We start from the raw sequence: 115343 nt of genomic DNA, 5'->3' as shown, positions 1-115343 counted from the left end.
TTTGGGCGCAAGATACACTGAGCAAGGATTTGCTGGAACAGGGACTACCTGCATCGAAGTTCCACCCCACGATCAGCAGTCTGTATCTGGAAAGCCGTTTTTTTGTCACGCACCTTGCTGTTTCGGCCAGCAATGAACAAGAGGCCGTCCCCCAGCCCGAGAATGTCGTCCTCAGCCTGGAAACCCGCGTCAGTGACTCCGCGGCACCTTCTCCTCTTTTCGAGTTACAGGAACAGACCCAGGTTCCCGGACAGGTTCTCGCCGCCAATCCCAAAATCCTGATGCAAGAACTGATCAGCAGAACGGCTGTCCGCCTCAATCGGGAAATTCTTGCTGAAAAATCATCTGTATCAGGGAAATTCGAAAAAACACCCAGCTTTCAGAATCGCCTTTACCTCAGCGCTCTCCCCGATAGCCTGCCAGAGAAAAGCCGGGAAAATCTGATGTTGGAACTCAGGACCTCTTTGCAGCTACGCGGGATTAATCTACAGCCGGAAAATAAACTGGAGACAAGCCAGATTGATCCCCCCCTGATCCTGCAGCTCGAGATTGACCAGAAACCCGAAACAGGGCTGTTGCTCCTAACCTTGCGCTGGAAAGTGATCGATCACAACTCTGGCGAGCAAATTGGATTGATAGAACAAACCAACCCCGTACCGCTTCTGCCGTTGTCTCGTATCATTGACCCTGCTGCAGAGGTTATTGCCGAGGGCGCGGCCAGTGGAATCGCTGATCTTTTGCAACAAAAGAGTCTTCAGAATCAATCTGTTCTCAATTAAGAAAAAAATGAGTCTTTATGGGCGTTTACAGAAATGTCAGGGGTTGATAAGTTCCGCCCGTCCAAACTTAAAACTATGGGCCCAACTTTTAATGAGTTCAGGCCCAGTTAAGCCGGGAATTTTGGCGTGAAAATCTTAACGGGTAACAGCAACCGACCATTGGCCGAGGCCATTTCCGCCTATCTGAATCTGCCCCTGACAAAAGCATCTGTTCGGCGTTTTTCAGATATGGAAGTTTTTGTGGAAATTCATGAAAACGTCCGCGGCGAAGATGTGTTCATCATTCAGCCGACCTCCTATCCCACCAATGATAATCTGATGGAACTTCTGGTTACCATTGATGCGTTGAAACGGGGTTCAGCCAGCCGCATCACAGCCGTGATTCCTTATTACGGCTATGCCCGGCAAGACCGGAAATCCGGTCCCCGAACACCAATTTCTGCGAAGCTGGTGGCGAATCTGATCACGACAGCCGGCGCAGACCGGGTGTTGACCATGGATTTGCACGCAGGTCAGATTCAGGGATTCTTTGACATTCCAACTGATAATCTTTTTGCTGCACCTGTCTTTAGCAAAGACATTCACGAGCGCATGAACAAAGAACCTCTGACCATCGTGTCGCCAGACGTTGGCGGTGTCTTGCGTGCCCGCGCTATTGCCAAACGCCTTGATGCTGATCTTGCCATCATCGACAAACGCCGTGAAAAAGCCGGTGTTTCCGAAGTGATGAACATTATCGGCGATGTCAAAGGCCAGCGCTGTATCCTGATTGACGATATCGTTGATTCTGCGGGAACGCTGTGCAATGCGGCCATGGCATTGAAAGATGCCGGCGCAACTGCCGTTTCCGCTTACATCACCCACGGCGTCCTCTCCGGAGGGGCTGTTGCCCGTGTTACAGCATCGCCTCTGGAAGAACTGGTTATGACAGATTCGATCCAGGCTACCGAAGCTGTTCGCGTCGCCCATAATATAAGACAGATTTCCGTTGCTCCCCTTTTGGGTGAAGCCATGCGACGGATCAGTGACGAACAGTCGGTTTCCTGCCTGTTCGACTGATCAGCCTTGCTGACGGATTAATTTGACGAAATGCATCCGCCCGTATAAAAGACGGGCGGATTCTTCGGTTCAGCACCCCTGGAGGCTGGCCGATTGCTGCAACGGCAGGGCACGAAGCTCTGCCGCTGTTTTTTGACTTATTGGAGAATAAAATGAGTGACATCATTAAAGTGAGCGCAGAAGCTCGTGAACGAGCCGGAAAGGGGGCCGCTCGTGCCGCACGTCGCGCAGGACTCGTTCCTGCCGTCATCTACGGTGCGAAAAAGCAGCCAACCATGATCAACCTGGACCCTCGTCCAATCATGAAAGAGTACACAACCGGTCACTTCGGTACCCGCCTTTGGGAAATCGAAATTGATGGTAAAAAAGAGCGTACTCTTCCGCGCGACATCCAGCTACATCCTGTGACTGACATGGTTGAGCACGTTGACTTCCTGCGCGTTTCTGCCAAGACAACGGTTCATGTCGACATTCCTGTGCACTTCATCAACGAAGAAACCTGCCCAGGCCTGAAAAAAGGCGGCGTTCTCAACGTTGTACGTTACGACATCGAACTGATCTGCCGCGCAGACCAGATCCCTGAGCATATCGAAGTTGATATGGCCGGATTTGAACTGGGTGACAGCGTTCACATTTCTTCTGTTAAACTTCCAGCAGGAACCGAGCCTGTAATCTCTGATCGTGACTTCACCATCGCGACCATTGCTGTACCAAGCTCTGTCAAATCCGCCAAATCCGGCGATGCTGACGAAGAAGAAGCTGAAGAAGAAGAAGCAGAAGCTTAATATCTTCTTTCTGACCGGAAAGATTAAGGAAAGCCAACATGTTAATGTTTGTCGGCCTTGGCAACCCCGGACAGAAGTACGAAAAAAACCGGCACAACATCGGTTTTATGGCGGTGGACGATATCGTCCACCGCCATCGTTTTTCCCCCTGGAAAGCACGTTTTCAGGGACAGGTTTCCGAGGGCCGCCTGGGGCAGGAAAAAATCCTGGTCCTCAAGCCCGAAACCTATATGAACGAATCTGGCCGCGCGGTTGGAGAAGCCGCCAGATTTTTCAAGATCCCTCCCGAAGACATCTATGTATTTTACGACGAGCTGGATCTGGCCCCCGGCAAGTTGCGGATCAAGCAAGCCGGCGGTTCTGGCGGGCACAATGGCATCAAGAGCATTGATGCACATATCGGCAAGGAATACTGGCGTATTCGCATGGGGATCGGGCATCCCGGCCACAAGGATCGCGTAACAGGACATGTTCTCGGCGACTTTGCCAAATCGGAGCAAAGCTGGCTGGAACAAGAACTCGACGCTATTTCCCGCCACGTCACCTTTCTCGCGCAACGGGACGACTCGGGTTTCATGTCCCGCGTGGCCCAGGAACTAGCCCCGCCGCGGCCCAAAAAAGACAAGCCCGAAACGGCCGAAGCTAAAGCGGCTCCACAGCCTGAGGCCAACAAGCGCGCAACACAGCAGGCAGAGGCGAAAAAAACCGACCAACCTGCAGAAGGCTGGCAATCCTCCTTGGCGCGCTGGCTTACAAATAGTAAAACGCGTTCAGACTAGAGACATAACACACAGACCCCGATGCAGATTATTGCCTGGGGGGACAAGCGAAAGGCGAGAAAAATGGGTTTCAACTGCGGTATCGTTGGCCTGCCAAACGTGGGCAAGTCCACCCTCTTCAATGCGTTGACGGAAACCGCCGCAGCCGAGGCAGCCAATTATCCTTTCTGCACAATCGAGCCCAATATCGGCAGGGTTGCAGTGCCGGATCCCCGTCTGGACAAGATTGCCGCCATCGCCAACTCACAGAAAATCATTCCGACACAGCTCGAATTTGTCGATATTGCCGGTCTGGTACGCGGTGCCTCAAAAGGCGAAGGCATGGGGAACGAGTTTCTCGGCAACATCCGCTCCGTCGATGCCATCGTTCATGTCTTGCGCTGTTTCGATGGTGAAGTCACTCATGTCGATGGTTCTGTCGATCCCATTCGCGACGCGGAAACTGTCGAGACAGAGTTGCTTATCTCCGATCTGGAGTCCGTTGAGAAGCAGATTGCCTCCAATACCAAAAAAGCCAAAGGCAACGACAAGGAAGCCAAGGCCAAACTTGCCGTTCTCAATACCGTTTACGAGGTTCTCCAGGACGGTAAAGCTGCACGCACAGCCGATATTTCGGCCGATGACAAGCCGATCTATGACCAGCTTCAGCTGCTGACAGCCAAACCGGTTCTTTACGTTGCTAACGTCGAAGAAGAAAACGCCGCCACAGGCAACGCCTATTCCCGGCTGGTAGAAGAACGCGCCGCTGCCGAAGGCGGTATCTGCGTCATCATTTCTGCCGCTATTGAAGCCGAAGTCGCGTCTCTGTCCGATGCCGAAGAAAAGGCCGAATTCCTGGCAGATCTTGGATTGGAAGAAACCGGTCTCAAACGGATAATTCGGGCTGGCTATGAACTTCTTGGTCTTTTGACCTTCTTCACCGTTGGCCCCAAAGAAGCCCGGGCCTGGACTGTCGTTGCAGGCTCGACAGCCCCCAATGCAGCGGGCGAGATTCACACCGACTTTGAACGCGGCTTCATTCGCGCTGAAACCATCGCCTATGATGACTACATTGCCTGCAATGGCGAACAAGGTGCAAAAGATACGGGAAAAATGCGGGCTGAGGGCAAAGAATACCTGACCAAAGACGGTGATATTTTCCACTTCCGCTTCAACGTCTGATTTTCTGTTCACCAGATCAGATCCAATAAAAAAGGTGGCTTGCGGGCCACCTTTTTTATTGGGAAAGATACGGCTGTTTACCAGTATTCTGGATAGCTTCGCTCACGAGACAGATTGTTGGCAACAAGCCCGACCACGAGAAGCACAAGAGTTCCACTTAAAACCGGGGTAAAAATAAACGACCAGTCTGCCTTCTCCAGCATCACGACCAGAGGTGTTGCTCCAGCAGGGGCATGCAAGGTTCGGGTCATCTGCATCAGGGCAATGGCCGAGGCAACGGCGATCCCCATGGACCACCAGTCGACCCCCAACAGCTCCATAATGACCAAACCGACAACAGTCGCGATCAAATGCCCCAGGACCAGATTTCTGGGTTGCGCCAAGGGGCTGTTGGGTAATCCGAAAATCAGAACGCAACTCGCGCCAAAAGGAGCCATGAAAAAGGGAGCCCCAGCTGTACTGGATAACCAGGCAATAGCAGCAATCGCAACACATGCCCCTAACCAGCTCCAGAAAATGAAGTGGCGATTGGGTATCGGAGGCACAGCTGCCCCCTGTCCGCGATATTTAGCGAAATGCTGTCTCATCTTTGATTTACCTGGAGTGTTATGCCCGAGAGAGTTTATCGAACAACTGATATAATGGAACAGGCTCAGCATTCTATTTTAAAAAACCAATCAGCTTATAATCGATTCAGCACTTTCAACCAGACTTTGCTAAATGCGCCCTATCTCGCATCAAAAGCCAACACCACACCACAGGCATCCTTCTCCATAAGCCTGAGGCGCTGATCACCCTCTTTGTGGCACGCAACCCTATAAACATCGAAATAGGCCTCTGTGGCCCTTATATCATCACACCAGAGGTGTATCGCGGCCATATAACAATCCCGCACCCTGTTTTGTGGTTCTATGCCCGGGTAAAAGCGTCGCATGTCTTCTTCCGTAATCAAACGGATCACGTGGCTCGAGCTTGGCAGATGGATTTCAGTAAATCCGTCCGAGACGATAACGGCATCCTCACCAAAAAATGCCGCATAGTTATCAATGGTCTCACTGGGGTCCGGCATGACATAGACAACCCGGCGAATCCCTGTCGCCCCATTGGGATGGTTTACCCATTGCGGCTGCCAGACTATTTCCGGTGTCTTGTGCACACAGGCAAAAGAAGCGATTCCCGGTGTGACTTCAGCGCCATACCGCAACAGTTCAAATCGGGGCATGACCTCCCCGCTTTCCAGCTCCAGTATGCGCTTCAGTACATTCAGCCCCTCAACATTATGTCCTTTGCCTTGCAACAGAGCTGCGGTTTTCGAAAGATCATTTCCACGAAAAGCAACACCCAACCCGCCTTGGCCTTGCTTCAGGAACTGATCAAGACCATTGGTGTCCTGTTGCCCATCAACAATCCCGAGAAGCTCAAGGTAATCATCTGGAAACATGATGCAGTAATTGGCCGTTCCCCAGCCGATATGCTTTCCCCGTGGGGTAAGCTGAAAGCCCAGCCGCATATAGCCATGACGGGCTTCTTCAAGCTGGGCTGTACCGATCAGGAGATGATCAATACCTTCAAGCGTTTCACCGAATACCATATCCTGCCCCTCAAGTAACAATTGCAGCTTCAGACCTTACGTCATTTTCATCCGCTTGCGAATTTTCTCTTCCCTATCTCCAAAAAGAAAAGGCCGCCCCTCGGGACGGCCTTTCAAACAAGAAACCATTAAAGGCTTAGTGTACCTTGGCAAAGGCTTTGCGTTTGGCTGCATACATGATCAGCGTGAAAATGATCAGAAAGATCATGACCTTCACACCCGTCTGTTTGCGTGCTTCCAGCTTGGGTTCCGCAGCCCACATCAGGAAGTGCGAAACATCGGTTGCCATCTGCTCAACAGTCGCTTCCGTGCCATCTCCATATTCAACATCGTCACCGAAAAGAGGTGGCGACATGGAAATCAGGTGGCCAGGGAAATACTTGTTGTAACTCAGATTACCAACATCGATATCAGCTGGCGCATCTTCATAACCTGTCAACAGGCCATAGAGATAATCAGGGCCACCAACACGAGCTTTGGCCATCAAAGAGAGATCAGGCGGGGCCTTGCCACCATTTGCTGATGCTGCAGCTTTCTCGTTAGGGAAAGGAGCAGGGAAACGATCAGAAGCAGAACCTGCTCTTTCGAACATTTCGCCTTCATCATTCGGCCCGTCTTCAACAGTGTACTCTGCCGCAATCGCCTTGATCTCGTCTTCGTTGTAACCAAGATCAGTAAGGTTACGGAAAGCAATCAGATCAAGCGAATGGCACGCAGAACAGACTTTCTGGTAAACCTGAAAACCACGTTGCATAGAAGCCTTGTCATATGTGCCAAAAACACCGTCAAAGCTCCATTCCTGCTCGGGAAGCTCAACAGCGTCCCCAGCAGCGAAAGCGGGAAGTGAAAGGCAACCAAGCGAAACGGCGAAGAAGCCAGATAGAATTTTCTTCATTGGTCTTCCCTCTCTCAGGACTTCATTACGGCTTCATGGATTGAGCTCGGCAATTCTCGCGGACGTTCGATCATCGGCAGAATAAATGGCATCAACACCAGGAAGTGGAAGAAGTAGTAAGCTGTTGCAATACGGCTGGCGATCACAAACACGCCTTCCGCAGGCTGACCACCGAGATACCCCAGTGCCAGACCATTGATAAGGAAAATCCAGAAGAAAATCCGTGCCATTGGGCGGAATTTGCAACTACGGATCGGAGAACGGTCCAGCCACGGCAGGATAAAGAGAACTGCAATCGCCCCGAACATGGCCAGAACACCACCAAGCTTGTCAGGGATCGCCCGCAGGATCGCGTAGAACGGCAGGAAATACCATTCCGGCACGATATGTGCTGGTGTCGATAGCGGGTTCGCTGGAATGTAGTTATCCGGATGTCCCATGTAGTTTGGCGCCCAGAACAGGAAGACAGAGAAGGCAATCAGGAAAACACCAACACCAAGCAGATCCTTGATGGTGTAATAAGGCTGCATTGGCAGACTGTCCTGAGGACCTTTCATATCAATGCCCAGCGGGTTGTTCGAGCTTACCGTATGCAAGGCAATCAGGTGAAGCATGACAACAGCCACAATGATAAACGGCAACAGATAATGCAGGGCAAAGAAACGGTTCAGGGTCGGGTTATCAACCGAGAAGCCACCCCAGAGCCAAGTCACGATATTCTCGCCAACGATCGGAATGGCCGAGAACAGGTTGGTGATCACAGTTGCACCCCAGAAGCTCATCTGGCCCCAGGGAAGAACGTAGCCCATGAAAGCGGTCGCCATCATCAGCAGGAAGATCACAACACCCAGCTGCCACAGCAGCTCGCGCGGCGCCTTGTAAGAACCGTAATAAAGACCACGGAACATGTGAATGTAAACGGCGATAAAGAAGAACGACGCCATATTCATGTGAATATAGCGGATCAGCCAGCCGTTGTTCACATCGCGCATGATCCGCTCAACCGAGTTGAAAGCAAGATCGACATGCGCGGTATACTGCATGGCAAGAATAATCCCGGTTACAATCATTGTAACCAGGGCAAAACCTGCAAGAGAACCGAAGTTCCAGAGGTAATTCAGATTCTTTGGCATCGGATATTCGTAGATGCTGTGATGCATCACGGAAATGATCGGCAAGCGATCTTCGACCCACTGAACCACTTTGTTGTTTGATTTAAAACTCATGACGCGCCCCTTAGCCGATCTTGATTGAACTGTCAGTCAGGAAGACATACGGAGGCACTTCCAGGTTCTTTGGCGCCGGACCTTTGCGGATACGGCCGGAAGTGTCGTAGTGAGAACCATGACAAGGGCAGAACCAGCCGCCAAACTCGCCACGGGATTCACCCGTTTTCTGTCCCAACGGCACACATCCAAGGTGCGTACAAACGCCCACAAGAATAAGCCATTCAGGTTTTTCAACACGATCAGCATCAGGCTGAGGATCTGGCAAGTCTGCCAGGGGTGTTTCTTCAGCTGTATTGATCTCTGCACCTGTGCGGCGGCGGATAAACACTGGTTTACCACGCCAGGTAATGGTCACACTCTGACCTTCCTCGATCGGAGACAGGTCTACCTCGGTAGAGGAAAGAGCCAGAACATCCGCAGAGGGGTTCATAGAGTCGATCATTGGCCACAAAGCCCCGGCCGCGCCGACTACTGTCATAGCCCCGGCCGTTAGGTACAGAAATTCACGCCGGGTCTCGCCGGACCCTTGGGCGGAATTCGCAGGAGTCGCGCCGTCTGCCATTTGTGTAATCCCTATTTTCATCTCTCAATCAAACAGTCCCGGATAGGAAACTGCATTATGATACAGGCGATTTGAGCGAACGCTCTTGTCTAACCCGTTGTGCGCCCCCATCTAAGCATTGCTAGGATCAGGTTCGGATGTGACATCCTGTCGCGGTTAGGGTTAGTCCCATATTCAGTGACAGGCTATAAAGGATTTGTCATCGAAACGCAAAGACTCTAAGTGTGAGTCAGGCAGGAAAATGTCATTTTTTTCTCTGTCAGCGCCCTTCAACCTCCTCATATTCCTGATCTTACACCATGCGCCTTGCTCTTTACCAACCAGACATCCCCCAGAATACCGGAACCATGCTGCGTCTTGCGGCCTGCATGAAGGTCGCTGTCGATCTGATCGAACCCTGTGGATTTGTCCTTAACGACAAAAAACTGAAACGCTCAGGTATGGATTACCTCGAACAGGCAGAGCTGCTCCGGCACAGCTCCTGGAATGCCTTCATCGCTGACAGAGACCAGCGAACAGACAAAGGGCGTCTGATCCTGCTCTCGACCAAGGCTGAAAGCAGCTATACCGACTTTGCGTTCCTGCCAAGTGACACGCTCATGGTAGGCCGGGAATCAGCCGGGGTTCCAGAAGATGTGCATAGCTATGCTGACGCCCGGATCATTATCCCCATGGCGCAGGGCGTTCGCTCACTCAATGTGGCGGTCTCGGCAGCGATGGTTCTGGGTGAAGCCTTGCGCCAGACCGCTGGCTTTCCCGAACTGAAAGCACTATAAAATTACATTCGCCAAGCTGACTGTCCCGCAGGGCAGGACATACAAGAAGACGAGAGAGTAATGTACGAACGCCAGGCCCCGAACAAAGACTTTCCTGATCATGCAGCACCAGCAGACCACAAGAAACAGGCACAGAGCTGGTTTCGGGATCTGCGTGACCAGATCTGCTCCGCCTTTGAGACGCTGGAAGACGAGTTGAGCGGCCCTGTACTTGAATCCAGAGGCAACCCCGCTCCGGGTCGTTTTGAACGCAAGATCTGGGAACGCGACGGCGGCGGTGGTGGCGAGATGTCCCTTATGCATGGACGCCTGTTCGAAAAGGTCGGTGTCAACATTTCCACCGTAATGGGCGAATTCAGCGAAGAGTTTGCCCAGCGAATCCCCGGCGCCAGTACAGATCGACGCTTCTGGGCCAGCGGGATTTCCCTTGTCGCCCATATGCATTCTCCCCTGGTTCCGGCTGTTCACATGAACACCCGCCACATCGTCACCACCACCAGCTGGTTCGGCGGCGGCGGGGATCTGAATCCCATGTATCCGGTTGAACAGGACACAGAAGATTTTCACCAGGCCTTCAAAATAGCCTGCGACAAACATAACCCCGGCTACTATCCGACCTTCAAGGAATGGTGTGACGAATACTTTTTCATTCCCCACCGCAACGAAGCACGGGGCGTCGGCGGTATATTCTATGACTACCTCAACACCGGTGACTGGGCTGCAGATTTCGCCTTCACACAGGATATCGGCCGTGCTTTTCTGGAGATATATCCCCAACTGGTACGCCGACATATGCAGGAAAGCTGGACTGAAGAACAACGCAGGCATCAATTGTTCCGGCGCGGACGCTATGCAGAATTTAATCTGCTCTATGACCGTGGCACTATGTTCGGATTGAAAACCGGCGGCAACGTCGAAGCCATCCTGATGTCCATGCCCCCCGAGGCAGCTTGGCCCTGAGCAGAAACCTGAAATAATGAGACAACACGCTTGCACTCCACTGATCGAAACTGACCGTCTGAGATTGCGTTATCTCAACGAAGAGGATGCTCCCTTTATCCTTGAGCTTCTCAATGACCCGGCGTTTATCAAATACATCGTGGACAAGGGTGTCAGAACGGTTGATCAGGCAAGGGATTACATCACAACAGGGCCCGTCGCCAGCTATAGAAAAAACGGCTTTGGGCTTTACCTCACGGAATTAAAAGAAACCGGAGCCCCAATCGGCATGTGCGGTCTGGTCCGCCGTCCCGGTCTCGATTATCCGGATATCGGATACGCTTTTATGCCCGAGCATTGCGCCAAGGGCTATGCCACAGAATCGGCACAGGCTGTTCTGGATTACGGCAGGAATGAACTGAAGCTTGATAAAATCGTGGCAATCATCAGCCCTGGCAACCAGGCCTCAGCCAGAGTGCTCGAAAAAATCGGCCTGAAGTTCATCTATGAATTTCGGCTTGAAGGCTATGACACCGATACCTGCTATTATGCCTGACAGGGGAAACACAGAACCCCTGTTCTAGAGCCGCTCCTTGCTCAGGGCAAAAGCAACACATTCTGAAGCTACGGGTTTGAAATCCTGTTCAATCCACCATTCTTCTGTCGCTTTCATCACACGCCCGACCCGCGGGCCGGGCTTCATCCCGGCAGCAAGAAGATCTCTCCCCTGCAGCGGAAAGAAGACAGGGCGCCAATTCGCGATCTGCTCCTTGATTTTTCTGGCAGCGTCAGAATCAAAAGTCTGTGAGTTAACCGCCATATTCAGACGCAGAAGATCAGATACCAGCCCGGCGCCCAGGCGATAAAGCACCCGGCGCATTTCTTGCCTTTCCAACATCAGGTTTACCCTCTGTTCAGGCAACGCAAGAGAGAGAAAATGCTGCTGTTCAGCACCAGAAAAACGTAACCTTTCGGGGAGAACCTTCAATTTTTCCATGGCGGCACCAGCCGTCAGGGCAACCAGCCGAACCAGAGGATCCCGCCGCCCTTCCAGCAGGATAAAGCGCTCGAAAACCTCTGTGTCTTTTACTTCGGAAAGAAAATTATGAAAAATTCCGTTTTCCAACATCGAGCGAACGACATGCACAGGATCAGGCGCAGCCAGTAACCGTAGCAACTCTGAACGAATTCGCTCTGCAGACAGCCCCTTGAGTAGATGCGCCTTCTCCCTTGTTGCCGCAAGACCGGCTGGATCGATGTTCTCTCCACCATACCAGGCCTGAAAACGGAAAAAACGCAACAGACGCAGCGCATCTTCCTCAATCCGGGTTGCTGCGTCGCCGACAAACCGGACATGCCGTTGTCTCAGATCTTCAATTCCACCAAAGGGATCAAAAACCTGCCCTGTGGGTGAACAGGAAAGAGCATTGATTGTCAGATCACGACGCGCGGCATCTTCCACCCAGTTATCGGTATAGGCAACTTTGGCATGGCGACCATCTGTTTCCAGATCCAGTCGCAGCGTTGTGATCTCATAGGTTTTGTGGTTACAAACAGCCGTGATGGTGCCGTGTTCAATCCCCGTTGGAATGGCCTTGATTCCTGCAGACGTGAGCAGCTCTATTACCACCTCTGGCAAATCCGGCGTGGCAATATCAATATCTTTGATCTCACGTCCGGCCAGGGCATCGCGAACACAACCGCCGACGAATCTCACATCCTGCCCTGCAGCACCCAAAGCCTGCATAACACGCAGAGTTTCCGGAACCTGCATCCAGGCTTGTTGTTCTAGCTGAAAAGTATCAGTCATAAATCAGAGACAGGCTTTTCAATCGGCGGCGGATTGTATTTTGGCGGTGTCAGGCTGTCACCCGGTGCCGGGCCTGTAGATAGGGAGAAATGGAATGCAAGCGCCATCCCCGACAGAATAACACCCGCCAGGAACAATCCGGCCCAGGGACCGCGCTCGATCCAGGGAAGGTCGGCCAGGGCCTGCTCTCCATCAGCAGAGGTCCTTTTGCCCCGCGTCAGCAGATAATAGATAAAATAAAGTGCAAAAGGCAAAACAACAGGCAGCAAAATCAAAAGAAGTCGTGTCAACATCAGCTGTTTTTCAACCTTTCAGAATTCAGAGTTTCAGGGTGAGAAAGAACATCACAGAGATTGACGATCATCCCTGCTGTTGCCCCCCAGATAAAGTATTCCTGATAAGGGAAAGCATAATAATACCTTTTGCGTCCTTCAAACTCCCTGTTATGCCGCTGGCGGCTTCCCGGCTTGAGAAAGAAATTCAGGGGAACTTCAAAAACTTCAGCAACTTCAAAACTATCCGGATTGACAGGAAATGGAGGTTTGATAAGGCCAACAACGGGGGTAATCTCAAAACCCGTCCGGGTAATATAGGTGTCCAGGCGGCCAATCAGGGAAACGTGGTTTCGAGGGACACCGACCTCTTCTTCAAATTCCCGCAAAGCGGCATCTTCCTGATCCAGATCTCCCGGATCAATGCGCCCCCCTGGGAAACTGACCTGGCCCGCATGGTCATGCAGATGGTCTGTCCGGCGCGTCAACAACAGGGTGAAACCTTCAGATCGTTCGATCAGAGGCACAATAACAGCGGCAGGAACCAGAGTTCTTTCAGGTTCATAAAAATCAGGATTCATGTCGTGATCACCACGGACAAAGATCTCTCTCCGAGACGCCCCCCCATCAATCACAGTTCCAGACGCCGCATCCCTTTTCGCTTCACCAGGAGAAATTCCGGCAAATAATGATGACAGCTGCCCTGAAGTCCAGTTTCTTTCCCAGTCACTCATCTATCTGTTCGACATTCCCGAAAACATGAAACTTTCCTTTGCTCCAGACACCAATTTTTTCTTCTCGAACTTCGGCAAGATCAACCAGTTGATAATAAACCGAGCGTAGCAAACGTGCTTCCAGTCCTTCTCTCACCAATACATAGGGAACCGGGACCTGTTTTTCACTATGATTCTGCAGCTCTTCAGATGTTGCACTCGATGTTTCAAACCGAATCGGATGATCCGCATCCAGATCAAACCAGGTATCGACATTGTTTCGAAAGGAAATGACCCTGCTTTGCCCCTCGCCACTATGGCGTATTTCAACGGCAACAAAAGGAGCATCCTCCACAAGAATTCTGGCCCGTTCGACGGGGGTCACCAGCCAGTAGACACCCTCATTATCCTGCCGCAGAACAGTGGAAAACAGCCGGACAAGCGGCTTGCGCTCAATCATTCGGCCCTCGTGATACCACTGTCCATCCCGCGCGATTCTCATGTCGACATCACTGGTCAGTGGCAGGGCTGCAGCAGCCGCTTTTATCGCGGCTTCTTCCGTTACGTTCTGTTTGTCTTTTACCATAATTCGCTCGCCCTCCGGGTAACTGCCTTCACCCAATCGTCTGAAAGAGGTAATTCCCCTAGGCAGAGTTCGTGTTTCTGTCCATTATAACCAAGGTGTTAACATACCTGTAGCAGGACTCATGATACTATCTTTGGATATCACGGAGCAATAAACCCCGGGTATCCAAAGACAATTTATCCGGGAGAGTATGACATATGGACATCAAATACAGGAGCAAGGATACTTTGAGACAGGACCCTGAGGGAACCAGCGACGATCTGACCCGGAAAGCAGATCTGCTGTGTGAACGCCTGGCGCAACTCAATAGCAATCTCGGCAAAGTCATCTTTGGACAGGAAGATGTCATCGAGCAGGTATTGATAACATTGCTCGCAGGTGGGCACGCGCTGCTGGTTGGTGCGCCGGGTCTGGCCAAAACCCGCCTGGTCGAAAACCTCGGCATCGTCTTCGCGATGGATGAAAAGCGTATCCAGTGTACTCCTGATCTGATGCCTTCAGACATCATCGGCGCAGAGGTCCTCGAAGAGAATGAAACAGGGCGGCGATCATTTCGCTTCATCCCCGGTCCTGTTTTCTCTCAACTGTTGATGGCCGATGAAATCAACCGGGCTAGCCCCCGAACACAGTCTGCCCTTTTACAGGCGATGCAGGAACACACCGTAACTGTTGCAGGCATCAGCCATAAACTGCCGGCCCCCTTCCATGTTCTCGCGACCCAGAATCCGCTGGAACAGGAAGGGACCTATCCTCTGCCGGAAGCACAGCTCGACCGTTTCCTTCTCGAAATCTATGTCGGCTATCCGGACAAAGAAGCCGAACGCCAGATGCTTCTCGCCACAACCGGCACAAGTGAGCCGACTGCTGAAACCGTACTGACAGCCAGAGAGCTGCTTGAAGCCCAGAAACTTGTCAGAGAGATCCCGGTTGGTGAGGACGTTCTTGAAGGAATCCTCGCACTGGTGCGCAATGGTCGCCCGGAAGACACCACCGATGAACTGGTTCGGCAATTTGTCGCCTGGGGCCCCGGTCCTCGAGCCAGCCAGGCACTTTTGATGGCAAGTAAGGCTCGGTGTCTTCTTCAGGGACGATTAAGCCCTTCTCTTGAGGATGTTGTTGCTCTTGCCATGCCTGTTTTGCGTCACCGAATACATCTCGATTTCACAGCCCGAGCCGAAGGCATCACCCTGACTGATATTATAAACCGCCTGATCACTCCTCTGACATAGCGGATCACTGTATGAACAAGCCGTTGATAACGCGAGAAACAGAAGCTGAGAAGCTGGCATCAACACTGTCGCCGCTTCAGATTGAGGCAGAACGTGTTGCAGCCACAGTGTTTCAGGGCACGCATGGTCGGCGGCACCCGGGACAGGGAGACGAGTTCTGGCAATACCGACGCTACAATCCCGGCGACATTCCCAGAAGTATTGATTGGCGGCGCTCTGCCAAAGCAGGCTCCACAGCGGACAATTCAGGCGTTTTTATCCGGCAGAAGGAACGCGAAACAGCGCAGAGTCTCTGGCTATGGGCCGCAGGAGATCCCGGTATGGACTGGATGTCCCCCTGGTCATCCTGCAGCAAGCACCACAGAGCTTCTGTCATAGCTCTCGCTCTGGCCACGTTGTTACTGCGCGGCGGCGAAAAGATTGCTCTGGCCGGAAGCGGACGTCCCCCTTCTTCAGCAAGAACCACGATACGGTTCCTGGCGCAGCAACTGGAACAGAAAGCAGGAAATCCCGATAACCTCCCCGACAACCTGCACATTGCTCCACATGCCGCCTTGATTTGTTTCTCTGACTTCCTCTCTCCGATCGAAGAACAAAAGGAAACATTTGATCGCCTGGCGGCACTGAAGTTGAAAGTCTGGCTTGTCCAGGTTCTCGACCCGGCAGAGCTGAAACTGCCCTATAGCGGGCGCGTGAAATTCCAACTTCCCTTTGATGACCCTCACCCCAAAGGCGGCCAAACGGGTAGTGAGTGGCTTCATCCTGATGTTGATTCAATCAGGGAAAGCTACAAAGAGCGGATTGAAGAACACAACAGAGACCTTGCTCTATTGGCAAAAAAACTGGGGTGGAGATATCTTGTCCACGCAACAGACCAACCCGCGAGCAAGGCACTGCTGTCGCTTTATAGCGATGTATCAGAGCGCCAGAGTATAAACTCCAGAACACATGATTCGCGAAATAAAGCCGGAGGACGCTATGCTTGAGCTCGGGCTTATCGGATTTCTCAACCCCTGGCTTCTGCTTGGCCTGTTGAGTTTCCCTGCTCTCTGGCTCCTGCTGCGCATCACCCCCCCGGCCCCAAGGAAAGTTTTTTTCCCGCCCTTGCGTCTTTTAATGGGATTAAAAGGCACAAATGCCAAACCACTCAAAACCGTTTGGTGGCTGATCCTTCTTCGCTCTCTGATACTTCTGCTCATCATTCTGGCCTTGGCTGATCCCGTATATGCACCGGATAAAAGGCCAACAACAAACCAGACCACTTTGATCTTGCTTGATAACGGCTGGTCTGCCGCCACAAGCTGGCAAAACCAGATCAATCGCCTGAGACAAATCCTGGACCACATAGAAGCGACAAACACAAAGGTTGCCGTTCTTTTCACCGCAGCCAACACGGATGGCTCTTTTGAATTCACAGGCTTTCAAAACGTGGAAAATCTGCTTGCCACGATACCACACTTTCCGCCTCCCAGAGGCTGGGAAGCCGATCAGTACAGTGCCTTGTTATCGATTGAAACAACCTTGAAAAAAGAAGCTCCGATCCAGATTTCCTGGTTATCCTCCGGCTTGCAAACCTCCGATCCCGACAACATCCTGCAAAACCATCTGACCAGTCTGGGGGAAGTGTCTCTCTACGCGCCTTCAACAGTCTCTCTCCCCTTGTGGATAGAGACTGTCGCCCCTGAAGGATCTGGCCTCAGTGTACAACTGGCTCGACTGCCCTCTGATCTGTCTGACGAACGGATCGTTACTGCCCTGTCGAGAAACAACGAGGTACTGGCCTCCCAGACGCTTGTTCTGGCAGCTGGTGCCACAGAAGGAACCACCCAGCTTACCCTCCCGAATGAACTTCACAACCGGATACATAAAATCAGCATCTCCGGCGTTGAAACTGCAGCGACGCAATATCTGATGGACCGGAGCAATTGGCGTTTCCCTGTCGGACTGCTCAATAGCGGCGGGGCTGTTGATGACAGCACCCTGCTCGGGGAACATTATTATCTCAACAGAGCTCTGGGATTGTTTACGGATGTTCGCGACGGGCCGCTTGAACAACTGTTTTCCCGAGAACTTTCGGCCATCGTTGTCACCGACGAAGAAGTTATTGTTCCAGCAGAAGAAGCCACCCTGCAAAACTGGGTTGAACAGGGCGGCTTGTTGCTCAGGTTTGCCGGCCCCAACCTCGCCACACAACGGGATAGTCTTTTGCCTGTGCCCCTGCGCAGCGGCTACCGTAATCTCGCCGGGAGCCTGACCTGGGAACAGCCTTTGGCCATTAAGGACTTTGCCGCAAACTCTCCTCTAACGGGACTGAAAATTCCTCCTGATGTGACTGTTTCAGGACAGCTTCTCGCCCAACCGACACCTGAACTTGAACAACAGACCTGGGCAAGCCTTCTTGACGGCACTCCCCTGATCACCGCCCAAACCCGGGGAAAGGGGCATATTGTTCTGATCCACACCACAGCCAACACCAGGTGGTCAAACCTTGTATTATCCGGATTGTTTGTCGAGATGCTCGAGCGTATTTTGGAATACGGCCAGGGCGTTATCAGCCCCGAAGAACGGGGAGCAGAGCTGCCTTTACATGATATGATGGACGCCTACGGGGCCCTCACACCAGCACAAAACAGTAACCTGTCGATCCCCATAGCCTCTCGGAATGTGACAGCAACACCCGGGACACCTCCCGGATTTTACGGCAGAAACGAACCTGAAAAAGCCGTTAATCTTGCCGGATCAATCCGCCCCCAACAAGCTGTAACTGCGGCAGGACAGGACAAGATTATCTATGGAGACCGACAGGAGAGCCCCCTGCAGATCCCACTGCTTCTCTGTGCCCTGCTGCTATTTTTGCTCGACCAGTCACTTTCCCTCTGGCTGCGCGGCCTGATCGGAATGAGAGGAGTGAGAAAAAGCATCGTTTCAGTTTCTTTTCTGCTTTTATTGACCATGGTTGCCCCCCCTCCTCTCCTGGCCCAATCAGAACCTCTGGATCCCAAAGCAATTGAGGCCACACTTGGTACCTATCTCGCTTTTGTTATTACCGGAGATCTCGAAGTCGACAGAAACAGCCAGGCAGGGCTTGAAGGCTTGTCTCGACAACTCCATCGACGCACAGCAGTTGAAAATGTCCAGGTCACCGGGATAGATCTGGACTTGAACCAGCTCTCTCCCTATCCGCTGCTCTATTGGCCGGTAACACCGTCGCAACCCCTTCTATCCATTGCGGCCAAACGCCGCCTGAACCTCTACATCCAGAATGGTGGCCTGATCCTGTTTGATTTGAGAGAAGCCACAGCAATTCTGAATTCAGCCATTGGCAGTGCGGGCAATAATCGACATCTCCTTCGGCTGACAAAAGAAATTGCCATCCCGGATCTGGAGCTTATTCCACCAGACCACGTTCTCACCCGTTCTTTTTATCTGCTGGAAAGCTTTCCCGGACACCATAACAACAGGGACCTTTGGGCTGAGAAAACTGATCGCTACCGACATGATGGCGTTGCCAGAATTCTTGTCGGTTCAAATGAATGGGCCAAGGCCTGGGCCATGACCCCTGAAGGTTTTCCCCTCTACCCCATGATCAGAGGCGGAGAACGCCAAAGAGAACTGGCCTATCGCTTTGGCATCAATCTCGTCATGTACGCCCTGACCGGAAACTATAAAGAGGATCAGGTTCACATCCCCCATATTCTTGAAAGGTTGGGCCAATGATTACCAACTACGGGATAGAATGGGCACCTCTGTTACCTTGGTCAGTGGTTTATCTGGTTATAGGTCTGTCTCTTGCAACCCTGCTTGGTCTCTTGGTCCTCAAAAGCAAAGGCAGCCTTTTCAGAAGCAGCTTCATTGCTCTGATCACTCTTTTTATTGCCAACCCGACTCTTCACGAAAAAATCAGCGAGCCCCTTCCCGAGCTGATAATAGCTGTAGTCGACAACAGCCCCTCCATGACCTATGACCAGAGACGCAGACAGGCATCCGATGCACTGAGTGACTTGCATGCCCAGGTCAATAAACGCAGTGATCTTGTGCTGAAAACAATCAGCGTGAGCGGAACTGAAGAACAGGGCACAAATATCTTTGCCAACATCAATCTGACCCAGGAAGAGAAAAGCCGCTTGTCCGGTGTCGTCTTCATCACGGATGGACTGGTTCATGATATTCCCGCCTCCCTCGCAGAGACAGATATTCCAGACGAGGTCCCGCTTCACCTGCTTCTGGCCGGGGACCCTCAGCGTCAAGACAGACGCCTGATCATCGAGCAAGCTCCAGCCTTCAGTATTATCGGCCAAACCGCCAAACTCACCTATCGAATTGTCGATGACAATGCAGACAACCTTTCATTACCGGCCTGGGTTACCCTGCGTCAAAATGGTGAAAAAGTTTCAGAAACTCAGGTACCGGTTGGTGTTCCCTTTACCCAGGAACTTCTTCTTGAAAACAGGGGATTGACCACCTTTGACCTTTCCGTTGAACCCTTGCCTGACGAAATTACCGAGATCAACAACCGGGCCATTTTTGAGACCAACGGAGTTAGAGACCGCTTAAAGGTTCTGTTGATTTCGGGAGAACCACACCCTGGCGAACGTGCCTGGCGGAATATTCTCAAGGCGGATCCATCCGTTGATCTTATCCACTTCACTATCCTGCGCCATCCTCAAAAGCAGGACGGAACTCCGATACGGGAGCTTTCGCTCATTGCCTTTCCGATCCACGAACTGTTCGAAGTCAAACTAGCCGATTTCGACCTGATCATATTCGATCAATATCAGCGCCAGGGTTTCCTGCCCAGCCACTATCTGACCAATATTGTCCGCTATGTCGAACAGGGAGGAGCCTTGCTTGAAGTCGGCGGCCCTGGCTATGCATCCCCGGCATCACTCTACAACACTTCCCTGGGAACCATGCTTCCGGCAGAACCCCTGGGCACCATCAGCGAGACAGCTTTTCATCCACTTGTGACAGAATTGGGTTTAAGGCACCCGGTGACGGCATCCCTGCCCGACGCCAATACAGATAACATCCAGCCCCCCACCTGGGGGCGGTGGTTCCGCCAGGTGGACACGGACACCCTGAGCGGCTGGACGGTTATGACCGGTGCAAAGGCCCAGCCCCTTCTGGTGCTGGATCATTTCGGTAAAGGGCGGGTTGCCCAGATCACCAGTGATCATATCTGGCTCTGGGGCAGAAACGTAGAGGGAGGAGGCCCTCAAACAGAGCTTATCCGCCGCTTGGCGCACTGGTTGATGAAAGAGCCGGAACTCGATGAAGAACAGCTCAAGGCCAGTCTGAGTAATAACCGCCTGACGGTTCATCGACAGAGTTTGTCAGATACTCCTGTAGAACTCACTGTCGAATCCCCTTCTGGAGAAATCTTCTCCCTTCCCCTTGAGCCCGGAAGCAATGGCCTGGCCATCAAGACTATTGAGGCCACGGAACCCGGCGTTTAAACAATCAATGACGGACCACGCTCACTTGTGGCCCAGCAACACCGAAACGGCCCGGAACATGAGAAAGTTACCGCTGATTCTGCTCCCCTGACGCCCCTCATCGAGAGCCGGGGCGGGGGAATCATATCATTACAGAATACAGCTTTGCCTCAATTACGATTAACTCCTGGCAGAACTGTTTTTCATGGAAACAACTGGCTTGGCTTCCTGCCAAGAAAGGCTGAGCGTATTATAGGTGACAGCAGAGTAGATCTGCTCCCTCCTTGGTTATACCTGAGTCTTCTGTTGTTTACGGCAATCGCCGCCTGGTACCGCGAAGGCCGTTAAAGCGCCTTCCTCTTTCGGACAGGGGCCCTGTTCCAGATTTCAATCACTCCTTTGGGCAGGAGGTCAAAACTTGTGCCTTGAAGTGTCATAACCTGAAATCTGTCAGTATCAACCGGTACTGGCATATCAAAACCAAGGGCATGCGCCGGAACGAAACCATAAGGAGCATAATAACGCTGCTCGCCAACGACAAAACAGATCCTGTAACCCAGCTCTTTGGCTTGCTTCACTCCATGGGCAACGAGTGCCTTGCCAATACCCTTCCCCTGTAAATGCGGTTGAACAGCCAGAGGCCCGAGCAACAGAGCTTCCTCGCCCCCGATCAAAACTGGCCAGAAGCGCAGGGTTGCCAGAAACTCACCTTCCGGGGACTTGGCAGAAAAACACAACTGGTCAATCGGGTCGATTCCATCGCGGAGCCGATAGGAAGGGCGGGCTTTCCGGTTGGAGCCAAAAGTAATATCCAACAGCGGGTCAAGAAGGACTTCGTCTTCAACGGCTTGGGGAAAAATTGTAAATTCACACATGGGACATCCTGCAGTTAACCCTTAAAACCAGGGTTACAAAAAATAGAGAAACATAAAGCAGACTGTTGTCTCTGGTTTGTGCAGGGTCACCTGAAATTCAAGCTACTGGACAGCCCTTTTGACGACACAGACCCGCCGCCCTGCGAACTGATGTTCGAGGGCAGATTCGTCGTCGTCGAAGCTGTTCAACTAACTTTTGCATGAAGCGATTAAGGCCCTGCTCAAGGATTTCTAAGTGTCATTTCTCGATAGCATGATTTTTAAACAACTCAAAGAAAACTTTCTCTATGACAAAAATTCTTTGGATAAGCCCAATGAATCAAAATGATACGACATTGTCAGAAACCTTTGTCCCAAACCGGTCGCCCAGAAAAATGTTTTGACACAAAATCTATAAAGGCCCGGACCTTGGGTGGTAGATTGCGGTTCACAGGATAAACCAGATAAATCGCAATATCCGTATCGATCTCCCATTGTGGCAGCAACTGTTTCAGACGTTTCTGCTGGATCAAATCGCCACATATAAATGTTGGCATGCAGGCAATTCCCATTCCGGCCATAACGGCAGATAGAATAAAATCCCCGTTGTTGGCTGTCATTTTTCCCTTTACCTGGACCGTAACCTGCCCCTCGTCACGGGAAAATTTCAATCCTGATTTTCTGGGAAGATAGCTGTATTGCAGATAGTTCAGCCCACTCAATTCAGCAGGGACTGTCGGCTCTTCTTCTGGAGGCAAGAAGGTCGGGGAGGCAACCACAGCCATCCGGCAATCAGCAACTTTCTTTGCCATCAACCGGGAGTCCATCAAACTCCCGATTCGGATCCCTACATCAAACCCCTCGTCGACAAGATCCACCACCTGATCATTAAGGACCACATCGATTTCAATCTCGGGATAGGTTTTCTGGAACGCGGCCAAAAGGGGGCCCATCTGCTTGATGCCAAATGACATCGGCGCATTGATTTTGAGCACCCCGCGCGGCGTGTTACTCAGTTGAGATACAGCCTGTTCGGCTTCTTGGGCAATGGATATGATCTGTTGGCAACTCTCAAAGAAGACCGCGCCCGCTTCCGTCAGTGACAAGCGCCGTGTCGTACGGTTCAACAGACGGATCCCCAGACGATCCTCCAGCCGGTTAATCTGCTTGGACACCGCAGACTTGCTCACCCCCAATGCTCTGGCTGACGCTGTAAAGCTTTCGTATTCAACCACGGCGGCAAAAACCGCCATTTCATTTAGATCCATGAGTTTTCTGCCTCAACTGTTTCCTGAAAGAAACAATCTTGTTCTCATTCGACATATTACATTCAAATATCAACATATCTATATTGGAGAGAACAGCAAGTAACACTTCATCCAAGGACAGCAAGATGATTGATATCCGTCCCTTCGAAACCCTCGGCCGCTTTTCAAATGACTGGCTTAATGCCAGATATCATTTCAGTTTTGCCGGATACAACAATCCATCCCGGAACGGCGTTGGTCCTCTGCTGGTCTGGAACGACGATGAGATTCAACCAGGGAAGGGTTTTCCGATGCACGGGCACCAGAATATGGAAATCATTACCTATGTCAGAAAGGGAACGATTTTCCATGAGGATCATCTTTCCAACAAGGGATTAACCCCTGCAGGTGATATCCAGGTCATGAGCGCCGGGAGCGGCATCCTTCACAGTGAATACAATCATGGTTCTGAGGCAACGACCCTCTTTCAGATCTGGCTTCAGCCCTCAGCAGAGGGTCTTCCTCCCCGCTGGGAACAAAAGGCCTTTGCCGCCAGAGATTATCAGGGCGGTTTTCGTGCCCTGGTTTCAGGCCAGCAGCAATATCCAGAAGCACTGCATATTCATCAGGATGCCACCCTGTTTGGTACCCATCTGGCGAAAGGAGACAGTCTGAAACAAACAATCGGTCATGATCGCCAGGGGTACCTTGTTGTTGCCGCGGGACAGGTTGATCTGAACGGTTCTTCTCTTGGTGAACGGGCTGGAGCTTTGATTCAAAAAGAAGAGTTTCTCGAGCTAACGGCACTGGAAAATACCGAGGTCCTCTTTTTCGACCTGCCAGTATCCTGCTGAAAATCTGCCGTGACTGATCACACACATTTGAGACAAAAGACAAACAGGAGAATATTATGGGTAAACTGGTAGAGGGCATATGGCACGATGTCTGGTACGAAACCAAAGCAAGTAATGGCAGGTTCCAACGAAAAGATGCCCAATTCAGGAACTGGGTCACCCTTGACGGATCCCCCGGTCCCAATGGTGAAAAAGGGTACATTGCTGAGAGTGGACGGTACCATCTTTATGTTAATCTGGCCTGTCCCTGGGCACACCGCGCCCTGATTTTCAGAAAGCTCAAAGGACTGGAAAAGGCGATTTCTGTTTCCATTGTCCACTGGCGCATGAAGGAAAACGGCTGGGAGTTTCACCCTGGCGACCTGGGGTCTACCGAAGATCACCTCTATAATATGGATTATTTACACCAGATCTATACAAAGGCCGATCCTCACTATACTGGCCGTGTCACCGTTCCTGTTCTCTGGGATAAAAAAGAACAGACCATTGTCAGTAATGAATCTGCCGAAATCATTCGTATGCTGAACTCTTCTTTTGATGCCTTTGCTGAAAAAGAGGCTCCGGACTTTTATCCCGCAACTCTGCATAGAGAAATTGACCAGATTAACCAGAAGGTCTATCACGCCATTAACAATGGCGTTTACAAATGCGGTTTCGCAACAAGCCAGGAAGCCTACTCAGAAGCTTTTAAAGCTCTTTTCGCAGCTCTTGATGAACTTGAAAGCCGTCTGGATCATCAGAAATATCTCGCAGGGGATCAACTCACCGAAGCTGACTGGCGGCTTTTCACCACCTTGGTACGTTTTGACCCCGTATATTTCGGGCACTTCAAATGTAATAAAAAGCGCTTGGTAGACTATCCCAATCTCTGGGCTCTGACCCGGGAGCTTTACCAGTACCCCGGAGTTGCTGAAACAGTAAACATTCCGCATATCAAGGCACATTATTATGGCAGTCACGAAACAATAAATCCAACAGGCATCATCCCCGAAGGACCAGAGATAGATTACAACATGCCTCACAAACGCTGATAATCTGTTTCTTTAAAAAGAGGATCCCGGCTCAAGCAGGAAAGCAGCTTCCTCAGGTGTATTTTCTCGCCCGAGGACTGCATTCCTGTGCGGGAACCGCCCAAAGCGCCTGATGATTTCGGCGTGTTTCACCGCATAGTCATACCAGTTGCTGTCGCGCCCAAGCCCTGCAAAGAGTTCCAGCGACTTCTCTTGATTCTCAAGCTTCTCACTGTGTTCGAACGGTAGATAGAGAAAGACCTTCTCCCGTTCTTCCAGTGTCTTGTCCCATGCTTTTGCAACGGCCTGTTCCGCCACTTTCAGCGCATAGCTGTCCGTTGCAAAAGACCGGGGATCATTGCGAAAGAGATTTCGGGGAACTTGATCCAGAAGTATACACAAGGCCAGAGATCCCCTGCCGTGCTGACGCCAGCTCTCAAGCTTTTCAGCCGAAGCCTGTTGATAAAGAGGCAACAGTTTATCGCGGATAAGCCTGTCAAATTCAGGGTCTTTCACAAACCACCGTTTCTCCATCCCCGCCGCGAACCAAAAGTCCAGCACCTCATCAATCACAACTCAACTCCACAAGTTTATAAGACTGGAAAGCAGGGCATTGTTTCGCCTTCCCCCCTGCCAAGTCAAACCCGAAAATATAAAAGGCCCAAAGCACTCAGGGAGCAGAAAGCTCCCTGAGTGGTAAACACAAACCCTTTAAAACCCGGGCTATTGATTATCCGTGAGCACCGATACTGTTTGAAACAGCCACGGAAATCCGGCGACAGAGATCATAGAGCTCCTCGATAGGGCCGAAGATGCTTCTGTGTTCTTTTGAATAGTCCCGGTTCTCATTGTCCCGGTATTCGCTTGGTTCACCATAGTCGCCTTCGTCAAAATGTGTCTGAACCTGATACACCGGGAAGGTCGCCTTCAACTCCGCTATGGCAGCAGGAATTTCCATCGCCAGGATATCCTGGATCAAATCATCAAGTGTCAGATCATTCCGGGTGGCGAAGGGAGGAATACGCATGGCCAGAAGAAAAATCTCCTGTATCAGGCACAGACGCACAACATGCAGGATAATCAGGTTGATCCGGCGGCGGGTATCAAACGGGAAAACCTTTTCCTGTCCATCTGCACTCAACGCATCAAGCCCGCGATGCAGGCTGATCGCATCCCGGCGGAAGGTCTGAAGCATCCGGCTCATTCCATCATAGCGACCTGTATCCGCAACAAGTTCTGAAAGGCGAAGCTGATCTTCCGCCCGCAAGGTATGCTTGACAGCATAAGCCTTCGCCAGCCAGTAGCGGGGATTAAACAGGGCCGCATAGGCCTCTGGTGTATTCAGACTGCTCAGGCCTTTGGCATAGGAAACCATATCCATAAAGCGCCGCACCCGGTCTGATTCGCCATGCAATTTGACGAAAGCATCAAGATCCCGTGAAATCGCCGTGCCGAAACCACCAGCTGTATTGGCCAGATACCCCAGCTGTTGCAGGATGGCATTGTGCGGTATCGCGCGGATCTGCGAAGGATGCCCCCGATCAATCCCATGGTGCTTTTCATGCTGGCGCTTGCTTTTACGAGATCCTGTCTGATAGAGCAGATTGGTACTGAAAGACCCCAGCAAAGCTGCATAATCCCGATTTTCCAGCGTCGTCTCATGAAACGATTTTAGACTCAGGAAAAAGTCGAGGGAATAGTCTGTATTGGTATAGAAGGCATCTTCTTCGTCGGCCTGGGGGGTCCCCAAAGCATGTTCCAGCAAACGGGTCAGGGTCGTCATCGCCAGTTTGGGCGTACCAAAGTAAAGATAACCATCTCCTCCCTGGAAACTGACTTCGTGTTTCAGGGGAATCCGGTTTTTGGCAAAGAGAGAGCGCGTCATGGGTGAGGAAACATACTTTAGCCGGTCGGCAAAGCTGACCGGATGGGCACCCCGCCCGATAGACTCCCCGTGGGTATCAAAGATCACGACCTCAACCCCGGACAACTTCTGGTCAGCCATCAGACGTGCCAGCTTCATGTGAAGCCGTTCAATCGCCAGAGAGGCTGAAACCTGCCCCAGATACCGCCCCGCGTCAGAGAAGCCGGTCTGGATACAAAGGCGCCCGCGTTTTTTTACATAGGCCCGGTAGTGTTCGTTCTCCAGCAGCTCGGCAATGACCTCACTGCCGCGCTCAAGCGCCGTACCCGTTTCAAACAGAGGCGAGATATCAAGAACATCATCAACGCCGAACAGGCGAGCGTAATAAAGCGCCGTAAGAATGGTAAAAGGCGTATCACATTCAGCAATCAGGAACCGTATCGGCGCAGAAGCATCCACATATTTGATCATCTGGGCTAGCAGCATAAACATACGTTTGGCCGTGGTATTTTCTGCAGCCAGTGATCCAAAGTTAATTCGAACAGGTTTGACGTCATCCAGCAGGCCAGACAGGGCGCGGAAATTCCCCCGCCGACGGCCAGGATCATCAGGTTCACCCTCCATGCCAATGCTTTTACGCACCGCGTTATGCAACTGGGCCGCATTCAGGCGAACATGCATATGCGAGGTTGCAAGGCCGTAGTTCGCCACCTCTGATCTGAGAATAATCAAGGCACGTTTGACCGAAAGGTCGTTTGTCAACGCAACCGAGCGGTTTAATGCGTCAATCAGCTCAACCGTGTGAACCAGCCGAGAACCATCATCCTCGACAATCCGGCGGGATACCTCGCTCAACTCGTCGCCGGTCGCATATTCACTGCTGAAAAACGCGGTTTCCTTTTCCGCCACATGCAAAGCAAGCGTAACCCGGCTTTTGACCAGCGCCAGTGTCGTTGCCAGCTCATCATGGTCATTATCCAGATCACCAGAGATGGTGTTCAGCGCGGCAGCATAATATTTCAGCTGCGCCACCTGGACTTTCATCCTTGTGTGTAGCGTATCTGCCCAGGAAATATCTGTCCGTCCATCCAGATCGTATCCGACCCAGCTTGCGATTGTCAGAACCCGTGGCGTTAACTCCGTCCAGTTCTCGGGATAAAGCTCGGCTGCGATACTGAGGACGACATCATAGACACCCCTCATCGCCTGTTGGATTGATTCTATCGCCTTTTGTGCCTGTCCGTGCTCTGCAAGCAGATTGATTTTCTGATCCGGCTCATGGCTTTGCTCAATGACAAGTTTGCTCAAACGCTCCAGATCAGAAGCTTCCAGGGCCTGTCCACCCAGGGTCTCATCCGCAGCGAACTGGGCCAAAGCCTGATAGTGTTCCTGCGAAAGGCCAAAGGTCGGATGCGCCGTAATGACAATACCCATAGCTTCTCGTTCAACACGACGACTGAATTCTTCGAAGGGAACCAGCGTATCCCCATCGTCATAGGCAAGTGATTTGAAAAGAGACGCCAGGCGTGCCCGGTTTTCGTCCTGATCAGCAAGCCCCACATATTGGCCCACGCGTTCAGCCCGATCAGCAAAGGCCTCAGCAGAGAGGATCTGGATCAGCTCCTGCAGATTTGCCATTGAAATCTGGCCAGAAGAAAGCTTTTCTGACAAGTCATGGGCCAGTTCCAGTACAGGATTACCGAGAGGATGATTTACGGTATCCTGCCGCATAGCGACAAGACGGGTTTCCAAATCATCCCTGAGTGCTCTCGCGGGGGTAAATTTCTCTTCACCTTTTAGTCGGTTCCGCAGCTCATCAAGAGCGCGACCATCCAGAACATCTAATTTCGCCATTGGCTTCTAGCCTCCCACCACGACAGAACTCATGACAAAGCAACAGAAGAATTTCTGTGCCTGCCTCTTACTGAAATCACGAAAAAGCTGGTCACTTATCGTTAGGATTTTTATGCCGATTGTTATCGGGCCTGTCGCGCTGGGGCTTATCATGTGACCATCTTCGATATCGTTTGCTTATAGAAGAAAGCCACAGGCGACGCAAAAAAAATTATCCGAAAACGCCCTAAAACAGCCAATTAAATCGTATACTTTTCAGTATCTTGAAACAGCCTGTCTTTAGCTGCTGTTCCCGGAAACCGCACGCCCGGTTAAAAATATACTGACGCGAAAGAATTTTTTATTCGGCGGAAAGACAAACAGGAAATTACATTTACGTCATGTTTCCGCACTACAATATCCTGTTTATTCCCTTCCAGTCACAGAAAAGCCACTGGAATCAATAGAGAAAAACATTGCAACAGGATTCAGAAAGGACTAAATCTAAGAGTATGACAGATTTTAACGATTCAGATGACGAACTGGTGCTGCACCTGGCAGATCTCCTTCCCGACGACGCGGGGGAGATTGTGCTGTTCGCACGCGATGAGCCTCTGAAGATTGAATCTGATACGCCGCTCATTCATAGCGGTATCGTGGAAGATGCCCACATCACGGCTTCCGGCACAGATGTCAGCGGCTTGAGTTTCAGCCAATTTGCCAATGGCATGACACTGTATCACGACAATGACCACATTCTGATCATCGCACCAGACATATAGATTCCGCTTATCTATCAGGAACACAGGCTCCATCTCGGAATCAGGCAGCTGTTTTCTTTACCCGACTTCCCCAAAAATGTTTCATGCTTTATCCTCTTCTTCAGACTCAATGAAGAAAGTATATCTGTGAAGTTTTCAGCATTTCTTTTTGCCATTACAATCAGTTTCTCTTGCGCCCTGTCGATCGCAATAGCGGACAATTCCCCAGGAATTACCGCCTATCAAAAAGGCGATTTCGAAACCGCCGCCAGGGAATTACCCCCTGAGGCCAAAGCCGGGGATGCCTCCGCCCAACGCTATATGGGGCACCTTTATCGACAAGGCCTCGCCACAAACCTTGATTATCAGCAATCAGCCTACTGGTATCTCCTTGCAGCAAAACAGGGCGATCGAGAGGCACAGAGCTATATGGGCCTCTATTACGTAGACGGCATCGGGGTGAAACAGGATTTCCAATTGGCAGCCTATTGGCTTGAACGTGCGGCCCTGGCCGGTGATCCTGCTGCGCAAAACAGTCTGGCCAGTATCTACCGCAATGCCCTGGGACAACCGCGAGATTACGATAAAGCCGCTTTGTGGTACGAGGCCGCTGCAAAACAGGGGCATCCCATCGCCCAACGCAATATCGGGCGTTTTTATGAAAGAGGTCGCGGTGTCATTGCCAACAACATCAAGGCTTATGCCTGGTATCGAGCCTCGGCAGATCAAGGGAATACAAAAGCTGCTGCGGACCTGCGGCAATTGCGCGCGAAATTGACTGAAGTGCAAATCCAATCTGCCGAAGAACTTGCAAAGACATTGCCCAGGTATTAAGCACAAGAACAAGAATCAGGTGGAAATCAGAATTGAGCAACACTCTGGCAACGATGATTGTTTCTTTATGAACAAAACCAGCAACAAGCCAACAGACCAGAACCGGCGGAAAACAGCTTTTCTCGCTCTGGTCATCATCTGCCTCAAAAGCCTGTTGCCATTGTTAACTGCTTCTCTGTTCAGCCAGACCGTTGCGGCTTCTCCTGCACTGGTACAGATCTCCAGCCCTCTGTTCCCCTCACCAGAAACAGAAGCTTTTCAGGACAATACTTCTATAGAAGCCGCCTTACAGTTTATCTGTACACCTTCTGGTATAAAACCGCTTGCTGCCGCCACAGATACTGGAACCAGACATAGTGATTCCAGTCCACTACATAACCATTGTGATAATTGTATTGCTGCTGGTTACCTCGGCCTCAAGACGGCTGCCCTTCTTTTGGCTCCCCGCTGGAACAAACCACAAGCTGTTACCTGGAAAAACGGTACCCCGCCCTTTTCACAGTCGGTCACAAACTTTCTCTCGGCACCTCGTGCGCCCCCGCTCGGCTGAGCACAGCGTTTTATTCTTTCAAACAGTTTATCAACGAACAACCAGTGCAGCGTCCTGCCTGGATGAAATATACGAGATTCCAATGAAAAAACTTCTCTCGGGCTTTTGGGCCCTGGCTATCCTGTCCCTGTCCTCCCTTGTCTCCGCCCAGGATTATCATGCCGGTGACATCATGATCAAACACCCCTGGGCCCGTGCAACCATTGGGCAGGTGAAAAACGGTGCTGCCTTCCTGGAGCTGAACAACATGGGAGCAGAAGATGACACCCTGATTTCAGCAGAAGGTAACGCCGCCAAGCGTATTGAACTCCACACACACATCATGACAGACGGTGTGATGAAGATGCGTCAGGTCGAAGGCGGGGTCGTGATTAAAGGCAATGATACGACCGAACTCAAGCCAGGTGGTTTTCACATTATGATGATGGGACTGACAGCCCCGCTCAAGGAAGGAGATACCTTCCCGCTTACACTTACTTTTGAAAAAGCCGGCAAGGTTGATATTGAGGTAACTGTTCAAAAAGCTGGTGATATGGATAAACAAAGCGACAGCGACCATTCCTCGCACTAGCCACTGATGACTTCCCGGGGCAGGATGACAATTCCTGGCCCGGGAACATTATTTGGGAAAAAGGGTAACAGGCTCAAGGGTTTTCCATAACCAGTTCAAAGTCGTGTATTCCAAGTGACTTGCCATTGGCAAAGAGCTCTACGGAATGTCGACCAGGATAATATTTTCTTGTTGTGATCGGCTTGATACCGTGACGTTTTCTGGCAACCTTTCCAGCACCGGCTGCCAAAGAAAAAGATTGCCATTTGAACACCTTGGCACTCGTTGTCCCATTGGCTTTTTGATGATGAATAGCAAAGTCAATCATCAGGTTTTGGGCCAGCCTCCCTGTCGAGGTAATTATAGCCTCAAACTCCAGCGCCTGACCAAGAACAACCCGTGGCGTCAAGACCTGAAATCTTTCCAGACTGACCTCAGGCTCCCCAAAGCCCAGTGCCGCCAGTGCCCCCTTATGCCCGTCCTTCACCAGACTACGACAGGCATGACGAACCAGCTTTTTTCGATTTTCGTCAGCACTCTTCATCCAGCGCTGTGCCAGCTCTGCAACCAGATCCGGATGATCCTTGGCAATATCGTTCAGATTGTTGGCAACAGAACGGCGAACGTATTCTTCTGGATCATCCTTGAGCCCTTCCAGCAAGGGAAGCAACGGTGCTGGATCAGAGACAAAACCTGACAATCGCATTCCCCACGGCAGACGAGGCCGGGAACCCTCTGAAACCAGCCTGCGGACATGATAATTGGGATCACCAACCCAGCTTTCCAGCGCCTCCAGTGTTTCTTCCCGATGCGAAACAAGAAAGTGCCGGATGGCAAACTCCGAACTTGAACGCTTTGTCATTTCCCTTAACGCTGCCAGGGAAACCTGGAGATGTTCCTTGCCATACCAGGCCATATAATCGCACAAGGGCATTACCATCCAGCCCGCAAGGCCACTTTTGTCAGACCTTTGATCCGCAAGTTCCTGTTCCGTCTCCGGGTGGAGGCACGCCAAAAGTATTTCTCTCGCTTCAAGAAAGTCTTCAGGCAGATACCGTTTAAGCGTTCTTGTAATATGCTCAGACCGCTGTTTCAGCTCGAGCGTCTGCAAGTTCTCCAAAACCTCGGCCAGAAAGCTCTCCCGGTCGAAAATTTCATAATTTCTTTTGAGGTTATCAGCGAGGAATCCGATTTTCTCGGGATTAAAAAAGACATCCTTAAAGGCTTCCATCTTCTTCCTTATACAACAGTGTTTCACCAGACAGCTTAACCTGTTCTACACCAGCACTACTGACAGTTTATGTCAGGATGCAGTCAAAAAAGGCGTGTATTGTACAATGATCCGAAAGCTGTCTTCACAGGCTTGTGACCCCGTTTTTGCCCCGCTCTTTTGACAAAAGAGGTATCATCTCCCGATCCCTCAACATTTTCAGCAAAAAAGGAAAAAGGCATGAGCAGCACGCAACGAAAGTTTCTGAGTAGCCTTGCCTCGTTTTCCCTTCTCCTGTTCGGGCTGGTTCCACTGTCACTTCAGGCTGCAGAAGATCAGCCCCATATTGATCACCTTATCAAACACTGGGAAGATACTCCTCAGAAACAAGGCTTGCTCACTGTCTTGCTGGGTGAAGCCGAAATCGCACGTACACATGCAGATTACGCGGCAGGTGACCTGCAAAATCTTGATGGCATGCAATTACATGCTGGGCATGTCCTGCACGCTCTTGACCCAAGCGCCCTGCCCAAAGGTCCGGGTATGGGATACGGCTTGATCAAGTCAGCAGAAGGGGTTGCCCTGCACGCCCAACTGGCCACGGAAGCAGAAAGCGCCACAGATGTTATCCGGGTTTCCGGTATCATGATTTCTTCCATAGGGCGGAATACAGCAGTCCGTGCCCAAAAGGCAAAAGAGCTGGCGCAGCTTGTCATCGAAGCGGGTGATGCAGAAACTACAGCTCCCTACGCCGTGGAACTGCAAGCACTGACCAGCGCCATCATCAGCGGAGAAGATCTTAACCTGGATGGTAAAATCGTCTGGTATCACAAGGAAGGTGGACTTGCCGTAGCCAGCGCCCAGATAGAAGTCATTACAGCAGAACAAAACCAGTAACACCCCGAGAGCAGGACCTATCCTTGCCTTAAAACTAAACTGCCGGGGAAACGGTCCCGGCAGTTTGGTTTTCGTTCAACCAGCGCATCTCTTATTCTGGTATGGCTGTATCAAGCGGCCTTCCTGTTCACATTGCGAATAAAGAACAACACAAACAATGCCAAGGCTCCCAGATGAACCATCCAGCCCAGAGGCCAGAGAAGTACGCCAGCAAAAACAAGGGAAATCCCGCGTTCGAGCCAGCCCAACTTCTGTTCCATATACCCTTGAATTGCCCCGGTGAACGCATATAACCCCACCAGAGAGAACCCGAAGATCATCAGGACCTCATGCCACTCTCCCCCTAGAAACGGCGTGTAGGCAAAGAGAAGGGGAACGATATAAAGCCCCTTGGCAATCTTCCAGGATTCCAGACCTGTCGCCATCGGCGGCGTCTTGGCAATGGCCGCTGCAGTAAAGGCTGTCAGACACACCGGCGGCGTCACGTTGCTGTCCTGTGACAACCAGAAGATGATCATATGAGCAGAGAGCAGGGCATAAACCAGTACTTCTTTGCTCAGCGTCGCTTCACGAAGCGTATTGACCAGATCAGGAGGTACCAGGGCGAGTAACTCTCTGGCGGCCTCTGTCGACATGGGCAAACCGATTTCAGCAAGCCTTTCTGGTGTCGCCAGCATAAAGATGGCCTTCGCCCCCTCGGGCAGGGTACCTGACGCCACCGCATCAACCAGCATGCCATCAGAGATCAGGGCATAAAGTGCCGGAGCGGAAAGCGTTCCTAACACGATATAGGCTGCCGTCACAGGCAACCCCATTCCCAATACCAACGAGGCCAGACCAATCAGGATCATTGCAATGATCAGGTTCCCTCCAGCCCATTCATTTATCATAAGGGAAAAAATATTACCGATACCTGCCGTCGCAATAACGTTGACAATCAACCCGACAGAACAGAGCAGAATAGCCGTCATAACCATGTTGCGCGCACCAAGCGCCAGGGCTTCAAAAACCGCTTTCGGTCCCATTTTGTTTGGCGTTAACCAGGAAGCAACAACAACGCCGATGATCGCAATACCTGCGGCATAAGTTGGCGTGTAACCATAAATTAGAAGCCCAATCAGCAGTGTGATGGGCAAAAGGAAGGGAAGCCCCCCTCGCTTTAAAACCTCCAGCGCAGTTTCGGAGCTTCCGGCAACAACCTGCACATTGTTTTTTTTCGCTTCAATACGGACAAAGAAAGCAACAGAAACAAAATAGAGAATGGCAGGAAGTGCCGAGACAGCAATAATCGTTGTATAGGGGATTTGGGTGTAGCTCGCCATTACGAACGCCCCTGCCCCCATTATTGGCGGCATCAACTGCCCGCCAGTCGAGGCCGCAGTTTCGACACCGGCAGCGAACTTGGCCGGGAAGCCTGCCTTTTTCATCAGAGGAATGGTAATCACGCCGGTCGAGGCTGTATTCGCGACAGCAGAGCCTGAAATCGTACCTGTCAAACCAGAAGCAAGAACAGCAACCAACCCTGGCCCACCAACGGTGCGTCCGGCAACAACCTGGGCAAGATCTATGATAAAATCACCCGCGCCTGAACGTACAAGGAAGGCACCGAAAAGAATAAACATGAAAACAAACGAAGAGGAAATCAGGGCTATATTGCCAAACAGGGCATCATCACCATAGATACTGCGAAAGAGTACTCTTTCGGGAGGAAGTCCCCCAAACCTGAAGACGCCGTCGATCAGTTGTCCCCACCAGCCAATATAGGTAAGGGCAAGAACGATCAATACAGGAATGATCCAGCCGGTAGTGCGACGGGTGAATTCTATTGCCACGAGGATCAGAAGTGTACTCGCGATCAGTTCCTCCAGCACCATATCAACGCCACGTGCATAGATCGCATCTTCCATCGCGACGAGATATATTGCAGAAAAAGCACCGGTTAGCCCCAAAAAGATATCGGTAATAATACTGAATTTGCCCTCTCCCTTGCCAAACATGGGATAAATCAAAGCTCCCATCAGGACAAAACCGGAGAAATGCAAGGCGTTCTGCCACAAGCTTGGAATTACGGCAAAAACGTTAAAGTAAATATGCATCAGGGAAATCACGACACCGAGACCAAACACAGCCTTGCTGGTCCACATCCCCTGCCCGCGGATCGTTATTTCCTGCTCCCCAAGTTCCGTTTCCGGGCTCTGGGGATCTGATTTTTCTGCTTCTTGTGACATGATGACCCCGAATACAAGCAATAGTTATGGAACAGGCGCTCGATCACTCGAACGCCTGCAACCTATTGTGAAATTAGCCTAAGTCGCTTATTGAGCGATCAGACGTGCAGGAATTTCAATTCCGGCTTCCTTGAAGTACCGTGCAGCACCGGGATGCAGGGGTACAGGCAGACCAGCCAGAGCTGTTTCCAGGCTCATAACTTCTGTTGCTTTGTGAATTGCATTCAGGAAAGGCAGGTTTTCGTAAATGGTTTTCGTAATCTGATAGACGGCTTCTTCGTCAACATCATCCCGCACTGCCAGAAAGTTCGGCTGGGCAATGGTCACGATATCTTTTTCCTGCCCAGGATAGGTGCCTGCCGCAATGGTATAAGGTGTCCAGAGTTCCAAACCACCATCAGCTTTGGCTGCCTGCTCTGGTGTAAAGCCAAGAAGAGTAACCTTGTCCCCCATCGCAGCCATTGCTTTGGTGACAGCACCCGCAGGGACACCCGCTGGTGTTCCCATTCCGGCAATCTGGCCATTCTGCATCGCATCAGCACTTGGCCCATAACCGACATGAACAAGGTTATAATCAGTCTCGATATCGATTCCTAGGTTCTTTAACAGAACTTCGTTAGAACCAATCGTGCCTGAGTTTTTCTTCCCCATGGACATGCCCTGGCCTTTCATGCCGACCAGGTCGTCAACTGTTCCGGTTTTGGCATATTCTGAAAGCACCGTGAACTGTTCGACGTTCTGCCATAACATCGTTACGGAACGCATGTTTTTCTGCGGGCCATCCTGTTCAATCGGGCCTGTGCCTTTCCAGGCATAATAGCCATAAAGCCCCTGTAGAATACCGAACTGGGCTTCATTATCCCGCAGCATTTTGATGTTTTCACCAGAACCAGCAGAGTTAATCGCGGACATGCCGATTTTCTCTGTCGGCTGGAGCTTGACCTTGACCAGTGTAGAGATAGCAACACCGACTGGATAATAGGTTCCACCCGTGCTGGCTGTTGCCATCAAATAGTCGCGTTCTTCCTGGGCATTGGCCCCTGTAGAAAAAGCGCTACAGATCGCAGCAACGGCCACAGCTGATTTAAGTGTCTTTAACATCTTCATTTAAAGCCTCCCTTGGCATTATTTTTATAACCGCGATATCGACTGGATCCGACAGAACAAAATTGGATACAGACTTCCTCATCTGTTCTGATGGTTCCACTGAAAATCTTTTTCTAGTCTACAAGCTGAAAACAGACATACAAACAGTAAAGTCCAGCTCTTTCACCGGGAAACATCGCAAGAGTTGCGCCAACTTACCTACAAGTCAACTATTTGAAATATATTGATTTTATCCAAAATTCTATATTGACATGGCAAAGTTCCGCCGAGGAACAAAGATATGGCAGGCAAAAAACCGCCTATTTCACTCGGGAATATACTCTCTTACAAAACTGGAACAGAGAATATGGTGCTGCAGGTCAGGCCGAGCAGGCGAAAGAACGTTCGGCATAAGCCACAAGGGGGAATTTTACAATGAAACAGGCTCCTCCATCTTTCATATTCTCCACACGAATATCTCCGCCAAGATCCTGTACAATCCCATAGCTGATTGACAATCCCAGCCCCATTCCTTCTCCAACTTCCTTGGTGGTGAAGAAGGGATCAAAAAGCTGATCCATGTTGCTTATATCAATCCCGGGGCCACTGTCCTCAATCCGAACCAGTGCGTATTTCTCATCTCCGGCCAGGATAACCTTGATTTTTTTTTCGGACGCAAGACGCAAGGCGTCTGCTGCATTACGCAACAGATTTACAAAGACCTGTTCCAGACGAACCACATCGCCTTTCACCTGTGTTTCTGGCCCCGTATCCTCAAAATCAATAACAACACCATCCTGTTCGCAAACCGCCTGCATAAGCTGGATCGCCTTACTCAAGGCGACGCGCAAATCCACTTCCTGAAGCTCAACCGGAGCCTTGCGTGCAAAGGTTTTCAACTCACCGGTTATCTTTGCCATTCGCTCGGTCAGGGAGGAAATTTCTGCAAGAGATTCTCCCAACTGCTCGCGCTTGCCCTTGTTCAACAATACCCGGGCACTTGCCGTGAAGGTCCTGATGGCGGCCATAGGCTGATTGATTTCATGGGCTATTGCTGCAGACATTTGCCCAAGGGCTGCCAGTTTTCCCGTCTGCACCAGATCGCTTTGTATTTTCAACAGCCGGGTTTCCGTGCGTTTTCTTTCTTCAACCTCAACCCGCAGCATTTCGTTAATCGCCTCGATCCTGTCAGCTTCACGCGCCCGTTGTGCCGAAAAGAGTTTTTGCCGACGTTCCCGAATAAAAAGCCCGCCGGTAAGGCAAAGAAAAAGCAACACACTGCCAATCAGGAATACAGTGTGTTGACGCTCGGTAATATAGCTGAAGGGAGCCAGATAAAGGATTTTCCACCCCGGCTTCCCCCCCGGACCTTTCTGTACTAGAAAACGCTGACCATCGATCTCGAACACTTCTTCGCCGAAAACCTTTAGCCTTTTCAGAGCAAGAGGTGCCAGATCAGCCCCCGCAAACTGCCGTTCGGATCTGATCCGCTGCATTGCATCCCGATCGATAAGTGAAAGGGACCGATACCGCCACTCGTCCCGGCTGGACAGGAAGATAACCCCGTTTTGATCCGTGACAATGACATGCTCTCCACCATCGTGCCATTGCTGCTGGAGGGGTCGCAAATCAACCTTGACCACGATCACACCACGGGCACCTTTGGTATCATCCGGGACAGCATGGGACATGAAAAATCCAGGCACTCCCGTTGTCGCTCCAACGGCAAAAAAACCTGACTCTCTCCCTTCTATCGCATCCTTGTAGTAAGGGCGAAAAGCATAGTTGTGTCCGACAAAGCTTCTATCTTCCAGCCAGTTTGAGGCAGCCAGGGTCGTGCCCTGTCTGTTCAGGACGTAAAGTACGTCAGACTCTGCTTTCTGGTTGGTCGCACTCAAGGAACGATTGACCGATACCGCCAGCCCGGCCCGCCCGTCTCCCGCCGTTAAAAGCTCCCGGATGTCCTCATCCCTTGAGAGGACAAAAGGCAGATATCGGTGTTTTTCCAAAGCACTGTGCAGGGTCCCATGATAGAGTTTAAGGCGATCAACAGCCACTTGCGAGAGTTCTCTGGCCGAGGTGTACCCCATCCATTGCACAACACTAATAACCAGAACAGCCCCAACCGCCAGAGCCCCCAGCCAGGGGGCAAGTACTTTCAGGGAGATATGTCTGTAGGGCAGAAACATCAAAACTCCGATAACCCGCCGACACCCCGAAGAGGATGCCATCTGATACGCATCAAATCACAGAATACAACAGCAGGCTATTTCTTGTGAATAATCTGGTCCAGCGCAGAAAGAAAACGGGAACGGTCCTGTTTGGTAAAAGCGGGAGAGTAGCTCCTGATTTCTCCGCTTTCACGTAAGTTGGTCATGAGGTCACGAACGGCCAATGTCATCCCCATGCTTTCTTCTGTGAAAATTTTTCCTTTGGGATCAAGAACCTTCGCCCCCTGCTTCACACAGCGCGATGCAAGGGGGATATCTGCCGTAACAGCAATATCCCCCGGCTTGATGTTATCGGCGATCCAGTCATCGGCAACATCCAGTCCCTCGGGCACCACCACTGAGTTGACCAGCGGGTGACGCCCATACCTCAACCAGCTGTTGCTCACCAGATGGATCTGCAGGCCGTGCCGTTCGGCAACACGGATAACTTCTTCCTTCACCGGACAGGCATCACCATCCACATAAATTTCCATTGGTGACTAGCTCCTCTGTCCTTAAGCCGGAGATCATCCGGATGTCTGGTTACTTTTTACCAAAGCCCAGTTCATGTTTCCACCAGTTCGGCAAGGCAAAGGCACCTTTGTGAACGGCAGAGTTATAATGCTTTCCATCATGTTCCCGATAAGGTTCGCCATAGCTGTGACCATCCTTGGTATAGAGGAAGAAACCGAATTCAGCCCCCGGATACATCGGAACAATCGAACGGTAAACGTTGATGTGAGGGAAGAAACGACCACTGCGCATGATCTCCAGCAGGCTCTGCTCTTCATCGCTCGAGACCTCTTGCAGGAAACTGATCCGGTCCTTGCCAATAAACACACTGTCAGAATCAACGCAGACACCATCGTCCTTCAGTACTGCAACAAGCTTGTGGAGGAATTGCTCGGTGAAGAGGCTGGCTGAAGGACCGACCGGTTCGGTGATATCCATAAAAATAAGATCGAACTGTTCGCCACGTTCCAGCGCCGCATCAACATAGAGGGCAGCATCCTGACAAACGAGCTCAACCCGGGGATCGTCATAGTTGCCATTAACCCCAAGGTATTCGTTACTCAACTCGATAACCCTGCGGTCAATTTCGGCCATTACGATTTTCTCGACCGATTGATGCACCAGCAGTTCACGCAACAGACCCCCATCACCGCCGCCAATGATCAGCGCACTGAGCTTGTCTTTTTTGCGCCCCAACACGGGGACATGCACCGCCATCTCGTGATAGATAAATTCATCCGCTTGCGAAGCCTGAATCAAGTCATCCAGAACTAGTACACGCCCGAATTTTTTATGATCATAAATGTCAATTTTCTGAAAAGGGCTCTGCTCACTGTGGAGAAGCTCCATCTTCAGGGCATGGGTGAAATCCATTTCGCCGGCCTCTTCATGCCACCAGCTGCCGTAATCATTTTTACCTTGCCCCATTACAAACCCCTCACATTTCACGGACCGATTGTCTCAACCGGTACTCTGCGTCCAATCGGCACGAGAAACATGCCGTATCCAATATAGCCTTGCTGCTCCAGACTGTCTCGTTACGATTGCTCGCTTCAGACAAGCTGAAAGACTTTTCGCTAAAAACACCCACCTGTCACAGGGTATTTCCCGATACAAAACGGCCCCAAACAATAAGCAAAAATGGCCCTTATTCCCAGAGCCAATTCATGCTTCATATAGACATCCATGCTCATAAAGGTTTTCCCCGATGTCTACAATCATTCCCATAACGTCCTCTGTAAACACCTCCCGTTTGAATGTTCATGGACAGCCCATTGGTCCGGCGCTGGACAGCTGGATTCCGCGCAGTTCCCCTCCCCAGACATCAATGGCAGGAACCTATTGCCGCCTGGAAATACTTTCTGCCGAAAAGCACGGCCAGGATCTCTTTCAGGCAAATACCCTGGACACATCAGGGAAGAACTGGAGCTATCTCGCTTATGGCCCTTTTGAGACTCTCGCAAGTTATCAGGACTGGATCAGAGAAATTGCCTCGACCAATGACCCGCTGTTCCATGCTATAATTGACCAGAGCAATGGAAAGGCAGTGGGAGTTGCCAGCTATTTACGCATTACCCCTTCTGTCGGCAGCATTGAAGTGGGGCATATCAATTTTTCTCCCGCGTTACAGCGGAATCGCATGGCGACCGAAGCCATGTATCTGATGATGAAGCGGGTTTTTACCGAGCTGGGCTATCGCCGTTATGAATGGAAATGTGATGCACTCAACGCCGGATCAATAGCTGCGGCAAAACGGCTGGGCTTCACCTTTGAGGGCGTTTTCCGACAGGCAACAGTCTATAAAGGACGCAACAGGGATACTGCCTGGTTTTCAATCCTCGACAAGGAATGGCCAGCGCTGGATCAGGCCTTCAAACAGTGGCTCGCACCTGAGAACTTTGACGTCGATGCCAACCAGAAAATCAGCCTTTCTGCCTTAACAACGAAAGCCTTGGAGCAAAATGAGGGGTAGGCCTCAGGAAACTATTCGAACCAGCTCGACGTTCGGTCCAGATCTTTTTTGTTCAGTGCCTCCAGAGGAACAGTCGCATCTTCAGCAGGATGTCCTGTTACAATGATCATCACCGGCTTTTCATGTTTCGGACGCCCCAGAAGCTCGCGGAGAAAGCCCATCGGGCTGGGCGTATGGGTCAGGGTTGCCAGACCCGCATTATGCAAAGCGGTAATAAGGAAGCCACAGGCCAAGCCCACAGATTCCTGAATATAATAATGTTTGATCTTGTCGCCCGTCTCTGGGTCCAGGTCATAATTTTGCTGAAACACAACAATCAGATAAGGTGCAATTTCAAGAAAAGGCTTGTGCGGATCAGTGCCCAATGGCTCGAGATCTTTCAACCACTGTTCACTGGCTTTACCGCTATAAAATTCTCTTTCTTCGATCTCTGCTGCTTCTCTTATTTTGCGCTTCATCTCCGGATTGCTGATCACAGCAAAATGCCAGGGCTGCTTGTTCGCACCAGATGGCGCCAGTCCGGCAGTGGCAACCGCTGTTTCAATGACAGCTCTGTCAACCGGCTTGGAACAAAAATCCCGAATCGTGCGCCGCCCCTCCATAAGCTCTTTGAAGGACTCTGCCCGTTTTTGCATTTCCTCTGCTGAATAATCAGGCAAACCAGAGAAAGGAACACATTTGAACACAGCTGACATTTGAAGGGGTACTCCTACAAAAGGGTAATTCCGGTCAAAATAGGGTTCTCACGTGACAGATCGTCACAGGATTCGAGCCAGTACAGCCGCTATCAGCCTTAGAATTCGCAGACAGACCTCAACCGGGGAGTGATTACTGCACTTGTACTCGACAAGTCTACATGCCGGAACAATACAGCGAAAGCAGGAAAATCTCTGTTCGGAAGAGCCGCTCGGCTTGCTGCTTAAACAGAAAAAGACCCCCGAAGGAGTCTTTTTCGTTGGCTGGGGCGGCAGGATTCGAACCTGCGCATGTCGCTACCAAAAAGCGATGCCTTACCGCTTGGCCACGCCCCATCAGACGTGAAAGGGAAGATACTCAGCCAACCGAGGAAGTCAATGGATTTATATCAATTTCAGACGAATCGTTCTCTGTTATATTTTGATTGGATTTAACAGATCTTTACCTCTTTTAAACCAGAATGCTTTACCCATTGCCCTCATAACGATTATCCTTGAGTGCAACACTTCTAAAATACGTTCTGGATTATCGGGATTAACACTGCCAATCATGGCCCTTCAAAGAAAGATATCCAACTTTCACTGGGTCTCACCAAAGCCAACAGGGAACTGGAATTGATGAGCGACGACAAGCTTAAGTCAACGGACGAAAAGCCAACAAGCCGCAAATCGCGCCAGCCGACAAAGCGCAAGTCAACGGGAACGTCGAAAGCCGGTTCCCCAGCCAAGAAGGTTGTCGCAGCGAAGGCATCGAAAGAGACCCTGGAGAAAACTCTGGAGAAAAAAGAAACCGGCACCCCCCGGGAAAAAACTGTTTCGTCGGCAAAAGCAAAAGATAAAAGCACGACGGCTGCCCCGAGCAAAACAGAAGAAAAAAAGAGTGATCTGAAGGCAGATAGTGCAGATAAACCGGGCGCTGGCTCAGGAGCGTATTCTGAGACAAACAAGACACGGGACACGAAAAAAACAGCAGAAGAGAAAGCGGCTACAACGGACGAAAAGCAGGCCCCGACCACCCAGAGCCCACGTAAAATCAGAACCTTCACCAAGATGGCTGCTTTTGCTGCGATTTTGTTTTTTGCTGTGTTGTTTGTTTATTTCTATGCTCAGGATGTTCAGCTTGCCAAAGAAAAGGCCCCGTCCTTGCCACTTGCCGCGACCGAGACTCCCAACCTCAATGCCAGCTCACCTTACGGAATGCGGGTAGAGCAGCTCAAGGAAATAGAAGAGCTCCTTGCCGTAATGGATATCAATACAGGGGCGATCGACGGAAAGGTCGATCACGAAACAGTCGCGGCCATCAGTCAGTTTCAGGAAATGTCCGGTTTAACTGTCGATGGGCAGCCCAGCCCAGGACTGCTTGAAGAACTCAAGGCTGTTAACACACTCCTGAACTCGCAATGATCAACTGCTGACTTTACCGCAAGAAGGTTGGCGCCACCCACCAACCCGGGTTCTCTACAGATAAAGTTGTGGCTGCGCTTTCTGCGTCTTCTGCTGTGTCAAAAAGCCCATAGCAGGTTGCCCCACTGCCTGACATGGCCGAGAAAAGACAACCATGGCTCCCCCGCAATTCGGTGAGCACCTCACTCACAATCCCTCTTTGAGAAATTGCCGGTGCCTGCAAGTCATTTGGAGTATTTTCGAGATAGCCGATAAGCTCAGCCAAAGCTGGAATAGCTGATGGCTTCCCTGAAGCAGGCATAAAATTGCCTTTGAGGGCTTTGAAAACACCGGGTGTGGAAACCGGAACGCCAGGATTGACCAGTACGGCAAAAAGCTTGGGTAATTCCGGTCCGGGTGTAAGGACCTCTCCAATACCTTCCATCCAACGGCAGCTGCTGCTCAGGCACACTGGAACGTCAGCCCCCAATTCAAGTGCCAACGACGTCAAATCACTTTCGGGAAGATCCGCTTCCCACAGTCGCAACAACCCCCGTAGCGCCGCAGCGGCATCAGCCGATCCCCCACCGATACCGGAAGCAACGGGGAGATTTTTTTCAAGCCGGATAACAGCGCCCGGTACTGTCTGACTCGCGCAATTCTTACCAAGCTGTTCTTGCAGTTTTCGGGCTGCGGCTAGCACCAGATTATTAGGATCTGTCGTGAGACTGGATGCAAAAGGCCCGGTGATCTCCAGACTCAGGTCTTCTGCCGGGGAGAAGCGCAGGTAATCACCCACCCCGGCAAAGACAACAAGGCTCTGCAACATGTGGTACCCATCAGAACGCTTGCCTGTTACCTGAAGCGTAAGATTGATTTTGGCCGCTGCAAACTCGGTAATGTATTCCATAGAGCCAGCCACTATCGCTCCACCTGATCTCGATCAGTACAGACCAACCTCATCCAGGTTCCTAATTTCCATTGGCGACAGAGATCAGCCCCTGCTCGATCTTGGCACGGATAACCTCGATTTGCTTGTCTTCCGGCTTGAAGCTGAGGGCCCGCTTCCACTGGAAACGGGCTTCGTGATAACGCCCCACCTGCCAGTAAGCATCCCCAAGGTGATCATTGATCACAGGGTCTTCGGCCTTCAATTCGATTGCCTGTTCCAGATAGTTGACAGCATTGTCAAATTTGCCCAGCTGGTAATAGACCCAGCCCAGACTATCAACAATATAGCCATCCTCAGGCCTGAGCTCGACCGCCTTGATCAGCATGTCTTCTGCCTGAACCAGATTTTTTCTTAATTCTACCCAGGAATAGGCCAGATAATTCAGCACATGCGGCTGATCAGGGGAAAGTTCCAATGCCTTGAGAAAATCTGCCTCTGCTTTGGCCCACTGATCAGTGCGTTCATGGGTGATACCGCGAAAATAATACACAGACCAGAAGCGGCTATCAGCACTGTCAATCCGCTCAATCGCCTGATCATAGGCTGATGAGGCCTCTTTGAATTTCTCTGACGCCCGAAGAATATTTCCCCGGCGCAAATGAGGTTCAAAGCGTTCCGGACGCAGCTTGCTCATGGATCTGAGCTCATCCAGAGCTTCTTCCTTCAAGTCGAGAGCAACAAGCTCGTCAGCAATCCTCAGGCCAACCGTCCAAGCGTAAGGTGAACTTTCCGGAATTGTGCGATAAAGCGCAATAGCATCCCGGCTCCGCCCCTGGGTCTGCATGATTTCGCCGACAAGGATTTTCGCTTCCTCGTACTCCGGGCGCAATCTCAGCGCCTGCATGGCATAGACAAGGCCGGCATCATAGGCTTTTTCCTGGGCATGCAAACTTGCAAAACCAAAAAGAATCTCGGCAAAGGCATCACCTGGACTGCCAATCACCCGTTCAACACCTTTACCATCTTCAAGGCTTTTCAGGGATTTAAGCGCGATCGTACTGTCAGGATCACTCTCGAGATAGGTCCTGAGCAGGCCTTTTGCTGCCTCAGCATCCCCCTGGCGGCTCAGAAAATCAGCAACAATATTGATTTGCCGCAGGCTTGGCGGGTTTGAAATCTCCAGCACATTCATATAGGCCGCAAGAGCCTCTTCGCTGCGTCCCCCCAAATCCTTTAGCAAGGCAAGCTGAATGCCGTACAGCGTCTGAAAACCTTCCTTTTTGGAAAGTGTTTCCAATGTTGCAACGGCCTTGTCCAGATCTCCTTTGGCCAGATCGGTCCAGGCGAGGAACATCGGGCGCAGGATTGTATTCACCCCGGTATCGGGTGATGCCTCGATTCTCTCTCTGGCCAAGTCCCACTCTTCGTTTTTAACCGCATCAACCAACAAAACCAGATGGGCAAGAGACTGATCCGGTGATACCGCAAGAATCCGGCTGGCCAATGCCAAAGCATCGTCATTATTGCCAGCACTCGCGCTTAATAAAAAGGCACGGGCGAGGAGTCTGGGGTCACCTGGCGCGGCTTCAAGAGCATTCAGCATCAGATCGGCTGCAACACTATAGTCGCGATTTTGTCCGGCGATCAGACCTGCCAGATAGGTACCGGAAGGCGAAACATTTTCGGCAAAAGGAACAGTATCCCCTTCCGTTCCAGCCGGATTGAGCGCCCCACCAGATTGTCCCTGCGATGAACTGCAGGCGCCAAGAATAAATGCCGTTCCTGCTGCGAGCAGGAAACGCTGGAAACGTGGATTTACAAACAAAAAGCCGTGGCGAGGCAAATCATCCTCCTCTTCGCCGGACATGAATTGAATGCAGTCTACCCTTCTACAACTGCCGCGCCAAGCACGCGCTGCTCAAGTTACGGTTACTTAATAAAAAAACGGGATGATTCACACGAAATCGCCCCGTTTTTTTTCACATTACAAGTGTCTGTGCTAACGACCTGTCACAGCCTACATATTCGGATAATTTGGACCACCGGAACCTTCAGGTGTAACCCAGTTGATATTTTGGGTCGGGTCCTTGATATCACAGGTTTTACAATGCAGGCAGTTCTGGGCATTGATCTGCAGCTGGGGATTCCCGCCATCATCATCCCGGACAATTTCATAAACCCCGGCAGGACAGAACCGCTGTTCCGGCGCATCAAATACAGCCAGGTTATGGGCAATAGGGACAGAACTGTCTTTCAACTGCAGATGACAGGGCTGGTCTTCTTCATGGTTTGTCCCCGAGATAAATACCGATGACAGACGATCAAACGAGAGCTTGCCATCTGCCTTCGGGTATTCAATCCTCGGCATGGCTGAAGCAGGCTTCAGGGTCTCATGATCAGAATGCTTGTGGTGGAAGGTCCAGGGCAGTTTTCCACGAAGGACCTTGAGATCAATCCCGGAATACAGCATCGATCCCCACAATCCGAACTTGCTGAAAGCAGGACGGAAGTTACGCGAGGTGTTAAGCTCTTCATAAACCCAGGATTTTTTATAGGCCTCCGGATAACTCTCCAGAACCGCTGGCGCCGCGCCTTCCGCATTCTCGGTAATCGCAGCAAAGGCGCTTTCAGCAGCCAGCATTCCGGTTTTCATCGCGTTATGGCTGCCTTTGATTTTGGCAACGTTAAGGAAACCGGCAGAACAACCGATCAAGGCACCCCCAGGGAAAGCGAGATCGGGTACAGATTGCAGGCCCCCTTCATTCAAGGCACGGGCGCCATAGGAAATACGCTTTCCGCCTTCAAGCATTTTCGCGATCGCCGGATGCATCTTGAAACGCTGGAACTCCCCAAAAGGGAAAAGGTGCGGGTTTTCATAATCAAGACCAACCACGTAACCGACGTAAGCCTGACCATTTTCCAGGTGATAGATAAAAGACCCGCCCCAGGTCGAACTGTTCATTGGCCAACCTGCAGTGTGCACAACCGTTCCCGGCTTGTGTTTGGCGGGATCCAGCTCCCAGAGCTCTTTCATCCCAAGGCCATAGGTCTGTGGATCACAGTTTTCACGAAGATTGAATTTCTCCATCAAACCTTTACTGAGAGAACCGCGGCAACCTTCGGCAAAGAAGGTGTATTTTCCGTGCAGCTCCATCCCCGGCATGAATGAGTCTTTCTGCTCGCCGGACTTGCTAACCCCCATATCGCCAGTTGCGACGCCTTTGACCCGGCCATCGTCATGATAAACCACTTCAGAAGCAGCAAAACCCGGATAGATTTCCACACCAAGTTCTTCTGCACGCTCACCAAGCCAACGACACAGATTACCGAGAGAGATGACATAGTTACCATCATTGTGCATTTCGGGTGGCAAGAGGCTGACGGGAAAATTCACAGAGCCCTTTTCACTCAGCAGCAGGAACTTTTCATCGGAAACAGGTGCATTCAGCGGTGCCCCTTTTTCTTTCCAGTCGGGGATCAGCTCGTTTAGAGCCCGCGGCTCGAACACAGCTCCCGAGAAAATATGTGCGCCAATTTCCGAGCCTTTTTCAAGCACGCAGACAGAAACTTCTTTACCACTTTCAGCCGACATCTGCCGCAATTTGATCGCTGCCGCGAGCCCAGCAGGTCCCGCCCCCACGATGACGACGTCATATTCCATAAACTCGCGTTCCATAAACTCTCTCCATCTGAGTTCGTGGGCATTGTGACTATCCTGTCACTTCTGTCCCAAGAGCATCTAAACCCGTGTAAAGCCATCCATCTTCGTCATCGTTATTGTGACAAAGAAAGCTGTCCCAAAACATTACGTGAAAAACTTGCCTATTTTTTTCACAAAACTCAATGCTAATTTATAATGATTTTCGCGTTGCAGCAATTTAACAATAACGACACAGAAGAACCAAATAATAGCTGGAGATACTCATTTTCCTCCCTGACAACACAATATCATTCCTGGTTAACATCGAAACTCTTTGTTCCTTATCGATAGAAAATCACAAAGCTTGTCGCACGGCGGGCAGGCTCTATCATAAAAAAACAGAGATAATGTTTGGTTTGTTCCCGATTTAATTTTAAACAGGGTATGGCGCGGGTGGTGGTTTAAATTCCGGGCCCGTCATGTCACAAGTGAGTACGATGAGTAGCGACCTCCCGAATCAAGACGAAGACACAAAAGGCAACGAATACGGGTATGCCGGGACGCTGGATGACTGGTCCCGGGATGAACTGCTCGCCGCCTTGGAATGGCAACATGCCTTTGGTGTTGACGAGGCAATCGGGCCAACAGCTCTGGATAGCTATTCTTTCGCCCTGACCCATCAGAATACCCCCAGACCAATGATCTCCGCGCAGACTCCAGGCGCTTCAGATAGCCAGACTTCAAATACAGCCGCGGTGGCGCCCGCCACAAAACCACCAACAACTGCCGGGCGTGCTCTGCAGTCATTCCAGCGGACTCTGACAGAAGCAGATCAGTTGGCCAGATCAGCAACTTCGATCCCTGAACTTGCTGAGGCATTAGGGAAATTTGAAGGCTGCTCGTTACAAAAAACAGCTATCAGTACAGTTTTTGAGGCAAAAGCCGTCCCGGCCAGACTTATGATTGTCCTCGGCGCCCCCAGAGCAGAAGAAGACCGTGAGGGAACAACAGTGGCCGGACAAAACCGGACTCTGTTGACCAACATGCTAAAGAGCATAGGCCTGTCCCTTGAGGACGTTTATCTGACTTCTTCAGTCTTTTGGCGTCCACCCGGAGACAAAAAACCTACAGCGAACGATCTGGCCTGTTGCAAACCTTTTATCGAAAAACAGATCGAGCTGATACAACCAGAAATCTTGCTGGTCATGGGTGAAACAGCCCTGCGCAGCCTCATTGATCCGGATGCCAGTCTACTGCGTCAGCGGGGCAAGTGGGGCACCTATTCTCTATCAGGGATGAGTGCGATCAAAAGCCTAGCAACCTTTGCTCCGCACATGTTGTTAAACACACCCCGCCAGAAAGCTCTGGCATGGCATGACCTACGTCTTGTCAAGGCAGCCCTGTCCTCTGAAAAACCGCACTAGAAGACCTCAAGAATGAACGCTTTACCTCTTCGGCTTGTTTACCGCCGCTTTGAGTAATCTTCACCTATTATTAAAGCCCAAGGTATATACAATTTTATATAAACAACACATTCGTTCCATAAAACAGCTCTCTTTGGGCGGTTGCGATCAAGATCGTAATTCACTACCCTGTTTGCGTTTTCCGGGGGAATTCGCAAACAGGAACAAAAGTCATAATCCAACCCAAATGACATCCGGGTTTTATGACAAGCGCGCAAGATGGGGGAAAACCAGCTCGTTATGACAAAATTCGCTCTGTGGCAACCAACTATCCTCGCCACCACCCTCACTCTTTCATTGGTTTTTACCGGCAGCTGTGGCCTGTCATCGTGGAGTGCCCAGGCCTCCACACCTGTGCCTGAACAGATTGCCCCCCTGGCAGACCAGGACGAAGCGCTAAAACCCGGCGAGCTCCCCAAAATTCTCAAAGAAGATGATATCGAGACTTACGCCAGGATTTTTGCCCTTCAGGAACAGGGGCGCTGGCCAGAAGCAAAGAAACAGATTGCCAAGCTGCAAGACATGACCCTTATGGGTCATGTTCTGGCGCAAAAATATCTGCATCCAACAGCCTACAGATCTAAATACAAAGAGCTCAAAGAGTGGCTGGATGAATATGCGGATCACCCCCAGGCGGATACCATCTACAAACTGGCATTACAGCGGCGCCCGAAAAATTACGCCATGCCTGCCAAGCCGGTCAAATACAAGAACGCTTCCTATCGGGCCTATGGGAAAAATTACAGTTATCGTTCTGGCAAAAAACTCTCTGGCGCAGACCAGAAAAAAGCACGCCAGCTCAAGAGCCAGCTCCGGCGGAACATCCTGAACACCCGCCTGTCGATAACAGAAGAAGCATTACAATCCCCTAAAGCCAAACACCTTCTGGACAAGGTCGAGATTGACCAGACCTACGCTAAATTGGCTGCTGCATGGTACTACTACGGCAAAGACCAAAAAGCCTATGATCTCGCGGAAAAAGCGACAAAATCCAGAAAATATGTCCCCTCATCTGACTGGATTGCAGGGTTGGCGGCGTGGCGCATGGGCCAAATTGACCTGGCCAGAAAACACTTTTCTACTTTAGCCGATGCGACAAGGGCAAACAGCTGGATGCGATCTGCCGGGGCCTATTGGACAGCCCGAGCAAACCTGAAGCTCAAGGCACCACAGGATGTCAGCAAGCGCCTGTACCAGGCTGCAGAATACCCCAGAACCTTTTATGGCGTGCTGGCGCGACGGGCTCTTGGCCTGGACCTCATTTTCGAAAACAGCGCCATTGCCCTTGGTCTGGATACAGTTGGCATTCTCGAAAGCTATCCCACCAGTCGTCGCGCATTGGCGCTGTTACAACTCGATAAAATCGACGAAGCCCGTGAAGAGCTTTCGCAAGTCATAGGCAGTATTGAAGGCGACGAGATTCATGCCTTTCTTGAGCTGACAGAACAGATCGGCATGCCCAGACTCGCTTTCAGGCTCGGGGCAAGGATGGCCGCGGAAGAAAAACAGGAACGCCAGCTCCCCTCTGACAGCTGGGGCATTATCGACACCGCTCTCTATCCCATCCCTCAATGGGAGCCCACTGGCGGATACGAGATAGATCGCGCTCTGGTCTATGCCTTTATGCGTCAGGAATCGTCGTTCAACCCGAATGCCAAAAGCCCCGATGGCGCACGCGGGCTACTTCAGCTCATGCCACAGACCGCGACGTTCATTGCCGACAAACGCAGTTTTCGGGGAGCAGACAGAAACGAGCTCTACGATCCTTCCCTCAACCTTGAACTCGGACAGAAGTATCTCAGCTATCTCCTCACCCACTCCTATGTCCAGGGCGATCTGTTCAAACTTGCGACCGCCTATAACGGGGGGCCTGGAAATCTGGGGAAATGGGAGCGCAATACCAATCATAATGACGACCCACTGCTCTTCATCGAAAGCATACCATCCCATGAAACCCGTCTTTTCATCGAGCGAGTCCTGACCAACCTCTGGATCTACCGGGCCCGCCTCAATCAGGCATCTCCTTCTCTTGATGCCCTTGCCGCAGGACACTGGCCGCGATACGAAGCACAGGATATAAATACGACAAGTACCGGATCGGATATCGCGAACAATGCCAAAGCTCGATGAAACTCGCCCTTTTCTGCCTGTTAACATTGCAATCGTAACAGTTTCCGATTCCAGAACCGCCGCGGATGACCGCTCTGGGGATATTCTGGAAAAAATGATTCTGGAAGATGGGCACAAGGTCTGCGCCAGATCTATCGTCAAGGACGATCTGGACAGGATTATCGCAACCTTCACATCTCATGTGAACGACCCTGACATCGACGTTGTTATTTCTACCGGAGGCACCGGGGTAACCGGGCGGGATACAACACCCGAAGCCCTGAAAGCTGTAATGGAAAAAGAGATTGAGGGTTTTGGCGAACTCTTCCGCTGGATCAGCTTCGCCAAAATTGGCACCTCAACCATGCAAAGCAGAGCAATCGGCGGTGTCGCAAAAGGAACCTATCTCTTTGCCCTGCCAGGATCACCTTCAGCATGCAAGGATGGATGGGGAGAAATTCTGAGATCACAGCTGGATAATCGCCATCGCCCCTGTAATCTGGTAGAATTAATGCCACGCCTGCAGGAACACCTTTCCTGAATCAGGCAAGTCAGGGAAAACTCTTTCCTTCACAATAGACCCAGAACACAACAGGACAGAAAACACCGATGCACGATCACAGTGGTAGCCTAACAGGTCTGGCAATCGTCATTTTGGGAGCCTTGGCCTGCGGGATTGCCATGCGGCACTTCAAACAACCCCCTGTACTTGGGTACATCCTCGCTGGCGTCCTGCTGGGTCCGACAGGTCTCGGCCTCGTAGACAATCGCGACAACATCTCAACCCTTGCTGAACTCGGGGTCCTGATGTTGCTGTTTGTCATCGGAATGGAACTCTCCCTGCGCGGCATCAAAGAAGTCTGGAAAATAGCACTCGTCACAACCGCCCTGCAAATAGGCGTGGGTGTCGGCGGCATGCTCGCACTTGGCTATGCCCTGGACTGGAGCATCGAATTGAGCCTCTTCTTCGGCTTTGTCTTTGCACTTTCCAGTACAGCCGTCGCGGTCAAGATGCTCAAGGAAATCAATGAACAGAACACCCGTGTGGGGCAGGTAACGATTGGTATCCTTATTGCTCAGGATCTCGCCGTTGTCCCCATGATGTTGCTCGTAGGTTCCTTTGGCAGTGAAGGTGGCACCGGCAGCGAAGCGATAATCAAGGTCGGCTTCTCCATCGCGTTCCTTGCCTTGTTGCTGGCCTTTCTAAGCAAAAGACGCGGTCTGCAAATTCCCTTTGCCCGCTCCATCGGGGATAACGAGGATCTCACACCACTTGCAGGCATGGCCTTCTGTTTTGGCGCCGCAGCACTTTCTGGGATCATGGGGCTTTCAGCAGCATACGGTGCTTTCCTTGCAGGACTGGTTCTCGGAAACTCAGCCAGTCACAAGGTAATGATTCGCCAGGTAGCGCCGATTCAAAGTATTTTGCTGATGGTCTTCTTCCTCTCTATCGGCCTGCTTCTTGATGCATCCTATATCTGGGAGAATCTTGGCCTGGTCTTTCTGCTCGTTCTCTTCGTTGCTCTTTTCAAAACGGCTTTCAACATTGTCCTGCTGCGGTTTCTCGGCGAAAGCTGGCCGAGAGCCTTTATTTCAGGTGCCCTTCTGGCCCAGCTCGGGGAGTTTTCTTTTATTCTCGCTGCACTGGGGATTGGTGCTGGTGTGCTGAGTGATGACAATTACCGGCTTGTGGTTTCCGTAACTGTTATCTCGCTCTTTACCAGTCCCTTCTGGCTTTTCAGCGCCCGCAGATTACATCAAATCGGACAACTGGGCGTCACCTCCGGGCGGGAAACAATGCGTTTGACCTATGGCCCCGAAGTCAATGCCATCAGGCGCGCCAGCCTGACTCTGCAGGTTTTCGTCACCACTGTGCTGGCGAAACTGGGGAAAAGCCCTCAGGAGTCAGAAGCAAAAGCCGAGGAGCCATCACAGAATGAAGTAACGCCAGCACAGATGGAAACCAAGATGGCCCCCACGGCTGACAAACAGGATCTATCTACGCCAGCAAGCGCTCCAGAAACAGATGACGCGATCGACAGCGTCGTCAAATCATAGCCCCAAAACGGTTATGCCTGACTTTCAAATAGAAATCGAATTCCAAAAACAGCTCGCTATTGACCCGGCAATTATTGTTGGACTGGATGAGGTAGGTCGCGGCCCCTGGGCTGGTCCGGTTGTTGCGGCCGCCGCCTGGCTTGACCAAGCCCGCACGCCTTTATCGCTACTAAGAAAGCTGGATGATTCAAAAAAGCTGACCGCGACAAAACGAAGGCAGCTTGCTGAGGAACTGACGCAGCTGAATACAGGTGGAGTTGTCAAAATCGCACTCGGACAGTCATCTGTTGAAGAAATCGATGCGCTTAACATTCTTCAGGCATCGCTACTTGCAATGCAACGCGCTTTTCAAAATCTCGGGATGTGTCCTGATGGTGCGCTGATTGATGGGAACCGCCTCCCAGAACTGCCCTGCCCCGGACAAACCGTGATCAAGGGGGACAGCCTCAGCCTGTCCATTGCCGCCGCGTCTGTCGTTGCAAAGGTCGAAAGAGACAGACAAATGCAGCAACTCTCGATACATTATCCAGGTTACGGCTGGGAAAGAAACCAAGGTTATGGGACAGCCGAACATCGTGCCGCACTACTAGATCTTGGGGTTACGCCTGCACATCGTCGCACATTTCGTCCTGTGCGTGAGCGACTCGAGCTAAGCAACTGACTCTTATGACTCTTTACTTGACTCTTCCTGTAAAAAATACTTGACCGCGACTCCATCGTGACTCAGGATAGGGGACTCGAGTCAAGGGGAGTCTGCTTTAGTGAAGAAAAATGTTGTCCATCTCGGCGAATGCGTTGAGATCATGAACGGTCTGCCTGAAAAGTCCGTTGATGTGATCTTTGCTGACCCTCCTTATAACCTGCAGTTGGCTGGCGAATTAACACGTCCTGACAATTCCAAGGTTGATGCGGTCAACAATGACTGGGACAAGTTTGACAGCTTCCGCGCCTATGACGAATTCACCTGGAAATGGCTCCAGGCTGCCCGCCGCGTCCTGAAGGATAATGGGACTCTCTGGGTTATCGGTAGCTACCACAATATCTATCGCGTCGGGACATTACTCCAGAACCTGGATTACTGGATGCTCAATGATGTAATCTGGCGTAAATCGAATCCCATGCCGAATTTTCGGGGGCGACGCTTTACCAATGCCCATGAGACCATGATCTGGGCCGCAAAATCCAAAGATTCCAAATATACCTTCAACTATGAATCCATGAAGGCACTGAACGACGACGTACAGATGCGAAGTGACTGGCTTCTGCCTATTTGCAATGGTGGCGAGCGCCTGAAGAATAAAGACGGCGACAAAGCCCACCCGACCCAGAAACCAGAACCCCTGTTGCATCGTGTTATTCTGGCATCGACCAGACCTGGCGATGTCATACTGGATCCGTTCTTCGGCACCGGCACAACTGGCGCTGTCGCGAAACGCCTTGGCCGTCACTATATCGGGATCGAGCAGGACCCGGATTACGTTGAGCTCGCAGAAAGCCGATTGTCCAAAGTAAAACAGCTGGACGACATTGATCTTGTTGCTATTGAGCAAAAGCGTGAACAGCCCCGCATCCCCTTTGGCACCTTGATCGAGCGCGGTCTGCTGGAACCGGGAACAACACTCTATAGCCCGAAGAAAAAATTCTCCGCCAAAGTCCGGGCAGACGGCACCCTGATCGCCGACAAGTTCCAGGGCTCGATCCACAAGGTTGGCGCAATGGTCCAGGGAGCCGCCGCCTGTAACGGCTGGTCCTTCTGGCACCTTGACGCTGAAGGTAATGAAGTTTCCATTGATCTGCTGCGCCAGCAGGTCAGGGCCGAAATGGCCAATTAGATCCGAAATCAAAAAGAAAAAGGCCTGATTAACAGGTCTTTTTCTTTTTGATTGATCATCACGTCTTTGAAGCTCTCTTCAGTTATACAGCCTGATACAGAATCTTTTTCATGACGGTAGGCAAAGCAAGTCCGGAGAATTCCTCTGCCACATGCCAGCTTCCACCGACTTTCCCTGCGATCTGCTCTTTCTCATCCTTGCCAACTTTGGCCTGCAACAGTGAAATCTCGAAATGGAAATGGGTAAAGGTGTGCTTCACCTGACCTTCCAGCAAACTCCAGTGCCCCAGATCATCGAGAAAACGATCCCGCTCCGGCTCTGGCGCTTCCCCCCAGCTCCCGCTCGGCACCTCTACCATCCCACCCAAAAGCCCGCTTTCAGCCCGTCGACGTAACAGTACCGATCCCTCCTCATCTCGAAAGAGATAGGCAAAAGCCCGGCGGATCGGCTTGAGCTTTTTTGGAGCTTTTTTCGGCAACTCAGCGGCAATTCCCTTTTCCCGTCCCAGGCAACCAGCCTGTATAGGGCAGAGAACACAGGCCGGGTTGCGCGGGGTGCAGATTGTTGCCCCCAGATCCATCATGGCCTGCGCATAATCCCCTGACCGTTCTTGCGGTGTCTGCTTTGCTGCCAGGGTCCTGATTTCGGTCTTCACACCAGGCAAGGGGTCCTGCAGCGCATAAAACCGGGCGATGACCCGCTCGACATTCCCATCAACAACCGCCGCGGGACGGTCAAAGGCAATCGCGGCAATCGCCGCTGCCGTATAGGGCCCGACACCGGGCAGCTTGAGCAATGCCGCTTCATTGTCGGGGAAAATACCGTCCAGTTCTTCAGCAACAACCTGGGCACAGCGGTGCAGGTTGCGCGCCCGTGCATAGTACCCCAGCCCTGCCCAGGCTGTCAGAACCTGATCCAAGTCTGCCTGCGCAAGGTCCTCAACAGTAGGCCAAATCGCCAGAAACTTGAGAAAATATGCCTTCACCGTTGCGACAGTTGTCTGCTGCAGCATGATCTCGCTGAGCCAGACGTGATAAGGAACGGCAAGCTCTCTCTGATCCCCGCTCCCCCTCATTTTTTGAGGTCCCTTGCGCCAGGGCAGTTCCCGGGCATGACGGTCATACCAGGGCAGCAATCTCGGCGCGATCACAAGAGAGGTATCCTGAAAGGCTGTACATTCTGAAAGAGGACGTTTTGTTTCCAGCATTAACTTGTCGTTACACCCTGATGAATAGATCCTGTTATTCTTTTTGTTCCTGCATGATACTGTTCAAGAGGACAGTATCATGCATAAAGCCTCTGGACCAAAACCCAACCAGAGCCAAAACACAAGTAAAGACAGACAAGAACCAATGCCTCCTCCACGCAAACCACGTGCAGCTTCGAAAGCTTCGACTGAATCGAAATCGGCAGAATCCGAGGCCTCAACCCGGCGTTTCAAGACAATGGCCCCAATCTCGGCTACCTTGCCGCGCCTCACCCGCAAACTGATTGGCAAACGCGGTTTTGCCGAGGGTGGTTTGCTGGAAGACTGGGCGAACATCGTCGGACAGGAACTCTCTACCCAGTGCATCCCGGTTAAACTGAGCTATCCTCCCCAGGGTATACGCAACGATGGCACCCTGTTACTCAAGGCCGATCCCGCTTTCGCCCTGACCATCCAGCAGCAGGCTCCGCAAATTATCGAACGGATTAACAGCCATTTCGGTTATCGGGCTGTTGCCCGCCTCTCGTTACAGCAGGCGCCCCTGCCCCAGAAAAAGGCTTCACAAAAGCCGCAGCTCCCCAAGCTCACTCCCGGTGAACGCCAGTCCATTGCCCAGGAATTCTCAAATATTCAGAACGACTCCCTGCGCTCTGCTCTGGAAGAGCTTGCAACAACCCTCAAAGCCAAGCAAAAAACACCTAAATGATCTATGTGGCTATCCGCCCTATTGCCGCCACAGTTCCCCCTAGACTAGGTTAGGAACAGTTTGAATCAGCTTTTGTACGCACACCTGGGATTATAATGACAATGAACAGACGGCTTTTCATCCGCAACGCAGCAACTCTTGCTGCAGGTTTGCCACTGGCTGCAACCCTTGCTCCCTTTTCTCCAGCCTATGCTCTGGGAGAAGTAACGGAACAGGATCACATTCTTGGTGACAAGAACGCACCGGTAACTTTGATTGAGTACGCCTCCCTGACTTGTCCGCACTGTGCCAATTTCCACAAGGATGTCTTGCCACAGATCAAGACCAACTGGATTGAAACCGGCCGTGCGAGACTTGTCTTTCGTCACATGCCTCTGGATGGTGTGGCCTTTATCGGTGCCCTCGCAACAGAGTGCTTTGAAGGCGATCGCTATTTCACCTTCCTCGATTTTCTGTTCAAGCAGCAGCAAACATGGGCTTTTGGCGGTGACCCCAAAGGAGAACTGGCCAAAATCGCTTCACTGGCTGGTGTCAGCAAAGAACAGCTTGAAAAATGCCTTGCGGATGAAGAGCTCCAGAAACGGGTCGTTACCCAGGCTCAGGAAGGGAAACGACTTGGGGTTCAGTCAACCCCAAGCTTTATTCTGAACGAGAAACTCTATCCCGGTGGCCGGGACTATGACGCCATGAATGAATTACTGGAAGATGCCAGCTGATTGCCGCTAACTCCTCTGCCCCGAAAAGGCCCCTGACAATCAGAGGCCTTTTCTTTTGTCTGCTCCCCCATCTGGCGGGTGAGAACGCACGTTGCAGATTCCCGGTGAGCAAGCTACTCTTTTCAGGTGATTACACTGGCCATCTTCCCGCTCTATCGAGGGAACCTCATCGATAGCGCCTACATCCACAGACCGGAGCCCAGCCACTTTGGTTCAGTTTAACAAACTACGCCTTAGCGGGTTCAAATCCTTTGTTGATCAGACAGAATTGCTGATCGAATCCGGTATGACCGGCATTGTCGGCCCAAATGGTTGTGGCAAATCCAATCTGGTTGAGGCCCTGCGCTGGGTAATGGGAGAGACCTCCGCCAAGCGCATGCGGGGAAGCGAGATGGACGATGTTATCTTTGCAGGCTCGTCAAACCGTCCCCCGCGTAATCTTGCCGAAGTCTGCCTTGTTCTTAACAATGAAGACCGGACAGCTCCTGCAGCTTTCAACGAGTATCAGGAAATTGAGGTCGTACGACGAATCGCCCGGGGCAGCGGGTCAAATTACAAGGTAAACGGCAAGGATGTCAGAGCACGAGATGTCCAGCTGCTCTTCGCGGATGCGGCCAGTGGCTCACAATCGACCGCATTGGTCAGCCAGGGGCGCATTGGCGAGATCATCAATGCTCGTCCTGCCAACCGCCGCCTTCTTCTTGAAGAAGCTGCAGGGATCACAGGCCTGCATTCACGGCGACACGAAGCAGAGTTGCGCCTCAAGGCTGCTGAAAGCAACCTCGAACGACTTGAAGACGTTGTCACCACGCTAGAAGCCCAGCTTCAGGGACTGAAAAAACAGGCCCGTCAAGCCAGCCGATACCGCAATCTTGCCGAACTGATCCGCCAACATGAAGCCATCCTGCTGCACTACGAATCAGTGGATGCACAGGCTCTCCTGAATACAGCAGCAGCGAATCTCACCGGAAACCAGAAAACCGTTTCTGAAAAAACTGCAATTGTTGCCCAAAAATCGACAGCACAGCTGGAAATAACGGCAAAACTGCCTAACCTGCGCGAAGCTGAAACAACCCTGTCAGCTAGGCTGCAGCGCTTGTTATTGGACCGGGAAAACCTCCAACGCGAAGAACAGCAAGCAGCTTCAGCCCTCACACAGGCAACCGAACTTCTGCAGCAACTGACAAAAGACCGTGAACGGGCTGCGGGTATCCACAAGGATGCCAAGGAAGCAGAACAGCGCCTGAACAAGGAAAAGGCGGATATCAACCAGCTCGAACTGACCGCACATGACAGGCGACAACAGCTCGAACAACTCTGCTCCGACGGCGCAAAAAAAGTAACCGAAACGGATCGCTCCCTGAGCGAGATCAGCAACAGGATCGCAGCAAACGAGGCCCGCACAACGGTCATGACACGGCGTCTTTCTGAATTGAAAATTCAGATTGATCGACACTCAACCCTGATAGATCAGCAACTCAGCCTTCAGAAGCAGCTGAAAGAACAGAGAATCAACGACGCAGCATTGAAAGAAGCTGCAACAAAAGTACAAACAGCCGAAATCTCCCTTCAAGAAGCCACAACGGCATCAGAAGAGCTGGAAAAACAGCTTCTAAAGGCACGACAGCAGGAAGAACTTCTTCTCGAACAAATGCAGACCGCCCGGAATAATCACCAACAGGTCACGGCAGAGGTCAATGCCCTGAAAGAAATGCTTCAGGATGAAACCGGCGCCATAACTCACCCTATTATGGAAGAGCTTTCCGTAACCCCCGGATACGAAAAAGCCCTGGGCGCTGCATTGGGAGAAGATCTAAATGCCGGATCAGAAGAAAGTGCTGTAGCCCATTGGCACAATATTCCCCGCCGCGAAAATCTCCCCCAACTGCCAGAAGGGGTCACCTCGCTTATAGAGTATGTGGATAGCCCTGAACGCATGCATAGCCGTCTCTCGCAAATTGGTGTAATTGAATCCAGAGCCGTGACAGATGCCCTCTATGCCCAGCTTGCTCCAGGGCAAAGACTGGTCTCCCGCGAAGGTACTTTGTGGCGCTGGGATGGACTGACCGTAAGGGAAGACGCCCCCTCTCCCACAGCAGTACGTCTTGCACAGAAGAATCGTCTGCGTGCCCTCGAAAAACAGCAGAGGATTACGGAAGAAATCAGCGGAACAGCCAGAGCTGCCTACCTTTCTGAAAAAGAATTACGCGAGACACTTTCCCAGAAAGAAAAGGAAGCCCGGAGCCGGGTAAACAGCGCCTTCGCAACCCTGACAAATGAACGGAACAAACAGGTCGAGCTGACACAAAAAGATTCCCGCCTGTTGTCGCAGCTGGAAGTCGTTGAAGAAAATCTGCTGCGCCTACAGCAGGAAAAAAAGGATGCAAGTTCAGGTTACGACGCTCAAAACCGCGAACTTCAACAACTCCCTGATCTCGATAGCGAAAAAGAAAAAGTTTCCGAATTGCGAAGCGAGCTATCAAACAGTCGCCAGATTCTCTCAGCCGATCGGGCTAAGCTCGAACAACACAAAAGAGATGCCGACGGGCGCAAGCAACGACTGGGCGCCATTGCGGCCGAGCTGGATTCCTGGCTAAGACGCACCCGGGAATCAGACCAGTACCTTGGGGAAATCAGCACGCGAATAAAACGCACAGAAGCTGAAATTTCTGTCTGGCAGGAAAAACCTCTTCTTTTGCAAAAACAGCATGTTGCAATAGAAAAGCTGATTGCCGCCGTAGACACAGACAGAAAAAGTGCCGCGGACAACCTTCGAGCAGCGGAACTTCAGCAGGCAGAGGCAGATCGGCAATTACGTGAATCCGAACAGGATCTCTCCCAGGCCAGGGAAAACATGATCCGGGCTGAATCTGAAGTCGCCCAGGCCAAACAGGCTATGGCAATTCTGATTGACCGGGTTCGCGAGCGGCTTGGTTACTCACTGGAAAAAGCGCTTTCCATAGCGGATATCAAGTTGGGTGATGACCTTCCTCTTCGGGAAGAAGTGATGAGGAAACATAACCGCCTGACTGCCGAGCGCGACAACATGGGTCCGGTAAACCTGCGCGCAGAAAAAGAGGCAGAAGAGCTTGAAGCCCAGATCAAGGCCATGCTTGGGGACAAGGAAGACCTGTTACAGGCAATCAGTAAATTGCGCCAGGGCATCTCAAATCTGAACCGGGAAGGGCGAGACCGCCTTCTCAAAGCCTTTGCCCGGGTAAATGCGCATTTCTCTGATCTTTTTGTTCGGCTTTTTGGTGGCGGGCAGGCACATCTCAGCCTTGTTGATGCCGAAGACCCTCTTCAGGCAGGATTGGAAATCATGGCCAGTCCCCCTGGGAAACGGCTTCAGGTAATGTCTTTGCTTTCCGGTGGAGAGCAGGCGCTGACTGCCCTTGCCCTGCTTTTTGCCGTTTTCCTGACCAATCCTGCCCCGATCTGTGTTCTGGACGAGGTTGATGCCCCCCTCGACGATGCCAATGTCGATCGTTTCTGCAAACTGGTTGAAGAGCTTGTCCACAGCACTTCAACCAGGTTTCTGATTATTTCCCATCACCGCATGACCATGGCCCGGGTCCATCGTTTGTACGGCGTAACCATGAGCGAACGCGGCGTCAGTCAACTTGTCTCCGTTAATCTTGAAGCTGCTGACGCTTTAATAGATGAATAGACTCACGGCAAAATCAAGGATTCCCCTGTTCTTCTGAAAGTCTATTTTTTAGTATTTTTATTACATTTCATATTGTTACCCCCCTTAATATCCCAATACCGACACCCTCTGTAGCAGCTCCCCCAAAAAACTGTTGCCTTGCATCCACGAAATAGGGCGGAAACATGACTGATTCGTTCTTGACACAACAACCGGGCAACACGTATGTTGCGCCCGCGTTTAATAGCTGCTGCCTCAGCCATTTTGGTAGCCATCAGGGGGGGTAAAAATATGCCGGAACCTGAAGATAATTCGTCGTTGACGGATCTGGATACAAGACTGCGCGCGGCTCGCGAGCGTCAGGAAAAGGTTAACAAACCTGCATCCAGAAACCAGGCTGAGATGGCAAGCGGGATGGCGGTCGGATTTCGTATCGCTGTCGAAATAGTTGCAGCTCTGATCATGGGCTTCGGGATTGGATACTATCTCGATCTGTGGTTGGGGACTAAACCTTGGTTGATGATCATTTTCTTCTTCCTGGGTATCGGGGCGGCCTTTATCAATGTGATCAGGGTTGCTAAACAGTTAGAGAACAAGAAGCGTTTTCGCGACACCCGCGAAGATGACGCAGAGTGAAATAGAATAGAGGGGAAGTCTCGTGGCATCAGGTGGTTCACACAGCCCAATGCAGCAGTTCGAGGTAAATCCGATCGTTGCTTTGAAGTTGGGTAGTTACGATATCTCCTTTACCAATTCAGCCCTGTTCATGGTGTTGTCAGCTGCTTTGATAACCGTATTCCTGGTATATTCCACCCGTGGACGGGCGTTGGTACCAGGCCGGTGGCAGAGCATGGCAGAGATGAGCTATGAAATGGTAGCCAATCTACTACGTGACAATGTGGGTTCAGCGGGTCGTCAGTACTTCCCGTTTGTCTTTACACTTTTCATGTTTATCCTTTTTGGAAACATTATCGGTCTCGTTCCAGGAACCTTTACCTTCACCAGCCACATTGCTGTGACCTTTGCCATGGCAATTATCATCTTTCTGGCAGTTACGGTTATTGGTTTCGTTCGGCATGGTGCCGGCTTTCTGCGCCTGTTTTTCCCGCATGGAGCCCCGCTCTGGACAGCTGTGATCCTGATTCCGATTGAACTGGTTTCCTATCTTTCAAGACCGATCAGCCTGTCTGTTCGTCTCTTTGCCAATATGGTCGTCGGCCACGTACTGTTAAAAGTTCTTGGCGGCTTTGTGGTCATGCTTGGTCTGTTTGGTGTTTTTGTTCTGCCTGTTCTGGTCAGCATTCAAGCTCTGGAACTCTTGGTCGGAGCACTACAAGCATATGTTTTCACCATCCTGACTTGTATCTATCTGCACGATGCAATCCATCTGCACTAGAACTTATCAGGTACTCGTAACTTACTTATCTATCTAACGTTATATATCTAACGTTCAGCGTTAAAGGAGCTGGAAATATGGAAGCTGAAGCCGCAAAACTGATTGGTGCCGGTCTGGCTACTCTCGGAATGATTGGTGCAGGTGTTGGTGTTGGTAATGTCTGGTCAAGTTATTTCCAGGCAATCGCTCGCAACCCAGCGTCTAAAGACGAAATCGGCGCGAACATCTGGATTGGCTTTGCTGTTACCGAAGCTATCGCACTGTTCTCCCTGCTGGTTGCTCTGATCCTTCTGTTCGTAGCCTAATCGGAACAGTTCTCTAGGCCGATATCGCCAGAACCCCTAACCGGGATATCTGAGTGTGTCGGCCTATCAGACTTTTATCTGGACCGACTTTGTTAACTGAACAGGGCGCGTAGCACGATGCCACAATTTGATCCTTCCACGTGGGTAAGCCAGATTTTCTGGCTGATTATTACCTTCGGCGTGCTTTACTTTCTGTTGTCCAAGCTCGCATTGCCGAGACTGGCCTCCATTCTGGAAGAGCGTGAAAACAGAGTTTCCGGTGATCTGGAAAAAGCAGAACGCCTGAAGCAAGAAGCTGAAGAAGTCCTAGCCGACTATCAGAAAGCTATTGCTGATGCACGGACCTCTGCCCTTGCTGCTCTTAAGGAATCTGCGGATAAGATCGCAGCCACCGGTGCCAAGCGCCAGGCTGAGTTTGATGCCCAGCTTAAAGAGAAGGTTCAGATTGCCGAGGACAAAATCTCTGTCGCTCGCACTGAAGCCCTGAGCCATATCAAAGATGTGGCCACAGAAGTTGCCAGTGCCGCAGCCGGGAAACTCCTGGGTGCCGATGTAACCGAGGCCAAAGTCAGCAAAGCTGTTGACGAAGTTCTGGGAGGCAGAGGCTAATCATGGAATTCTTACATAGTCCTTCTTTCTGGGTTGGCGTTTCTTTCTTCATCTTTGTGTTTCTCGTCATTGCCAAAGGCGGCAAGGGCATACTCGCAAGTCTTGATGCCCGTGGCGAAGCCATTCGCAAGACTCTTGAAGAAGCCCAGAACCTCCGGGAAGAAGCCCAGAAAACACTGGCAGAATACAAACGCAAGCAGCGGGATGCTTTGAAAGAAGCAGAGGAAATTGTTGAACACGCGAAGGCTGAAGCCATCCGTGTCGGCGAAGAATCTGCCAAAGAACTCGAAGTGTCACTAAAACGCCGTGAACAGCAGGCAATGGATAAAATCAATCAGGCAGAAGCTGCTGCCTTGAACGAGGTCCGGAACCAGGCTGTTGATGTTGCGATTTCTGCAACAAAAGCTATTCTGAGCAGCAGTATCACGAAACCCAAAGCCAAGGCGCTCCTTGATGATTCCATCAGCGCACTGGACGGCAAGTTTCACTGACCAGTTAGCCAGAGCAAAAACAAAAAAACCGGCTTCTTGTGAGCCGGTTTTTTTGTTTGTATCGCCACCAAAGAAACAACGGAACTTTCTCCGGTCAAAACAATTCTATCTCCAGGACTCTCTTTCAGGAGAATTGCCCCCTCACTGGATCGAAACAATATCCAGCACTTCAGAACCTTCTGATATCAGTACATGAGATTCCGGCACCTTGTTCCAGCCTGTTCGGTCAACGCTCAATGGCTCGGAAACCACCACCAGACGCCCTTCCTGCTTTTGCCAGTACAGAGACGGCGCATAGCTGTCGCTCGCATGCCTGAGGCTAAAAAGCCTCTTGCCGTCGGTAATAGCCATAGTACAGCGGAAGGGAGCGGTGATCTCTTTTTCTTTCTGAAGTGTTTCAACGGTCGAAACCATTCGGCAGATTGCCTTAACCGGATTTTCCTCTAGGCCGAGGCAAAAGAGCATATAGAAAAGCGCCTCACTGTCTGTTGTTCCCATTCTGTTGAGATAATGACAATCAGAAATATGGGCTTCCAGAGGGCGGCGCAGCTGTTCATAGCCCCCAACCTGACCATTATGCATCCCCATCCAGTTTTCATAGGCAAAGGGGTGGCAGTTTGCACGCGACGTCGCCGTTCCCGTCGAAGCCCGGACATGTGCAAAAAAATGTGACGATTTGATCTGTCTTGCCAGATGTCTCAGATTGCAATCGTTCCAGGCTGGCATGATTTCCCGATAGAGCCCGGGCTCTTCCTGTTGGCCATACCAGCCAACCCCGAACCCGTCACCATTGGTGGCCACCTTTGCTTCTGTTGCATGTTGCGATTGCTCGACAAGAGAGTGTTCGGGTTTGAACAGAAGATCTTCCAGAAAAATCTCATCTCCAGAATAGGCAAGCCAACGGCACATAGATCACTCCAACACGCTACAGGATGAAAACCCGATTTACCCCGGAATTTAAACAAGGCCAGTTTATCATCATCTGGTTAACACTTTACGGCACACCCAGGGAAGTTTGCGACATCCTACTCCTGTGCCATAGATCAGCAATAGACTTCTTGATGCCAATAAAATAAAAAAAGGAGTCCGCGCTTGTAACGCGGACTCCAGTCCCAGCAATGGGCGGGAACAGGGTGCGGCCCCGTTCCAAGTGTGTCGAACCGTCCCTTGCCCGACATACACACCCTATGAGGACGGAGGGATCAGATATGTGGAACTCCCAGCTTTTGGTCCCATCTGCTCTCTCCGTTTCAGCGACCTATTCGGCCGCATCCCGATAGCTCTCGATCGAAGGACAAGAGCAAACAAGATTCCGGTCACCATAGACGTTATCTACCCGCCCAACTGGTGCCCAATATTTTCCATCCCGCAGATTTTCTACCGGATAGGCCGCTTCATCACGGCTATAGGGGTGTTTCCATTCTTCTGCCAGAAGTGAAGCTGCAGTATGAGGTGCATTGCACAGCATATTGTCATCACCTGGCAGTTCGCCACGCTCGACACGGGCGATTTCCTTACGGATGGAAATCAGAGCATCCGCCAGACGATCCACCTCGTATTTGGACTCTGATTCCGTCGGCTCGATCATCAGGGTTCCGGCAACCGGGAACGACATCGTTGGTGCATGGAAGCCATAGTCAATCAGACGTTTGGCAATATCATCTACCGTGATCCCGGCAGTCTCTTTCAGCGGGCGGACATCAACAATACATTCATGCGCCACCATCCCGTTACGCGAGGCGTAGAGGATCGGATAGTGATCAGACAACCGCTTCGCCAGATAGTTGGCGTTGAGGATTGCGGCCTGTGTTGCCTTGCGCAAGCCTTCAGCCCCCATCAGCTTCAGATAGACCCAGGTAATCGGAAGAATACTGGCAGAACCCCAGGGAGCCGAAGTAATCGCCCCCTGCCCCGTTACTGGGCCAGCCTCGGCAACCACCGAATGATTTGGCAGGAAAGGCGCGAGGTGTTTACCAACACCGATTGGTCCAACACCCGGGCCGCCGCCGCCGTGCGGAATGCAGAAGGTCTTGTGCAGGTTGAGGTGTGAAACATCGCCACCAAACTTGCCTGGCTTTGCCAGACCGACCATGGCGTTCATGTTTGCGCCGTCAATATAGACCTGACCACCAAAATCATGAACAATTTTGCAGGTTGTACGAACTTCTTCTTCGAACACACCGTGGGTCGAAGGATAGGTAATCATCACCGCGGCAAGATTGTCTTTATGCTTTTCGGCTTTCAGGCGCAGATCTTCGTTATCGACATAGCCTTCTTCGTCACAGTTAACCACGACAACCTTCATACCAGCCAAGGCAGCAGAGGCCGGGTTGGTGCCATGAGCTGAAGCAGGGATCAGACAGATATCCCGCTCCATATCCCCCCGGCTTTCATGATATTTACGGATGGCAAGAAGGCCGGCATATTCCCCTTGGGAGCCCGAATTAGGCTGCAGGGAAATGGCATCATAACCTGTGATCTCAACCAGCATGGCCTCGAGATCTTTGATCAACTCGATATAACCTTCGGCCTGATCCAGTGGAACAAAGGGATGAATATTTGAAAACTCAGGCCAGGTTACCGGGATCATCTCGGTGGCTGCGTTGAGCTTCATCGTACAGGATCCCAAAGGAATCATCGCACGATCCAGACCAATATCCTTGTCAGAAAGCTTGCGCAGATAACGCATCATCTCTGTTTCGGAATGATAGCTGTTGAACACCGGATGGGTCAGGAAACTGGTTTGGCGCGCAAGACCTTCTGGCAGGTTGCTGTCCACAGACTGGTCCAGTTTATCGACAGACTGCCCAGAAACACCAAAAACAGCCCAGAGCGTTGCGATATCTTCGCGCAAGGTTGTTTCATCCAGAGAAATCCCCAGCGTATCACCATCCACCAGACGCAGGTTCATTTCTTCTTTGCGTGCTTTGGCGGCGATATCCTTGGCCTTACCCGGTACCTTGATCGTCAGCGTGTCAAAGAAAGCGCTGTGGACGACATCAACACCACCGGCTTTCAGGCCCGCAGCAAGAATAGACGTCAGCCGGGCCACACGGCGCGCAATCAGCTTCAGTCCCTTTGGTCCATGATAGGTGGCATAGAACCCGGCCATATTCGCCAGAAGCGCTTGCGCGGTGCAGATGTTACTGTTGGCTTTCTCGCGTCGGATGTGCTGTTCCCGTGTCTGTAGAGCCATGCGCAAGGCAGGGGCTCCGTGTGCATCCACAGACATCCCGACCAGACGGGCCGGGATAGAACGTTTGTAGGCATCCTTTGTCGCGAAGTAACCAGCGTGTGGTCCGCCAAATCCCATGGGAACACCAAAACGCTGGGCGGACCCCAGAGCAAAGTCAGCCCCAAGCTCACCAGGGCTTTTCAACAGTGTCAGGGCCAGAATATCAGCGGCAAGACCAGCGAGACCTTTATGCTCCTGAACCGCGGCAATCAGGTCACTGTAGTCATCAATACGACCAGAAGTGCCCGGATACTGGAACAGCGCCCCATAAACCTTTGATGGATCAAGATCCTTGCGAGGGTCACCAATCTGGATTTCATAGTCCAGTGCCTCTGCCCGGGTTTTGATCACATCAATGCTTTGTGGCAGGAGATCCTGATCAACAAAGAAGACTTCAGCCTTGCTCTTGGCGACCCGGCGACAGAATGTCATCGCCTCGGCTGCGGCGGTTCCTTCGTCGAGCATAGAAGAGTTCGCCATCTCCATGCCGGTCAGATCGGAAATCATCGTCTGGTAATTGAGGATCGCCTCCAGGCGACCCTGTGAAATCTCAGCCTGATAAGGTGTATAGGCCGTGTACCAGCCTGGATTTTCAAGAACGTTCCGCAGGATCACACTTGGCACTTTCGTGCCGTAATAACCCATGCCGATGTAGGATTTGAAAACCTTGTTCTTTTTTGCGACAGAGCGCGCATAAGCCAGAACATCGCTCTCGGTCCGGCTTTCGGCCAGAGCAAGCGGATCTGTCTCGCGGATGGATTTAGGAACTGTTTTTTCAGACAGATCATCCAGGGATTCAAGACCGAGCAGTGACAGCATCTCTGTCATTTCAGCTTCTCGCGGGCCGATATGGCGGCGAATGAAGTCTGTTTTTTGCTCAAGGTCCTGTAGAGACAATTTTGTATCAGACATGGAGTTTCCTCATCAGATGATGACCGTTCCAGCCCGGTTTAAAGGGCTGGAACATTTAACGCTAAAGCAAGGCTGAATCGCTTAGAGACCTTCGACAAAGGCCTTGTATGCAGCTGCATCCATCAGATCATCCAGCTGGGACGGATCAGAGATCTTGGCTTTGTAGAACCAGCCCTTGCCCATCGGATCAGAGTTCACAAGGCTTGGCTCATCGGCCAACGCCTCGTTTCCTTCAACCACTTCACCATCACAGATGGCATAGACTTCACTGGCAGCCTTAACGGATTCAACAACAGCTGCTTCGCCACCTTTTTCCAGTTCCTTACCTTCTTCGGGAACTTCCACGAACACCACATCACCCAGCTGCTCCTGTGCGAATTCGGTAATCCCAACGGTTCCGATATCACCTTCGACAAGAATCCACTCGTGCTCTTCGCTGAATTTCAGTTCGCTCATAATCCTGATCCTTTAATCACGTTCTTTTTCTAGGGTTCATTATTGGGACGTTGCCCTGTATTGCGGAGATTATCCCCGGTAGTAACTTTTTTGTTCGAATGGCATTTTAACGACTTTGCAGGGCAGCTCCTTGCCACGAACCAGGGCGTTCAAGATTGTCCCCGGCTCTTTGTTTTCTGCAGCCACATAGGCAATCGCAATGGGGCCACCCACACTTGGTCCAAAACCACCACTGGTCACAGTGCCGACAACTTCTCCCTTGTCATTGGCGATCTCGACACCAGGACGCAACGGCGCGCGGCCTTCAGGCAAGATTCCAACCAGACGACGAGGGGCACCATCCGCAATCTGCTTAAGGATAACATCAGCGCCGGGGAAGCCGCCTTCATTCCGACGGCGTTTCTGGATCGCCCAGAGCAGTCCGGCTTCAATCGGGGTGGTCGTGCTGTCAATATCATTGCCATAGAGACAAAGCCCTGCTTCCATACGCAAGGAATCACGTGCGCCCAATCCAGAAACTTCCACTTCGGCCTCTTCCAGCAGGCGACGGACCAACTGTTCAGCCTTGGCGGCAGGAATGGCAATTTCATAGCCATCTTCCCCGGTATAACCGGAACGGCTGACCTGACAGCTCACACCATCAATTTCAAGCTGCTGAAAGGTTATAAATTTCATGTCGAGACAAGCTGGGGCGAACCGGGCAAGAACTTCGGCTGCCTTTGGCCCCTGCAGGGCGATAAGCGCGTTGTCATACTCGACCTCAACCTCAACCTGGTCACCGATCTTGGCTTTAATATGCGCCACATCAGCGTCTTTACAGGCAGCATTGATCACAAGACTAAGACCGCCAGGAATTTTGGTGATCATCAGATCATCCAGAATCCCACCTGTTTCATTGGTGAAAAAGCTGTAACGAATGGAATTGTCTGCGAGATTCTCAAGATCTGCCGGCAAAAGACTTTCCAGCGCCGGGATCGCCTTTTCGCCCATCAGGCGAACGATGCCCATATGTGAAACATCAAAAATTGCCGCTGCAGCACGCGTGTGCTTGTGTTCGGCCATAATGCCCGCAGGGTACTGCACAGGCATGGAATAACCTGCGAAAGGAACCATCTTGGCGCCCAGTTCTACGTGCAAATCATAGAGAGGTGTTTTCTTCAGGGCTTCCGACATTCACTGGCTCCAAAACAAAAGGTATAGAACACAACAGCTCACTGGCTCTTGCGTCCCCCTCTGTCTGCGGACCTGAGAGATTCACAGAAAACCGGGAATACCCGAATTCCTGCTTACTCCGTCGGTGCTTTGTGATTTATTTCAAAGCTTTCCAGAGTTGCCTACCCCATGCGGTCCTTTTGCCTGAGAGTTTCCGGGGCGGTTGCTCCTTCGGCGCCATCTACTATGTTTCCCTTAAGAAACCCAGCGACAGTCTCTCCCGCGAGAGATCATACGGCAGCGTTGCATATTGTATCGCTACAACAGCTTGTATAGAGGTTTACCCTCTTCCCGGCAAAAGTCAACCACATACGACAAGAAACAGGATGATCGCGACAAGCCTGCTGCAAAGACAGAGACTTAGCCCTGCCACAGCGGGCAAAAGTTTACGATAGGAAACTCATCGATTCCATCAAAGACACGGCTCAAGATGCGAATAGGAAGACCGACCCGCCCAGACTATCGGAGGTGAAGTCAGAGCTTGGTTCGATTGTAATAGAGTTCACTGCGGGACAGCTCAAAGCCGACAAAGATGATATAATCTTCTCCCGTTTTGCCATCACGCAACGGGATGGTTGGGAAAATATTATCTACAACAGCAATCGACGTCTGGTTTCCTTCGAAAGGTGTCGTCAAGCCAAAGGATTCGCGGGTCAGAATTTTTCTGTCCAGGGTCGCGACAGCAACAAAATAGCGGAATTCGGCAACGCCTTTGCTCGCAGGCCCCTGGGTCAGTTCGAATCTGACGACAACCTGGTTTTCCAGGTTATTTGTTTCCTCATCCAGGATACAGCCCGAGACAAAATTGTTGATGTCAGCCTCGAAACTTACATCGGTAAGATCGCGACCGTTTCCTTCGAAACGGGTCATTTCCTTGGCTTCTTTGAGCACAATCAGTTCAGGACACTTCGGCGGTGCTTTTTCTGGCTCAATCAGCCCACAACCAGCGACCAGAACACCAGCCAGCACAAGCAGGATAGAAGAAACCTGGGACGGCAAAGAAAAACGACATACCGCTGACCAATTCAAAACGCGACCCATGAAACAACTTTTCCCATATCCAAACACCGGGCTGACACCCATAAAAGAAGATTATCCAGAACCATGTCACTGGCTCGCGGCAACTTTAGCGTCTAATCAAGTGGTTGCAAAGTCTCATCACAGTTCCAAGGTATCTATATGTGAATTTTGATATCCCTTTAGTGCTTTTCTCTGCCGGGCCACTGTATTAGGTTTGCCCCAGATTCCAGTTGGGCTATCCTCTGTAAAACAACGGACCAGACCTATGACCAAACCCGCCCTGACAATTTTACTTGCAAGCCCCAGAGGCTTCTGTGCCGGTGTGGATCGCGCGATCGAGATCGTCGAACGCGCGCTCGTCAAACATGGTGCTCCGGTCTACGTACGCCATGAAATTGTTCACAACCGTTTTGTGGTTGAGAGTCTGGAACAAAAAGGGGCCATTTTTGTACAGGAACTGGATGAAGTTCCTGAAGGCGTTCCTGTCATTTTCTCTGCCCATGGCGTCCCCAAATCCGTTCCGGAAGCAGCCAAGGCGAGAAACCTGCTTTACTTTGATGCGACCTGCCCCTTGGTCAGCAAGGTCCATCGCGAAGCAGAACGCCATGAAAAAGACGGGCGGCAGGTGATATTGATCGGTCACGCTGGTCACCCCGAAGTCATTGGAACCATGGGACAGCTCAGCGACAACTCTATTGTTCTGGTTGAAACCGAGCAGGATGCCGAAGAACTCGTTGTGCCGGATAGCGAGAATCTCGCCTATGTAACCCAGACCACTCTTTCGGTCGATGACACGGCGTCAATTATCAAAATTCTGCTCAGGCGTTTTCCAAACATGATGGGGCCAAAACAGGAAGACATCTGCTACGCCACGACCAACCGCCAGGAAGCCGTGAAAGCCATTTCTGCCAGATGCGATGCTCTATTGGTTATCGGTGCCCCCAACTCATCAAACTCCAAGCGCCTGGTAGAGGTCGCCTTCAAACAGGGCTGTGAAAAGGCAGCACTTGTCCAACGTGCGACGGATATCCAGTGGGATCGGCTTGCCGGGATCAAGACTCTTGGCATCACGGCTGGCGCTTCTGCGCCGGAGGTTCTTGTAGAAGAGGTTATCGATGCTTTTCGCGCACACTTTGATGTGCGCATCGAAGAAGTCAATATCAGGGATGAAGACGTTGTCTTCAAAGTCCCCAAGACCCTGTCAGACACGACAGCCAACAAAGAAATTCACTGAGATCCCATGGCCGTTTATACCGAAGTTCCCGACGATGAAGTCGAATCCTTTCTCACCGAGTACGATATTGGAGAAGTCCTTTCTCTCAAGGGAATCGCCGAGGGCGTAGAAAACTCCAACTATATCCTGCACACCACAGCCGGGAACTATATTCTCACCCTCTACGAGAAACGGGTCAAAAAAGAAGATCTGCCCTTTTTCCTCGGCTATATGCAACACCTTGCCGCCCAAGGCATCTCCTGTCCGGTGCCGATTGCAGGCAAGGACGGAGAGTTTCTGCGCACACTGTGTGGTCGACCAGCAGCCATCACGGCTTTTCTCGATGGCATGTGGCCCCGGCGGATACAGCCGTTCCATTGTCGTGCCCTTGGCAAGACCATGGCAGAGATGCATCTCGCGGGTGCCAACTTTCCCTTAGAGAGACCGAACTCGCTCTCCGTTTCAGGTTGGGAACAGCTTCTGGAAGCCTGCGAAGGTAAAGGTGACCAGGTGAAACCCGGCCTCACCAGAGAACTTGAACAAGAACTGACGTTTCTCTCAGCCAACTGGCCGGACAGTCTGCCCAAAGGGGTTATCCACGCGGACATGTTCCAGGATAATGTCTTTTTCATTCACGAGAATCTCTCAGGCGTCATTGATTTTTACTTCGCCTGTAATGACGTGCTCGCCTATGAAATAGCCATCTGCCTCAATGCCTGGTGTTTTGAACAGGACAACAGCTTTAACGTTACCAAGGCCCAACTAATGACCCGGGCCTATCAGGAGACCAAACCGCTAACCCGGGAAGAACTGGAAGCCCTACCTATACTGGCCCGGGGTGCTGCTTTCCGTTTTCTGCTGACCCGCCTCTACGACTGGATCAACCACCCCGCAGGCGCCTTTGTCAAACCCAAGGATCCGCTGGAATACCTTAACAAGCTGCGGTTCCATCAATCCGTCAAATCTGTCAGCGATTACGGCATCACCCTATGACCAAGAAAACACCTGTAGAGATCTTCACCGATGGTGCCTGCTCTGGAAACCCGGGCCCCGGTGGTTGGGGCGCCCTGTTGCGCTATAAAGAAACAGAGAAAGAGCTTTGTGGGGGCGAAGCGGAAACAACCAATAACCGCATGGAACTCCAGGGCGCCATCTTTGCATTGGAAGCCCTTAAAAAGCCGACGTATGTCATCCTGACCACAGACAGCGTCTATGTGAAAGACGGAATTACCAAGTGGATTCATAACTGGCGTAGGAACGGCTGGAAGACGGCCAATAAAAAACCCGTCAAAAATGCGGAACTCTGGCAACGTCTGGAAACAGCCCTAAAACCCCATGATGTTGAATGGCGATGGGTCAAGGGGCATGCCGGGCATCCTGAAAATGAACGTGCCGACGAACTCGCACGCCAAGGCATGGCTTCCTATAAATAAGAAGCCATGCCTTGGTATTCAAAACGCGAGATTATCTTTCCAGAAGCCTGAGCAGAGCTTGAGGATTATTATTCGCCTGTGCCCGGGCAGAGAGGCCGACCTCGTTCAGAACTTTCGATGTCACCAGGCTTGTCACCTGGGCAGCGATATCTGAATCAGCCAACGCTGAATTGGCCGCCTTGACGTTCTCTACCTGGCTGGCAATGTTTTCACCAGCCACTTCAAAGCGGGATACCGCAGCACCGATTCCTGCCCGATAGCCACTGACAACGTTAATCGCATTGTCGATACTGGCCAAAGCTGTTGTGGCATTTCCAACGGTATCAACGGTCAATCCCGAAATCCCGAGCGCGCCGCCCGTGGCATCAACATTATCCAGATTGATCGTATCGCCGACATCCGTGCCGATCAGAAAGCTCTGGCTACCGGTGTTATCCAGCAAGCCTTGCCCATTAAACGTGGTTTGTCCGGCAACACCTGAGATCTCATCTCTGATCTGAACAAACTCGGCATTAATCGCATTCAGGCTGCTCGGATCCTGGGAAGCCCCCAGAGCCTGCCCTGCCAGTTCCTTCAGACGAACAAGGCCTTCTGAAATCCGAGCCAGACCGCCGTCGGCAATCTGACCAATACTTGCCCCTTGTGCAGCCGTTGCCGCATTTTGGTTCAAAACAACGGTATCAGCCTGAAGCACGGCCGAAATCGCCAGAGAGGCAGCCGCATCAGATGCCTTTGGAAAGTTCGAGCCGCTTGCCAGCTTATTGACATTATTCTGTTGTATAAGTGAATTCTTAAGCGTAGTCGCGCTATACGACGAGCCATTAACGGTAGGCATTTGACCGTCTCCATACTTAGAGAGTGTTACACGCATACCTGCGCAATGCACCTGTACTCACCTTATATTCTGAGCCTGATTTCGAAAAAAATCAATGAGTTACGATTCCAAATAGCGGCTAATTTTAATAAAATTTTAGCTAAATTATGCCTAGCGATATTCCATCATTAAAAACAAGCTATTGGGCAAAACAACAAAGATATAAGGAGCCGTTATTATCGCATTCCTTATACCTCAGGCAAAATAAAAGACTCGGGAGATCCAAACTGGAATTTATATTTAATGGTAAAATCAGCTACAATCAGATGCCTGCCCTCCCCTTCTATAACCAGAAGGGGATCAATGGGAAAATTCAGGAGTCCTCTTGACGTTCAGACAGATGCCCTCTTGATGAAACCGGGATAATACTGGAGCACCTATGGTTCACTTCACGTCTTCTCTCCGCGGTGTTCGGCACTGTCTGCTTGTTATTTTCAGTTTTATGAACTTCCCGGCTCTTGCACAGACAAACCTCTCGCTTCCTCCACAGGTAGATCTCCAGCTCATCCTTGCCATTGACTGTTCCTATAGCGTCGATCAGTACGAGTATATTCAGCAAATGCAGGGGATAGCCTATGCCCTGAATTCCAAGGAAATCAGGGAAGCTGTTCAGCTGGGTCACCACCAGAAAATCGCCCTCACCCTCATTCAGTGGTCAAGCAGCAGCAATCAGGATGTGGTGCTGCCCTGGACGCTGATCGGACCTCCGGGAAGTTTTGAAGCCGTGGCCGCAGAGATAGCCCGTTTGCCACGCTCGGTGCCGATCGGTTCGACATCTCTCTCAGCAGTAATCGCACAATCGATCCATATCTTTAACCGCAGCCCTTTCCATTCTTCCAGGCGCACTCTTGATATTTCCGGAGATGGCAGGAACAATGATGGTATTCCGGTTCACTACTTGCGTGATGTTGCGGTCAAAAACAATATTACAATCAACGGACTAGCTATTGTGAACGACATCCCTACCCTCGACAGCTATTTTCGAAGCCAGGTCACAGGCGGCTTCAACAGCTTTGTTATCAAGGCAAATTCTTATGATGATTACAGGCAGGCAATCGTGCAGAAGCTTGTTCGAGAAATCGGCAATCTCCCCGTTGCTGGCGGACCGGCTCTTCCGGCCCGCCCCTGAGCCTACCCGTCGATCTTACAATAGAGATCTGGACAGAAAACTCTGGCAACGAAGCGAAACACCATTCTTTAGTTTTGTGCTCTACAATGCTTTTAACAGAGTATCCGCGTCAGAAACTTCATAACTTCCTGCGTCATCCACATTCAAGGCGGTTACAGTGCCATCCTTGATCAGCATGGAAAAACGAGCGGAACGTAACCCCAGTCCAAAACCCGTTCCGTCAAGCGTGAGGCCCAGGGCTTTTGCAAGATCACCATTTCCGTCAGCCAGCATCAGAATATCGCCTTCGGCATCCAGCTTCTGGCCCCAGGCACGCATGACAAAGGCATCATTCACAGAAAGGCAGGCGATAATATCAACCCCCTTGTCCTTGAAGGACTGGACATACTTTTTAAAGCTTGGAAAGTGGTTATCCTGGCACGTCGGCGTAAACGCTCCAGGGACCGCAAAAAGGGCAATGGTTTTACCAGAGCAAAACTCGGCAAAATCAATCTTGTTCATTCCTTCAGCATCTTTGTTCCAGATGGTAGCCGAAGGGACCTTCGCTCCAACAGTGATTGTCATATTCTTTTCCCCGTTTTGAGCCCTGCTTTGGGCAATGTTGTCATGTTACTCTTGATTATTCTTGTCGAGCGGATGCTTTTTTAAAAGCTTCAAGTGTCTCTTCCATCGTCAGCAGTTCAGATAGCACAATTCCATCAGGCGCGCCCGGACCATAAACGATATTAAACGGAATACCATATCGCCCATAACTTTTCAGGTAGGCTGTGATCTCCTGATTCGGCAAAGTCCAGTCAGCCAGCATTGGCACCACCTGATCTGTGGCCAGAAAACCCCGTATTTCTTCCCGATCCAGCACCAGTTTCTTGTTGACCTGACAGGTCAGACACCAATCCGCCGTCACATCGACAAAGACGATACGGCCATCCGCCACGATTTTCGGAATACTTTCAACATCAAAGTTGTTCCACAGATCATCTTTGATTTCAGCCTTGGGAACATCTGCAAAGACCGTTGGCACAACAAGAGCCAAAGCGGCCAGAATACTGACCACGCCCCCTCTGCGGAGCAGCCCCTGAGACTGGAATGCCATCACGACAAGCCCGGCCAGCAACAATCCGCCAATAAGAAACGTAGCGAGAGAACCGACCTGGACCTGTAATACCGAAAGCAACCAGCCCCCGGTTCCAAGAAGCAATAACCCCAGACAAACCTTTAAACGCACCATCCAGGCCCCGGGTTTCGGCAGCAAAGTCGCAAAGCCAGGTCTCAAGGCTACAAGAAGATAGGGGATCGCCATCCCCAGACCGAGAAACGTAAAGATCACCAGGATCTCAAAGCTGCCTCTTGCCAAAGCAAAGCCAACAGCTGTCCCAAGGAAAGGGGCGGAACAAGGCGTGGCCAGCAAGGTTGCGAACACACCGGTAAAAAAATCCCCCCGAAGGCTGGGAGAACTTGCGGCCGCCACGGCTCTGTCATTCAAGGAAGAAGGGGCCAGCACCTCGAACCAGCCAAACAGATTGGCTGCAAAAAGAGTAACAATAACCGCCATCACAATAAGGAAAAGCGGTTGCTGGAACTGTATCCCCCAACCGACAGATACACCGAGTGCTTTTACCCCGATCGCCAAACCAGCAAGCAGAAGAAAAGAGCTGACAATACCTGCACTGGTCATCAGGAAGCTGCGCCTCAAAGCTGATCCTTTACGCCCACCATGTTTTATGACTGAGAGCATCTTGAGCGACAAGACAGGAAGTACACAGGGCATCAGGTTCAGAATAAAGCCACCCAGCAATGCCACAGCCAGAATCACGGCAAACTCATCAAATGATGTCTCAGCCCCCACAGCTGCAGGATCAAACCGTGCAATCTTCTCGACCTCTAGCCCCCTGGCCCCATCCACCAGCAGTAACCGGAGCTGTTTTCCCTCCACCACTGTCCCACTTTGTGGGTCAACATCGACCGCAAGGGTTAAAACAGCTGTTGTCCCATCATCCCCAAGCACGACCTCCGGTTTGGAAAAAGAGAACTCTGGAGGGCCTTCAACAATAAGATCCGGCGCAACAAACCCTTCCTTGGTCGAAGAAACAAGGATCCGATATTCAAGAGAATCCTTTCGTCCCTGTAGAAAAGCCTGATCCACGGCCAGACCAGATTCCGCCCCTTTCCCCGGCACCAATCCAACCGCTGCATCAATCAAAGAGGTTTCAAGCGACGGGAAAGCGTCTCCAGCAGGAATTCTGATAGAGACATCAGCGTCAAAAGGAATGCAGATTTCCTTGCACAAGAGATAGCTTATCTGCCCCCTCAGCAGCAGATCCTGCCCCGGATCGGTGGCTTTGACCTCAAAAGGGAAGATAACAGCTTCGCTGTAGCCAAAAGTTTCCAGGCCAAAAAGAGTAAAGCGATGAGGTACAGGCCAGAAAAATTCTGATGTTGCCAGATTTTCACTTCCTTCAAGCTCAAGAGAAACCGGATAGCCCGCATCTCCGGGGGTGCGCCAGTAGGTCTTCCACCCTTCTTCCAGCTCAAACTCAAGCCCCATCATCAAGGAGCCCTGTTCCCCAAGTGTTTCCTGAGCAGAAATCAAGCGCACACGGGAATAATCTGTCTCGACCCAGGGCGTAGCTGCAGAAAAGGCTGCTGAAGCCCAAACAGCCTGAACCACAAAAACCAGGGCTAGTAATCCCGGAATTCTTGAGAAGAAAGCACCTGTTTTTTGAAACACTCTCACGCGACACCCGTCTTTCAGTCTTATCTCGCAGTACCAAACCATGTAAGGCCGAAGGGTACTGGGTAGTGATTTAATACCCACGCTGCAGCATGTTTTGTCTTATTAGGATCATGACCTATATAATAAATGTGGCGTGTTTAGGGAATGATCCGAGTCAAATTACTCTCCAGACGCTATACTGGCTGCTTCTATATCTGCTCAGGAGGTTTAAAATTACAATGACTGGCTTTCAGAGTAACGGTTATTTGACCGGAAAACTTCTGGTGTCCATGCCACAAATGAGTGATCCCCGTTTTGCCAAATCGGTCATCTATCTTTGCGCACACAACGAAGACGGAGCAATGGGGCTTGTCATCAATCAGCTTATTAAAAGCTTCTCCTTTGTTGATCTCCTCCAGCAACTGGAAATACCCGCGACAAAAACTGCCGGACAAATCCGGGTTCATTTTGGCGGCCCGGTAGAATGCGGCAGAGGTTTCGTTCTACACAGCAGTGAATATCAACAGGACGGCACCATGAACGTCGCCAATTCAGTGGCAATGACCGCTACGGTGGACATCCTTAGTGATATTGCCAACAACACAGGGCCACAAAGCAGCCTCCTGGCTCTCGGATATGCCGGCTGGGGCCCCGGACAGCTCGATGATGAACTCCAGAACAACGGCTGGCTTGTTGTTGATCCCGACGAAGATATTCTGTTCGGTGAAAACCTTATGGAAAAATGGGAAAAGGCAATGTCGAAGATCGGTGTTGATCCCGGGTTACTTTCAGGTGAGGCAGGACATGCTTAGATCTTTCCTTTTCCTGCTTTCGTATCAGTGCTTACCCTCGATCCAGCCTTTGGCAGAAAGACGGGCGTCATTGCGCAAGACCCCAAAGGTAATGTGATCCTGCCACAGGGAATTGATACGCAGATATCCCCGCGCCTTCCCTTCTTCGACAAAACCAACTTTACGCAAAACCGTCTTGCTGGCTTCATTGTGTTCAAGACAAGCCGCTTCAAGCCGGTGTAGCGCCAACTCCTCGAAAGCATAATCCAGGGCAGAGGACAGGATCTCTGTCATATACCCCTTGCCAGAATAGGGTTCCCCCATCCAGTAGCCGATCGTGCCCATATGGGCAGCTCCCCGGCGGACATTTCCAATCGTGATCCCGCCCAGCAACTCGTCCGTCTCGCGAGAAAAAGCATAGAAGGAATAGCTCATCCCCTGACGCCAATCGAGCCAATAAACTCTCAATTTGTCCCGGAATGAAGATTTATCCAGGCTGTCGCTCGACCAGGTTGGTTCCCAGGGAGTCAGAAAATCGCGGCTGATGTGTCTTAATTCAGCCCATTCTCTCCAGTCTCCCATCTGGGGCACCCGGAGATACACGCGCTTATTAACCAGCCGAAGCCGCCGCATCTCCCATTGTGTCAGTCCGCTGAACAGCATCAGGCAACAAACCTCTTTTCCAGAAGCTCCTGACTTTCCAGCTGCCCGATAGGTCCAAGTGCGGCCAGTGTAACGGGGCTGGACAACATTTTTGTGGCAAAATTCTGAACTGCAGCGACATCAACGGCCTCAATCATCGCAACAGTTTCCTCAACAGGAATCGAGCGGTTAAAGATCAACAGCTGCTGGGCAAGCTGTTCACATCTGACCCCTGTGCTTTCAAGGCCCATCAGAATAGATGCCTTGAGCTGGCTTCTGGCCCGGACCAGTTCTTCTTCGCTTATCGTGCTGGTCAAATCACCAAACATATCCGCGACCACGGGAACCAGTTCACCTGCTTCCTTTTCACCCGTTCCGGCATAGACACCAAACAGGCCACTATCCATGAAACTGGATGCAAAGGCATAAACGGTATAGACCAGCCCACGTTTTTCACGGATTTCCTGAAACAGACGCGAAGACATCCCGCCCCCAAACAACGTGGCCAGAACATTTGCTGCATAATAATCAGGACTTAGATAATCAGCGCCCTCGAAACCAATCAGAAAATGGGCTTGTTCCAGGACGCGCTCTTCACGATAGTTTCCGCCAGAGTAAATTGACGGCGCCAGCTTCTGTTCAGCAACAGAGTCCAGCCCCCCGAATTGTTCTTCAGCCAGCTTTACAAACTCGGCGTGATCAACTTTTCCAGAAGCGCAAACAACCATGGAATTACTGCCATAGTTGCTTCCCATGTAATTTCTCAGGTCTTTTGTCGAAAGGCGGCTGATAATTTCGCTTTTCCCCAGAACCGGACGTCCCAGAGCCTGATTTTGGTAAGCTGTTTCCTGGAAGTGATCAAAAATAATGTCATCCGGGGTGTCATTGGCCTGACCGAGTTCCTGCAAAACGACCTGACGTTCGCGCTTCAGTTCTGAAGCATCAAACAGGGGGCGTTGCAAAATGTCAGCGACCGTATCAAGTGCAAGGGGGACATCATCCTTGAGAACCTTGGCATAAAAGGCCGTATTCTCACGGGATGTATAGGCGTTTAACTGGCCACCGACAGCTTCGATTTCTTCAGCGATGTCATAGGCCGTGCGCTTCTCCGTGCCTTTGAAAACCATATGTTCCAGCAAATGCGCAACACCGTTGACCTTTGCTTCTTCATTCCGTGTTCCCACGCCGATCCAGGCACCCAAGGAAACGGATTCAACACTATCGAGTCTGTCGGTCGCAACTCTGAGGCCGCTGGGCAGTGTAGAGATTTCAATGGTCATAAATTAACTATTTCTCCGCCGCGACAAAACCAGCTCTTTCAGCTTGCTCAAATCGTTTGCCATAACTGTACAGTGCTCTTCACGGTCAAACAGATCAGCCATGTGCTCGGGCAGTTCAGGCGTCACACCTGATGCTCTATGGACCGCATCCGGAAATTTCGCCGGATGAGCAGTCGCCATACAGACCATTGCCGGCACATCATCCCGAATCATGGCATCGGCCGCTGCCACAGCGATAACCGAATGTGGATCCAGCAACTCTCCGGTCAGCTGATGATATTTACGGATCTCCGCCAAGGTCTGGTCATCATCAAGCCGGAAGGCGTCGAACAGACGCAAGGCACGCTGGTGACGATCCGGAGAAAGTGCAAAGTTCCCTGTCTCCCGGAAACTGGTCAATGTTGCCTCCACAGCAGCACCGTCCCGGTCCAGCAGATCAAAAAGCAGCCGTTCAAAATTACTGGAGATCTGAATATCCATCGAGGGAGAAAGGCTGGGCTCAACCGGCAGCATGGTCATGGCTCCCGTCTCGAAGAAGCGAGTCAGAATATCATTCCGGTTCGAACCTATTACCAGTTGGGAAACCGGAAGGCCCATACGTCCGGCTGCATACCCGGCAAACACATTGCCAAAATTCCCGGTAGGGACGGAAAATCCGATTGGCCGGTCAGGCGCACCAAGCGCAACACCCGCAGCGAAATAATAGGCAATCTGCGACATGATGCGTGCCCAGTTGATCGAATTCACGGCCGAAAGCTTTACACTATCGCGGAAAGACTGGTCATTAAACATTGCCTTCACATGGTCCTGGCAATCGTCAAACGTACCTTCGAGGGCAACATTGACCACATTGGCAGATTTCACTGTGGTCATCTGCCGACGCTGAACCTCCGAAACCCTGCCATGGGGATGCAGGATAAAAATATCGATCTGGTCTCGATCACGGCACGCCTCGATGGCTGCAGAGCCCGTATCACCCGACGTCGCCCCGACAATCGTGATCCGTTCCCCCCGTTCCCGCAGGACGTAGTCAAACAAACGTCCCAGCATCTGCAAAGCAAAGTCTTTGAAAGCCAAAGTCGGGCCGTGGAACAGCTCCATCACCCAGAGCCGTTCATTCATCTGTTTGAGAGGGGCGACAGCCCGGTGACGGAAACTGGCATAACTCTCTTCAACGATGCTCTTGAGAGCAGCATCGGGAATAACACCCGCGACAAATGGCTTTACCACTCTGAAGACAACTTCGCTGTATGGCAGCCCTGCCATCTCGCGAATTTCTTTTGCCGAAAACTCAGGCCAGCTCTCAGGTAAATACAGGCCCCCATCTCGGGCCAATCCGGCCAGAAGTACGTCATCAAAGCCGAGGCTTTCTGCCCGACCGCGGGTGCTGATATATCTCATAATTTCCTAGACCGACACTCGTTTAACAAAATTGCCCGCAACCTTACTGCGCCCCACCCGAGGCAGCAAGCCAGTTACATGTTTTTGCACTGGGAAGTTTCATTAAGAATCCAGATAGCGCGCCTTCAGATGCTTCTTGAAAATCTGAGGGTCAAGCGGATGCCCTGTAACCCGGGTCAGCAGCTCGTCTGTACTCAGGAATGATCCCCAGTTATGAACGTTGACATTGAGCCAGGCCATAAGAGGAGAAAAGTCCCCTCTGGTCAGGGCTTCAGGGATTTCAGGGCTCGCTTTTTTTGCGGCTTCAAAGAGCTGCGCTGCGGCCATAGCTCCCAGCGTATAGGTCGGGAAATAACCCCAGGCACCGTCGTACCAGTGAATATCCTGCAGACAACCAAGTCGGTCATTGGGTGGACGGATACCAAGCAGGCTCTCCAGCCCATCTCCCCAGGCCTGGGGCAGGTCTTCCACCTGCATGTTGCCGCTGATCAGCTCTTTCTCCAGACGGTAACGGAGAATCACATGCGCAGGATAGGTAACCTCATCGGCATCCACACGGATAAAATCAGGCTGAACCTGGTTATAGATACCGCGCATATTTTCCACCGACCAGGCAGCGCCATCCGAACCGAAGGCCGCCTGGGCCTTTGAAGCCATGTAAGAGATAAATTCCGGGCTACGGCTGGCCTGCATCTCGATAATCAACGACTGGCTCTCGTGCATGGTCATGCCACGTGCCGCGCCAACGGGTTGCAAACGCCAATCCGGCGGAAGATTTCTTTCATACATTGCATGACCAGTTTCATGCAGAACCCCCATTAATGAAATCATGAAATCCGTTTCATCATAACGGGTGGTGATGCGAACATCATCAGGTACCCCGCCGCAAAAGGGGTGCAAACTGACATCCAGCCGGCCATGATTGAAGTCGAACCCGACAGCCTGAACCATTTCACGTCCCAGCTTTTCCTGAACTGCAACGGGAAAAGGACCATCGGGCATGACAGGCGTCGGCCTGGAGCGCTGCTTTTCCAACACTTCTTGTAAAAAATCAGGAAAGAAGCTGGAGAAGTCGTCAAAAATTGCATCAATCCGGGCGGACTTGCCACCAGGTTCATAGTGGTCCAACAAGGCATCATAGATATTACAATCAAATATCTCTGATTTTATTCGTGCTTCTTGCTGCGTCAGATTCAGCACTTCTTTCAGGGTTGGAAGAACTGCTGCAAAATTCCCTTCAGGCCTTGCTGAACGCCAGACCATTTCACACCGTTTACAGGCCTTGATCTTGGCTTCAACAAAATCACCTTCCAGGGCTGTTGCATGCCGCCAGATCCGCTGCATTTCTCTCAGATTTGCAAGCTGCCAGCCATTGAGCTCTCCCTTAGCCTCAAGCGCCTCATCAAACAGGTCACCAACATCCGGCCCTGTCAAAATTTCATGACATACGCCACTGAGAACAGCCAGTTGTTCCATCCTTGCTTCCGCCCCGCCCGACGGCATGACTGTCGACATGTCCCATCCCAGTACACCACTGGCTTCGGTGAGCGCGTTCATCCGACGAAACTTTTTTTCAAGTGTTGAATAGGCAGACATTTTATTCTCGTTCATTCGACATTACAGGAAACACAGGAGAGATTGGGTCAGGTCTCGTCTTCCAGCTTCTCCACAGGGCGATAATGAAAAACAAAATAGATTACCGCAAGGATCAGGGCCATGGCATACCACGTGATGACATACTCCAGATGATTGTTGACCAGTTCAATTCGTGTTTGTCCGCCCAGAGGGTAGCCACCGGGATTGGCCGCAGGTCCCGCATCAAGATAGATATCCTGTACAGGATTTGACAGGCCGGTATGTCGAGCCATTTCCGGTATATCGACATAAAACCAGAAATTCTTGATCGGGTCATTCGCCGGCTTCACCATTTCATAGCCTTTCCACCCCGGAACACGTAACAAACCTTCTATCCGGACAGTGCCTTTCACCTGCCCCTCAGGACGGGCAGCAGACTCTTTGAGTTCCGACGGTGCAAAGCCACGGTTGACCAGAATCTCTCTGCCATCCCGCAGGGCAAAAGGTGTCACGATCTGGACACCCAGGCGTCGATCCAGCGAGCGCGCTCCCAGAATAAGCTCCTCGTCATGAAGGAATTCGCCCTCAATCCAGACATGGCGGAATTCCTCTTCGGCCGGAACACCAGAATTCCCGGCATAGAGCTCATCAAAAGAAACCGCTTCGGCTCCAGAACGCTCCTGCCTTAGGGCAATCTGTTCTTTTTTCCACTCCATACGCTGAAGCTGCCAGGTGCCCAACCCCAGGGCCACCAGAAACACGGGAATGGAAAAAACGGTTGGCCAGAAAGTAGGTTGGAAGCGGCGTGTTGTGCCCTTAGTCATAGTCAACGGATCCTGAATAGCTTGCTTTGTAGTGATATTGCAGCGCCACCATAAGCCCTTTCATAAGCAGGAGCAAAGTGATTGATCCCCCGATAATAATGACAGGCCAGAGAAGAATATGCCCCAGAGCAGTGGTTCGAAAAAGACCTCGAACCATAAAACACTCGTGAAATGATCAAACAGCCTAAAATTGAAATGGCCAGGCCGTCTTCACTATCCGGGTTGGCGCAGGTAACGGGAAAACAGAACAACAATCTCGCACTGTCAACAATCACTTGAAAAGAGATCTTTGTATGCACCTGGAACACCGACAAAAAAGGCCGGGCTTGACGGATGAGATTTTTAAAATCACCTCCTCGTCAGGCACGGCCTTCTTCAATTTTTTATAGCGGTTCCACTAAGAACCGCGGGTCGAGGGCCTAGTTGCCCCCCCACCAGTAGACTGCAACAAACAGGAAGAGCCAGACCACATCCACAAAATGCCAGTACCAGGCAGCTGCTTCGAAGCCGACGTGGGCTTCAGGGGTGAAATGTCCCTTCTGGGTGCGGATCAGACAGACAAACAGGAAGATGGTACCGATGATCACATGGAAACCGTGGAAACCAGTCGCCATATAGAACGTCGAGGAATAGATCCCGTCTTTGAAGCCAAAAGCAGCATGGCTGTATTCATAAGCCTGAAGTGCTGTAAAGAGAACACCAAGGGCCACTGTAATGGTAAGCGCCTGTACAGCCTGTTTTTGCTCTTTCTTGAGAACAGCGTGATGCGCCCAGGTTACCGTACAGCCAGAAAGCAGAAGAATCAGTGTGTTCAGGAACGGCAGATCAAAGGCGTCAAAGGTCACCACATCAGCCGGGGGCCAGACACCACCGATCACTTCGCTTGGATAGAAAGCTGCAGAGAAGTAGGCCCAGAAGAAAGCCACAAAAAACATGACTTCCGACGCAATGAACAGAACCATGCCATAGCGCAAACCAATGCGTACAACCGGTGTATGCAGATGACGGACAACGGCTTCGTTGACCACATCACGCCACCACATGAATGCACATACCAACACCGAGGCAATCCCGGCATAAAGTACATAGTTGGTATAGTCATGCATCATCAAAACCAGGCCAGTCGCCAGAAGCCCTGCAGCAAAAGCTGTTAGCAGAGGCCATGCACTTGGATCTACCAAATGATACGGATGTTTTACTTCGTCGTGCCCTGCACTCATGATGTCCCTCTTAACCAGACGCTACGCGTATTGTTAATTGATCTCTATGGCCGGTTTTTGTCCGGCGTTGTTCCCCAAACCACTCACTTCCTGTGATACAGCTTCATCATCTCTGAAAAAGGTGTAGGAAAGAGTAATCGTTTTTACTTCACTGAGATTCGGATCATTCTCTATTTCCGGATCGACATAAAAAGTCACAGGCATATCGACTTCCTGTCCCGGCAAGAGAGTCTGTTCAGAAAAACAGAAACAGTCTATTTTAACAAAATACTGACCAGCCTTGAGCGGCGTCACATTAAAAGTTGCAACACCGCGCACGGCTTCGTCTGAAGTATTTTTTGCCTGATAAAAGGCGATCCCGGATTCTCCTGCCGTCAGGCTTACCGCCCGCTGCGCAGGTTTGAACGTCCAGGGCAGATCCCCGTTTACAGATGAATCAAAGCGGATTGTCATTTCCCGACTGCCAAGAACCAGATTGTTCTCGGCCCCCGCTTCAGCGACCTGAGTCGTTCCGCCAAAACCTGTGACCTGACAGAAAAGACGATAGAGTGGTACAGAAGCAAACGCGAGTGCGATCATACCACAGACGACACCGCCGAGGACCAAGGCAACTCGCGTATTTTTAGCCACTGTAGCTGTCATTTTCAGTTCAGCCCCATCTTGACGATTGTAATCACATAAAACAGGACAATAAAGGCGACAAGAACACCAAGGATCGCCCAGTTCCGGCGCTTCTGCAATCGGCGTGCTTCTTCGGTCATCGTAACGGTTGCCCCTTCATCATGGGAAACTTTTTGATTCATTTCATTTGTATCCATTAGGGTCATCCTCCAATCAGGTTCATAATGCCCGGTGCCCGATCAATAATCAGCATGGCAAAGAGCAAGAAGAGATAGAGGATTGAAAAGAAAAACATTTTCTTTGCAACTTTGTCTTCCTCGGAACGCAGGACACAAATGTTGAGGTAGAGGAAATACAGGCTGGCAGCCAAAGCCACACCACCATAAAGCATTCCCGCAACACCGAAATAAACCGGTGCCAGAACCAGTGGCAATAGAATCAACGTATAGACCAGCATCTGCCACTTGGTATTTTTACGCCCGGCGACCACAGGCAGCATCGGGATTTTCGCGGCGGCGTAGTCGCCATCCTTGTAAAGCGCCAAAGCCCAGAAATGCGGAGGCGTCCACATAAAGATAATCAGAAAAAGAACGATTGATTCAATGCTCACCGTGCCGGTCACAGCTGCCCAGCCAACCATTGGCGGGAAAGCGCCGGCTGCACCACCAATAACAATATTCTGGGGGGTCCTGCGTTTGAGGAACATGGTGTAGACAAAAACATAAAAACCGTTGGCCAAAGCCAGAAGAATTGCTGCTGTCCAGTTCACAGCAAGCCCCATCAGCATCACAGAGAAGATACTGAGGATCACTCCAAAGCTCAGGGCAACGTCCGGGGCCATACGCCCGGCAGGAATGGGACGTTTTTTCGTCCGTGTCATGATCGCGTCGATATCGCGGTCATACCACATGTTGATTGCCCCTGCCCCACCCGAGGCAATGGCAATGCATAACAGGGCAACACACCCGAGGAAGGGATGAATTGTGCCAGGGGCAATCATCAAGCCGGAAAACCCGGTAAACACGACAAGATACATAACTCCCGGCTTAAGAAGAGCCCAGAAATCAGCAACCTGTGCGACACTCCCGTAAGAGGTCGTTTCTGCCGTCCCGATAATATTGTCCATGGATGTATCTGACACGAATTAAAACTCCTGATCGTACCCGGCCACTGCTACAGCAGTGGCCGGTTAACATACGGGCTGTTATTTGATTTTTGGCAGCTCGTTGAAGCAATGGTAAGGCGGTGGAGAAGAAACAGTCCACTCCAGCGTTGTTGCGCTTTCGCCCCATGGGCTGTCAGAAACACGACGTCCGGCCTTGATCGTATAGATCGTCATAACGACAAAGAAGATCGTGGCGGCAAAGGTGATGTAAGCCCCATAGGAAGAAATCGCGTTAAACCCTGCATAGGCGTCAGGATAATCAACATACCGACGTGGCATGCCCTGCAGACCAAGGAAGTGCTGCGGGAAGAACACCATGTTCACACCAATAAAGGTCAGGAAGAAGTGCAGGTAACCGGCCCACTCTGGGTAGTCACGGCCAGACATCTTGCCCATCCAGTAATACATACCGGCAAAGATCGAGAAGACTGCTCCAAGACTGAGAACGTAGTGGAAATGCGCCACAACATAATAGGTGTCATGCAGCGGCAAATCCATCCCGGAGTTGGCCAGAACAACACCCGTCACACCACCAACGGTGAACAAGAAGATAAAGCCCAGAGCCCAAACCATCGGAACAGTAAAGCGGAGCGAACCACCCCACATCGTCGCAATCCAGGAGAAGATCTTGATACCTGTCGGCACAGCGATCACCAGAGTTGCAGTCGTGAAGTAAGCCCGAGTATCAACGTCAAGGCCAACAGTGTACATGTGATGCGCCCAGACCACGAAGCCGACGAAACCAATCGCAACCATCGCATAAGCCATCCCGAGGTAGCCGAAAATCGGCTTGCGGCTGAAGGTTGATACAATGTGGGAAATGATACCAAATCCCGGCAGGATCATGATGTAAACTTCAGGGTGACCAAAGAACCAGAAAAGATGCTGGAACAGGATCGGATCACCACCACCAGCGGGATCAAAGAAGGTCGTGCCAAAGTTACGATCCGTCAGCAACATGGTGATCGCGCCACCAAGAACCGGCACTGCCAGCAGCAGCAGGAAGGCTGTAACCAGCATCGCCCAGACGAACAACGGCATCTTGTGCAGGGTCATGCCGGGGGCACGCATGTTGAAGATCGTCGTGATAAAGTTCACAGCACCAAGGATCGAGGAGGCACCAGCCAGATGGAGGGCAAAGATTGCCATATCGACCGAGGGCCCCGAATGACCAAACGAGGAAAGCGGCGGATAAATCGTCCAGCCAGTACCAGCGCCTTCACCCACCAGAGCGGATCCCAGCAACAGCAGGAATGCAGGAACAATAAACCAGAAGGAAATATTGTTCATACGCGGGAAGGCCATATCCGGCGCCCCGATCATCAAGGGGACAAAGTAGTTACCAAATCCGCCAATCACAGCAGGCATGACCACGAAGAAAACCATAATCACGCCATGGGCGGTAACGACGACGTTCCACCACTGGCCGTTTGGCTCTCCGTCACCGGAGAGAAAATACTGAACGCCGGGCTCCTGAAGCTCCAGACGCATATAGACGGAAAATGCCCCGCCGATCAGACCGGCGATGATGGCAAAGACCAGATACAAAATCCCGATGTCTTTGTGGTTGGTCGAACAGAACCAACGGACAAAGAAGCCCGGCTTGTGATCATGATCGTGATGGGCTTCAGTAGCAGCACCCATATCTCTAAATCCTCACTTCGTTTTCTTCAGCGCTTCTTCTTGGCGCGATGAAATCTGACACAATGTCTCAGTCTAGCTGAGCCAATTGAATGGAATGATCGCTCTTGATCGCAGCAAATTCTTCTTTGGCAGCTTCAACCCAAACGTTGAATTCTTCCTTGGAAACAACTTTGATCATGATCGGCATATAGGAATGGCCTGTTCCACAGATTTCAGAGCACTGACCATAGAAAGTCCCGGTCTTCGTCGCTTCGAACCAGGTTTCATTGATCCGTCCTGGAACAGCATCGAGTTTCAGACCAAAAGCAGGCATTGCAAAGCTGTGGATCACGTCCTCACCAGCAACCAGAAGACGGATTTTCGTGTCAACTGGGACGACAACAGCATTATCCGTTGCCAGCAGCCGTGGTTCACCGGGTTCCAGTTCGTCTTCTGCCTTCATATAGGCGTCAAAAGTGAAATCGCCATGATCCTGATATTCGTATGACCAGTACCACTGCTTCCCAATGGCTTTAATGGTCATTTCGGTATCAGGGTTACGATCTGCAGCATAAAGCAGCTTGAATGACGGAATGGCAATAATCACCAGAATAATCACAGGCACCGCCGTCCAGATAATCTCGATCAGGGTATTGTGGCTGGTGGTGGAAGGATTAGGATTCCGCTTTTCAGAAAATCGGAACATTACATAAAGCAACAGGAACAAAACCAGGAGTGTCACACCTGTGATAATATACATCAGCAGGGTATGGAACTCTGCGATCTGTTCCATCACCGGTGTCGCAGCTTCCTGCAAACCAAGTGACCATTCTGTTGGCTGAGCAGCGTGTGCTACTGTAGCCATTCCCCCCATCAGCGCAGCTGCACCGAGAAGATGGGCAATCCGTTTCAGAAACGTCATGTACTCAACATCCTGTTTTTTTTGCCGACTTTGCCTTGAGTTGATCAAGATCAAAGTCTTTATCCCGATTCCAGGACTAATATCCACAATGGGTAAATTTGTGAATTCAGGCCGGACTCAATAAAACTGTTATTCTGGCGCAACCTACCCTATTGAAAGCAGCGAGTACAAGCCCCAGTCGCTTAAGAAGTTCGTATATTGAATGGTTTATTGCATCACGAATTTACTTGGCCATGGATTATACAGCTTTTGTTGCACAACGCTAACATTCTGCGACTTTATGCCGCAGCTCATAAAAAATAAGCAAAATCAAAAACAAAGCATGTTTATTCACTTTGGTTCCGCGTCACCATACGACGAACACGTCGAACGCCAAGCCACAGACCGATGACGACAAGGGGGATAGAAAGAGCTGCGACCAGAGAAGCTTTTATATCGAATCCAAGATCATTCGCCCCCTTTGCCAGATAGTAAATCAGGCTGACAACGTAATAACTGATGGCAGCGACAGATAAACCCTCGACGGTTTCCTGAAGCCTCAACTGCAGGCTTGCCCGTCGATCCATTGACTTGAGCAGCGCTGAATTCTGCTCTTCAAGCTGGATATCCACTCTTGTACGGAGCAACTGCCCAGCCCTGGCGACCCTTTTTGAGAGCGTATCAAGGCGAAGTGCGGTCGCCTCACAGGTCCGCATTGCCGGGGTCAGTCGCCTATCGAGAAAACTTTCGATCCGCTGGAACCCGTCCATATTACCTTCTCTAAGCTTGCGGGTACGTTGCTTGACAAGCTCATGGTAGGCTTTAGAGGCACTGAAACGATAATTGGTTTCCGCGGCGGCCTGTTCAATTTCGGCAGAAAGCTCCGTCAACTCTCGCAACAAGATCTTTTCACTCGTCACTGCACGCGTCCCCGTCATCCGCGAAGTTATATCGGTCAGCTTTCTCCCCGCTTTGGCCAGACGGGCACCATAACTTTGCGCCAGGGGCAAAGACAACAACGCCATCATACGATAGGTTTCGATCTCCAATAAACGCTGTACCGCCCGGCCGATTTGCCTGGGCTTCAGCCCATAATCCTTTAGCAGAATCCGGCCATACCCATCTTCGTTAATACTGAAGTCCATCCAGACAGCAGCCAAGCCAGCCCGCAACGTGCTTGCAGCCAGATTACCTGACGGGAAAAATGCCACTTGCTCCTGCATTGTCCGTTCTTGCGCATCCGGTCCCTCAAGCTCAAGATGAACGCCAACTAGCCGATCTCCCGAAAGCCCTTCAAGCCAGTCCCCCGGCACCTGGGCGATGGCCGTTCTGGAAAAAGGAACGTAAGGCTGCTCTCCCGCCTGATCGATATGAACGGGATCTATATCTGACAGCTTCCTTTGCGGATCCCGACGATTTCGAAAAAAAGTATAGGTCGAAAACTCTGTATGGCGTTCCCAAACCAGAAAAAATCGCCCGAAATCTGCCATAAAATGCTTGGTTCCTGGCAGCGGAGGTACAACATTGTAACGGCTACACAACTGACCAACATGCCTTCGTTCTTCCTCTGCCTTGCCTTCACCAGTAACAATACCGATGTGGGTAATGGTTTCCGGCCCGGACAACTGCGTAAAAGGGCGGGCATGCAGTTCATTACAGAGCTCTACTCTGAGCGGGTGGTCGCGCAGCATCTAACTTCCTTCTCTTATTACCCTTGGCCGGTCGATCCCTGATCGCTGCCGACCTTTTCAGCGGTTTACTCACCGCTTTTGATCAATGCTGAAGCTGTTCCCCAGTTACAGTTGGCGCAGTGTTGCAACATTTTCACAGATAGGGAAGCCAAGATCATTGGCCTGAGGCCCCACTACCCTTATATTATGGAGAGTATTATTTTTTGTGATCTTGTTTTGGGAATTTGTTGATGAGTTATCTCGCCACCACCGACGATCTTTTTTTCAACCGGACGGACCTCGACCAGAAACGGCTGGAAGGTATCATCAACGGTGCACTCAAAGGAGCCGACGACGGAGAGCTCTATCTGGAATATCGCCAGTCTGAAGGTATGGTTTTTGATGATGGCAGGCTGAAAAATGCCAGTTTTGATACGACACAAGGTTTCGGCCTACGCGCTATTTCCGGTGAAAGTGCGGGATATGCCCACGCCAGCGATCTGAGTGAGGCAGCAATCATCCGAGCCGTAAATACGGTTCAGGCTGTGCATGCCGGACACGAAGGCACGATGGCCCTTTCTCCACTTGGAACGAACCGGGCGCTTTATACGGACGACAATCCCCTGTCCTCGACAGCCTTTGAAACCAAAATCAAGTTGCTCAGCGATATTGATTCTTACGCCAGATCCAAGGACCCGCGTGTTATTCAGGTGAGTGCCTCGCTTTCTGGCGAATGGCAGGCCGTACAAATTCTTCGCTCTGAAGGTCACCGTGTGGCTGATATACGCCCTCTGGTCCGCCTCAATATTTCTGTTACCGTGGCTGATGGGGACAAGATGGAAAGTGGTTCTTACGGCGGAGGGGGACGTTTCGTCTATGACAGCCTGCTTGATCCATCTTACTGGCAGAATGGTACTGATGAAGCAATCCGCAGAGCTCTTGTTAACCTCAACGCCATCCCGGCACCAGCTGGCGAGATGCAGGTCATCCTCGGCCCCGGCTGGCCCGGTATCCTGCTTCATGAAGCCGTTGGCCATGGCCTTGAAGGAGATTTCAACCGGAAGAAAACCTCTACTTTCAGTGACCGTATTGGTGAGCGGGTCGCCTCACCGGGTGTGACTGTCGTTGATGATGGAACTCTTGTTGACCGGCGGGGCTCCATTTCCGTTGACGATGAAGGGACACCGTCGCAATGCACCCCGCTGATTGAAGACGGCATTCTGGTTGGTTATATGCAGGATCGGCAGAATGCCCGGCTGATGGGACAAAACCCGACCGGAAATGGCCGACGTCAAAGCTATGCCCACCTTCCTATGCCCCGCATGACCAATACCGTGATGTATAATGGTGCCCATGACCCCGCCGAAATGCTGAAAGCTGTCAAAAACGGTATCTATGCAGTCAACTTTGGCGGTGGACAGGTTGATATTACATCAGGGAAGTTTGTCTTTTCCTGTACCGAGGCCTATCAGGTCAGAGACGGTATCATTGGTCAGGCGGTCAAGGGAGCCACCCTGATCGGCAACGGCCCAGACGTCATGCAGAAAATTTCCATGATCGGCAACGACATGGAAATGGATGAAGGCGTCGGGACCTGTGGTAAAAATGGCCAGGGCGTCCCCGTCGGTGTTGGCCAGCCAAGCCTGTTGATCAACGGGATTACTGTCGGCGGAACAGCCTAGCTGTCAGAAAATTGACCAAGAAAAATCAATGATCTGACAAGCGGGAGAAATTCCAGAACATCACTTTCCATCCTCCCCAGAAAAGCCCCGGGACTTAATCCGGGGCTTTCCTACAGGTTACTGGACGACAACTTCATTCAACTGCCATATGGCCTTGTTGTAATACTCGTCCCCAGCCAGTTCCTCCGGATAGGAATCCCAGGGAAAAATCAGACGGAGAGGCCCCTTGTCCCTGATCTCGATTTCCTCGCCGTTAATTCGAGAAGCAATTACAGGGTGATATTTAAGATAGTCTTCCGGTTCGATCTCAACCGTATAGTTATCAAGAGCCAGCAGCTTCAAGCTGCGTCCCTCGGCCCCCAGACGCTTCAGAAGAGCACCTACTTCTACGCCCGAGAAGCTGTAAACACCTTCTCGGCTTCGCAAGCTGGTGTCGATAACACTCTCGCCAATATCCGATAACATCTCCAGATCGAATACCGCCTTGTTCCCTTGATTATAAACCTGAATATTTCCGGAGATGGTCAAGAGAACCTTTCCCTTGGGTGAAGCAAGGGGCGCAAGAGCCCCCCCAGACAAACCATCAGTGTCTTTGCTCGCCCCGCCAAGCCATGGATAAAGCGCCCAAATACCTACGGCCATCAGGGCCACAATCGAAAGTATAAGAAATATTCTTTTCATCAGGCCTGATCTCCACAATCAGGGCATGATATCACGGCCCCGGGAAACTGACCAATTGATGTCAATTGTCCCGGAAAGGCCTGAAATCTATACCTGTTTCAAGCACACACCCTCATGCCCACTTTGGTAGTGAGCTATAGAAGGAGCATTTTCACATACTATTGTATGCAAGCACAGGTTAATTATTAGTAAGCATATTCAACAAAAGCGGGATCCACCTTTTCCCCCCACCGTGTGTAAAAAGCCTTAAGCTTTTCCTCTGCAGGGGTAATGCCGCTTTCGGCAATTTCTGAAAGAGTGTTCAGGAAATGGGTCTCATCCTGCCCTTGCCCGTCGATCCGCCCCCTGTTTTCCAGCCCGCTACGGGCAATACCAACGATCTCGCGGGCGATTTCCTGAAGCCTGACCCCACGGATGGTGGCAGAAAGACCTTTTTCAGGCACTTCAGAGCGGAGCAACTGCCGCTCTTCATCACTCCAGTCCTTGACCAGATCCCAGGCAGCATCCAAAGCAGTCTGGTCATAGAGCAGACCCACCCAGAAAGCCGGCAAGGCACAAAGAGATTTCCATGGTCCGCCGTCAGCACCGCGCATTTCAAGAAACTTCTTCATCCGCACTTCGGGAAAGGCTGTCGTAATGTGATCATCCCAGTCCTTGATGGTGGGTAATTCACCCGGAAGAGCCTTAAGTTTCCCTTGCATAAAGTCCCGGAAAGACTCGCCACTGACATCAATGTATTTTCCATCGCGATAGACAAAATACATCGGTACATCCAGCATATAATCTACATAGCGCTCAAAACCCATACCGTCCTCGAACACAAAAGACAGCATTCCGCAACGGTCCGGATCCGTATCGGTCCAAAGATGACTGCGATAACTCAGGTAGCCATTTGGCTTACCTTCACGGAAGGGAGAATTGGCGAAAAGTGCCGTCGCCAGGGGTTGCAACGCCAGACTGGTCCGAAACTTGTGAATCATGTCGGCTTCACTGGAAAAATCCAGATTGACCTGAACCGTACAGCTCAGTGTCATCATGTCGACCCCCAGCTTGCCTCTTTTGGGCATGTAATCCCGCATGATCCGGTACCGCCCTTTGGGCATCCAGTTTACACCTTCTTTCCCCCATTTCGGATTGAACCCCATACCCAACATATGGATTCCAAGTGGTTCTGTGATTTCCTTAACCTGATGCAGATGGGAATGAACCTCCCGACAGGTATCATGCAAGGTTTCCAGAGGAGCACCCGACAGTTCCAACTGGCCGCCCGGCTCAAGCGTGACAGAAGCCCCATTGTCCGTAAGGGCGATAATATTCCCTGCTTCGTAAACCGGCGTCCAGCCAAAGCGACCCGCCAACCCCTCCAAGATCGCCTTGATCGATTTTGTGCCATCATACGTCAATGACTTGAAGCTTTCGTCACAAAAGGCAAACTTCTCGTGTTCAGTGCCAATTCGCCACTGATCCTTTGGCTTATTGCCGCTTTCAAAATAAGAAATAAGCTGGGATTTTTCAGTTATCGCAGCAGAGGACGTAGCGTCGGACATAGTACAAATTCCATTGAGGCCGAAAGATCACACAATTATAGATACCGCTGGGTATCAGGTAATCGTAACCGGCGTTGTTCCTTTTGGAGGGCGCATGCCCCCATCACCTAAAATAGCCTGCCAACAGGACAGAGCAGCAACAGCAGCGGTATCAGCCCGTAATACTCTGGGGCCGAGGCCAACTGGTGTCACATAAGAAAGTCTAGAGAGAGCTTCAAGCTCTTCTTTTGAAAATCCGCCTTCCGGGCCGATCAAAACAGCCCAGGGCTTTAATCCCGCATCCGGTTCATCTCTCAGCAGTTCGGTAAAGACCTCGGCAATGGGCCGCGCCTCGCCAAATTCGGCACAGACCACCAGACGTCGATCTGCGGGCCAGTTTTGAATCATCTTCTCTAGGGATACAGCTTCGTCCACACGGGTTACGGACAGTCTCTCGCACTGTTCGGCTGATTCCTTGGCATGTGCTGCCAGACGTTCCGTATTTACCCGTTTCACATCTGTATAGCGGGTAAATACCGGCAGAATACGCGAACAACCCAACTCCCCTGCTTTCTCGGCAAGGAAATCAATACGGGAGCGCTTTATCGGAGCGAATACCAGCCAGATGTCCCGTTCGGCTTCGATTTCACGTCGGCATTCCTTAACCCGAAGCGAACACCAGCCTTTGCCAAGTCCATCGATAATACCAAGCCATTCACCTTCACGCTCGTTGAACAAACCGACTCTGGCCCCCGGTTCCAATCTGAGGACCGACCTGAGATAATGCGCCGCAGCCGAATCAAGGCCAACGGTTGCACCTTCGAAGAGCTTGTCTTCAACATAGAGTCTGGTATTGACCCTTTCCATCTTCAGAACCCACCTTCACAAAGCCTAATGTCCCGTGTATCTATCACGGATAACAGCGTGTTTTTATCATGTACGAAACAAATGGATAGCACATTGTCAGCAAGAAACGATAGTGCAAGCGACATCGTGGATGATCATTTGATTATCCGTCTTTCACCCGCTTGTATGCGACCCTACCTGCGATTGGCCCGCCTTGACCGGCCTATCGGCACCTGGCTGTTGCTTTTCCCCTGCTGGTGGTCACTGGCCCTGGCTGCCACAGCTCCTGGCTATCAATTCGGCAGCCCCTACACACCCTGGTATATGCCCCTGCTGTTCGCCGTTGGCGCTATTGTTATGCGGGGGGCCGGCTGCACACTGAATGACATGGCTGATCGGGATTTCGATCGCAAGGTTGCCCGCACAGCAACCCGTCCGCTGGCAAGCGGAGAACTTTCCATGCGTCAGGCTATTGCCTTCCTTGCTCTGCAGCTGCTTCTCGGATTTCTGGTTATTTTACAGTTCAACAACTTTACAATCCTCCTTGCTACCGCGTCCCTTCTCCTCGTCGTTTTCTACCCTTTTATGAAACGGATTACCTATTGGCCCCAGGCCTGGCTGGGCCTCACCTTCAACTGGGGGGCTTTGGTCGGCTGGGCGGCTGTCCGCGGGGATCTCTCACTTGCGCCTCTGCTTCTCTACATCGGCGGCCTGGCCTGGACTCTCGGGTATGACACCATTTATGCCCACCAGGATAAAGAGGACGACGCTCTGGTTGGTGTCAAATCGACTGCGCTCAGGCTTGGTCATAAAACCAGGAACTGGCTGATACTTTTTTACAGCATCTGCAGCCTTTGTTTTGCTCTCTCAGGCTGGTTACTCGCTCTGCCGTGGCCTTTCTGGTTAGGGATTGTCAGTATGGTGATACACTTCAGCTGGCAGATCCTGCGGCTTGATATCGATGACCCTCACAACTGCCTCTATCTCTTCAAATCCAACCGGACCATCGGATGGATCTTTCTGGCTGGCATTGCTGCGACCAGCCTGGCTTCGGGTTAAAGCTGACAACGATGTCTCTACAGGACTTTCAAGACAAATTCTCTGATCCTGACAGTCACAGGATGAAAGAACTGATCCTTGCCAATACGCGACCCGGTGGCACAGCTCTGCTTGGTGATATTATCCGCCTATATCTTGCAGCGGAAGACCTGCCGCTCTGGCAAGCCGGTGAAAAAGAGCTCGAAAAACTGGGCATTGCGCCTCCCTTTTGGGCTTTTGCCTGGGCAGGAGGACAGGCCCTCGCGCAATATATTCTCGACAATCCCGATCTTGTTAAAGGGAAACGAGTCCTCGATTTTGCTTGCGGGTCGGGATTGCAAGGCATCGCAGCACTAAAAGCCGGGGCCGCAGAAGTGCTCGCAGCCGACATAGATCCCCATGCCATTGCCGCCACAGATCTGAATGCTGCACTCAACCAGGTCAGGCTCATAACCACTTCGGAAAATCTGATCGGCAGATCCAATCCGGGCTGGGACCTCGTGCTCGCCGGAGACGTCTGTTACGATGGCCCCATGGCAGACGAAATCATGACATGGCTGCATAAACTTGCAGCTTCAGGGACACAGGTCCTGCTGGGCGACCCCGGGCGAACCTACCTTCCCAGGCAGGGATTGCAACGACTGATATCCTACTCTGTCCAGACCACTTCAGCCCTTGAAGATACCGATGTCCGCAATGCGGTTGTATGGGAGCTGATCCCGTCCGAACAAAAATATGGGAAAGACCAAGAGGAAAAGAGCTTTTCATGATCAGGAAAGGACGCAAACAGACAGTCCCGGTTTTGTTGTTTTCCTAAAATGTCCTGGTAAGAAAACCTGTTTTCAAAGAGAACTGGACCTCAGGCAAAGAGCAGGTTAAAGCTCTTCACAAAATGGAATCCATATCAGACCGATGAACGCGCATTTGGAAAAACAGACAGACCCCTTTGTGCTGCTGGACGATACGCTCTCCGGTGCGGGCTCTGTTTTGTTTATCAAGCCGGAAGCCGTTATCCAGTGCACCGAAGCCACCACTCTTGAAATGTGTTTTTCCGATATGGAAAAAGCACAAAAAGCAGGAAAGCATCTGGCTGGCTACCTGTCCTATGAACTCGGCTATCACTTTGAGCCCAGGCTGCAGGGGCTTCTGAAACAGCTCACCCCCGACACGCCACTGCTCTGGTTCGGGGTGTTCGATCAGGCACTGCTTCTGACTCCGGAAGAGACCAACCGTTTTCTCGCCCGACAACGCTGGGGGGATTATCAGTTGGATAACCTCACCCCGTCGATGACAGAAGCCGACTATTGCCGCGCAGTAGAGAAGGTAAGAGATTACATCGCGGCAGGTGATACCTATCAGGTGAACTACACCTTCAAGCACGATTTCGAATTATCCGGAGATCCTGTCGGCCTGTTTCAGGAACTGCGCCAGCGACAGAATGTTGCCAATGGCGCCTTTATCAGAACAGAGGACCAGACGTTTCTGTCTCTCTCGCCCGAGATTTTCCTCTCCACAGAGGGACGAAAAGCCAGAACCCGGCCAATGAAAGGAACCGCGGCAAGAGGCAATACGCCAGCCGTAGATGTCGAAAACAAGATCTGGCTGACAAGGGATGAAAAGTCCCGGGCCGAAAACCTGATGATTGTCGATCTGCTTCGCAATGACATGGGGCGGGTCTGCACCACAGGCAGCATTAAGGTAACGGAACTTTTTACGGTTGAAACCTACCGCTCTCTCCATCAGATGACGTCGAACATCACAGGGGAACTCAGACCTGAAATTACATCAACCGACCTGATCAAACGACTTTTCCCCTGTGGATCAATCACTGGGGCACCCAAACTGCGCACAATGGAAATCATCCATGAGCTTGAAGCCCGCCCACGCGGAATTTACACCGGAAGCATCGGCCACATCGCACCCAATGGCGACACCCGCTTCAACGTTGCCATACGCACCCTTGCCATCGGACGGGATGGCAAAGGGGAAATGGGCATCGGCAGCGGTATCGTTTATGACTCTGAACCAGCTGCAGAATATCAGGAATGCCTGCTCAAGGGACGTTTTCTCTCAGGCAACACTGCGGGATACAGCAAACCTCAGTTTGACCTGCTGGAAACATTGCGCTGGGAAGAAGGTCAGGGATATCACCTCAGAGAAGAACATCTGCAACGCCTTGAAAACTCCGCCGGGTTCTTCGGCTATCCCTTTGACAGGGCGGCCATAGAGAACCAGCTGGACCAGCTCTCACTCGAAGGTACCCAGCGCGCCCGTCTGCTGCTCCACAAAGATGGATCAAGCAGTCTCACTGCAACGCCGATCCCCCTTCAGGATCCGCGACAGGAAATCACCTTTGTTATTTCAGATAAAAAAGTCGATAGCAGCGATATCTTCTTTTACCACAAAACGACGAAACGGGATTTTTACGAAGATGAGCTGGCTGCAAGACAAAAAGACTCGGGTTGTGACGAAGTCCTTTTCTTGAATGAAAGAGGCGAGCTAACAGAAGGTTCCCGGACCAATGTTTTCATTGAAATCGGAGGACGCCTTTACACGCCAGCTCTCGACTGCGGTGTCCTTAATGGCACCTTGAGAACCCGCCTGCTCAAGGAGAACTTCAAAGAGTTAAGCGAGAAAAAACTGTCGATAGAAGATCTTGAAAAAGCAGAAGCTATATACTTTGGCAATTCTGTACGGAATCTGATGCCAGCAAAACTGATTAAGCGGCCAGAATGCCCGGTTTAGCCTGTCAGGAAGCCTCAAGACTTCCTGATCACCAGCTGTGTTTAAAACAAACCTCTTCAGGCCACCAGCCTTTGAACATAGCCGGGCAAGGCAAAGGCAGCTCTGTGGACTTCAGGCGTATAATAGCCTGTATCAATCTGCGCACGGCGGAAACGGGCCTCTAGAACATCCAGAGAAATATCCTTCAGCCCCTGCTGATCCGTGCCCCAGCCAAAGGCCATAGCACCACCGACATAGGTCGGAACACTTGCCATATAGCAGGTTGCCTCAGCAAAAATCGGCCGAAAATATCGCAGTGTCGACTTCAGCTCTGAAGCCTGATGGAATGGAACACCGTTCTGGGTGACAAGTACGCCCCCCTTCCTGAGACAGGCCTTGCAGCGGGTGTAAAAATTGTTGGTGAAGAGAACTTCCCCCGGCCCGATCGGGTCCGTGGAATCAACAATAATGACGTCATATTTTTCCGACGTGTTCTCAACAAACTGACAGCCATCTGTAATAACCAGATCAAGACGGGGATCCTCAAAAGCATTGCCACAGATCATTGGCAGATGCTCTTTGCTCAGATCAATCACCGTTCGGTCGATTTCAACCATCGTGACCTTTTCCACAGACTTGTGCTTTAGAACCTCTTCAAGCATACCGCCATCACCACCCCCGATGATCAGTACCCTTTGCACAGCACCATGCGCCAGGATCGGCACATGGGCGAGCATTTCATGATAGATAAATTCGTCGCGTTCCGTGACCTGGGTCACACCATCCAGGGCCATGATCCGGCCATAGATCTCATTTTCGTAAATTACAAGATTCTGGTGTTCGGTTTGGTTATCAAAGAGGACTTTCTTGATGCCATAGCTGGTACGAAGGTCCCCATGCAAACCTTCCGTAACCCACTTGTTCATCCCACTTCCTTCCCACGACGGAACTCATCCACAACCACTTTATCCGGCCCAAAGGCGTCCTTCAGAACCGTGATCGCATTATGTGGCTCTGCATCACCGCACATAAACACATCCAGGGCCGCATAGCCTTTTTCAGGCCAGGTATGAATGGAAATGTGCGATTCAGCCAGAACAGCTACGCCCGACACACCGCCATTAGGCGTGAAGTGGTGCAGGTGAATGTGCAACAGGGTCGCCTTGGACTTCTCAACACATTCAATCAGTGTTTCTTGTATGAATTCCAGGTCGTCGAGTCGTGATGCCCCGAGAAGATCAATGATCAGATGAGTCCCGGCAAAACGGATACCATCGCGCTCGATAAAATAATCTTTCCGGTCATCATCAAGATTAACCACGTTCGAAATTCCGCTGCCTGTTGCTTTGATAGCGTCCTGAACAGCTGTTTTGTTTTCTTCCGTTTGGGTGGTGCTTGAACCTTGATTCAAGTCCATCCCCAATTGGAAGAGGGCGTGTGCTTTAGACACTCTGCGTCCTCCCCAACCAGTAGATGACTTTGGCTCAATCGTGATCTGTTCCTTTTCAGTACAGATCCCAGTATGGCCCCGTGAAGCGCGCTCTTTAAAGAACTGCCTTTTTATTTGCAAGAAAAATAAACTTTATTACAGGTAAATAGTATAGGAAGGGTGAGGAACATCCAATGATTGTTTTTTTAAACTTCGCACCAACCTCCGCCGATAGTCGGAAGAGTCGATAGCTTCAAGGATTGCCTGATCAAGCAATTCTGGCAGGTCACATTGCCTCAAGCCATGAACCTGATGAACATGCTGCAATACCTCGCATTGTTGCCAGGCTTGCAAGGATCTGCCCCGGGCAGGAAGTGCGGAAATCGCCACAGCTTCCCCCCTGAAGCTCAAGGCCCCAGCCGTGCTGCGATAAACCATGAGCTTAACTGAGGGCAGAGAGATATCCCGGCAAACACTCCCTTGCTCCGCGTCATGATCCGTCCGCAGGTCCGCAGATATCCAGTCGCAATCCAGATGCCCATAGGTATAGTTCTCTGAAGGCAGCTCGCTCTCATGCATCCGTAACAATTGCGCTTGATCAAGCCAGGTTACAAACACCTGCACTGCAGTTCCCGGACAATGGATCAACTCTGCAGCAACCGAGCCATAACGTGTCACATGTGCAGAATAGACCACTTCGTGATCTTTCAGCCATATGGCGGTAACAGGAATCGCCTCTCCAGCCGAGAGATGCCCTGCAAACTTGCGGGCCAGCTGCTCGGGAGCTCGATTGGAGCCATGCGCAATCACCGCTGTTCTCTGTCGAACAACGGTGTTCCAATGAGCAAGCTCTTCCCCCTGGAGCTCAGAGAAAAGCCTGACCTGCCCATCTTCGAAAAGATAAGAAGAAGGCGGAGCTTCAAAAGGATAGCCTTTGGCAATCCTCAATCGGGTCTCCTGGTCGCCGGGTAAAACCCAGGACATTCAGGAAGCCTTATCTAGTCTGTACAAGGTGGGGGCGCATCCGCATCAACCCGTTCGATACGAAACCGGGTTGTACAATCATCGACGGTTAGCCACGCTCTGCGTGACCACTCCTTTTGTGCCGATTCATAATTCGAAAACGGACCAATCCACTCTTCGTCCCCCCCGACGGCTTCGCAGAAAGAACTATCCGCATATTCACCGCCAACCACAAAAAATTGAGTCATTCCAGCCACTCTAGATACCAATCCCGAAATTGTCTCGGTACATACAAACTTCTGGTACTATAGGCTTCTTGTTTCCAGAGGAATAGAAAAAAACCCTAAATTTATTAAAAAAAATATCACATTTCCCGTAACAAAGTTATTGAAAGTCCATAATTTGGCGAAACAAAGTGTCTATGCTGCCATTTGGTAAAAAATTGTTTCCCTGTAGCCACTGCTTTGTTCATTCTGTCATAGATAAATTATTACCGTTTCGTTCTTGCATGAATTTTTATCTATGAGGCTTTCCCATGTTGTCAGCTTTTTCAATTTTCGCCATTGCCGCAGTCGTACTCTCTTTTATCCTTGTATTGATGGGGGTCAAATCTGTTCCACAGGGAAGCGAATATACAATCGAACGCTTTGGGCGCTACACCAAAACCCTTTCTCCTGGTCTACATCTCATTGTTCCCATCGTGGACAGAATCGGTGCTGTCCTCAACATGATGGAAACCGTCATGGATGTTCCCTCGCAGGAGGTGATTACAAAAGACAACGCAGTTGTTCAGGTTGATGGCGTGGTTTTTTATCAGATCCTCGATGCCGCAAAAGCAGCTTACGAAGTTCGCGATCTTGAGCGCGCAATCCTCAACCTGACCATGACCAACATCCGAACCGTTATGGGGTCAATGGATCTGGATGAGCTACTTTCCCAACGGGACAAAATCAATGCCGAGCTGATCAGGGTGGTCGATGATGCGACAGAACCTTGGGGCGTGAAGGTTACCAGGGTTGAGATAAAGGATATTACCCCCCCGGCGGATCTGGTACAATCGATGGGGAGACAGATGAAAGCCGAGCGTGATAAACGCGCCAGTATTCTGGAAGCTGAAGGCGTACGCCAGGCCCAGATACTTCGGGCAGAAGGCATGAAACAATCAGCAATTCTTGAAGCCGAAGGGAGACGTGAATCGGCTTACCGTGACGCCGAAGCTCGCGAACGGGAAGCCGAAGCAGAAGCCAAGGCCGCGACTGTGGTCTCACAGGCAATCGCCGAAGGTGATATCCAGGCCATCAACTACTTTGTCGCTCAGAAATATGTTGAAGCTTTTGGACGTTTTGCAGATTCACCAAACCAGAAAACCATGATCCTGCCAATGGAGGCAACTGGCATACTCGGCTCCATTGCCGGAGTGGCAGAACTGGCAAAATCCATGCTTGGGGACGACAAAGCTCCCGCCAAGAAAAAACCTTCCCCCTGGAAAGGTGACAAGCAAAACAGTCCCGACAACTAAGGACTTTCAAACACCATGTTTATTCTGACACAGATCGAATTTTGGTACTGGTGGGTCTTTGCCCTGTTTCTCATCTCGGTAGAGGTCTTTGCCCCCGGCGCTGTTGCTCTCTGGATGGGCATCGCCGCGGCAATAGTCGGCGGGCTGCTCTATCTGTTTCCCGACATGGCCTGGGAACACCAGATCCTTATCTTTGCCGTCTTGTCCGTTATCTCGATTGTTGTTTGGCGCAACTATGCCAAAAGACACCCGACTCTCACGGATCAACCCGGCCTCAATAAACGGGGACAAGACCTTATAGGTCAAACTCTGACCCTGAAAAAACCCCTCACACAGGGGGGCAGTCGGGAAACCATCAACGGTGTCATCTGGAAAATCAAGGGAGGGGATTTACCCGAGGGGAGCAAGGTGCGTATAACCAGCGTAGAAGGCACAGCCCTGATTGTTGAACCAGAAGAAGCACCGTCATAACCAATGCCATACTCCTCCTTGCGGGATTTTATTACCCACCTTGAAGACCAAGGGCGCCTGATCCGGGTTTCCCACCCTGTTTCACCGCTGCTGGAAATGACCGAAATCCAGACCAGACTTCTGGCCGAGGGCGGGCCTGCTGTCTTGTTTGAAAACGTCATACAGGAGGATGGGACCCCGTATGGCATGCCTGTTCTGGTCAATCTTTTTGGCACAGTTGAACGGGTCGCATGGGGCATGGAGCGCAGCCCGGAAGAACTGCGTGAAGTCGGAGAGACTCTGGCCTTTTTGAGGCAACCTGAACCACCAGGGAGTCTTAAAGAGGCCTGGAACAATCTTCCAATCCTGAAAACGGTCATGGCCATGAAACCGAAAAGTGTTTCTTCGGCCCCCTGCCAGGAAATCGTCCTGACGGGTGATGACATTGATCTTGCCAAACTGCCCATCCAGACCTGCTGGCCCGGCGAACCCGCCCCCCTGATAACCTGGCCGCTGGTCGTCACCAAAGGTCCCGGCGGCGAAAAAACCGACGTCTTCAATCTTGGCATCTATCGCATGCAGGTTCTGGGCAAGAACAAAACCCTGATGCGCTGGCTCAAACATCGCGGCGGGGCTCAGCATTATGCCCGCTGGAAGAAACAAAAACCGGATCCCTTACCTGCTGCCGTGGTTCTCGGGTCCGACCCGGGGACAATTATTGCCGCAGTAACCCCTGTACCGGATACCCTGTCAGAGTATCAGTTTGCGGGCTTGCTCCGTGGTAAAAAAGTAGAGCTGGTTGATTGTAAAACCGTCCCGCTCAAGGTCCCGGCCAATGCCGAAATCATTCTCGAAGGTTTTGTCAGCCTCGATGAATATGGTGATGAAGGTCCTTATGGCGACCACACCGGTTATTACAATTCGGTCGAACCCTTCCCGGTTTTTACCATTACCGCCATTACCATGCGGAAAAAACCTATCTATCTTTCGACCTTCACCGGACGCCCGCCCGATGAACCCTCCGTGCTTGGAGAAGCCTTGAACGAAGTGTTTATTCCGCTGATACAGCAGCAGTTTCCGGAAATCAGTGATTTCTGGTTACCGCCGGAAGGCTGCAGCTACAGAATTGCCGTCGTGTCGATGAAAAAAGCTTACCCGGGTCACGCTAAAAGAGTGATGATGGGGGTCTGGTCCTACCTGCGTCAGTTTATGTATACCAAATGGGTCATTGTCGTGGATGACACAATCAATGCGCGTGACTGGAAAGATGTGATGTGGGCGGTGTCCACAAAGATGGACCCGGCCCGCGATATTACAGTCATCGAAGGTACTCCGATTGATTACCTGGATTTCGCCTCTCCCGAAAGCGGGCTTGGTTCCAAGATTGGACTTGATGCCACAGACAAATGGGAACCTGAGACCAAACGGGAATGGGGCGAGGAAATTCGCATGGATGAAGCTGTCATCGAAAAAATCGATGATATCTGGAGTCAGTTGGGCCTCCCCGGGTCAGGAAAATCTATCTGGAAAAAATAGTTTTCTGCATCCTGAAGACTGTTTTTTTATTACTATTTAAAGACTACTGCCGCTCCACATCCGGCATAGACAAGCCTAGCGAGAAGACCCATGAGTTTTGATCCCTCCCAGATCAAGTCGATCAAGAATTTTGAAATGTATCAGTACTGGGATGCGAAGAGGGGGGATCGCCTGATGCCTGCCAGAGCAGATCTTGACCCTGCCGATCTACGGAATTTGCTCCCGAATATTCTGATACACGAGGTACAGCTCGAACCGCTGGATTTCAGGTATCGCCTGATTGGATCTGAGATTGTCAGGCATCTCACCGAAAACCCGACAGGCCGCTGGATGTCAAGCATCCCTCACCAGAAAAAACCCAGCAGACTATGGTCTTATCTGGAAAAAGCCGTCACAGAAAAAGCGCCGGTTATCGCCAACCCACCTTATATTGGTCGCTACAAGGCACATAAAAGTATTGAGGATGTCATTCTTCCGCTCTCTATCGACGGTGTGAAGGTAAATATGTTATTTATCTGTGTCGACTTCTTATCCAACAAGCAATGATGCTTCGGTATAGGCAAGCCTTCTTTTATTCTCTTTTCAACAAGGAACAAAACGTTTCGGGTATACATTGTTTCTGAATTTGTCTGATTTTCACAAGAAAATAGCAAAGGAGATAATTATGACCAACGCTTCTCTCTCTGAGCGCTATATTAAAACAGGTTTTGTCTGGCTGCTCAGCGGTATGGTTTTTGGGATCTGGATGGGAATCACCGAAAGCTTTCATTTTTCGAATGCCCATGCCCACACCAATCTTGTTGGTTTTCTGTTATCCCTGACCTTTGGCTTTACCCTCAAACATTTTCCTGACCTGGCAGGACACCCTCAGGCAAAACTGCAATTCTGGCTGTTTCAGGCTGGGGCCATCATACTGGTTCTGGGGAAAATCTTCGTTGCGCTTGATACCAGTAACAATGCCCCCGTTGCGGTCGGTTCAATGCTCACACTTCTCGGAACGGCTCTTTTTGTCTGGATGCTATTCCGCCTTAAATCACAATGAGTTCAAACACAACATTATGATTTAAACAGAGTAATCCAGTTTACCTTTTTTAATTTACGATATTGAGACAAATTGTCGGATTAAGGGCTTGACCCTGGCTGCATTGCACCGCATCTTTACCTCATGATTAAACGCGGACCCATTCTGAGCACACGCCTTCTAGGGCGACTTATCACCCCGGCCTCCTGAAGAGAGCCGGTCGTGCTGCTATTTGCAACTCGGAATTAACGGAATACCGCTGTAATGATTACTTCTCATATTTTGTCGGCTCGTCTTTTGTTAGAGCCATCTGGTACTTACGAACAACGTTTTGTCCTGCGTCAGACTTGGGGCAACCTGCGACTTACCCACGATCATCGGGGCCTGTAAGCGGCCCCCGGTGATCGTATGTATATGAACTGAAGATGCTTCCTATGCACTGCCGCTATTTCCAAATATCAGATAAAAGTTTAGACATGCCGGATGTTGCGCCGAAAAGCACAGATGCCAGAGCGCCCCGGACCGTTGGAGAGCATAAAAATGCAGAAAATGCCATTTGAGAGATACCGTGCCTTTGAACAGGTAAAACTGGAAAACCGCTCCTGGCCGAACAAGACCATCACCCAGGCCCCGATTTGGTGTTCCGTTGATCTTCGCGACGGCAACCAGGCTCTCATTGAGCCAATGGATACCACTCGCAAGAAAAAAATGTTCAATCTGCTGGTTGAGATGGGCTTCAAGGAAATCGAGGTTGGCTTTCCTTCCGCTTCCCAGACCGATTTTGATTTCCTGCGCATGCTCATTGAAAAGGACATGATTCCTGATGACGTCACCATTCAGGTTCTGACCCAGGCCCGCGAGCATCTGATCAGGCGGACTTTTGAAAGCATCCAGGGTGCCAAAAGCGCCATTGTACATCTCTATAACTCGACTTCAGAGCTGCAAAGACGTGTGGTTTTCCGGGAAGACAAGCAGGGAATCATCGATATTGCTGTCAAGGGGGCAGAGCTGATCAAGGAATTGATCCCGACAGTCCCTGGCACCAAAATCATCCACCAGTATTCGCCAGAGAGCTTCACCGGAACGGAGTTGCCTTTTGCCCGTGATATCTGTGAGGCTGTAATGGATGTTTGGGAAGCCAGCCCCGAAAACAAGGTTATCCTGAATCTGCCAGCCACCGTCGAGATGTCTACCCCTAACGTTCACGCAGACCAGATTGAATGGTTCTGTGCCAACATCAAAAACCGGGATTCTGTCATAATCAGTCTGCACCCGCACAATGATCGCGGTACAGGAATTGCGGCAACCGAGCTGGGTTTACTCGCAGGGGCTGACCGTGTTGAAGGAACACTGTTTGGCAATGGCGAACGCACAGGAAACGTCGACCTTGTCACTCTGGCTGTTAATATGATGACTCAGGGCGTTGATCCAAAGCTGGACATCTCGGATATCAACAGGATCAAGGATACTGCGGAATACTGCAACCAGCTTCCTGTTCACCCCCGTCATCCCTGGGTCGGAGAACTGGTCTACACCGCCTTCTCTGGCTCGCATCAGGACGCGATCAAAAAAGGCATGACCGCACTGAAGGCAAGTAATGAAGATCTCTGGGAAGTTCCCTATCTGCCCATCGATCCCCAGGATATTGGGCGCAGTTATGAAGCGATCATCCGGATCAATAGCCAGTCTGGTAAAGGCGGCGTAGCCTATATCATGCAAACCGACTATCACATGGAGCTGCCCAAGGCACTGCAGGTGGACTTCTCGAAAAGAATTCAACATATTGCCGAAACCACGGGAAAAGAAATCACCCCAGAAGTCATCTGGGAGACTTTTGACGAGTCCTATCTGCGCTGGTCAACACCTTTGCAATTCAAAAGCCACACCACGGTGCCGGACACGCATGCGGCAGAGATCCGCCACCTGACTGCCCAGATCAATTTTAACGGCGAAGCCCGGCAGATCATGGGTAAAGGCAATGGTCCCGTCGCAGGTTTTATCAACGCTGTTGCCGAAAACCTGGGTGTCAGCCTCAGTGTCGAAGACTATCATCAGCATTCTCTGACCCACGGATCCGACGCAAAGGCTGTCGCCTACCTCGAACTGAAAACCGATGACGGTCAAACTGTCTGGGGTATCGGTATCGATTCGAACACCACCGTTGCCTCAATCCGGGCAATAGTATCTGCGACCAATCAGATTCTGGGCAAATAATCTATCCTTCGACAGAGTATTCATAAAAACAGCCGTAGGATAAATTTCCCACGGCTGTTTTTACTTACCTGTGTAACGAAGCAGAGTTACAGAAGCCTTCTCAAACCAGATTATTGCAATGAACAGGAATCTGGAATTTCGAACGGATCGGAAAGGGAAATGAAACCTTCTGCACAGACGATATGAAATTCGCCCTTCAAGCCAGAAAAGAAGTATCCGTTTTCCTTAAGGTACCCGGAAATTTCTCCTTTTTCATAGGCTGCTTTATCACAATAGGGAGAAACTGAATTCGTACGCGGAGCATGGTCCAGATTCTTATAGGCAACCAGTTGAGTTTTAGAGCCATCCTTTGCACAAAAAACCAGCGGATAATCAGCTAAAACTTTCCCTTCTCCAGGAATACTTGACCCCGTTGTCTGGCACCCCATAAGTCCAAGTGAAATCGCTAAAACTGAAAGCCCAATACACTGTCTGTTTCCAAGAAAACCCATAATACCTCCAAAAAAATGATATTTTTGTTTAGATGAGAATTCCCCCTTTCACCAGCACAACTTTCAACTTTAGATATGTGGCACAAACGACGCGACATAAACAAAACAGAACTTCTGAACTCATTCCATGTCGTCTACTTCCCGTCATACAGAAATAAACCTGCAGCAGCTGCTTTATCGTCAGGCCGAGCTGGCCTATATATAGGCTCAAAGATATTTTACATAAGGATCCCCGATGTCAGCACCCAACGAATCCCTGAATCTGCTTGAAGACCTTTTAAAAAAAGCGAAGTCCTCAGGAGCTGATTCGGCGGATGCCGTGATGTTCAGGTCCGTATCTGTATCCCATGCCCAACGTATGGGGAAAATGGAGAAACTCGAACGCGAAGAAAGCAAAGATCTCGGGCTTCGGGTTTTCATTGGAAAACGCAACGCGGTTGTTTCCTCCACAGACACATCATCAGAAGCTCTTGATCAGCTGGTTGAACGCGTAGTTGCCATGGCGCGCGCAGTGCCCGAAGATCCTTATTCCGGAATAGCAGATCCCAAAGATATTGCCCGTACAATCCCGGAGCTGGATATATATGACCCGGTTGAACCGACAGCCGAAGAACTGATTGCCCGGGCTCGGGACTGTGAAGAAGCTGCACTTTCAATTGAAGGTGTAAGTAATTCAGGTGGCGCCGAAGCCAGTTGGGGCGAGGCCTCCATTGCCATGGTCGCTTCCAACGGCTTTGCCGGAGCGTACAATTCGTCCGGTCACTCCCTTTCGGTCTCGGTTCTCGCCGGGGAAAAAGCCGGGATGGAACGAGATTATGATTTTTCCAGCGCCGTTTATGGCAACGACCTGATGTCTGCACAGGAAATCGGACTCAGTGCTGGCAACAAGGCTATGCGACGGCTAAATCCTCGTAAACCGAAGACCACCAACAATATCTCTGTTGTTTTTGACCCCCGGGTCTCGACAAGTATTATGGGGCACATGATCGGTGCGATTACAGGACCAGCCATTGCCCGCGGCACCAGTTTCCTCAAAAACTCTCTCGGGAAACAGATTTTCTCTCGGGGCATCAACATCGTTGATGATCCCCACCTTGCCCGGGGATTACGTTCCAAACCCTTTGATGGCGAAGGATTGGCCAATCGAAAGCAGAACATCGTTGAGAATGGTGAACTCTTGACCTGGCTGCTCAGCCTGAGTTCTGCGCGCCAGCTTGGCTTGACCAGTACAGCGCACGCTTCACGCGGAACATCAGGAAACCCCGGTCCTTCTCCGACGAACCTCTATATGGAAGCCGGAAAACTGCCCCCGGAAGAGCTGATCAAGGATATCAAACAAGGCCTGTTTGTCACTGAGATGATGGGCTCGAGCGTGAACGGGCTGACGGGGGATTACAGCCGCGGTGCAGGTGGGTACTGGATTGAAAATGGTGAAATACTCTATCCGGTTTCAGAGGCGACTATTGCAGGAAACCTTAAGGATATGTTCCTTAACCTGACACCCGCCAATGACCTTACTTTCCGCTACGGCAGTAATGCTCCTACGGTAAGAATTGACGGAATGACCGTTGCCGGGAACTAATATGCCCCCCGGTAAAAAGGATATGAAGTTTACGAGAATTCAGGATAAAACCGCCTGAAGGTCCGCGACAAATAGAAATGAACAAGATGTCGAATGATAAAAGTAACAAGATGAAATTGGGTGATCCTTCAACCCGTTTTCTTCTCAAGCGCCTGTTCAAGGACTATGTTACCGGACAACTCGGTAAAATCGGGCTCTCGCTCCTGGCTATGGCGCTGGTTTCCGCCTGCACCGTCATGCTGGCCAAACAGATGGAACCTATCATCAATGATATTTTCCTGAACAAACAGGCTGATTTACTTGTGCCGATTGCCATGGGTGTTATTGCCATCTTTGTGGTTAAAGGTGCTGCCACCTACGCCCAGACAATGCTGATGCAACGTGTCGGCCTGGAAATCATTGCCACTATCCAGGAGCAGCTTTTCAGAAAATTGATGCGCGCGGATCTTGCCTATTTCCATGAAGAATCCCCCGGAAATCTGGTCTCCCGTTTTCTCAATGACGCAAACATGCTCAAAGGTGTTGTCTCCAATACGCTGACCTCTATTGGTAAAGACACCCTTACGGCAGCGGGCCTGATTGGGATGATGTTTTATCAAGACTGGATTCTTGCTTCCGTTGCCTTTGCAGCATTTCCGACTGCAATTCTTCCTATTGCCAAAACCGGCCGTCGCATCCGCAAAGTTTCAAATAACACGCAGGAAAGCCTCGGCCTCTTGACCACCCGGCTGGATGAAGCTTTCCAGGGAATTCGCCATGTCAAAGCCTATAACATGGAAGAGCATGAAACCCGGCGGGTTTCAGCTGTAATCCACAAGGTTTTGAACCTGAACATAAAATCAGCAAGGACAAGTTCCCTGCTGTCTCCCATTATGGAAACGCTGGGTGGCATCGCGATTGCTGTCGTTATTCTTTATGGCGGCAATGAAGTAATACAGGGAACCAAAGACCCTGGTTCTTTTTTTGCTTTCATAACCGCTTTGCTGCTTGCTTATGAGCCGATCAAAAAACTGTCAAAACTTAACGCCAGCATGCAGGCCGGGCTTGCTTCCGCGCACAGGGTCTACGCAGTCCTGGACAGCCAGCCTGATATCCAGGATGTCCCGAACGCGAGGCCACTGACGATCGAAAAGGGTGAGGTCTTCTTTAACAACGTCACCTTTAAATACAGTGATGAGGCCCCTGCTCTTCAAAACATTAATCTTCACGCCCCCGCCAATAAAACCATTGCACTGGTGGGTGCCTCAGGAGCAGGAAAGACATCAATTCTCAATTTGATCCCCCGCTTCTATGACGTCAGCGAAGGCAGTATCACGCTTGACGGGCAGGATGTGCGCGATGCCACGCTGGAAAGCCTGCGCCAGTCCATTGCCTTGGTCAGCCAGGAAATTCAACTTTTTGATGACAGCATCCGTGCTAACATCGCCTACGGCAACCCGGCTGCCAGTGAAGAAGAGATCATCACAGCAGCACGCAATGCCCACGCCCATGACTTTATCAGCAGCTTGCCTGATGGTTATGACACCCTGGTTGGCCCCCGGGGCTCACGTCTGTCCGGTGGACAACGCCAGAGAGTCGCCATCGCCCGGGCCATGATCAAGAATGCACCGATCCTGCTGCTTGATGAAGCGACTTCAGCCCTCGACACAGAATCAGAACGCCACGTTCAGGATGCCCTGAAGATCCTTATGGAAGGAAGAACAACGCTGGTGATAGCCCATCGTCTTTCCACGGTTATTGACGCTGATATCATCTATGTTATGGATCGAGGAAAGATTATTGAACAGGGATCACATGGCGAATTGCTGGAAAAAGACGGCGCCTATGCCCGACTTTACAGCCTGCAGTTTGCCGAAGAAGCCCAGTCTGATACAGAGGCAGCATCACCGCTGACAGAAACCAACCTGATGGCAAAAAACCAGATCGGCCTCCCCGGATAAAGGTATAATGAAACTTTCCAAACGGCTCCTCCGTTCAGTACCGGTTCAGAACCTGATAGCCCGCATGATGTCGAGCTATATTGCCCTGGTTCGGGCGACCACCCGCTGGCAGGAAGTGATGCCCGATGAGACAAGGCTTTTTCTCGACCAGGAAGCCAATATCATTGGCTGTTTCTGGCACTCGAGAATGGTCATGATGTTTCATGCATGGAAACACAGTGATCGCAGTCGCTTTCACATGCTGATTTCAGCCCACCGCGATGGCCGGGTGATTGCCAGGGCAATTGAAAACCTCGGGTTCAGAACAGTAGAAGGCTCCAGTCGCCGCGGTGGAGCTTCTGCACTGGTCACCTTAAAACGTACTCTTGATAAAGGCGGAGCGATCGGCATTACACCCGATGGTCCTAAAGGTCCCCGAATGCGCGCCAAGAACGGTGCGGTCAAGGCTGCGCAAATGACCGGGCGTCCGATGATCGCGATCTCTGGCAACGTCTCCTCGCGCAAGATCTTTGATTCCTGGGATCGTTTTTGCCTGCCTCTCCCTTTTGGTCGCGGGATCATACATTGGGGAACGCCAATTGCTGTTCCCAGAGACGCGAGTAAAGAGGAGCTGGAAAGTTATCGGCTTGAACTGGAAGAGCAATTGAACGAATTGACGCGTAAAGCTGATCTTTGTTTTGGCCACGTCCCTATTACGCCTGCAACTCCTCTCAGGGCAAATGACCTTGAAGCACCGCCAGAAAAGGGAGCAGCGGATGCACGCCCCTGATTTCTGGCAACACCGCAATATTCTCAGCACTCTGCTTCTGCCTGCCTCTCTGCTCTACAGCCTTGGCAGCAATCTGCGCCACCGCTTCACCCGACCCAGGCATGTATCCGTACCCGTGATCTGCATTGGAAACCTGACGGCTGGAGGCAGCGGCAAAACCCCCGTTACAGCCGCGCTGGCACAGTTGCTCAGTGAAGAAGGCAAGAACCCGCATATCATCTCCCGTGGCTACGGCGGAAGCGCCACAGGTCCCCTGCTGGTTCAAACTGAAGTTCACAGTCCAGCCGAAGTCGGAGACGAACCCCTGCTTCTTGCCCGGGATTTTCCCATCTGGGTCAGCAAGGATCGTGTTGCCGGTGCTAAAGCAGCCATCGCGGCAGGTGCGGATATTCTTCTCCTGGATGACGGCTTTCAAAATCCTGGCCTCTATAAGGACTTATCTCTTATTGTTGTCGATGCCACGCACGGCTTTTCCAATGGCCGCGTTCTCCCTGCCGGCCCGTTGCGTGAACCGATAAAAACCGGACTTTCCCGCGCTGATGCTGTGGTTTTTCTTAAACCATCGGCCCAAGCAGAGATAAACCAGGAAATCTTTGCTTCCCTGCAGGACTGCCCTCTCATCCAGGCTCATATAGAACCTGGACCTCGGGCTGGCGGGGGCACCCTTCCTGACTTGCATCACAAAATGGTCTTTGCCTTTGCAGGTATCGGCTATCCGTCAAAATTCTATACAACATTGGAACAGCTTGGTGTGAAGCTGGTTGGCCGTCGGGATTTTCCCGATCACCATCCCTACAG

107 protein-coding genes, 1 tRNA gene and 1 riboswitch (2 of these 109 only partly in view) are annotated in these 115343 nt (G+C 51.2%); of the genes, 54 read left to right on the top strand and 54 right to left on the bottom strand.

All coding sequences use genetic code 11. The features are described 5' to 3' along the window. The 5 genes from O4H49_RS13780 to ychF all read left to right on the top strand — a co-directional run. Nucleotides 1-779, top strand: partial view of a hypothetical protein gene (locus O4H49_RS13780; protein ID WP_269424014.1) — the 3' portion only. 196 nt of this gene lie to the left of the window's left edge; only the last 779 of its 975 coding nucleotides appear in the window; the start codon falls outside the window, past its left edge; its stop codon occupies nucleotides 777-779. A 126-nt stretch (nucleotides 780-905) separates the two neighbouring features. Further along, complete coding sequence (locus tag O4H49_RS13775; protein ID WP_269424013.1) at nucleotides 906-1838, top strand: ribose-phosphate pyrophosphokinase; 933 nt, start codon at nucleotides 906-908, stop codon at nucleotides 1836-1838. Between the two features lie 152 nt (nucleotides 1839-1990). After that, nucleotides 1991-2623 carry a 50S ribosomal protein L25/general stress protein Ctc gene (locus tag O4H49_RS13770; RefSeq protein ID WP_269424012.1) on the top strand — a complete coding sequence of 211 codons (633 nt, stop codon included), beginning with the start codon at nucleotides 1991-1993 and terminating at the stop codon, nucleotides 2621-2623. 38 nt (nucleotides 2624-2661) lie between these two features. Next, nucleotides 2662-3402 (top strand): aminoacyl-tRNA hydrolase, encoded by a 741-nt coding sequence (gene pth / locus O4H49_RS13765; protein WP_269424011.1) that lies wholly within the window; start codon nucleotides 2662-2664, stop codon nucleotides 3400-3402. Nucleotides 3403-3465: 63 nt separating this feature from the next. Further along, nucleotides 3466-4563, top strand: a complete 1098-nt coding sequence (gene ychF / locus O4H49_RS13760; protein ID WP_269424010.1) for a redox-regulated ATPase YchF — start codon at nucleotides 3466-3468, stop codon at nucleotides 4561-4563. A 77-nt stretch (nucleotides 4564-4640) separates the two neighbouring features. On the opposite strand, the gene O4H49_RS13755 is transcribed toward ychF, so the two are convergent. The 5 genes from O4H49_RS13755 to petA form a co-directional block, all read right to left on the bottom strand. Beyond that, nucleotides 4641-5150 carry an HPP family protein gene (locus O4H49_RS13755; RefSeq protein WP_269424009.1) on the bottom strand — a complete coding sequence of 170 codons (510 nt, stop codon included), beginning with the start codon at nucleotides 5148-5150 and terminating at the stop codon, nucleotides 4641-4643. A gap of 140 nt (nucleotides 5151-5290) precedes the next feature. Beyond that, on the bottom strand, nucleotides 5291-6154 hold the full coding sequence (locus tag O4H49_RS13750) for a VOC family protein (RefSeq protein ID WP_269424008.1): 864 nt from the start codon (nucleotides 6152-6154) through the stop codon (nucleotides 5291-5293). A gap of 136 nt (nucleotides 6155-6290) precedes the next feature. Next, the gene (locus O4H49_RS13745; protein WP_269424007.1) at nucleotides 6291-7049 is read right to left on the bottom strand and encodes a cytochrome c1; all 759 of its coding nucleotides are present in this window, start codon (nucleotides 7047-7049) and stop codon (nucleotides 6291-6293) included. A 14-nt stretch (nucleotides 7050-7063) separates the two neighbouring features. Next, nucleotides 7064-8275 carry a cytochrome b gene (locus O4H49_RS13740; RefSeq protein WP_269424006.1) on the bottom strand — a complete coding sequence of 404 codons (1212 nt, stop codon included), beginning with the start codon at nucleotides 8273-8275 and terminating at the stop codon, nucleotides 7064-7066. Between the two features lie 10 nt (nucleotides 8276-8285). Next, entirely contained in the window at nucleotides 8286-8840 is a 555-nt protein-coding gene (gene petA / locus O4H49_RS13735) for a ubiquinol-cytochrome c reductase iron-sulfur subunit (RefSeq protein WP_269424005.1), read from the bottom strand. A 299-nt stretch (nucleotides 8841-9139) separates the two neighbouring features. Here petA and O4H49_RS13730 point away from each other — a divergent pair, with 299 nt between their 5' ends. The 3 genes from O4H49_RS13730 to O4H49_RS13720 are packed head-to-tail and all read left to right on the top strand — an operon-like array spanning nucleotide 9140 to nucleotide 11111. Continuing rightward, nucleotides 9140-9616: a tRNA (cytidine(34)-2'-O)-methyltransferase gene (locus O4H49_RS13730; protein ID WP_269424004.1), complete on the top strand. Its 477-nt coding sequence runs from the start codon at nucleotides 9140-9142 to the stop codon at nucleotides 9614-9616. Between the two features lie 60 nt (nucleotides 9617-9676). Then, on the top strand, nucleotides 9677-10576 hold the full coding sequence (hemF, locus tag O4H49_RS13725) for an oxygen-dependent coproporphyrinogen oxidase (protein WP_269424003.1): 900 nt from the start codon (nucleotides 9677-9679) through the stop codon (nucleotides 10574-10576). 16 nt (nucleotides 10577-10592) lie between these two features. Beyond that, complete coding sequence (locus O4H49_RS13720) at nucleotides 10593-11111, top strand: GNAT family N-acetyltransferase (protein ID WP_269424002.1); 519 nt, start codon at nucleotides 10593-10595, stop codon at nucleotides 11109-11111. Between the two features lie 24 nt (nucleotides 11112-11135). Here O4H49_RS13720 and O4H49_RS13715 read toward each other — a convergent pair whose 3' ends face one another. Genes O4H49_RS13715 through O4H49_RS13700 form a run of 4 tightly spaced genes read right to left on the bottom strand, consistent with a single transcriptional unit; the run spans nucleotide 11136 to nucleotide 13936 of the window. Continuing rightward, on the bottom strand, nucleotides 11136-12365 hold the full coding sequence (locus O4H49_RS13715) for a CCA tRNA nucleotidyltransferase (RefSeq protein WP_269424001.1): 1230 nt from the start codon (nucleotides 12363-12365) through the stop codon (nucleotides 11136-11138). Continuing rightward, nucleotides 12362-12658 carry a hypothetical protein gene (locus tag O4H49_RS13710; protein WP_269424000.1) on the bottom strand — a complete coding sequence of 99 codons (297 nt, stop codon included), beginning with the start codon at nucleotides 12656-12658 and terminating at the stop codon, nucleotides 12362-12364. The genes O4H49_RS13715 and O4H49_RS13710 overlap by 4 nt, the downstream gene beginning before the upstream one ends. Next, nucleotides 12658-13371 carry a CoA pyrophosphatase gene (locus O4H49_RS13705; RefSeq protein WP_269423999.1) on the bottom strand — a complete coding sequence of 238 codons (714 nt, stop codon included), beginning with the start codon at nucleotides 13369-13371 and terminating at the stop codon, nucleotides 12658-12660. The genes O4H49_RS13710 and O4H49_RS13705 overlap by 1 nt, the downstream gene beginning before the upstream one ends. After that, nucleotides 13364-13936 (bottom strand): DUF1285 domain-containing protein, encoded by a 573-nt coding sequence (locus O4H49_RS13700; protein WP_269423998.1) that lies wholly within the window; start codon nucleotides 13934-13936, stop codon nucleotides 13364-13366. Before O4H49_RS13700 ends, O4H49_RS13705 begins: the two co-directional genes overlap by 8 nt. A 197-nt stretch (nucleotides 13937-14133) precedes the next feature. On the opposite strand from O4H49_RS13700, the gene O4H49_RS13695 reads away from it, so the two are divergent. From O4H49_RS13695 to O4H49_RS13680, 4 genes are read left to right on the top strand one after another with little or no spacing between them, the layout of a single operon-like run. Beyond that, a complete protein-coding gene (locus tag O4H49_RS13695) occupies nucleotides 14134-15165 on the top strand; it encodes an AAA family ATPase (RefSeq protein ID WP_269423997.1) in 1032 nt (343 codons plus the stop codon). An 11-nt stretch (nucleotides 15166-15176) separates the two neighbouring features. Further along, a complete protein-coding gene (locus tag O4H49_RS13690; RefSeq protein ID WP_269423996.1) occupies nucleotides 15177-16151 on the top strand; it encodes a DUF58 domain-containing protein in 975 nt (324 codons plus the stop codon). After that, nucleotides 16144-18882: a DUF4159 domain-containing protein gene (locus tag O4H49_RS13685; RefSeq protein ID WP_269423995.1), complete on the top strand. Its 2739-nt coding sequence runs from the start codon at nucleotides 16144-16146 to the stop codon at nucleotides 18880-18882. Before O4H49_RS13690 ends, O4H49_RS13685 begins: the two co-directional genes overlap by 8 nt. Next, on the top strand, nucleotides 18879-20621 hold the full coding sequence (locus tag O4H49_RS13680) for a hypothetical protein (protein WP_269423994.1): 1743 nt from the start codon (nucleotides 18879-18881) through the stop codon (nucleotides 20619-20621). The genes O4H49_RS13685 and O4H49_RS13680 overlap by 4 nt, the downstream gene beginning before the upstream one ends. 323 nt (nucleotides 20622-20944) lie before the next feature. On the opposite strand, the gene O4H49_RS13675 is transcribed toward O4H49_RS13680, so the two are convergent. Further along, on the bottom strand, nucleotides 20945-21475 hold the full coding sequence (locus O4H49_RS13675) for a GNAT family N-acetyltransferase (RefSeq protein ID WP_269423993.1): 531 nt from the start codon (nucleotides 21473-21475) through the stop codon (nucleotides 20945-20947). Between the two features lie 338 nt (nucleotides 21476-21813). After that, nucleotides 21814-22722 carry a LysR family transcriptional regulator gene (locus tag O4H49_RS13670; protein ID WP_269423992.1) on the bottom strand — a complete coding sequence of 303 codons (909 nt, stop codon included), beginning with the start codon at nucleotides 22720-22722 and terminating at the stop codon, nucleotides 21814-21816. A 125-nt stretch (nucleotides 22723-22847) separates the two neighbouring features. Here O4H49_RS13670 and O4H49_RS13665 point away from each other — a divergent pair, with 125 nt between their 5' ends. Then, entirely contained in the window at nucleotides 22848-23555 is a 708-nt protein-coding gene (locus O4H49_RS13665; protein ID WP_269423991.1) for a pirin family protein, read from the top strand. Nucleotides 23556-23611: 56 nt separating this feature from the next. Next, nucleotides 23612-24586 (top strand): glutathione S-transferase family protein, encoded by a 975-nt coding sequence (locus O4H49_RS13660; RefSeq protein WP_269423990.1) that lies wholly within the window; start codon nucleotides 23612-23614, stop codon nucleotides 24584-24586. Nucleotides 24587-24598: 12 nt separating this feature from the next. Here the strand turns inward: O4H49_RS13660 and O4H49_RS13655 are convergent, their stop codons facing one another. Beyond that, nucleotides 24599-25138 (bottom strand): DUF924 family protein, encoded by a 540-nt coding sequence (locus O4H49_RS13655; RefSeq protein ID WP_269423989.1) that lies wholly within the window; start codon nucleotides 25136-25138, stop codon nucleotides 24599-24601. 157 nt (nucleotides 25139-25295) lie between these two features. Beyond that, a complete protein-coding gene (locus O4H49_RS13650; protein WP_269423988.1) occupies nucleotides 25296-28283 on the bottom strand; it encodes a phosphoenolpyruvate carboxylase in 2988 nt (995 codons plus the stop codon). Nucleotides 28284-28774: 491 nt separating this feature from the next. Here O4H49_RS13650 and O4H49_RS13645 point away from each other — a divergent pair, with 491 nt between their 5' ends. From O4H49_RS13645 to O4H49_RS13630, 4 genes are all read left to right on the top strand, one after another. Next, on the top strand, nucleotides 28775-29044 hold the full coding sequence (locus O4H49_RS13645; protein ID WP_269423987.1) for a hypothetical protein: 270 nt from the start codon (nucleotides 28775-28777) through the stop codon (nucleotides 29042-29044). A gap of 126 nt (nucleotides 29045-29170) precedes the next feature. Next, nucleotides 29171-29857, top strand: coding sequence for a tetratricopeptide repeat protein (locus O4H49_RS13640; protein WP_269423986.1), 687 nt, complete (start codon nucleotides 29171-29173; stop codon nucleotides 29855-29857). 19 nt (nucleotides 29858-29876) lie between these two features. Beyond that, nucleotides 29877-30407, top strand: a complete 531-nt coding sequence (locus tag O4H49_RS13635) for a hypothetical protein (protein ID WP_269423985.1) — start codon at nucleotides 29877-29879, stop codon at nucleotides 30405-30407. An 82-nt stretch (nucleotides 30408-30489) separates the two neighbouring features. Next, nucleotides 30490-30978 carry a copper chaperone PCu(A)C gene (locus tag O4H49_RS13630; RefSeq protein WP_269423984.1) on the top strand — a complete coding sequence of 163 codons (489 nt, stop codon included), beginning with the start codon at nucleotides 30490-30492 and terminating at the stop codon, nucleotides 30976-30978. A gap of 73 nt (nucleotides 30979-31051) precedes the next feature. On the opposite strand, the gene O4H49_RS13625 is transcribed toward O4H49_RS13630, so the two are convergent. Further along, a complete protein-coding gene (locus tag O4H49_RS13625; RefSeq protein ID WP_269423983.1) occupies nucleotides 31052-32188 on the bottom strand; it encodes a DNA alkylation repair protein in 1137 nt (378 codons plus the stop codon). Between the two features lie 219 nt (nucleotides 32189-32407). Here O4H49_RS13625 and O4H49_RS13620 point away from each other — a divergent pair, with 219 nt between their 5' ends. Continuing rightward, nucleotides 32408-33064: a hypothetical protein gene (locus O4H49_RS13620; RefSeq protein ID WP_269423982.1), complete on the top strand. Its 657-nt coding sequence runs from the start codon at nucleotides 32408-32410 to the stop codon at nucleotides 33062-33064. Between the two features lie 110 nt (nucleotides 33065-33174). On the opposite strand, the gene O4H49_RS13615 is transcribed toward O4H49_RS13620, so the two are convergent. The 5 genes from O4H49_RS13615 to O4H49_RS13595 form a co-directional block, all read right to left on the bottom strand. Beyond that, a complete protein-coding gene (locus O4H49_RS13615; RefSeq protein WP_269423981.1) occupies nucleotides 33175-35292 on the bottom strand; it encodes a TRAP transporter permease in 2118 nt (705 codons plus the stop codon). A gap of 87 nt (nucleotides 35293-35379) precedes the next feature. Beyond that, nucleotides 35380-36399, bottom strand: a complete 1020-nt coding sequence (locus O4H49_RS13610) for a TAXI family TRAP transporter solute-binding subunit (protein ID WP_269423980.1) — start codon at nucleotides 36397-36399, stop codon at nucleotides 35380-35382. Between the two features lie 359 nt (nucleotides 36400-36758). Then, nucleotides 36759-38567 (bottom strand): sensor histidine kinase, encoded by a 1809-nt coding sequence (locus O4H49_RS13605; protein ID WP_269423979.1) that lies wholly within the window; start codon nucleotides 38565-38567, stop codon nucleotides 36759-36761. Between the two features lie 77 nt (nucleotides 38568-38644). Next, complete coding sequence (locus O4H49_RS13600; RefSeq protein WP_269423978.1) at nucleotides 38645-39082, bottom strand: YaiI/YqxD family protein; 438 nt, start codon at nucleotides 39080-39082, stop codon at nucleotides 38645-38647. Between the two features lie 49 nt (nucleotides 39083-39131). Beyond that, nucleotides 39132-40028 (bottom strand): hypothetical protein, encoded by an 897-nt coding sequence (locus tag O4H49_RS13595; protein WP_269423977.1) that lies wholly within the window; start codon nucleotides 40026-40028, stop codon nucleotides 39132-39134. A 280-nt stretch (nucleotides 40029-40308) separates the two neighbouring features. Here O4H49_RS13595 and O4H49_RS13590 point away from each other — a divergent pair, with 280 nt between their 5' ends. After that, on the top strand, nucleotides 40309-41073 hold the full coding sequence (locus O4H49_RS13590; protein ID WP_269423976.1) for a GNAT family N-acetyltransferase: 765 nt from the start codon (nucleotides 40309-40311) through the stop codon (nucleotides 41071-41073). 11 nt (nucleotides 41074-41084) lie between these two features. On the opposite strand, the gene O4H49_RS13585 is transcribed toward O4H49_RS13590, so the two are convergent. Both O4H49_RS13585 and O4H49_RS13580 read right to left on the bottom strand, forming a co-directional pair. Continuing rightward, nucleotides 41085-41768, bottom strand: a complete 684-nt coding sequence (locus O4H49_RS13585) for a nitroreductase family protein (RefSeq protein ID WP_269423975.1) — start codon at nucleotides 41766-41768, stop codon at nucleotides 41085-41087. A 261-nt stretch (nucleotides 41769-42029) separates the two neighbouring features. Next, a tRNA-Gln gene (locus O4H49_RS13580) sits at nucleotides 42030-42104 on the bottom strand. 282 nt (nucleotides 42105-42386) lie between these two features. Between O4H49_RS13580 and O4H49_RS13575 the strand changes: the two genes are divergently transcribed. After that, entirely contained in the window at nucleotides 42387-43172 is a 786-nt protein-coding gene (locus O4H49_RS13575; protein WP_269423974.1) for a peptidoglycan-binding domain-containing protein, read from the top strand. A 13-nt stretch (nucleotides 43173-43185) separates the two neighbouring features. Here the strand turns inward: O4H49_RS13575 and O4H49_RS13570 are convergent, their stop codons facing one another. The 3 genes from O4H49_RS13570 to O4H49_RS13560 all read right to left on the bottom strand — a co-directional run bounded on the left by O4H49_RS13570 (nucleotide 43186) and on the right by O4H49_RS13560 (nucleotide 47719). After that, entirely contained in the window at nucleotides 43186-44061 is an 876-nt protein-coding gene (locus tag O4H49_RS13570) for a 4-(cytidine 5'-diphospho)-2-C-methyl-D-erythritol kinase (protein ID WP_269424056.1), read from the bottom strand. A 61-nt stretch (nucleotides 44062-44122) separates the two neighbouring features. Then, nucleotides 44123-45910 carry a tetratricopeptide repeat protein gene (locus tag O4H49_RS13565; protein WP_269423973.1) on the bottom strand — a complete coding sequence of 596 codons (1788 nt, stop codon included), beginning with the start codon at nucleotides 45908-45910 and terminating at the stop codon, nucleotides 44123-44125. Between the two features lie 150 nt (nucleotides 45911-46060). Beyond that, nucleotides 46061-47719 carry an electron transfer flavoprotein-ubiquinone oxidoreductase gene (locus tag O4H49_RS13560; protein WP_269423972.1) on the bottom strand — a complete coding sequence of 553 codons (1659 nt, stop codon included), beginning with the start codon at nucleotides 47717-47719 and terminating at the stop codon, nucleotides 46061-46063. A 461-nt stretch (nucleotides 47720-48180) separates the two neighbouring features. Here O4H49_RS13560 and O4H49_RS13555 point away from each other — a divergent pair, with 461 nt between their 5' ends. The 6 genes from O4H49_RS13555 to O4H49_RS13530 all read left to right on the top strand — a co-directional run bounded on the left by O4H49_RS13555 (nucleotide 48181) and on the right by O4H49_RS13530 (nucleotide 55145). Further along, nucleotides 48181-49107, top strand: coding sequence for a uracil-DNA glycosylase (locus O4H49_RS13555; protein ID WP_269423971.1), 927 nt, complete (start codon nucleotides 48181-48183; stop codon nucleotides 49105-49107). A gap of 279 nt (nucleotides 49108-49386) precedes the next feature. After that, a complete protein-coding gene (locus tag O4H49_RS13550) occupies nucleotides 49387-51276 on the top strand; it encodes a lytic transglycosylase domain-containing protein (protein WP_269423970.1) in 1890 nt (629 codons plus the stop codon). Then, nucleotides 51260-51796, top strand: coding sequence for a molybdenum cofactor biosynthesis protein B (gene moaB, locus O4H49_RS13545; protein ID WP_269423969.1), 537 nt, complete (start codon nucleotides 51260-51262; stop codon nucleotides 51794-51796). The genes O4H49_RS13550 and moaB overlap by 17 nt, the downstream gene beginning before the upstream one ends. 68 nt (nucleotides 51797-51864) lie before the next feature. Beyond that, the gene (locus O4H49_RS13540; protein ID WP_269423968.1) at nucleotides 51865-53313 is read left to right on the top strand and encodes a cation:proton antiporter; all 1449 of its coding nucleotides are present in this window, start codon (nucleotides 51865-51867) and stop codon (nucleotides 53311-53313) included. Between the two features lie 13 nt (nucleotides 53314-53326). Then, complete coding sequence (locus O4H49_RS13535) at nucleotides 53327-53974, top strand: ribonuclease HII (protein ID WP_269424055.1); 648 nt, start codon at nucleotides 53327-53329, stop codon at nucleotides 53972-53974. Between the two features lie 142 nt (nucleotides 53975-54116). Further along, nucleotides 54117-55145 (top strand): site-specific DNA-methyltransferase, encoded by a 1029-nt coding sequence (locus O4H49_RS13530; RefSeq protein WP_269424054.1) that lies wholly within the window; start codon nucleotides 54117-54119, stop codon nucleotides 55143-55145. Between the two features lie 82 nt (nucleotides 55146-55227). Here O4H49_RS13530 and mutY read toward each other — a convergent pair whose 3' ends face one another. Then, nucleotides 55228-56352, bottom strand: coding sequence for an A/G-specific adenine glycosylase (gene mutY / locus O4H49_RS13525; protein WP_269423967.1), 1125 nt, complete (start codon nucleotides 56350-56352; stop codon nucleotides 55228-55230). Between the two features lie 79 nt (nucleotides 56353-56431). Between mutY and O4H49_RS13520 the strand changes: the two genes are divergently transcribed. The 8 genes from O4H49_RS13520 to O4H49_RS13485 all read left to right on the top strand — a co-directional run bounded on the left by O4H49_RS13520 (nucleotide 56432) and on the right by O4H49_RS13485 (nucleotide 64224). Next, nucleotides 56432-57058: a DUF721 domain-containing protein gene (locus tag O4H49_RS13520; protein WP_269423966.1), complete on the top strand. Its 627-nt coding sequence runs from the start codon at nucleotides 56432-56434 to the stop codon at nucleotides 57056-57058. A 101-nt stretch (nucleotides 57059-57159) separates the two neighbouring features. Further along, complete coding sequence (locus tag O4H49_RS13515) at nucleotides 57160-57774, top strand: DsbA family protein (protein WP_269423965.1); 615 nt, start codon at nucleotides 57160-57162, stop codon at nucleotides 57772-57774. 208 nt (nucleotides 57775-57982) lie between these two features. Then, nucleotides 57983-61444 carry a chromosome segregation protein SMC gene (gene smc / locus O4H49_RS13510; RefSeq protein ID WP_269423964.1) on the top strand — a complete coding sequence of 1154 codons (3462 nt, stop codon included), beginning with the start codon at nucleotides 57983-57985 and terminating at the stop codon, nucleotides 61442-61444. Between the two features lie 270 nt (nucleotides 61445-61714). Continuing rightward, nucleotides 61715-62059, top strand: a complete 345-nt coding sequence (locus O4H49_RS13505; protein WP_269423963.1) for an AtpZ/AtpI family protein — start codon at nucleotides 61715-61717, stop codon at nucleotides 62057-62059. A 49-nt stretch (nucleotides 62060-62108) separates the two neighbouring features. Beyond that, nucleotides 62109-62819 (top strand): F0F1 ATP synthase subunit A, encoded by a 711-nt coding sequence (locus tag O4H49_RS13500; RefSeq protein ID WP_269424053.1) that lies wholly within the window; start codon nucleotides 62109-62111, stop codon nucleotides 62817-62819. A 77-nt stretch (nucleotides 62820-62896) separates the two neighbouring features. Continuing rightward, nucleotides 62897-63124 carry a F0F1 ATP synthase subunit C gene (locus tag O4H49_RS13495; RefSeq protein WP_269423962.1) on the top strand — a complete coding sequence of 76 codons (228 nt, stop codon included), beginning with the start codon at nucleotides 62897-62899 and terminating at the stop codon, nucleotides 63122-63124. A gap of 117 nt (nucleotides 63125-63241) precedes the next feature. Then, nucleotides 63242-63733 carry a F0F1 ATP synthase subunit B' gene (locus tag O4H49_RS13490; RefSeq protein ID WP_269423961.1) on the top strand — a complete coding sequence of 164 codons (492 nt, stop codon included), beginning with the start codon at nucleotides 63242-63244 and terminating at the stop codon, nucleotides 63731-63733. Nucleotides 63734-63735: 2 nt separating this feature from the next. Then, a complete protein-coding gene (locus O4H49_RS13485; RefSeq protein ID WP_269423960.1) occupies nucleotides 63736-64224 on the top strand; it encodes a F0F1 ATP synthase subunit B in 489 nt (162 codons plus the stop codon). 141 nt (nucleotides 64225-64365) lie between these two features. Here the strand turns inward: O4H49_RS13485 and O4H49_RS13480 are convergent, their stop codons facing one another. The 5 genes from O4H49_RS13480 to O4H49_RS13460 all read right to left on the bottom strand — a co-directional run bounded on the left by O4H49_RS13480 (nucleotide 64366) and on the right by O4H49_RS13460 (nucleotide 71080). Beyond that, nucleotides 64366-65133 carry a class II glutamine amidotransferase gene (locus O4H49_RS13480; protein WP_269423959.1) on the bottom strand — a complete coding sequence of 256 codons (768 nt, stop codon included), beginning with the start codon at nucleotides 65131-65133 and terminating at the stop codon, nucleotides 64366-64368. Between the two features lie 349 nt (nucleotides 65134-65482). After that, nucleotides 65483-68371 (bottom strand): aminomethyl-transferring glycine dehydrogenase, encoded by a 2889-nt coding sequence (gcvP, locus tag O4H49_RS13475; RefSeq protein ID WP_269423958.1) that lies wholly within the window; start codon nucleotides 68369-68371, stop codon nucleotides 65483-65485. An 81-nt stretch (nucleotides 68372-68452) separates the two neighbouring features. After that, complete coding sequence (gcvH, locus tag O4H49_RS13470) at nucleotides 68453-68827, bottom strand: glycine cleavage system protein GcvH (protein ID WP_269423957.1); 375 nt, start codon at nucleotides 68825-68827, stop codon at nucleotides 68453-68455. 69 nt (nucleotides 68828-68896) lie between these two features. After that, the gene (gene gcvT, locus O4H49_RS13465; protein ID WP_269423956.1) at nucleotides 68897-70000 is read right to left on the bottom strand and encodes a glycine cleavage system aminomethyltransferase GcvT; all 1104 of its coding nucleotides are present in this window, start codon (nucleotides 69998-70000) and stop codon (nucleotides 68897-68899) included. Between the two features lie 161 nt (nucleotides 70001-70161). Then, nucleotides 70162-70272, bottom strand: a riboswitch (glycine riboswitch). Between the two features lie 241 nt (nucleotides 70273-70513). After that, on the bottom strand, nucleotides 70514-71080 hold the full coding sequence (locus O4H49_RS13460; protein ID WP_269423955.1) for a hypothetical protein: 567 nt from the start codon (nucleotides 71078-71080) through the stop codon (nucleotides 70514-70516). Nucleotides 71081-71324: 244 nt separating this feature from the next. On the opposite strand from O4H49_RS13460, the gene ispH reads away from it, so the two are divergent. From ispH to rnhA, 3 genes are read left to right on the top strand one after another with little or no spacing between them, the layout of a single operon-like run. Continuing rightward, complete coding sequence (ispH, locus tag O4H49_RS13455) at nucleotides 71325-72293, top strand: 4-hydroxy-3-methylbut-2-enyl diphosphate reductase (RefSeq protein WP_269423954.1); 969 nt, start codon at nucleotides 71325-71327, stop codon at nucleotides 72291-72293. Between the two features lie 6 nt (nucleotides 72294-72299). Further along, on the top strand, nucleotides 72300-73265 hold the full coding sequence (locus O4H49_RS13450; RefSeq protein ID WP_269423953.1) for a homoserine kinase: 966 nt from the start codon (nucleotides 72300-72302) through the stop codon (nucleotides 73263-73265). Beyond that, a complete protein-coding gene (gene rnhA, locus O4H49_RS13445; RefSeq protein ID WP_269423952.1) occupies nucleotides 73262-73705 on the top strand; it encodes a ribonuclease HI in 444 nt (147 codons plus the stop codon). The genes O4H49_RS13450 and rnhA overlap by 4 nt, the downstream gene beginning before the upstream one ends. 31 nt (nucleotides 73706-73736) lie before the next feature. Here the strand turns inward: rnhA and O4H49_RS13440 are convergent, their stop codons facing one another. Further along, entirely contained in the window at nucleotides 73737-74540 is an 804-nt protein-coding gene (locus O4H49_RS13440) for a flagellin (protein WP_269423951.1), read from the bottom strand. A gap of 418 nt (nucleotides 74541-74958) precedes the next feature. Here O4H49_RS13440 and O4H49_RS13435 point away from each other — a divergent pair, with 418 nt between their 5' ends. Next, nucleotides 74959-75708 carry a DUF1194 domain-containing protein gene (locus O4H49_RS13435; RefSeq protein WP_269423950.1) on the top strand — a complete coding sequence of 250 codons (750 nt, stop codon included), beginning with the start codon at nucleotides 74959-74961 and terminating at the stop codon, nucleotides 75706-75708. Nucleotides 75709-75789: 81 nt separating this feature from the next. Here the strand turns inward: O4H49_RS13435 and O4H49_RS13430 are convergent, their stop codons facing one another. Both O4H49_RS13430 and O4H49_RS13425 read right to left on the bottom strand, forming a co-directional pair. Next, nucleotides 75790-76272 (bottom strand): peroxiredoxin, encoded by a 483-nt coding sequence (locus tag O4H49_RS13430; RefSeq protein ID WP_269423949.1) that lies wholly within the window; start codon nucleotides 76270-76272, stop codon nucleotides 75790-75792. A 55-nt stretch (nucleotides 76273-76327) separates the two neighbouring features. Then, nucleotides 76328-78436, bottom strand: coding sequence for a protein-disulfide reductase DsbD family protein (locus O4H49_RS13425; RefSeq protein ID WP_269423948.1), 2109 nt, complete (start codon nucleotides 78434-78436; stop codon nucleotides 76328-76330). Nucleotides 78437-78660: 224 nt separating this feature from the next. On the opposite strand from O4H49_RS13425, the gene O4H49_RS13420 reads away from it, so the two are divergent. Further along, entirely contained in the window at nucleotides 78661-79233 is a 573-nt protein-coding gene (locus O4H49_RS13420) for a YqgE/AlgH family protein (protein WP_269423947.1), read from the top strand. 24 nt (nucleotides 79234-79257) lie between these two features. Here the strand turns inward: O4H49_RS13420 and O4H49_RS13415 are convergent, their stop codons facing one another. The 13 genes from O4H49_RS13415 to O4H49_RS13355 all read right to left on the bottom strand — a co-directional run bounded on the left by O4H49_RS13415 (nucleotide 79258) and on the right by O4H49_RS13355 (nucleotide 92155). Beyond that, entirely contained in the window at nucleotides 79258-79845 is a 588-nt protein-coding gene (locus tag O4H49_RS13415) for a GNAT family N-acetyltransferase (RefSeq protein ID WP_269424052.1), read from the bottom strand. 29 nt (nucleotides 79846-79874) lie between these two features. After that, nucleotides 79875-81134, bottom strand: a complete 1260-nt coding sequence (locus O4H49_RS13410) for a M16 family metallopeptidase (RefSeq protein ID WP_269423946.1) — start codon at nucleotides 81132-81134, stop codon at nucleotides 79875-79877. A 3-nt stretch (nucleotides 81135-81137) separates the two neighbouring features. Further along, nucleotides 81138-82535, bottom strand: coding sequence for a threonine synthase (gene thrC / locus O4H49_RS13405; RefSeq protein WP_269423945.1), 1398 nt, complete (start codon nucleotides 82533-82535; stop codon nucleotides 81138-81140). Between the two features lie 102 nt (nucleotides 82536-82637). Next, nucleotides 82638-84131 carry a carboxypeptidase M32 gene (locus O4H49_RS13400; RefSeq protein WP_269423944.1) on the bottom strand — a complete coding sequence of 498 codons (1494 nt, stop codon included), beginning with the start codon at nucleotides 84129-84131 and terminating at the stop codon, nucleotides 82638-82640. 47 nt (nucleotides 84132-84178) lie between these two features. Next, nucleotides 84179-84934 (bottom strand): SURF1 family protein, encoded by a 756-nt coding sequence (locus O4H49_RS13395; RefSeq protein ID WP_269423943.1) that lies wholly within the window; start codon nucleotides 84932-84934, stop codon nucleotides 84179-84181. Then, nucleotides 84927-85091, bottom strand: a complete 165-nt coding sequence (locus O4H49_RS13390; RefSeq protein WP_269423942.1) for a hypothetical protein — start codon at nucleotides 85089-85091, stop codon at nucleotides 84927-84929. The genes O4H49_RS13395 and O4H49_RS13390 overlap by 8 nt, the downstream gene beginning before the upstream one ends. A gap of 262 nt (nucleotides 85092-85353) precedes the next feature. After that, complete coding sequence (locus O4H49_RS13385; protein ID WP_269423941.1) at nucleotides 85354-86154, bottom strand: cytochrome c oxidase subunit 3; 801 nt, start codon at nucleotides 86152-86154, stop codon at nucleotides 85354-85356. A gap of 33 nt (nucleotides 86155-86187) precedes the next feature. After that, nucleotides 86188-86796 (bottom strand): cytochrome c oxidase assembly protein, encoded by a 609-nt coding sequence (locus O4H49_RS13380; protein ID WP_269423940.1) that lies wholly within the window; start codon nucleotides 86794-86796, stop codon nucleotides 86188-86190. Nucleotides 86797-86798: 2 nt separating this feature from the next. Beyond that, nucleotides 86799-86972 (bottom strand): hypothetical protein, encoded by a 174-nt coding sequence (locus tag O4H49_RS13375; protein WP_269423939.1) that lies wholly within the window; start codon nucleotides 86970-86972, stop codon nucleotides 86799-86801. Nucleotides 86973-86977: 5 nt separating this feature from the next. After that, nucleotides 86978-87901: a heme o synthase gene (gene cyoE, locus O4H49_RS13370; protein ID WP_269424051.1), complete on the bottom strand. Its 924-nt coding sequence runs from the start codon at nucleotides 87899-87901 to the stop codon at nucleotides 86978-86980. A 78-nt stretch (nucleotides 87902-87979) separates the two neighbouring features. Further along, a complete protein-coding gene (gene ctaD / locus O4H49_RS13365) occupies nucleotides 87980-89584 on the bottom strand; it encodes a cytochrome c oxidase subunit I (protein ID WP_269423938.1) in 1605 nt (534 codons plus the stop codon). A gap of 67 nt (nucleotides 89585-89651) precedes the next feature. Beyond that, on the bottom strand, nucleotides 89652-90485 hold the full coding sequence (gene coxB, locus O4H49_RS13360; protein ID WP_269423937.1) for a cytochrome c oxidase subunit II: 834 nt from the start codon (nucleotides 90483-90485) through the stop codon (nucleotides 89652-89654). Nucleotides 90486-90811: 326 nt separating this feature from the next. Beyond that, a complete protein-coding gene (locus O4H49_RS13355; protein ID WP_269423936.1) occupies nucleotides 90812-92155 on the bottom strand; it encodes a DUF3422 family protein in 1344 nt (447 codons plus the stop codon). Between the two features lie 230 nt (nucleotides 92156-92385). On the opposite strand from O4H49_RS13355, the gene tldD reads away from it, so the two are divergent. Then, nucleotides 92386-93816 (top strand): metalloprotease TldD, encoded by a 1431-nt coding sequence (gene tldD, locus O4H49_RS13350; protein ID WP_269423935.1) that lies wholly within the window; start codon nucleotides 92386-92388, stop codon nucleotides 93814-93816. A gap of 117 nt (nucleotides 93817-93933) precedes the next feature. On the opposite strand, the gene O4H49_RS13345 is transcribed toward tldD, so the two are convergent. The 3 genes from O4H49_RS13345 to O4H49_RS13335 all read right to left on the bottom strand — a co-directional run bounded on the left by O4H49_RS13345 (nucleotide 93934) and on the right by O4H49_RS13335 (nucleotide 96890). After that, nucleotides 93934-94497, bottom strand: coding sequence for an oxidoreductase (locus O4H49_RS13345; protein WP_269423934.1), 564 nt, complete (start codon nucleotides 94495-94497; stop codon nucleotides 93934-93936). 185 nt (nucleotides 94498-94682) lie between these two features. After that, complete coding sequence (locus O4H49_RS13340; RefSeq protein WP_269423933.1) at nucleotides 94683-96044, bottom strand: glutamate--cysteine ligase; 1362 nt, start codon at nucleotides 96042-96044, stop codon at nucleotides 94683-94685. A gap of 54 nt (nucleotides 96045-96098) precedes the next feature. Continuing rightward, nucleotides 96099-96890: a 16S rRNA (uracil(1498)-N(3))-methyltransferase gene (locus O4H49_RS13335; protein WP_269423932.1), complete on the bottom strand. Its 792-nt coding sequence runs from the start codon at nucleotides 96888-96890 to the stop codon at nucleotides 96099-96101. An 81-nt stretch (nucleotides 96891-96971) separates the two neighbouring features. Here O4H49_RS13335 and ubiA point away from each other — a divergent pair, with 81 nt between their 5' ends. From ubiA to pabB, 3 genes are all read left to right on the top strand, one after another. Beyond that, nucleotides 96972-97928, top strand: a complete 957-nt coding sequence (ubiA, locus tag O4H49_RS13330; protein WP_269423931.1) for a 4-hydroxybenzoate octaprenyltransferase — start codon at nucleotides 96972-96974, stop codon at nucleotides 97926-97928. Continuing rightward, a complete protein-coding gene (locus O4H49_RS13325) occupies nucleotides 97880-98677 on the top strand; it encodes a methyltransferase (protein WP_331283760.1) in 798 nt (265 codons plus the stop codon). Before ubiA ends, O4H49_RS13325 begins: the two co-directional genes overlap by 49 nt. Before the next feature lie 154 nt (nucleotides 98678-98831). Beyond that, nucleotides 98832-100652: an aminodeoxychorismate synthase component I gene (gene pabB, locus O4H49_RS13320; protein WP_269423930.1), complete on the top strand. Its 1821-nt coding sequence runs from the start codon at nucleotides 98832-98834 to the stop codon at nucleotides 100650-100652. A gap of 56 nt (nucleotides 100653-100708) precedes the next feature. Here the strand turns inward: pabB and speE are convergent, their stop codons facing one another. The 4 genes from speE to O4H49_RS13300 all read right to left on the bottom strand — a co-directional run bounded on the left by speE (nucleotide 100709) and on the right by O4H49_RS13300 (nucleotide 103271). Then, nucleotides 100709-101557, bottom strand: coding sequence for a polyamine aminopropyltransferase (speE, locus tag O4H49_RS13315; protein WP_269423929.1), 849 nt, complete (start codon nucleotides 101555-101557; stop codon nucleotides 100709-100711). Beyond that, entirely contained in the window at nucleotides 101554-102081 is a 528-nt protein-coding gene (gene speD, locus O4H49_RS13310) for an adenosylmethionine decarboxylase (RefSeq protein WP_269423928.1), read from the bottom strand. The genes speE and speD overlap by 4 nt, the downstream gene beginning before the upstream one ends. 135 nt (nucleotides 102082-102216) lie before the next feature. Next, a complete protein-coding gene (locus O4H49_RS13305; RefSeq protein ID WP_269423927.1) occupies nucleotides 102217-103044 on the bottom strand; it encodes a hypothetical protein in 828 nt (275 codons plus the stop codon). Nucleotides 103045-103058: 14 nt separating this feature from the next. Next, complete coding sequence (locus tag O4H49_RS13300; protein ID WP_269423926.1) at nucleotides 103059-103271, bottom strand: DUF4170 domain-containing protein; 213 nt, start codon at nucleotides 103269-103271, stop codon at nucleotides 103059-103061. A 287-nt stretch (nucleotides 103272-103558) separates the two neighbouring features. On the opposite strand from O4H49_RS13300, the gene O4H49_RS13295 reads away from it, so the two are divergent. The 6 genes from O4H49_RS13295 to leuA all read left to right on the top strand — a co-directional run bounded on the left by O4H49_RS13295 (nucleotide 103559) and on the right by leuA (nucleotide 109763). Then, nucleotides 103559-104542 (top strand): SPFH domain-containing protein, encoded by a 984-nt coding sequence (locus tag O4H49_RS13295; RefSeq protein ID WP_269423925.1) that lies wholly within the window; start codon nucleotides 103559-103561, stop codon nucleotides 104540-104542. A 15-nt stretch (nucleotides 104543-104557) separates the two neighbouring features. After that, complete coding sequence (locus tag O4H49_RS13290) at nucleotides 104558-105013, top strand: NfeD family protein (RefSeq protein WP_269423924.1); 456 nt, start codon at nucleotides 104558-104560, stop codon at nucleotides 105011-105013. Nucleotides 105014-105016: 3 nt separating this feature from the next. Next, complete coding sequence (locus O4H49_RS13285) at nucleotides 105017-106528, top strand: UbiD family decarboxylase (protein WP_269423923.1); 1512 nt, start codon at nucleotides 105017-105019, stop codon at nucleotides 106526-106528. Between the two features lie 90 nt (nucleotides 106529-106618). Then, entirely contained in the window at nucleotides 106619-107074 is a 456-nt protein-coding gene (locus O4H49_RS13280) for a PAS domain-containing protein (protein WP_269423922.1), read from the top strand. Nucleotides 107075-107192: 118 nt separating this feature from the next. After that, complete coding sequence (locus O4H49_RS13275) at nucleotides 107193-107570, top strand: hypothetical protein (RefSeq protein WP_269423921.1); 378 nt, start codon at nucleotides 107193-107195, stop codon at nucleotides 107568-107570. A 519-nt stretch (nucleotides 107571-108089) separates the two neighbouring features. Continuing rightward, nucleotides 108090-109763, top strand: a complete 1674-nt coding sequence (gene leuA, locus O4H49_RS13270; protein WP_269423920.1) for a 2-isopropylmalate synthase — start codon at nucleotides 108090-108092, stop codon at nucleotides 109761-109763. Nucleotides 109764-109873: 110 nt separating this feature from the next. On the opposite strand, the gene O4H49_RS13265 is transcribed toward leuA, so the two are convergent. Next, nucleotides 109874-110254 carry a hypothetical protein gene (locus O4H49_RS13265; RefSeq protein ID WP_269423919.1) on the bottom strand — a complete coding sequence of 127 codons (381 nt, stop codon included), beginning with the start codon at nucleotides 110252-110254 and terminating at the stop codon, nucleotides 109874-109876. A 235-nt stretch (nucleotides 110255-110489) separates the two neighbouring features. On the opposite strand from O4H49_RS13265, the gene O4H49_RS13260 reads away from it, so the two are divergent. From O4H49_RS13260 to lpxK, 4 genes are all read left to right on the top strand, one after another. Continuing rightward, nucleotides 110490-111836, top strand: coding sequence for a TldD/PmbA family protein (locus O4H49_RS13260; RefSeq protein WP_269423918.1), 1347 nt, complete (start codon nucleotides 110490-110492; stop codon nucleotides 111834-111836). An 86-nt stretch (nucleotides 111837-111922) separates the two neighbouring features. Next, nucleotides 111923-113776 (top strand): ABC transporter ATP-binding protein, encoded by a 1854-nt coding sequence (locus O4H49_RS13255; protein WP_269423917.1) that lies wholly within the window; start codon nucleotides 111923-111925, stop codon nucleotides 113774-113776. A 7-nt stretch (nucleotides 113777-113783) separates the two neighbouring features. Beyond that, nucleotides 113784-114545: a lysophospholipid acyltransferase family protein gene (locus tag O4H49_RS13250; protein WP_269423916.1), complete on the top strand. Its 762-nt coding sequence runs from the start codon at nucleotides 113784-113786 to the stop codon at nucleotides 114543-114545. Beyond that, a protein-coding gene (gene lpxK, locus O4H49_RS13245; RefSeq protein WP_269423915.1) for a tetraacyldisaccharide 4'-kinase crosses the window boundary here: on the top strand, nucleotides 114532-115343 show its 5' portion. Its footprint extends 202 nt past the window's final position; 812 of the gene's 1014 nt are visible here — the first part of the coding sequence; it begins with the start codon at nucleotides 114532-114534; its stop codon lies beyond the right edge, outside the window. The genes O4H49_RS13250 and lpxK overlap by 14 nt, the downstream gene beginning before the upstream one ends.

Origin of the sequence: Kiloniella laminariae, assembly GCF_027214005.1 — a bacterium.
GTDB classification, from domain to species: Bacteria; Pseudomonadota; Alphaproteobacteria; order Kiloniellales; family Kiloniellaceae; genus Kiloniella; species Kiloniella laminariae_A.
This window is presented reverse-complemented; position numbering and strand designations above follow the sequence as displayed.

Bases quoted from the DNA above. Each gene is read 5' to 3' on its own strand.
- O4H49_RS13755 (WP_269424009.1), bottom strand. From the start codon at position 5,150: ATGAGACAGCATTTCGCTAAATATCGCGGACAGGGGGCAGCTGTGCCT.
- O4H49_RS13250 (WP_269423916.1), top strand. From the start codon at position 113,784: ATGAAACTTTCCAAACGGCTCCTCCGTTCAGTACCGGTTCAGAACCTG.
- O4H49_RS13535 (WP_269424055.1), top strand. From the start codon at position 53,327: ATGCCTGACTTTCAAATAGAAATCGAATTCCAAAAACAGCTCGCTATT.
- hemF (WP_269424003.1), top strand. From the start codon at position 9,677: ATGTACGAACGCCAGGCCCCGAACAAAGACTTTCCTGATCATGCAGCA.
- O4H49_RS13495 (WP_269423962.1), top strand. From the start codon at position 62,897: ATGGAAGCTGAAGCCGCAAAACTGATTGGTGCCGGTCTGGCTACTCTC.
- O4H49_RS13565 (WP_269423973.1), bottom strand. From the start codon at position 45,910: ATGTCCGGCGAAGAGGAGGATGATTTGCCTCGCCACGGCTTTTTGTTT.
- O4H49_RS13595 (WP_269423977.1), bottom strand. From the start codon at position 40,028: ATGGGGCAAGGTAAAAATGATTACGGCAGCTGGTGGCATGAAGAGGCC.
- gcvT (WP_269423956.1), bottom strand. From the start codon at position 70,000: ATGTCGGAAGCCCTGAAGAAAACACCTCTCTATGATTTGCACGTAGAA.
- tldD (WP_269423935.1), top strand. From the start codon at position 92,386: ATGAGTTATCTCGCCACCACCGACGATCTTTTTTTCAACCGGACGGAC.
- O4H49_RS13750 (WP_269424008.1), bottom strand. From the start codon at position 6,154: ATGGTATTCGGTGAAACGCTTGAAGGTATTGATCATCTCCTGATCGGT.
- gcvH (WP_269423957.1), bottom strand. From the start codon at position 68,827: ATGAGCGAACTGAAATTCAGCGAAGAGCACGAGTGGATTCTTGTCGAA.
- O4H49_RS13650 (WP_269423988.1), bottom strand. From the start codon at position 28,283: ATGGCGAAATTAGATGTTCTGGATGGTCGCGCTCTTGATGAGCTGCGG.
- O4H49_RS13400 (WP_269423944.1), bottom strand. From the start codon at position 84,131: ATGTCTGCCTATTCAACACTTGAAAAAAAGTTTCGTCGGATGAACGCG.
- O4H49_RS13265 (WP_269423919.1), bottom strand. From the start codon at position 110,254: ATGGGTTTTCTTGGAAACAGACAGTGTATTGGGCTTTCAGTTTTAGCG.
- leuA (WP_269423920.1), top strand. From the start codon at position 108,090: ATGCAGAAAATGCCATTTGAGAGATACCGTGCCTTTGAACAGGTAAAA.
- O4H49_RS13375 (WP_269423939.1), bottom strand. From the start codon at position 86,972: ATGGATACAAATGAAATGAATCAAAAAGTTTCCCATGATGAAGGGGCA.
- O4H49_RS13745 (WP_269424007.1), bottom strand. From the start codon at position 7,049: ATGAAGAAAATTCTATCTGGCTTCTTCGCCGTTTCGCTTGGTTGCCTT.
- O4H49_RS13670 (WP_269423992.1), bottom strand. From the start codon at position 22,722: ATGGATCTAAATGAAATGGCGGTTTTTGCCGCCGTGGTTGAATACGAA.
- O4H49_RS13390 (WP_269423942.1), bottom strand. From the start codon at position 85,091: ATGGTTCGAGGTCTTTTTCGAACCACTGCTCTGGGGCATATTCTTCTC.
- O4H49_RS13720 (WP_269424002.1), top strand. From the start codon at position 10,593: ATGAGACAACACGCTTGCACTCCACTGATCGAAACTGACCGTCTGAGA.
- O4H49_RS13430 (WP_269423949.1), bottom strand. From the start codon at position 76,272: ATGACAATCACTGTTGGAGCGAAGGTCCCTTCGGCTACCATCTGGAAC.
- O4H49_RS13485 (WP_269423960.1), top strand. From the start codon at position 63,736: ATGGAATTCTTACATAGTCCTTCTTTCTGGGTTGGCGTTTCTTTCTTC.
- O4H49_RS13480 (WP_269423959.1), bottom strand. From the start codon at position 65,133: ATGTGCCGTTGGCTTGCCTATTCTGGAGATGAGATTTTTCTGGAAGAT.
- O4H49_RS13450 (WP_269423953.1), top strand. From the start codon at position 72,300: ATGGCCGTTTATACCGAAGTTCCCGACGATGAAGTCGAATCCTTTCTC.
- coxB (WP_269423937.1), bottom strand. From the start codon at position 90,485: ATGACGTTTCTGAAACGGATTGCCCATCTTCTCGGTGCAGCTGCGCTG.
- ispH (WP_269423954.1), top strand. From the start codon at position 71,325: ATGACCAAACCCGCCCTGACAATTTTACTTGCAAGCCCCAGAGGCTTC.
- petA (WP_269424005.1), bottom strand. From the start codon at position 8,840: ATGGCAGACGGCGCGACTCCTGCGAATTCCGCCCAAGGGTCCGGCGAG.
- O4H49_RS13435 (WP_269423950.1), top strand. From the start codon at position 74,959: ATGGTTCACTTCACGTCTTCTCTCCGCGGTGTTCGGCACTGTCTGCTT.
- O4H49_RS13410 (WP_269423946.1), bottom strand. From the start codon at position 81,134: ATGACCATTGAAATCTCTACACTGCCCAGCGGCCTCAGAGTTGCGACC.
- O4H49_RS13290 (WP_269423924.1), top strand. From the start codon at position 104,558: ATGTTTATTCTGACACAGATCGAATTTTGGTACTGGTGGGTCTTTGCC.
- O4H49_RS13335 (WP_269423932.1), bottom strand. From the start codon at position 96,890: ATGGAAAGGGTCAATACCAGACTCTATGTTGAAGACAAGCTCTTCGAA.
- O4H49_RS13295 (WP_269423925.1), top strand. From the start codon at position 103,559: ATGTTGTCAGCTTTTTCAATTTTCGCCATTGCCGCAGTCGTACTCTCT.
- O4H49_RS13440 (WP_269423951.1), bottom strand. From the start codon at position 74,540: ATGCCTACCGTTAATGGCTCGTCGTATAGCGCGACTACGCTTAAGAAT.
- O4H49_RS13610 (WP_269423980.1), bottom strand. From the start codon at position 36,399: ATGAAGATGTTAAAGACACTTAAATCAGCTGTGGCCGTTGCTGCGATC.
- ubiA (WP_269423931.1), top strand. From the start codon at position 96,972: ATGGATAGCACATTGTCAGCAAGAAACGATAGTGCAAGCGACATCGTG.
- pth (WP_269424011.1), top strand. From the start codon at position 2,662: ATGTTAATGTTTGTCGGCCTTGGCAACCCCGGACAGAAGTACGAAAAA.
- O4H49_RS13680 (WP_269423994.1), top strand. From the start codon at position 18,879: ATGATTACCAACTACGGGATAGAATGGGCACCTCTGTTACCTTGGTCA.
- O4H49_RS13710 (WP_269424000.1), bottom strand. From the start codon at position 12,658: ATGTTGACACGACTTCTTTTGATTTTGCTGCCTGTTGTTTTGCCTTTT.
- O4H49_RS13300 (WP_269423926.1), bottom strand. From the start codon at position 103,271: ATGACTCAATTTTTTGTGGTTGGCGGTGAATATGCGGATAGTTCTTTC.
- O4H49_RS13385 (WP_269423941.1), bottom strand. From the start codon at position 86,154: ATGAGTGCAGGGCACGACGAAGTAAAACATCCGTATCATTTGGTAGAT.
- O4H49_RS13695 (WP_269423997.1), top strand. From the start codon at position 14,134: ATGGACATCAAATACAGGAGCAAGGATACTTTGAGACAGGACCCTGAG.
- O4H49_RS13530 (WP_269424054.1), top strand. From the start codon at position 54,117: ATGAACGGTCTGCCTGAAAAGTCCGTTGATGTGATCTTTGCTGACCCT.
- O4H49_RS13770 (WP_269424012.1), top strand. From the start codon at position 1,991: ATGAGTGACATCATTAAAGTGAGCGCAGAAGCTCGTGAACGAGCCGGA.
- O4H49_RS13575 (WP_269423974.1), top strand. From the start codon at position 42,387: ATGAGCGACGACAAGCTTAAGTCAACGGACGAAAAGCCAACAAGCCGC.
- O4H49_RS13615 (WP_269423981.1), bottom strand. From the start codon at position 35,292: ATGTCACAAGAAGCAGAAAAATCAGATCCCCAGAGCCCGGAAACGGAA.
- O4H49_RS13625 (WP_269423983.1), bottom strand. From the start codon at position 32,188: ATGGAAGCCTTTAAGGATGTCTTTTTTAATCCCGAGAAAATCGGATTC.
- O4H49_RS13665 (WP_269423991.1), top strand. From the start codon at position 22,848: ATGATTGATATCCGTCCCTTCGAAACCCTCGGCCGCTTTTCAAATGAC.
- O4H49_RS13305 (WP_269423927.1), bottom strand. From the start codon at position 103,044: ATGTCCTGGGTTTTACCCGGCGACCAGGAGACCCGATTGAGGATTGCC.
- O4H49_RS13685 (WP_269423995.1), top strand. From the start codon at position 16,144: ATGCTTGAGCTCGGGCTTATCGGATTTCTCAACCCCTGGCTTCTGCTT.
- O4H49_RS13285 (WP_269423923.1), top strand. From the start codon at position 105,017: ATGCCATACTCCTCCTTGCGGGATTTTATTACCCACCTTGAAGACCAA.
- speE (WP_269423929.1), bottom strand. From the start codon at position 101,557: ATGAACAAGTGGGTTACGGAAGGTTTGCATGGGGACCTTCGTACCAGC.
- O4H49_RS13490 (WP_269423961.1), top strand. From the start codon at position 63,242: ATGCCACAATTTGATCCTTCCACGTGGGTAAGCCAGATTTTCTGGCTG.
- O4H49_RS13340 (WP_269423933.1), bottom strand. From the start codon at position 96,044: ATGTCCGACGCTACGTCCTCTGCTGCGATAACTGAAAAATCCCAGCTT.
- mutY (WP_269423967.1), bottom strand. From the start codon at position 56,352: ATGCTGGAAACAAAACGTCCTCTTTCAGAATGTACAGCCTTTCAGGAT.
- O4H49_RS13520 (WP_269423966.1), top strand. From the start codon at position 56,432: ATGCATAAAGCCTCTGGACCAAAACCCAACCAGAGCCAAAACACAAGT.
- O4H49_RS13355 (WP_269423936.1), bottom strand. From the start codon at position 92,155: ATGCTGCGCGACCACCCGCTCAGAGTAGAGCTCTGTAATGAACTGCAT.
- O4H49_RS13275 (WP_269423921.1), top strand. From the start codon at position 107,193: ATGACCAACGCTTCTCTCTCTGAGCGCTATATTAAAACAGGTTTTGTC.
- O4H49_RS13280 (WP_269423922.1), top strand. From the start codon at position 106,619: ATGAGTTTTGATCCCTCCCAGATCAAGTCGATCAAGAATTTTGAAATG.
- O4H49_RS13345 (WP_269423934.1), bottom strand. From the start codon at position 94,497: ATGAAAAGAATATTTCTTATACTTTCGATTGTGGCCCTGATGGCCGTA.
- O4H49_RS13555 (WP_269423971.1), top strand. From the start codon at position 48,181: ATGAGTAGCGACCTCCCGAATCAAGACGAAGACACAAAAGGCAACGAA.
- O4H49_RS13590 (WP_269423976.1), top strand. From the start codon at position 40,309: ATGTCTACAATCATTCCCATAACGTCCTCTGTAAACACCTCCCGTTTG.
- O4H49_RS13415 (WP_269424052.1), bottom strand. From the start codon at position 79,845: ATGCGGCGGCTTCGGCTGGTTAATAAGCGCGTGTATCTCCGGGTGCCC.
- O4H49_RS13420 (WP_269423947.1), top strand. From the start codon at position 78,661: ATGACTGGCTTTCAGAGTAACGGTTATTTGACCGGAAAACTTCTGGTG.
- O4H49_RS13540 (WP_269423968.1), top strand. From the start codon at position 51,865: ATGCACGATCACAGTGGTAGCCTAACAGGTCTGGCAATCGTCATTTTG.
- O4H49_RS13515 (WP_269423965.1), top strand. From the start codon at position 57,160: ATGAACAGACGGCTTTTCATCCGCAACGCAGCAACTCTTGCTGCAGGT.
- thrC (WP_269423945.1), bottom strand. From the start codon at position 82,535: ATGAGATATATCAGCACCCGCGGTCGGGCAGAAAGCCTCGGCTTTGAT.
- O4H49_RS13600 (WP_269423978.1), bottom strand. From the start codon at position 39,082: ATGGAAATTTATGTGGATGGTGATGCCTGTCCGGTGAAGGAAGAAGTT.
- O4H49_RS13560 (WP_269423972.1), bottom strand. From the start codon at position 47,719: ATGGAACGCGAGTTTATGGAATATGACGTCGTCATCGTGGGGGCGGGA.
- O4H49_RS13700 (WP_269423998.1), bottom strand. From the start codon at position 13,936: ATGGTAAAAGACAAACAGAACGTAACGGAAGAAGCCGCGATAAAAGCG.
- O4H49_RS13730 (WP_269424004.1), top strand. From the start codon at position 9,140: ATGCGCCTTGCTCTTTACCAACCAGACATCCCCCAGAATACCGGAACC.
- rnhA (WP_269423952.1), top strand. From the start codon at position 73,262: ATGACCAAGAAAACACCTGTAGAGATCTTCACCGATGGTGCCTGCTCT.
- O4H49_RS13550 (WP_269423970.1), top strand. From the start codon at position 49,387: ATGACAAAATTCGCTCTGTGGCAACCAACTATCCTCGCCACCACCCTC.
- O4H49_RS13260 (WP_269423918.1), top strand. From the start codon at position 110,490: ATGTCAGCACCCAACGAATCCCTGAATCTGCTTGAAGACCTTTTAAAA.
- moaB (WP_269423969.1), top strand. From the start codon at position 51,260: ATGCCAAAGCTCGATGAAACTCGCCCTTTTCTGCCTGTTAACATTGCA.
- O4H49_RS13255 (WP_269423917.1), top strand. From the start codon at position 111,923: ATGTCGAATGATAAAAGTAACAAGATGAAATTGGGTGATCCTTCAACC.
- gcvP (WP_269423958.1), bottom strand. From the start codon at position 68,371: ATGTCTGATACAAAATTGTCTCTACAGGACCTTGAGCAAAAAACAGAC.
- O4H49_RS13620 (WP_269423982.1), top strand. From the start codon at position 32,408: ATGAGCAGCACGCAACGAAAGTTTCTGAGTAGCCTTGCCTCGTTTTCC.
- O4H49_RS13630 (WP_269423984.1), top strand. From the start codon at position 30,490: ATGAAAAAACTTCTCTCGGGCTTTTGGGCCCTGGCTATCCTGTCCCTG.
- O4H49_RS13570 (WP_269424056.1), bottom strand. From the start codon at position 44,061: ATGGAATACATTACCGAGTTTGCAGCGGCCAAAATCAATCTTACGCTT.
- ychF (WP_269424010.1), top strand. From the start codon at position 3,466: ATGGGTTTCAACTGCGGTATCGTTGGCCTGCCAAACGTGGGCAAGTCC.
- O4H49_RS13715 (WP_269424001.1), bottom strand. From the start codon at position 12,365: ATGACTGATACTTTTCAGCTAGAACAACAAGCCTGGATGCAGGTTCCG.
- O4H49_RS13585 (WP_269423975.1), bottom strand. From the start codon at position 41,768: ATGTCAGCTGTGTTCAAATGTGTTCCTTTCTCTGGTTTGCCTGATTAT.
- O4H49_RS13395 (WP_269423943.1), bottom strand. From the start codon at position 84,934: ATGACTAAGGGCACAACACGCCGCTTCCAACCTACTTTCTGGCCAACC.
- O4H49_RS13740 (WP_269424006.1), bottom strand. From the start codon at position 8,275: ATGAGTTTTAAATCAAACAACAAAGTGGTTCAGTGGGTCGAAGATCGC.
- O4H49_RS13380 (WP_269423940.1), bottom strand. From the start codon at position 86,796: ATGACAGCTACAGTGGCTAAAAATACGCGAGTTGCCTTGGTCCTCGGC.
- O4H49_RS13705 (WP_269423999.1), bottom strand. From the start codon at position 13,371: ATGAGTGACTGGGAAAGAAACTGGACTTCAGGGCAGCTGTCATCATTA.
- O4H49_RS13500 (WP_269424053.1), top strand. From the start codon at position 62,109: ATGCAGCAGTTCGAGGTAAATCCGATCGTTGCTTTGAAGTTGGGTAGT.
- O4H49_RS13645 (WP_269423987.1), top strand. From the start codon at position 28,775: ATGACAGATTTTAACGATTCAGATGACGAACTGGTGCTGCACCTGGCA.
- ctaD (WP_269423938.1), bottom strand. From the start codon at position 89,584: ATGGGTGCTGCTACTGAAGCCCATCACGATCATGATCACAAGCCGGGC.
- O4H49_RS13325 (WP_331283760.1), top strand. From the start codon at position 97,880: ATGGATCTTTCTGGCTGGCATTGCTGCGACCAGCCTGGCTTCGGGTTA.
- O4H49_RS13605 (WP_269423979.1), bottom strand. From the start codon at position 38,567: ATGTTTCTGCCCTACAGACATATCTCCCTGAAAGTACTTGCCCCCTGG.
- O4H49_RS13460 (WP_269423955.1), bottom strand. From the start codon at position 71,080: ATGGGTCGCGTTTTGAATTGGTCAGCGGTATGTCGTTTTTCTTTGCCG.
- O4H49_RS13505 (WP_269423963.1), top strand. From the start codon at position 61,715: ATGCCGGAACCTGAAGATAATTCGTCGTTGACGGATCTGGATACAAGA.
- cyoE (WP_269424051.1), bottom strand. From the start codon at position 87,901: ATGGACAATATTATCGGGACGGCAGAAACGACCTCTTACGGGAGTGTC.
- O4H49_RS13690 (WP_269423996.1), top strand. From the start codon at position 15,177: ATGAACAAGCCGTTGATAACGCGAGAAACAGAAGCTGAGAAGCTGGCA.
- O4H49_RS13675 (WP_269423993.1), bottom strand. From the start codon at position 21,475: ATGTGTGAATTTACAATTTTTCCCCAAGCCGTTGAAGACGAAGTCCTT.
- O4H49_RS13660 (WP_269423990.1), top strand. From the start codon at position 23,612: ATGGGTAAACTGGTAGAGGGCATATGGCACGATGTCTGGTACGAAACC.